Here is a 115,343-nt window from a genome sequence, read left to right on the forward strand (position 1 = left end):
TGAACTTGTTGCTCCGACTTCATACTTTACTCAACTTACTGCATTTGCAACATATATGCCAGTAAGAAAAGATATAATTGAAGCTAATGGAGATGCTTGGGCAACTAAGCCAGAAAGTTATATTTCAAATGGACCTTTCAAAATGACAGATTTTAGAATGAAAGATGCTATAGTTTTAGTAAAGAATGAAAATTACTGGGATGCAGCTAACGTTAAGTTAGATAAAATTGATATAAGAATGGTTACAGAAAATACTACTTCTTATGCTGAGTTTAAAGCAGGAACATTTGATATGATTAATGAAGTTCCACCTGCAGAAGTAGAAAATGCTTTAAAGGATAAAGATGCTGCAGTATTTAAAGAGTTTGGTACTTACTTTATGTGTCTAAACGTTGGAAACAACAGTGATGCATTAAATCCAGAAGCTGTAAAAGCTTTAGGAAATAAGAAGTTTAGGCAAGCACTTTCAGTGGCAATTGATAGAACAGCTTTAGTTGAGAATGTAACTAAAGGACAACAAGTCCCAGCAGTAGGATTTACACCTCCAGGAGCGCCAACTCCAGATGGTAAAGATTTTGCTGAAAGTAAAAAATATATTGAACCAACTGGAAATATAGAAGAAGCTAAGAAATTATTAGCAGAAGCTGGATATCCAAATGGTCAAGGTTTACCAAAATTCAACTTGTCAATAAATTCAGAGGGTGTGCATAGTGCAGTTGCTCAATACTTACAATCAGTGTGGAAAGAAATTGGTGTTGAAACTGAAATTTCTTCACAAGAGTTTAAAGTATATCAACAAGTAAGAAAAGATGGTAAATATATGATAGGAAGACATGGTTGGAGTGGAGATTATGTAGATCCAATCACATTCTTAGATATGTGGATAACTAATGGCGGAAATAATGAAGCTGGTTATAGTAATGCTAAATACGATGCTTTAATTGAAGAAGCTAAGACTACTCCAGATGAAGCTAAGAAATATGAAGCTTTAAGAAATGCCGAAGATATATTAATGGATGAAATGCCAGTTATTCCATTATACTATTACACTAAGGTAAGAGCTATTAAAGAAGATATTAAAGATTTACTTATTTCACCACTAGGAAAAGTTGACTTTAAGAATGCTTACAGAGGATAGTATTTATATTTTAAAAAAGGCTGTTGTTAAAATGATTTTAACAACAGCCTTTTTCTATTTAATAATATAAAAGAATTTTAAAAAACAGACCAATATACATGATATATTGGTCTGTTTTTATATGTACTGGATAAATTATTCTAAATTTCATATGGAGTGTAATCCCATATAAAATTTATAATCAGTTTATATGTGCGCTTTGAAATCCTTCTTTTTTAATAGAATGTTTTTTAGCATTCTTATTTTGGTTTTGATTTTCTTGTGTTATTGGAGTTTGATAATTACATTTTCTCATTCTAGCTTCTTTATTATCTGGTTGACTATCTTTTGCCATAATAAATCCTCCTAAAAATTAAATTAGTTTAATAAATTTTTTTATATTAAACTTATACTTATAGTATCTCTAAAATTTCTTTTAATATAGGTAGTAATTAATGGGCAAGAAAAAAAGCGCCAAGGCGCTTTTATTTATAAATCTATTATATTATCCATTGTATAAAGTCCAGGTTCTGAAATAGTGCCCATATAATCACAGGCCTTTAATGCACCTACTGCAAAAACCTCTCTAGAAATAGCTTTATGAGTAAGTTCAATAACTTCTCCGGTACCAGCAAATATTATTTCGTGGTCACCAACTATAGAACCTCCTCTAACTGCGTGAATACCAATTTCAGTTTTCTCTCTTTTCTTTTGACCATCTCTCCCGTGAACAAAGTTAGTTTCTACCGGTAGAGAGTTTTTAATTGTATCTGCAAGAAATAGAGCAGTACCACTTGGGGAATCAACTTTTTGATTATGATGTTTTTCTACTATTTCTATATCATAATTACCATAAAGAAGAGGCGTTATTTTTTTTAGTAAAGAATTAATCAAATTTATTCCAAGAGACATATTAGCGGATCTAAATATAGGAAGATATTTGCTTTTTTCATCAATTAGCTTTAAATTTTCTTCTGTATAACCAGTAGAACATAGAACTATTGGTTTTTTAGTTTTTTCTGTTAATATTAATAAATCATTTAACGCCTCAGATCTAGAAAAATCTAACAACACATCATATTCTAATGTTAAATCATCACAAGTTTTAAATATGGGATATGAACATTCTATAGGATATTTATCAATTCCGCCTATTATTTCAAGGCTTGGAAATTGAGAAGAAACTTCTGTTATTACTTTACCCATTTTTCCAGAGCAACCATTTAAAATAACTTTTATCATATAAATAAGCCTCCTATTAAATTAATTTATAAGTCTTTAGTACCTTTATTAGTTTAGCAAGATTAACATCTTCCATTTCACATAAAGGAAGTCTTAAAGGACCAACATCTTTTCCCATTAAATTAAGAGCTACCTTAACGGGAATAGGATTAACTTCTATAAATAGTGTATTTATAGCCTCAAGCGCTTCTAATTGAATATTTAATGCTTCTTTAACATTACCATCTAAATAATTTTTACATAGCTTATGAATAGCTTTTGGCATGATATTAGCCACTACGGAAATAACACCTATTCCTCCAATGGACATTATAGGAACTATTAGATCATCATCTCCAGAATAAATATCTATTTTATCACCACATAGTGCTTTCATTTTAATTGCTTGACTAATATTTCCACTAGCTTCTTTTATAGCAACAATATTATTAAGATTTGATAATTCTTTAAGTTGTATAGGTGTAATATTCATTCCAGTTCTACCTGGAGCATTATAAAGAATTATAGGTGTCTTAACTTCATCATTAATAGCTTTGAAATGTTTAATTAAGCCTAAGTTAGAAGTTTTATTATAGTAAGGTGTAATTACAAGTAAAGCATCAACACCTACACTTTGCGCATATTTACTCATTTCAATAGAATGCTGGGTATTATTGCTTCCTGTACCTGCAATAACGGGTATTCGTTTATTTACTGTATCTACTGTGAATTTTATAGTTATTCTTTTTTCTTCCTCAGTCATAGTTGTAGCTTCACCAGTTGTACCACATACTACGATAGCATCAGTACCTTCTGATATATGCCATTCAATTAATTCTTTAAGTTTAGGATAATTTACTCCTTTATCTGTAAAGGGAGTAATAATAGCTACGCCAGAACCTTTAAAAATTGACATTTTAAATCCTCCTTATATTTTAGTTATATTAATTAGACTTAATTAATAATTCAGCAATTTGAACTGCATTTAAAGCAGCACCTTTTCTTATGTTATCAGCTACCACCCAAATATTTAAACCACTATCTACACTGAAGTCACGTCTAATTCTTCCAACATAAACATCATCTTTCCCTGCCATTTCAAGTGGTGTTGGATATTTTAGTTCTTTAGGATCGTCATACACAGTTAAGCCTTTTGCTTTTGAAAAATAATTAACTACGTCTTTTAAGTCAAAATTCTTTTCTAATTCTATATTTATGCTTTCACTATGGCTATTTAAAACTGGAACTCTTACTGTTGTTGCAGTTATTTTTAAATTTTCATTGTGAAGTATTTTTTTTGTTTCTTCAATCATTTTTATTTCTTCCTTTGTATATCCATTTTCAAGAAAAACATCAATTTGAGGAATGCAGTTACCAACAATTGGATAAGGGAAAATTTTAGGGGCAACACCCTGTATTCCATTTTCTAAATCTGATATTGCGGCAACACCAGCACCAGATACCGCTTGATATGTTGAATATACAATTCTTTTAATACCAAAGTTATCTAGTAGTACTTTTAAAGGTACCATAGCTTGTATAGTTGAACAGTTTGGATTAGCAATAATTCCTTTATGCCATTTTAAATCTTCTGGATTAACTTCAGGAACAACTAAAGGAACTTCCTTGTTCATTCTCCAAGCACTAGAATTATCTATTACAGTTGCTCCCAATGAAGCAAACTTTGGAGCATATTCTAAACTAACATCACCACCTGCTGAAAATAGTGCAAAATCTATTTTTTTATTATTAATGTTTTCAGGGCAAGTTTCTTCAACTATTACCTCTTTGTCTTTAAAATATAGCTTAAGGCCAGCGGACCTTTTAGATGCAAAAAGATATAAATTCTTAATAGGAAAATCTCTTTCAGCTAATATTTCTAAAAACTTTCTACCTACATTTCCTGTAGCCCCAACAATTGCAACGTTAAACATTGTAAATCCCCCTTAATATTTAATTTTATCTAAATACCAATATAGCAAATAATCAATATAATTACTAGAGTGAAAATTTAGAAAAATTTCAATAGTCTAATAATAGTATATACCAAAAATAAATAATAGTTATATGAGCAAGTAAATTATTTTTGTATAATATATAAATTTTTGGAGAAAATATAATTATTACTTTTTGATAGGGGGTATTTAAAAAAAATGAGCAAAACACCATTAAAAAAAATAATAAAATCTAAAATAAAATCTAATAAGGAATTATCTCAAATTGAAATGTCTAGGGAAAAACTTAAATATGAAATAGCAGATGAATTAGGTTTAAGTGATAAAGTAGATAAAGAAGGATGGGGTGGATTAACATCCGAAGAAACAGGAAGAATTGGAGGAATAATGACAAGAAGAAAAAAAGAACTTAAGATTCCAACAAATGAAGAGATATTAGGCAGGAAATAAGCCATTGACTAAAGTGAAATTTACCTTTAAACTAGTTTTTAGAATTGTATATAATAGAAATGAATTTTGAAATTAAATTAGGGATTTGAAAGAAAATAATAAGTTGAATATTCTGAGGGTATTTTGTGTTATGCGAAGACTCACAACCTGCACATAGTGAGTCTGTGCAAGGGTTGTGGTGATGAAGCATAATGAAAAAGAGACTGGAATATGATTAGTTGTTTTTTGAAGGTCCCTTATATGAAAAAGATTTTTATGGGGGAGACATATGGCGTACGGTGAATTTGCTAAAATTTATGACGAGCTTATAAATGAGGATATTAATTACGATAGTATGATTAATAAAATTCTTAAAGTTTGCACTGAAAACAACATTGAGTTTAATAATTATTTAGATATAGCTTGTGGTACGGGTAACGTTACAGTTAGACTTGCAAAGTCTTTTAAAGAGATATATGCAGTTGATTTATCAGAAGATATGTTAAGAGAAGCTTATGAAAAATTTAAAAAAGGTAAAATTAAAGGAAAAATAATATGCCAAAATATGGCTAAGTTAAATCTTAATAAAAAGTTTGATCTTATTACATCTGTATTAGATTCAACAAATTATATAATAGAAAAAGAAGATTTAATTAGTTATTTAGAAGGTGTAAAAGAGCATTTAAATGATAATGGATTATTTATTTTTGATATTAATTCTTATTATAAATTATCAGAAATTCTAGGGAACAATATTTATACTTATAATGAAGAAGAAGTGTTTTATACTTGGGAAAATATCTTTGAAGAAGATCTTTTAACTATGTCATTAACTTTCTTTGTTAAAAAAGGAGAGTTATACGAAAGATTTGAAGAGGAACATTTAGAAAGAGCTTATACTGAATATTTTATAGAAGAATCGCTTCAAAAATGCGGTCTTAAGGTACTATCTAAATATAATGGATATACTGAAGAAAAAGTTCAAGATAAAAGTGAAAGAATTATGTACATAGTAAAAAAAGATATTTAATTATTAAAAAACAACGAAAAAAGACTAGAATATTTACTAGTTATTTTTTGAAGATTCCTTAAATAATTAATATGTTTAAAATGATGGAGGAAATTATGAGAGATAAAATTATAATAGCAACAGCTAAAGATGGAATGGTTAGAATTATTGCAGGTGTTACAACAAACCTAGTTAATGAGGGAAATAAAATACATAATTGCTCACCAGTTGCAGCAGTAGCTTTTGGAAGAATGCTAACAGCGGGAGCTTTAATTGGAAACACATTAAAATCAGAAAAAGAGGTAATGACTTTAAAAATAAATGGTGATGGTGAGGCTAAAGGCGTAACAGTAACTGCCTATGAAGGTGGGAAAGTTAAAGGGTTTATTGGAAATGCAGAGGTTGATTTACCTTTAAAAGAAGATGGGAAACTTGATGTTGGTGGGTATATTGGTAAAAAAGGAGAATTTATAGTTATTAAAGATTTAGGATTGAAAAATCCTTATGTTGGACATGTCCCTCTAATAACAGGGGAGATAGCAGAGGATTTAGCTTATTACTTCACTGTGTCAGAGCAAACACCATCAGCAGTATCACTTGGAGTGTTAGTAGATAAAGATAATTCAATTAAAGCAGCTGGCGGATTTATTATTCAAATGTTACCAGATGCTGATGAGTTATTAGCAGATATGATAACTTATAGATTAGAAGAAGTTCCAGCAATAACAACAATGTTATCAGAAGGTAAAACAATTGAAGGAATAATTGAATTTATTTTTGAAGGAATGGATTTGAAAATATTAGAAGAAACAGTGCCAAGTTATACTTGTAATTGTTCAAGGGAAAAAGTAGAAAAGGCTTTAATATCAATTGGTAAAAAAGATTTAACTGAAATATATGAAGAAGGAAAAGTAGAAGAATTAAAATGTCATTTCTGTAATACTGCATATAAATTTACTAAAGATGATATTGGAAATTTATTAAAATAGATAATTATATATTTTTAAGAAAAAAGAAAGAAATCCATTCAAATATGGATTTCTTTCTTTTTTATTTTATAAATTATTTAATATAGTAGATATTTTTTTTAGGTTCATTAATTGATAATATTAGGGAGATTAAAGTTGGAGGCGCCACCCAGATTTGAACTGGGGATGAGGGTGTTGCAGACCCATGCCTTTCCACTTGGCCATAGCGCCATATTTTGATTTATTTTCTTTACTAATCTCTAACATCTTATGGTAATAAGTTAAAAATGATACTTAATAAAATTATTTTTTTTTGGAATACTAAACTTAGGCATATTAGCTTGTTATTTTAAAAAATGCCTTGAATAAAAAAATAGGAGCGATATTTATGAAAGAGACAAATATCTTTAAAGAAATAGAAAAAAACTTACAGCAGTTAGAAAAGCCTTCTGAATTTTTAAATAAATTAAAGGATTCACAAGAGTTTAAAGAAAGTAGTTTTAAAGTATTAGGGGATTTAGTTAATACGCCTCAGGAACTTAAATATCACCCGGAGGGTAATGTATGGAATCATTTATGTATGGTTGTTGATGCAGCTAGTGTTGCGAAGTTTTTATCATATAATAAAAGAGAATTTATATGGGCAGCTTTATTACATGATTTAGGTAAGCTTACTACAACTATAAAGAGAAATGGCCGATGGACTTCGTATAATCATGATACTGAAGGTTATAACATGGTTAAAAGTTTATTAATTAAAGAAACTGGAGATGAGAAATTTGCTGAAAAAGTAGCTGAAATTGTTAAATTTCATATGCATCACATATACATACTTAAAAATCTTCCCTTTGGAAATATAAAAGAGCTACTAGAAACAAATAATATTAATGATATATTATTACTTTTTGCTTGTGATAAGCTTGGGCGTGGAGGTCAAACTAGTGAAGATAAAAAAAGAATGTTTGAAGAAGTTTTAAGGATACTTGATATATTAGAAAAAAAGAGTGGGATTAAGTATAATGATGCTAGAGAAAATATTATTAGATTTAAAGAGAAAATAGTAAATGAGTAAGACTTACAAAATGATGAACTAATTTTACTTCATCATTTTTTATTTGGGAAGTATTAATATATATTTCGAAAAATAACTAGAATTTTAAATTAATTATATTATTATCAACATTTAACTAGGAGTAACGTATTATATAAAATAACTATAGGGGTAATATAATATTTTACTATAGCTTTAAAAATAAGCGCTCAAGAGTATGTACTATTTATAAAACGAGCTGTTTATTGAAATTTTATTCGCTTATATATAAATAAATTATTGAAATTTTCAACCATATTTTTATGAATTACTACTTCTTTTTTACATTTGTCTAAAAGGGCTAACCCTATGTCCACATAGCCAATAATGGCAGAATGTAAGCTAGTACATTTAAGTATGAAAATACAGGCGAAACCTTGGGGTTATAAGGCTTTTATTTCTTTTTGAGTGGCAGAATAATCTATAAAACAAAACATCGTAAAAACTCCTTTGACAATATTTTATAATTATAAAATTAATACTGAAAAAAAGAAAAAACAATACTTTTGTCGATTGTTTTAAAATAATTTTTGAATATAGTAAAAAAATTAATACATACTATTATTAAGAAGGGAGTGAAATCTATGCTCGTACTAAAGCTTGTATATAATGAGGACTTAGATTTTATTAGAGAGATTCAAGAGTTAAAGACTATGCTTAAAAAAAAGAATATAATAATAGGAGTAGTAGAAAGTATAGAAACAAATATTCATATGATTAAAATTATTTGTGATGATGAATGTTATAATGAAAAAGTTAAAAAAATTATTGATTTATATGTTAGCAATATTTTATATAAGATAGTAATTGATAAATATAAAGAAAAAGAAATGTTTGATTTTTTAATAGATACTTATTTTTTCTTAAAGCAAGATGAAATTATAGAAGTAGAAGAAGAGATAATGAAAGTATTGTATTGTGAAGAAGATTTAAAAAATGAAAACCTTGTATATTATATGAATAAGATGAATACAGTAATAAGAAAAATACAAGATTGTCTACAAGAAAATACTGAAATTAATATTAATGGGTTCATAACATTTAGAATGAAAGACCTAAGAGAAGATATAGAGGAAATAATTGATAAAGTAGTAGAAAATTATATGGTTGAAAAAGAATATAAAGAATTTGTAAAGCTATTAAAATACTTTGTTGATATTCAAGAAAGTAAAATAGAAGAAATAGATATATGTATTGGTGAAAATGGGAATTATTCAATTAGAGATGACAATGGGAATGATATATTTAATGAATTTATGAAAGAATTAGCAGAGTGTAGAGTAGATACGGATGCTAATATAGAAGATGTAATAATAAGTGGATTAATAACTAATGTACCAAAGAAGGTTGTTATTCACGGAAAAGAAAATTGTGAGAATAAAGAGTTTTTAGAAACTATATCTAGTGTCTTTGGTGAAAGAGTATCATATTGCCAGGGGTGTAGCATTTGCACCCTACCTAAAATAAAATTTTAAAATTATATTGACAATATACTTTGACGATGATAAAATAAATTTTGTTAAGAGGAAACGAGCCGTTTCTCACCTTACGGCATAAAGCTTAGTAAGGTATTTATTTTAGAACGATTATTGGCGTATGTGGCCAATTAAGTATAGAATAAAAAGGACGGCGTAAATACGCCGTCCTTTTTATTCTATTTATGTTTTTTATTTGGTACACTTTGCGGAGGTGAAAAATATTAGTAAAAAATTTATTTGTAACGAAGACATAAGAGAGAGAGAAATTAGAGTTATAGGGCATGATGGAAGCCAATTAGGAATAATGGCAACTAATGATGCTCAAGAAATTGCAGATGAAAAAGACTGTGATTTGGTAATGATTTCTCCAACTGCTAAACCGCCAGTATGTAGAATAATGGATTTAGGTAAGCATATCTATGAGCAAGCAAAGAAAGACAAAGACGCAAAGAAAAGTCAAAAAGTAGTTGTTCTTAAAGAAATCAGATGTAGTCTGAATATTGAAGAAAACGACATTACTATTAAGGCTAAAAATGCTAGAAAATTCCTACTAGATGGGGATAAGGTTAAAATCACTGTTAGGTTCAAAGGTAGAGAAGCTACACTTGGCCATATGGGTAAAAAAATTCTTGAAAACTTCTTTGAAAAGTTAGAAGATATTTGCATAATTGAAAAATATCCAAGACAAGAAGGTAGAAACATGACAATGATTGTAGGCCCTAAAAAAGCATAATCTGAGAGGAGGATTATTATCATGCCAAAAATGAAAACGCACAAAGGTGCAGCAAAAAGATTTAAGAAAACAGGTACAGGTAGACTTAAGAGAGCTAAAGCTTTCAAGAGCCATATCTTAACTAAGAAAAGTTCAAAGAGAAAGAGAAACTTAAGAAAATCTGCTTTAGTTTCAACAACTCAAGAAAAAACAATGAAGAAATTATTACCATATCTATAAAATAGATATGTATATAGGAGGAATTGAAACATGGCAAGAGTTAAAAGAGCCGTCAACAGTCGTAAAAACCATAAAAAGGTTTTAAAAGCTGCAAAAGGTTATTATGGTGGAAAAAGTAGACTATTCAAAACTGCTAACGAATCAGTAATTAGAGCTTTAAGAAACGCATACGTGGGTAGAAGATTAAAGAAGAGAGATTTCAGAAGTTTATGGATAGTTAGAATAAATGCTGCTACAAGAATGAGCGGTATGTCATACTCAACATTTATGAATGGAATGAAATTAGCTGGAATAGACATAAACAGAAAAATGTTAGCTGAAATAGCTATAAATGATCCAAAGGCATTTGCTGACTTAGTAGAAGTTGCAAAAAGCCAATTAAATAAGTAACATATTAAATGCGACTGTAAAGTCGCATTTTCTTTTATATTTTAATATAAGTCATTAAAATATATACTAGCATATTAGCTTGTTATTTTTAAAAAAATGTGTAAAAAATCTACAAATAGAACCCTTCACCATAAGTGCAGGGTTCTATTTATATAATATGGAGAGAATGTAAAAAAATGATATGAATTTATGAAAAATATCTTATACTTTTCATAATATAGTGTATAATAAATAAAGTAAGGAAATTTAAAAAATAACTAGAAAATATTAATAAGTCAGGAGATAGGATGATATGGCAAACAAACAATTTGTAATAATAGGATTAGGTAGATTTGGATTATCAGTTGCTAAAACTTTATATGCATTAGGTAATGACGTATTAGCAATAGATATGAATGAGGATTTAGTACAAGAAATTTCAGATAATGTAACACATGCTGTTCAAGTAGATGCAACTGATGAAAATGCATTAAGATCTCTTGGAATAAGAAATTTTGATGTTGCAATTGTAACTATAGGATCAAATATTCAGGCAAGTGTAATGGTTACATTATTAGTTAAAGAACTTGGTGTAAAATATATAATTGCAAAGGGACATAGTGATTTGCATGCAAAGGTATTATATAAAATTGGAGCAGATAGAGTTGTATTACCGGAAAAGGACATGGGGGTAAGAGTTGCTCATAATCTTGTTTCAGAAAGTATTCTTGATTACATTGAGCTATCACCAGATTATAGTATAATGGAAATAAGAGCTTTAGATGAGTGGCAAGGTAAGAACTTAAATGAATTGAGACTTAGAAGCGAATATGGAATAAATGTAATGGCTATTAAAAAAGGTGAAGAAATTAACATATCTCCTTCAGCAGAAGATAAAGTTGAATCAGGTGATATAATTGTTGCCATTGGATCAGCAGAGGAACTTAGAAAGCTAGAAGGCATGATAGTTAAACTTAATTAATGAGGTATAAGACTTTGATAAATATAGAAAGTAAAGATAACAATTTATTTAAGGAAACTAAAAAGTTAAAAGAAAGAAGAAATAGGACAAAAGAAGGTAAATATATAATTGAAGGCTTTAGACTTATTCAAGAAGCTTTTAAAGCTAATATGGAAATAGAATATCTTATAATTAACGAAGGATGCGAAGAAAAGTTAAATGAATACTTAGATAGGTATATTGATACTAGTAATATTTATATAATTAAAAATAATTTATTTGCTATGTTAACATCAACAGAAACACCTCAAGGGGCTATTGCTGTTGTGAAAGATAAAAAGGTGCAAAAGGACATAAAAGGAGAATTTTTTCTTTTATGTGATAAGGTTCAGGATCCTGGAAACTTAGGGACTATAATTAGAACTGCTCATGCAGCAGGAGTAGATGGAATTATTTTAACTAAAGGAACAGTAGATATATATAACGATAAAGTTATAAGGTCAACTATGGGGTCATTGTTTTATGTACCTATAATACAAGATGATGAGAATCTATCTTTTATAAAGAAATTAAAAGAGGAAGGGTTTAGTCTAGTTGCTACATCACTTCAGGAATCTAAAGATTTTTTTGAAGCGGATTTAAAGGGGAAAATAATATTATCAGTTGGGAACGAAGGTAATGGTATTAGTGAAGAAGTATTTTCGCTAGCAGATAAAAAGGTTAAAATACCAATGCCGGGTGGTGCGGAATCATTAAATGTGGCAATTGCAACATCTATAATATTATTTGAAAAAGTAAGACAAAATTTATCAAAGGTATAAAAATTAAAATTGGTATTGAAATTAACTACCTTTGTTTGTATAATAAGTTATAAGGTAGCTATAACTTATTACATAAATCAGTATTTATTATTTAGTTTCAGCTACCTAAAAGAATATTAAAAGACTGTGAATGAGAGAGTAGATATAAGGAATTTTTCAGGGATAAGAGGCCTAAGACTGAAAGCCACTTAAAATGAACTATATTGAAGTTCACTCAGGAGTCCTAGCTTTGAAGTAATAGTAGTAGCTAGCGGTTTTACCGTTATTTAAATCAAGTTGGGTTTCTAAATTTAATTTAGAACCAATTAGGGTGGTAACGCGGATACTCCGTCCCTTTTTATAGGGATAGGGGTTTTTTTATGTAAAAAAGATTAATAATATTCAAAAGTGAATAATTAAGGAGGGAATAAAAATGCAACAAAAACTAATAGATATTAAGGAATCTGCATTTAAGGAATTAGAAGTAGTTTTAGAAGGTACTATACTTGAAGAAATAAGAGTTAAGTATTTAGGTAAAAAGGGAGAGCTAACTACAATTTTAAGAGGTATGGGGGCGTTATCTGCTGAAGAAAGACCTTTAGTTGGAAAGTTAGTTAACGTAGTAAAAAAAGATGTTGAGGACAAAATTGAATCAATATCTAAAGAAATCAAAGAAAGAGAAAAAAATTCTAAATTATCTTCAGAGGTAATTGATATATCAATGCCTGGTAAGAAAAATATTATAGGTAAAAGACATCCCCTAGATTTAACATTAGCTAGTATGAAGGAAATATTCGTTTCAATGGGATTCACAATAGAAGAGGGACCAGAAGTTGAACTTGATCATTATAACTTTGAAGCTTTAAATATTCCAAAGGATCATCCAGCTAGAAGTGAACAAGATACTTTCTACATAAATGAAAATTTAGTGTTAAGAACACAAACATCACCAGTTCAAATAAGAGTTATGGAAGAACAAAAACCTCCGATAAAAATGATAGCTCCTGGAAAAGTTTATAGATCAGATGCTGTAGATGCAACGCATTCACCTATATTCTATCAAATGGAAGGGTTAGTTATAGATAAGGGTGTAACATTTGCAGATCTTAAGGGAACTTTAGAATTATTTGCAAAGAAAATGTTTGGAGATAAGGTTAAAACTAAGTTTAGACCACATCACTTTCCGTTTACAGAACCGTCAGCAGAAATGGATGCAACTTGCTTTGTTTGCGAAGGCAGCGGATGTAAGGTATGCAAGGGTAGTGGATGGATAGAACTACTAGGGTGTGGAATGGTTCATCCACAAGTTTTAAGAAACTGTGGAATAGATCCAGAAGAATATAGCGGATTTGCTTTTGGGTTTGGTGTTGATAGAATGGTTATGCTTAAATATGGTATAGATGATATAAGATTATTATATGAAAGTGATATGAGATTCTTAAATCAATTTTAAAGTGAATTATGATTTTTAAAATTGAGATAAATAATTTATACAACTAAATTCTTAGATTCAAATTCTCACTTAATAGTAGGAGGTAATATATATGAAGGTGCCATTTAATTGGTTAAAAGATTATGTTGAAGTAAATATAGATGCAAAGGAACTTGGGGATAAATTAACATTATCAGGGTCTGCAGTTGAGGAGGTTATAATACAAGGAGATATAATTAAAAATATAGTTACAGGTAAAATTGTAGAAATAACTAAGCATCCAGATGCTGAAAAGTTAAATGTATGTCAAGTTAATATAGGAGCAGAAGAACTAATACAAATTGTAACAGCTGCAACTAATATGAAGGAGCAAGATGTTGTGCCAGTAGCGCTTCATAAATCAATACTTGCAGATGGAACAGAAATTAAAAAGGGTAAATTAAGAGGTGTAGTTTCAAATGGTATGTTCTGTTCTGAAGAAGAACTAGGAATAGCTGGAGAAGAAGAAATTCATGGCTTAATGATATTAGATACTAATGCTCCACTTGGAGTTTGTATGAAAGAATATTTAAATTTAAATAAGGCAATATTAGATTTTGAAATAACATCTAATAGACCAGATTGTTTAAGCATTGTTGGTATGGCAAGAGAAACAGCAGCAACAATAAGAACAACTTATAAAATGCCAAACTTCAAATATGAGGCTAAAAATTGTGCTAACATTAATGATGAGTTAAAAGTTGAAGTTAGAGATGATTTATGTAGAAGATATATGGCAAGAGGAGTTAAGAACGTTAAAATAGAACCATCACCAAGTTGGATGCAAGAAAGGCTTTTAGAAGCTGGTGTAAGACCAATAAATAATATGGTTGATATAACTAACTTTGTAATGCTTGAACTTGGGGAACCAATGCATGCATTTGATACTAGAGAAATACAAACTGGAACAATAGTTGTAGAAAGAGCGAAAGACTCTGAAAAATTTACAACTTTAGATGAAATTGAAAGAACTTTAGATTCAAATGTCCTTTGTATTAAAGATTCTGAAACAATTATTGGCTTAGCGGGAATTATGGGTGGATTAAATTCACAAATAAAAGAAGATACAACTAGTGTTGTTTTTGAATGTGCAAACTTTGAAGGAACAAACATAAGAGTTAATTCAAAAAAATTAAATCTTAGAAGTGAAAGTTCATCAAGATTTGAAAAAGATATAGATCCAAACCTAGCTGCACTTGCAATAGATAGAGCTTGTGCTTTAGTTTGCGAGTTAAACTGCGGAGAAATCATGGAAGGAACAATTGATGTTTACAACCATAAAAAAGAAGAAAGCAAGTTAACAGTAAGTAGCACTTGGATAAATACATTCCTTGGTACAAAAATCTCTAAGGAAGAAATGAAGAAATATTTAGATTCATTAGATTTAAAAACAGAAATTAATGGAGACCTGTTAGAAGTAATAGCTCCTACTTTCAGAATTGATATATCTATAAAAGAAGATATAGCAGAAGAGGTAGCAAGAATATATGGATACGATAATATTCCAGCTACAATATTTAAGGTTTCAACTGAAAGAGAACCAAAATATAGAAATGAATTATTAAGTGAAAATGTTATAGCGTCAATGATTGCTAGTGGCGTTAGCCAATCAATTAGTTATTCATTTATATCACCTAAGGTATTTGATAAAGTTAAGTTATCAGTAGATAGTGAGCTCCGAAATGCAGTTAAAATAAAGAACCCACTTGGAGAAGATTACTCAATAATGAGAACAACAACACTTCATTCAATAATGGAATGCTTAGGTAGAAATTATTCAAGAAGTAATGATATTGTACGATTATTTGAAGTTGGTAAAGTATATATACCAAATGAAGATCAAAATAAATTGCCTACAGAAAAGAATATTTTAACTATAGGTATATATGGTGATTGTGATTATCTAGATTTAAAGGGAATAGTTGAAAATGTAATAGCTGGACTTGGTATAACTAAGAGCAGTTATCTGCGTGAAAGTGAAAACACAAGCTACCATCCAGGTAAAACTGCAAGAATTACAGTAGGAAAAGCACAAAATTCAGGCGTTCTTGGAGAAATACATCCAGATGTTTCAGATAACTATGGAGTAGATGTACCATGTTTTATTGCTGAAATAGATTTAGATGTATTATTTGATAATGCAAAATTAGAAAAGAAATATAAAGCATTACCTAAATTTCCGGCAGTAACAAGAGATATTGCAATGCTAGTTGAAGATGCAGTGCTAGTTCAAGATATAGAAGATACAATAAAAAGAGCTGGAGGAAACCTAGTAGAAAAAATTAAATTATTTGATATATACAAAGGTGCACAAATCCCAGAAGGTAAAAAGAGCATAGCATATGCAATAGCATATAGAGACGAAAAGAAAACATTAGTAGAAAAAGACGTAACAAAGGTACACGACAAGATACTAAGATCCCTAGAACATAAACTAGGAGCAGAACTTAGATAGAGATTTAGTAAAACATAGAAATACGGTATAGATAGTATATAAATACACTATCTATACCGTATTTTAATTTGTAAAGTTTTATATTATTCCATATCTATTTATTTTATGTTAAAATATAGATAGAGAATATATTATTATATTTTGATTAAGAGGTGTAGATATGAATACTGTTACAGTTAAGATAAATGGAATGGAATATAATTTAAAAGGAAAAGAAAATCAAGAATATTTATTAAAATTAGCGGGATATGTAGATGGAAAAGTTAGAGAAATAATGACTAATAATAGCAAGCTAAGTTCTACAGCAGTTGCAGTGCTAGCAGGTTTAAATATAGCTGATGAACTGTTTAAATGTGATAAAGAAGCTGAAGATTTGATCAAAAAGAAAAATTTATTAGAAGAAAGACATTTAACATTAAAAGAAAGAATAAAAGAGATTAGGGAAGAAATGGATAAGACCTCAAATATTAAAGATGAAGAAATTAATAGCATAACAAAAGTAATGAAAATAATGGAAGAAAAGGTTTTAGGCGTTAATAAACTAAGTGAAAAGGTTAATTTATTAACTAATGAATTAAAAGAAATGGATACTTTAAAGAGTGAAGTGGAAAAGCTAAAGGGACAAACTATATATTATAAAGAACAATTAAAGATTAAGAAAATACAATGTGAAGATTATAAAGAAAATGTTGTTAAATTAAACAACGAAATTATAAAAATTAAAGATGTGAAGGATGAGGAATATAGGAGGATTAAAAGAGAGGTAGTATTGCTTAATAGTGGAAACGATGATTTAAGATCAGCTGTTGAAGATAGTTACTCTAAAATATCTACGTTAGAAGATGAAAATAATAAATTATTAGAGGTAAAATATAAACTATCTAAAGAAATATTAGATAAGGAAAAAGAAATAGTACAATCTATAACTAGTGAAGAAAAACATGAATATAAAGAAGAAATAGAAAGTTTAGGAGAGCAAATTATAATTATGGAACAGGAACTAAAATCTAATATTGAAATGAAAGAAAAAATTAAGATTAGAAGCAAGGAAATGCATTTCCAACTACAAAATTCTAAATTTAAGGTTTTAAATTTAGAAAAAAAGTTAATAGATGTACAAATAGAGTTGGCAAAATCAAAAAAAGACAAAAGTCCATTTCTTAAATAAATAGAGGACTCATACGAGCTTAGAGAAGTTAGTGTGAGTTCTATTTTATTATACATTGTTGATAAAATAGAAAATTATAGCGATACTATTAGTATGAATAATAGAAAAAAAATTAAATTTGTGGTATATATAATTAGTATAGTTACATTTAGATAAAGAAATAGGAATGTTATTATAAATAGAAAACATAGAATAGGAGAAAATACATGGAAAAAATAGAATTACTGGCACCGGCAGGTAGCATGGAGAGTCTTTTCGCAGCAATAAATAAAGGGTGCGATGCAGTTTACTTAGGTGGAAATAAATTTTCAGCTAGAGCATATGCTTCAAACTTCGATAATGATAATATGATTAAGGCTGTTGATTATGCACATAGTTATGGTGTTAAGGTTTATGTAACAATAAATACTATATTAAAGGAAAATGAAATAGAAGAGGCTGTTAAATATGCAGGTTTTTTATATGAAATTGGAGTAGATGCAATACTTATTCAAGATTTGGGTTTATGCAAAAGAATTAAAGAGGATTTTCCAAAAATGGTGCTTCATGCATCAACTCAAATGACAATACATAATGGTGAAGGAGCTATGTTCTTTAAGGAAAGAGGGTTTACTAGAATAGTTTTATCTAGAGAACTATCCCTTGAAGAAATTAAATATATTTCTAAAGATCTTGAAATTGAAACAGAAATATTTGTACATGGTGCTTTATGTATATCTTACTCAGGCCAATGTTTGATGAGTTCAATGATTGGTGGAAGAAGTGGTAATAGAGGAAAATGCGCTCAGCCTTGTAGAATGGAATATACTCTTAAAGGAAATGTTTTGGGAGAAAAAAAGGCTCATTTATTAAGTCCGAAGGATATTTGCACAATAGATGATATGAAAGAAATTATAGATTCAGGAACATCATCTTTAAAAATAGAAGGAAGAATGAAAAGAGCTGAATATGTAGCAGGAGTTGTTGATAACTATAGAAAATCAATAGATGAGGTTTTATATAATAAAAACTTTGATAGTAATAAAGGTAAAAGAGAGTTACTACAATTGTTTAATAGAGAAGGTTTTTCAAAAGCATTTCTTATAAAAGATACTGGCAAAGATATGATGAGTTATAATTCTCCAAAAAATACAGGGGTGCCACTTGGTAGAGTCGAAAGTAATGGAGAAATTATAATCCAAGATGAATTATCTCTTGGTGACGGTATAAGATATAGGGATGATGGAGGTCCTGTAAGTAAAATTATCCTTAATGGTGAAGAAGTTAAAAGCGCAAATATTGGGGATAGGGTTAAAATTTTCCCGATAAACTATAAAAAAGGTGATGAACTTTTCAAAAGTTTAAATAAGAAATTATATGATGAATTAGAAGATTACACTAAACCTTATATTAAGAAAATAGGTGTAAATGCAAAAATTATATTTAAAATAGGTGAACCTCTTGGAATTTTAATTAAGTATAATGGAAAAGATTATGAATTTTTTGGGGAAACTGTACAAAAAGCAGAAAAGAGACCTTTAGATAAAGAAAGAATAATTGAAAGCATGCAAAAGGTAGGAGAGACTCAATTTAAATTCAATAAAATTACATTTGAATGTTATGAAGAAGGCTTCTTAAGAATAGCTGATTTAAATACACTTAGAAGAGATGCCTTTGAAGGACTTAAGAAAGCTATTTGTAAGAGTTTCAGAAGAAAGAGACCTGAAAAAATAATAGCAAAGGAAGTTAATTATTCAAATGAAAGTGTTGAATTATTATATCAATGTATAACTAAACCTCAATTAAAGGCGTTAGTTGAATGTGAATGCACTGATATAACTGTAGATTTATTTAGTAGGGATAAAGAAGCGTTGAGAGATAAGGATATAAAAATTTTAGTAGAAGAAAATAAAAATATTAACATATATCTAAAAATACCAAATGTAATAAAAAGTGAATTTAATCAAGTTATTAAGGTAATAGAAAAAGTTAAACATTATATTAAGGGAATAGTTACTGTAAATGTTGGAATTATTAATAAATACAAAGATGAATTATATATAGTTGGAGATTATAAGTTAAATATTATTAACTCAGAAGCATTAAAGTTTTATCAAGATGTTATTGATACGCCAACTCTTAGCATTGAATTAAATAGAAAAGAAATAAAAGCTATTACTAAGGCTTCAAAAGGTAATATTCAAAGTATAATATATGGTAAAACAGAATTAATGATAAGTGAGTATTGTCCAATTGGGAGTACTTTTGGGGGAAAATCATCTTGCAAAGATTGTAATATAGCTTGTTCAAAAGATGAATTTGTTTTAATTGATAGAATGAATGAAAAACTTAGAGTTATGACTGATCTTTATTGTAGAAGTTATATTTTAAATCCACTTCCAATTAATATAATTGCAGAAGTTGATGAATTAAAGAACTTTGGAGTAAATTCATTTAGAGTTGAGTTTAGAGATGAGACTTACTTAGAAGTTAAGAGAGTTATTGGAATGGTAAAAGGAATAGAAGAAATTGATAATAATTTATATACTAAAGGTCATTATAGAAGAGGAATAGAATAAGGGATAATAAAATATAAAAGTCCTAGGGGAGCATGAAATAAAAAAATGCTAAATAGTTATTTATTTTGCTATGATTTATTTTAAGCTTCCTAGAGGTCAATAAAGGAGAATTATATGCAGGAAAAATCTCTAAGAGTATTAGAATTCAACAAAATAAAAGAGAAACTAAAATTTTATGCTGTAACTTCAGGTGGAAAAGAGTTAATTGATAATTTAATGCCATATAATACTTGTTTTGAAGTTAGAAATAAGCTTAAGGAAAGTAATGAGGCTTTAGATATATTAATAAAAAAAGGATCGCCTCCTTTTGAAGGACTGTATGATGTAAGAGATGGTCTTAATAGAGCTGAAAAAGATGGAGTGCTTACAGCGGAGCAATTACTTAGAATTGGAGCAATGCTTAGATGTGCCCGAAGATTTAAAGATTATATTCCAAAGGAAGAAGATGAAATATCTTATCCAAAACTTAAAGATTTAGCTTATATACTAACTCCTGTAAAAGCATTAGAACAGGAAATAGAAAATGCAATTGTTTCTGAAGAAGAAATAAGTGATAGAGCAAGTGCAACTTTATTTAGAATTAGAAAAAGTTTAAAAGAAAAAAATGCTTCTGTTCGTGAAAAAATAAATGGAATAGTTAGAGCTAATTCTAAATTCCTTCAAGATAGTCTTTATACTATGAGAGGGGACAGATATGTACTTCCTGTAAAGACTGAATATAAAGGAGCAGTACCAGGTCTTGTTCATGATCAAAGTTCATCTGGTGCAACTTTATTTATTGAGCCTATGAGTCTTGTAAATTTAAATAATGAAATTAAAGAATTATTTTTAAAAGAAAAGGCTGAAATAGAAAGAATATTAACTGAGTTATCAGGAAAGGTATCTGATAATATAGAGGAATGTGTTAATAATAGTAAAATATTATTAGAACTAGATTTCATATTTGCAAAAGGGAAATATGCATCTTCATTAAATGCAATTTGCCCTGAGATAAGTGAAGATAGAAGTTTTGATATTATTCAAGTAAGACATCCATTAATAGACCCAAAGATAGTGGTACCTTCAGATATTTATTTAGGAAAAGAATTTACAGCTATTATGATTACAGGACCGAATACTGGTGGTAAAACTGTTATGCTAAAAACAGTAGGATTAGTTCATTTAATGGCATTAAGTGGTCTTTTGATACCAGCAAGAGATGGCTCAACTGTAAGTTTCTTTAAAGAAGTTTTTGCAGATATTGGAGATGAACAAAGTATAGAACAATCACTTTCAACTTTCTCATCTCATATGACTAATATTGTTACTATAATGGAAAATGCAGATGAAGACTCATTGGTTTTATTTGATGAACTTGGATCGGGAACAGACCCGGTAGAAGGGGCAGCATTAGCAGTATCTATTATAGATACATTAAGAGATAGAGGAACAAGGCTTATTGCTACAACTCATTATAGTGAACTGAAAGGGTATGCTCTTAAAACTGAAGGAATAGAAAATGCTTCAGTTGAATTTGATTTAGAAACACTTAGACCAACTTATAGATTATTAATTGGTGTTCCGGGTAAATCTAATGCATTTGAAATTTCGAGAAGGCTTGGGCTTAGTAATGATGTTATAAGTAAAGCTAAGGATTATATGTCAGATGAAAATTTACAATTTGAAGATTTAATTAGAGAACTTCAAGAAAAAAGTATATTAGCTAATAGAGATGCAAGAGAAGCTAAAAAAATCAAATTAGAGGCTGGAGACATTAAAAAGAAATATGAAGAAAAACTAAATAGGTTAGAAGAAGTAAGAGATAAAGCCTATGAAGAGGCAAGACGTGATGCTAGGGATATTGTAGCAAACGCCAAGGATGAGGCTGATGATATACTTAAAGCAATGAGAGAACTTGAAAAGCTTGGGATAGAACAAGGTGGTAGGAAGAGGCTAGAAGAAGAACGAAAGAAACTTAAGGATGGTTTAGAAGAGCGAGAAAATTCACTTTATAAAATGAAAGAAAATCAAGGGGAAGTTATGGAAAAAGTTACTCTTGGAATGGAAGTGTTTTTACCTTCTCTAAATCAAAAAGTAATAGTTATATCTATGCCAGATTCTAGAGGCGAAGTTCAAGTTGAAGCTGGAATTATGAAAATAAATGTAAAACTAAAAGATCTTAGAAAATCTAATGGAGTTCCAGAGAAAAAAGAGAAAAAAGCAAGAGAAGTAAAGATTAATTTTAGATCTATAGAAAGTAGAGTAGATTTAAGGGGGATGGATTCAGAGGAGGCTTGTTATACAACAGATAAGTACCTAGATGATGCTTACCTTGGGAATTTATCAGAAGTAGTAGTAGTTCATGGAAAAGGAACAGGAGTACTTAGAAATGCAATTAACAATATGTTGAAAAGACATCCTCATGTTAAATCTTATAGATTAGGAGTTTATGGAGAAGGTGGAGATGGAGTAACAATAGTTAATTTAAAGTAGGCGTATAAATATCAGTATTTATATATTGGCTATTTTAAAAAATGGATACTGAAAAGCAAATAGCAATAGTTTTAGGCTATATAAATCGCTTTTTAGTATCCTTTTTTAGTTTATAAAGTTTAATGTGAAAAAAAGATGTAATAATTACATCAAAATAGGAATATGTAGTGGCTAGTTATTTTTAAAAACATGTCTTATAATAGGGGTTAATAATAATAATAATTATAAGAACTGTTTATTTTAGAAAAACATGTTATAAAAGGGGTGGAGAATGTATTTAATTAGTGCATGTTTATGTGGTGTTAATTGTAAATATAATGGGGGTAATAATTTTAATGAAAAGTGTTTAGAATTATTTGAAAGTGGAAAAGGCATACTGATTTGCCCAGAAGAGATAGGTGGATTAAGTACCCCAAGACTTCCCGCAGAAATAAAAGGAGAAGTTAATGGAATACTAATAGGGAAGAGTAAGATTATAAATAATAAAGATGAAGATGTTAGTGAAAATTTTATAAGAGGTGCTAAAGAGGTGTTAAAAATAGCTAAAGAGAAAAATATACATAAAGCTATATTAAAAGACGGAAGCCCATCTTGTGGAGTTAACTTTATATATGATGGAAACTTTAATGGAAATAAAATTAATGGCTGTGGATTAACAACATACATATTAAAAGAAAATGGTATTAATGTTATAAGTGAGGAACAATTAGGAGGGGTATAAAAATGGGAATTTTAAGTATATTTAAAAAGAAACAAGTGAAAAGATCTTCGGTTAAAAGAGAAGAAAAAAATGGTGAAAAAGGAGAACTATTAGAGAAAGTAGATAAATATAATGATAATTTTATTAATTTAAATAAGGAAATCGAAGAATTAATTATAAGAGAAGTTTTAAATGTGGTTAAATATCACGATAAATTTGAAGAATTAAAGATTAGAGCAAAGATTGCATCACATAATATAGGCGAAGAACATATTAATTTATTACCAGAATATTTAGCTTGTAAAATAGAAAAACCAGATGAACTAAAAGGGAAGTATGAAGAATTAGGAGAATGGCCAATGGTAGTTGAAAATTCAATTTTAATGATAATTTTTAGCTATAAAGAGAGCGGCGTAGATATATTAACTAAAATAGCATATGGAAATACATCACTTCAATTAAAGGCTATAAATATTCTAGTAAGACTTGCGAAGGAAGAAGTCTCTACTGAAAAAATCATTGATGATATAATGAACAACATAATTAAGTTCAATGATATGGATAAAATAGTTATTTTAGGGTTTGCGTCACAAATAAAAGGAAATAATAAAATAATTGCACTTATTCAACATTTCTATAAGGAATTTTTAAAAGATGGAGATGTTGAAAGTGCTTATGAAACTTTAGTACATCTTATAAATGCAGCTCAAAGATGTACAACTGGTCATTTGAGTTTCTTGAAATTTCTTGCAATGGATAGTGAAAAAATAGATTTAAAAAAAGTAATTGATATAAAAGAAGGAGATAAAGACTTTATTGATGTAATAAACATAAATGAGTTTACTAAAATAAGAGCAACATTAACTTTTTATAATATGAATCAAGAAGATAAAGATATAAATAATATTCTTATTTACTTGAGTAAAAATTATAGAGATGAGGAAGTTAGAAATGAAATAAAAAGATTGTTTGAAAGTAAGAAATGTAAAATTTAATGATTTTTTAAAATTTACAGGTATATTTAATTAAATAGTAAGTGAATTGTAATTTATTTTCTCGTTTAATATAGTATAATAGTCGAATAACAATAATTTAAGAATAGGATTAAGTTAGTAGAGAAATATATAGATTTTCTTTTGGTAGAAAACTTAATATAATGTGAAGGTACTATTCAAAGGAGAGATAATTTTGAATAAGAAAAAAAATCAAAAAATTAATATAAAAAGAATAAAAAGAATAAGAAGAATAAAAAAATCAATAATAACTATGGTACTATTGGGAGTTGTCTTAGGATTAATGGCATATATACCAATTAATATAAAAAAGAAGGCGCTTATAGCGAGGGATGTAGTAGCAAGCGAAAAATTTAAGGATGACATTAATGTTTTAGGAACGTTTAATAGATTAAGAGAAGATAATAAAAGTATTTATGCTTCAGATGAGGTTAGTATAAAAATAAATAGTGAAATAGAAGAAATTTTAGAAGAACTTAAAAATGGAGTTACTGATAAAGTTAAGGAATTGGTGGACAACCTAAATAGTTTATTAGTAGATGTAAGTGCTGGAAATCATAGTGAATTAGAACAGTTATTTAATAAATTAAATGAAGATAAGATGACGGGTTTTACACAGGAAGAGGTCAAAAAAGTTAATACACTAATGGATGAATATAATTTATTAATAAAAGAACAAAAGTATAGTGAAGCAAAGGTAGATTTAGAAGATATTAACACTTATGTTAAAGAGGTCAAAAAAATAGTAGAAACAAGAATAACTAAAGAAGAATATGATAAAAAATCCACTGAAGACGAAAAAAGTAGAAAGGCTACATATATTAATGGGATTTTATTAGTTAATAAGAAAAATGGATTACCAGATTCCTTTGGAGATGCTGAAGACCCAAAGGCTAGAGAAGCCTTTGAAGAAATGAAAAAAGCTGCTGGAAAAGATGGATTATACATTAATGCATTTTCAACATATAGAAGTTTTTGGACACAAAATAGATTATATTGGAACTATGTGGCAAGCTTTGGGCAAGAACCAACTGATACATTCTCAGCTAGGGCAGGTTTTAGTGAACACCAAACTGGTTTAGGATTTGATGTTGGGGGGGCAGATAGATCCCTTTGGGCAAATCAAGAATTTCAATACACAGCTGAAGCTGAATGGTTAAAAAATAACTGTTATAAATACGGATTTATTTTAAGGTACCCAGAAGGTAAAGAGTGGAAAACTGGATTTGTTTATGAATCATGGCACTTTAGGTATTTAGGGGAAGAACATAGTAAAAATTTTAATAATAATAATTTAACTTTAGAAGAATATTTAGGAGTGTAGCCCTAAATGAATATACAAATATAAAAGAGGCAAAGTTTTAAAACTTTGCCTCTTTTATTTTAGGAATATTCAAAGAAATAAGTAATATATAATAAATTGACTTGTTATTTTAAAAAAATATTTAATTTATTATAACTACTTTTAAATTTGAAACAGTAGGGTCTTCTGTGCCTTGCACGTAGAGATTAGCACTCTTTAAATCTTCAACATAATCAAGTATATCTTGAGTAACTTCTTCTCCAGGACAAAGTAATGGAATACCTGGTGGGTAAGCAAGCAGAAATTCACCTGAAATTTTGCCAAGACTTTCTTTTAGTGGAATAGAAATTTTATCACTATAGAAAGCTTCTCTTGGATTTAAAATTTTTTTTGGAATAGAGGGAATATCTAAAAAGTCTTGTATATATTTTTTTGTTCCAAAGTGCTCAGAAGATATTTCTTTAAGCGCCTTTAATAATCTATCCATCCCCTCTTTTGTATCACCAAATGAACCAACAGCTAAAGTATTATAGAAATCAGATAATTCCATTTGAATATGATATTTATTTGAAAGTATCATATCAAGTTCAAAACCTGTAATTCCAAGTTCTCTTGATGAAATTGTAAGTTTTGTTGAATCAAAACTATAAGAACCAGGTGAGCCAAGAACCTCTTCTCCAAAACAATATAATCCAGGGATTTTATTTATTTCATCACGAGTATAAGCACAAAGTTCAATAGTACTTTGTAAAAGTTCTTTTCCGTGTAATGCTATTTGGCGTCTTGAGCAATCCAAAGAAGCCATTAATATATAAGAGGGTGAAGTTGTTTGCATAAGATTAAGTATTTGCTGAACTCTTTTTGGGTCTATGTATTTACTCTTTACATGTAAAAGCGAAGCTTGAGTTAAAGATCCAATTATTTTATGAGTACTTTGTGCACAGATATCAGCTCCAGCCTCTAAAGAAGATAATGGAAGCTTATCTGAGAAAGCTAAATGAGGACCATGGGCTTCATCAACTAATAGAGGGATATTGTGACTATGAACTATTTCAGCAATTTTTTTCAAATCTGTTGCAACACCATAATATGTTGGATTAATAATTAGAACTGCTTTAGCATCTGGATGTTCTTCTAAAGTTTTTTTTACAGTTTTTGGAGGAACACCATGTGCAATTCCCAATTTTTTATCAAGTTCAGGTTGCATAAATATAGGGATAGCACCACTTAAAATAATTCCAGCAGTTATAGATTTATGAACATTTCTTGGAACAATAATTTTTTCGCCATCATTAACAGCAGCCATTATCATTGCTTGGATTGCACCAGAAGTTCCGTGAATTGAGAAAAATGAAGCATCCGCACCATAAGCATCGGCTGTTAATTCTTGAGCTTTTTTTATTGGACCAGTAGGATGATGTAAACTATCTACTAATTTAAAAACTGTAACATCTATTTTAAATGGATTTTCGCCAATAAATTTTTTAAACTCTGCATCTATGCCTACTCCTTTTTTATGACCGGGAACATGAAGTGGCAGTGTATCTCTATCTACATACTCCATTAGTGCACTAAAAAGTGGAGTTTCTTGTTGATTCATTTTATACAATATAGACACCTTCTTTCTTTAGTATTTTTTTGAAAATTATTTTTTTTAATACAAACATTACTATTATATTTTATTAGTAGGAACTATGCAATAAAATACGTAAAAAGAAAAAATAATATAGAAAGAAATATAAATTAATGTATAAAATATCCTCCTTATGCGAATAATATTAGAAGATACTGTAAAAACATTTTAATAATTAGGAGGCTTATCTGTGATAAATTTAGAATTTAAAAAAAGAAATAACATTATTTCGAATAGCGCAAAGAAAGTAAGAAGATCTGGTAAAATTCCAGGGATTTTATATGGAAAGGTAATGAATAACTTTATGTTTGAAGTTGGTGGATTAGAGCTAGGAAAAGAAATTTCAAAGCAAGGAGAACATGGAGTTTTAAATTTCAATATAGATGGAGAAGGTCATAAAGCTTTAGTTAAGCATGTTCAAAGAGATCCTGTAAGTCATAAAATAATTCATTTAGACCTTGAAGAACTAGAAGGTAATCAAACAATTATATCTTCAGTTCCAATTCACTTTGTAGGTGAAGATATGTTAACTAAAAAAGGTGTAGTTATTCAAAAAGAAAAAGATACTGTTAGAGTTGAATGTTTTGCTGATTCACTTCCGAAATATTTAGAAATTAATATTAACCAAGGAATGGTTGGGTCAGTTTATAAATTTGGAGACTTAGAAGTTGCATCTGAAATTTCAATTATAGATGATTTAAACTCAGTTATTGCATCTATTAGCTATGAAAGAAAAACAGTTTCAGATGATATGGTAGCTATAGTAGAAGAAGCTAAAGAAGAAAAAAAAGCAAAATAGAATAAGTTTTGTAGAATTAAGAGTTATAGTGAGGATTTTTATCACTATAACTCTTAATGTTTTATTTCATAATAGTGTGATTTAGTGTATAATATATTATGGTAATTATGTTATTAGGAGGGGAAAATATGTATAAAGAAAAATATGATAATTGGATAAACTCATCAATAATAGATGAAAATATAAAAGAAGAATTAAGAAACATATCAGATGAAAAAGAAATTGAGGATAGGTTCTATAAGGATTTAGACTTTGGTACTGGGGGCCTTAGAGGGATAATTGGTGCTGGTAGTAACAGAATGAACATATATACAGTATCTAAAGCTACACAAGGGTTTGCTAATTACTTAAATGGAAGGTTTAAAAACCCGTCAGTATCAATAGCATATGATTCAAGAAATATGTCAATGGAATTTTCAAAATCTGCAGCTTTAACACTTTGTGCAAATGGTATAAAAGTATATCTTTTTGAAGAATTAAGACCAACTCCAATGCTTTCATTTGCGGTAAGATATTTAGATTGCACAGGGGGTATAGTAGTTACTGCATCACATAATCCAAAGCAATATAATGGATATAAAGTTTATGATGAATTTGGTGGACAAGTGACAGATGAAAAAGCTGATATAATTATTAATGAAGTTAATAATATTAAAGATTTTAAGGAAATTAAGACAATAACTGAAGAAGAAGCTTTGAAGAAAGAATTACTTGTTTACATTGGAGCTGAAGTAGACACCGCATATATTGAACTTGCAAAGGGTTTAACTATAAGAACTAATTTAGTTAAAGAAAAGGCAAGTAACTTAAAAGTTATATATACACCTATTCATGGATCAGGAAATATACCAGTAAGAAGAGTTCTAAGTGAACTTGGTTACACTGGAGTTAAAGTTGTTTCAAAACAAGAATTACCAGACGGTAATTTTCCAACAGCATCATATCCAAATCCGGAAGATCCAGCAGTATTTAAGCTTGCATTAGATATGGCTAAAACTGAAAATCCAGATGTTATATTTGCAACTGATCCAGATGCAGATAGAATAGGGGTTGTTGTTAAAGATAGCACTGGAGAATATAAAGTATTAACAGGAAACCAAACAGGTTTATTATTAACAGAGTATATGTTAGAATCTTTAAAAGAAGAAAATAAACTTCCTGAAAATGGAGTGTTAATAAAAACAATAGTTACTACTGAAGGCGCAAGAAAAATTGCTGAAGCTTATAATATAGAAATAATTGATGTATTAACTGGATTTAAATATATAGGTGAAAAAATAAGAGAATTTAAAGAAGCTGGAGATAAAACTTATTTATTTGGGTTTGAAGAAAGCTATGGTTATTTAGCAGGAGACTTTGTCCGCGATAAGGATGCGGTTATAGCAGCTATGTTAATTTCAGAAATGACTCTTTATTATAAAGAAAATGGGAAAAGTTTATATGATGCATTAATAGATTTATATGAAAAATATGGTTACTTCAAAGAAACTTTAGTTTCAATTGAACTAAAGGGAAAAGAAGGACAAGAAAAAATTGCTAGTTGTATAGAGGCTTTAAGAAATTCAATATTAACAGAAGTAGATGGAGCATTAATAGAAACTAAGCTTGATTATAAATTAAGTACAGAAGAAAATATTATAAAAGCTACAAAAACTAAAATTAATCTTCCAAAATCAAATGTTTTAAAATTCATTTGTGAAAATGGATCATATTTTGTTGTAAGACCATCTGGAACAGAACCTAAAATGAAGGTTTATTTATCTATAAAAGGAAGTAGCCTAGAGGGAGCTGAAAAAGATTTAGAAGCTTTTAAAATTAAGGTTATGGAAATAATAGAAGCAAAACTTAATTAATTATTAATGAATTTTCTTAAGAACTCAGCAAAGCTGAGTTCTTTTTGCTTAAATGTAAGTAAATATTATTTGAAAGATGACTAATTATGAGTTATTATAAAAGGATAAAATTAAAACCAAAGGAGTGTAAAATTTGGATTATAAAACTATTTTCAAAGAAAAAATTTCTAAAATGCTATTTTTGGAAATTAATGAAGAGGGATTTAAGAAAAGTATTCAAATGCCAGGGAATATAATCTTGAAAAATAAGGATTTATATATACCTATAAGCTCAGAATACATAACTTCTAATATAAATGATGAAATGAAAATAAACAATCTGCCTATTTATTATTTTATAGAAGGAATGTTCTTTGCATTAGGTGCAGATGAAAATCTGAGATTTAATGAAGATTATAAAATGATTTTACCATATATAAAGGATACTGATGCTTGTATAAAAACTATTATATCAAAAAAAATAAAAGAAGAAAAATTAGAAGATGCATATTTACTTTTAAAAGGATTATATAGATACTCAAAAGAAACTGAAGTAATGAAAAAACTTTTACTAGTAGGGGAAACTCTAAGAGAAAAAGATAGTGCATTTGAAAGTATATTGTTAGAGGATATTGAGTGTTGTGAAAAAAATCTAATGAAAATACCAGAGGCAGATTTGTATAAAGCTCTTATATTAAAAGATGGAGAAGATTTTCAAGGGGCTAGAGTAGCTCTAAATGAGTATATAAATAAAGGCGGAGAGTTAACAGAAGACGTGAAAAGAGTTATGGTAGATATAAATAATATCTCTGATTATGAAAAGGCTCTTGAGTGTTTAAAGGATGAGCCTGCAAAAGCTATTGGAATGTTATTATCTTTAATAGAAAAATTTGAAGATAATCCATTGATGTATTATTATTTAGCAATTGCGTATAGGAAATTAGAAAATTATGAAAAAGCCATTTATTATTTAACAGAAAGTATTCAAAGAGAAAGTGGGATTTTAGAAGTTATAGTAGAACTTGGCGTAAATTATGCTTGTCTTCAAGATTTTGAGGGTGCAATTAAATACTTTAAAAAAGCCTTTGAAGTTTCAAGAGAAGTTGAAATATGTACTAATATAATTATGTGTTATATTCATTTAAATAAATTAGAAGATGCAAAACTTCATTTAGAAATCGCTAAAAATTTAAAACCTGAAGATGAAATTGTATTAGAGCTAGAGCAAATGCTTAAAAAATAAAAAATAACCTATTTTTCATTATGGAAATGAAAAATAGGTTATTTTTAAAATGTCTAATTATTATAAGTATAGTTACTTTTAACTAAAATAGAAATATGATATTATATTATTGAAGTAGTTTACAATTAGGATAAAGGAGTTAATATGGGATCAAATGATTTTATTAATATATTAGGTTATAAAATTTATAAGAAGACGTTAAAAGAGTGTATGGAAAAGATAAAAACCTTTGAAAAGGTTCATATAATATCAGGAAATCCAGAGGTACTATATACGGGGTTACATAACAAAGTATTATTAGAGAATTTCAAATCAGATAAAGCACTTATAATACCAGATGGTGTAGGGATTCAGATATCTGCTAAAATTTTAAAAACACCTGTAGAGGAAAAAATAGCAGGTATAGAACTTATGAGAGAAATATTAATAGATTGCGAAAACACTGGTAAAGGGATATATTTGCTTGGATCCTCTGAGGAAAACTTAAATGCTTGTATTGTAAATTTAGTTAGGGATTATCAAAAGTTAAATATAGTTGGATATAAAAATGGCTTTTTTGATATGGAAAATCCTAAAGAAATTTTAGAAGAAATAACAATGAAAAAACCTTATGTAGTATTTGTAGCAATGGGGTGTCCAAGACAAGAAAACTTTATTGTTAAATATATGGATATATTACCTACAAAAGTATTTATGGGTGTTGGAGGTAGTTTTGATGTTATAGGAGAAAAAGTAAGCAGAGCTCCAAAATGGATGATAAATATAGGTATGGAGTGGTTTTATAGAGTAGCAAAAGAACCCTGGAGAATAAAAAGACTTGGAAGTATTCCAAGGTTCTTATATTTGGTTATAAGTAAGAAAAGGGTGAAATAATGAGTAAAAATAAAATATTTAAAGCCACATTTATAATTATGATAGTAACAGTGTTTACTAGATGTTTAGGGTTAATAAGAGATAGATTAGTAGGAGCGACATTTGGAGCAGGGATGGAAAGTGGGGCATATATTGCAGCAGTTTCTGTATCAGAAGTAGTTTTTACAATAGTAGGACTTGCAATTGCAACTACGTTTATTCCAATACTTAGTGAAATAAAAAGTAAACAAGGTAAAAATAAAATGTTTGAGTTTTCAAACAATATAATTACTATAATAGCTATAATATGTATTTGTCTATCAGTTTTAGGATTTCTATTTACAAAGCAAATAGTAGGTTTAATTTTTTATAATCTTAATTTAGAGACAATGGAGCTAACGATATTATTGACGAAAATAAGTATTGTTAATATATTACTATTATGTTTAAAAGCTTGTTTTGCATCTGTACTTCAAGTTTGTGAAGATTTTATAATGCCATCTATTTTAGGGCTGTTTTTCAATTTACCAATAATTCTATACCTTATATTATTTACTAATGTAGGTGTTATTGGACTAACAATTGCAAATGTAATAGGAAATCTATTAAGTGTTCTTGTACAACTTCCATCTTTGTATAAGCATGGATTTAAAATAAAACCATTTATAGATTTAAAAGATGAAAGAATAAGAAGAATACTTATTCTTATATTACCTGTACTTATAGGAGCAGGGGCAAACTCATTAAATTTAATAGTAGATAAAAGTATTGCTGCAGTCTTTAATGAAATTGGAGGAATAACCATAATAGATTTTGCACAAAAATTAGTTATTTTCACTAATGTAGCTATAACAACATCTATAGTCTCTGTTATGTATCCTTTAATGGCAAATAAACTTAATTCAGGTAATAAAAAAGGATTTTTAGAACATTTATCAAAGGGGATTGTTGTTATATCATTATTTTTAATACCAATAATGATGGCATTTGTATTTTTAAGAGTAGAAGTTATAAGCTTAATATTTGGTGCTGGTGAATTCGATACCCCAGAAACAATATTAATTACGTCAACAGTATTTGCAGCATATGCCTTGCAACTACCTTTTTCCGGCGCAAGAGATATTTTAAACTCGTCATTATTTTCAATGCAAAAAACTAAAATAACTGCAATAAATGGAGTTATTGGTGTTTCTATAAATATAATTCTAAGTTTGATATTATCTAAATATATTGGGGTATCTGGTATTGCAATAGCCTCTTCAATAGCGGCAGCTGTAACAGCCATACTATTATTTAATTCAACAAGAAAATTAATAGGTGATTTTAATGCGAAAAATATGATTATAAAACTTTTAAAGATTGCATTAGCATCAATTATAATGATAAGTACACTTTATATAATTAATAAAATTATAGTTGTTAATAGTGATTTTATTATTTTAGCAGTTAACGGAATAATAGGAATAATTATTTTTGCAATAGTGTGCAAATTTATGAAAATAGAAGAGTTTGATGAAGCTACATTAATGATTACAAAGAAACTAAGAAAAAGGTAGGAGAAAAAATATGAAAATACTATTTATAGCCTGTTATTCGCCACTAATAAATAATTCAGCATCTATAGAAACTCTTCAATATTTAAATAACTTAGCAAAAATTAAAGATAATGAAGTTCATTTATTAACTGTGAATTTTCCGAGGGAATCTATATATTATGATGAGTATATTTTAGGCATGTTAGATAAAAGGGTTAAACTTCATATTATTTCAGGTGGGAAGTTATTTGAAAAGATTATGCCTAAAAAATCAATTAATAGTGAAGAGAAAAAAGCTCGCAATAAATATTCGAATATAAAGAAATTATTAAGAGTGGCAAAAAGAATTTTAGGGGTACCTGATATGTATTTATATTGGGCATATAAAGCTTCTAAATATGGAAAAGAACTTATGGAAAATGAAATGTTTAATGTTATTTTTTCAATGCATGAACCACCATCTAGCCATATCTGTGCATATAATATAAAAAAAGAAAATAAAAATGTAACTTGGGTAACTTATTGGAGTGACCCATGGCTTAAGGATTCTACAAGGGAAGATGTTGGATTTGTTAGAAAAAAAATAGAAGGATATTTTGAAAAAAATATTATATCTCTTTCAGATAAATTTGTATTTGTAACTGAGGCTAATAGAGATGATTATATCTTAAGTTATAAAATTCCAAAGGAAAAGACGTACTTAATTACAAGAGGATATGATGATAAAACTTATAGAGAAATTGAAAAAGAAGATAAACCAGAATTAATTAAAGAAAACAGTGTAAACATAGTTTATACTGGAGAAATATTCTCCAAACTAAGAGATATAAAACCTTTCATTAATGCTTTAGATAAAATAAAGAAAAAAGATATTATATTATACAATAAGCTTAATGTGCTTTTCTTTGGAAATATAGATGATAATAATATAAAAGAAGAGCTTAAATCAATAGAAGTTGCAAAGGTATCAAATAGAATTCCTTATAAAGATGCTCTAGGATATATGGTTAAAGCGGATATATTACTTCTTTTTGGAAATAAAAATTCTAAACAAATTCCAGCAAAAATATATGATTATTTTGGATGTAGGAGCTATGTTCTAGTTATACTCGGTGACGAAGATGATCCAATAATAACTGTTGTAGAAAATTTAGAAAAGTGTAGTGTTATTTTAAATAATGAAGAAGATATAGTAAATGGATTAATTGATTTAGTAAATAAAGTAGATAGTGGAATAATATCAGAGCCAATAAAGGAATATGAGTGGGAAAACATCTCTAAAAAATTAAATAAAATATTGAGTACATAATGCATATTTACTTGTTGCTTTTTCAAATGGCTAAAATAGACTAACATATTGGTTTGTTATTTTTAAAAGATGATTTATATATTTTAGAATTATTTAAAGGAGTTGATTATCTATGCATATAATGTTTATACCTTCCTGGTATGCAAATGTTAGAAATAAGGTTCATGGAAGTTTTTTTAAGGAACAAGCTTTAGCACTTCAGGAATCTGGAATTTCTGTGACAGTCGCTTATAATGAAATTTGGCCATTAACATTATTAGGTAAAGTTAATGAAAAAGCTGGAATGAACTTCGAAATAGAAGGTAGTTTAAAAACTTATAGATATAAGAATTATAACTTTATACCTAAAAGTCCTTTAATGTTTAAGGTATTTAATAAAAGGATGGATAAATTATATAAAGAAATAGTTAAAAAAGAAGGCAAAGTAGATCTTATACATGCACAGTCATCATTATGGGCAGGCATAAGCGCAGCGTATATATCTAAAAAGTATAATATTCCACTAGTTATTACAGAGCATTCTTCAATTGAAAGAGGATCTTATGTTAGAGAAAGTTATAAACCTTTAATAAAAGAATCCTATAATGTTGCTAAAAAAGTAGTAGTTGTTGGAACTGGGCTTAAAAAAGAAATTGAGGAATTTAGCGGAAGAAATGATATAAAAGTAATTCATAATTTAGTTCCGCTAGAATTATTTGAAAAAAAAGAAGAAAAGAATAATGAAGAGTTTACATTCTTTTCATTAGCCTTTTTAGAAGGCGAAAAAGGAATGGACACACTTGTTAAGGCTTTTTCAGATGGATTCAAGGGTAGAAATTGCAAACTTAAAATAGGAGGCGCTGGTAGCCAAAGAAAAGGTCTGGAAATTTTAGCTAATAATCTTGGTATAAAGAATCAAGTAGTATTTTTAGGGGCACTATTAAGAGAAGAGGTTGCTAAAAATATGAATGAGTGCAATGCTTTTGTGTTAGCATCTAGATATGAAACTTTTGGTGTTGTGTATATTGAAGCATTAGCTGCAGGAAAACCTATTATAGGAATGTATAATGGCGGGGCTGAAGATATTATTAATGAAGTTAACGGCAAAATTGTAGCTATAGATGACATAAATGGCCTAAAAGATGCAATGATAAATATAAAAGAAAATATTAATTCTTATAATAGTGATGTAATTAGGGCAGATTGTATTAAAAGATTTACTAAAGAATCTATTGTAGAAAAAATTATAGAGGTATATAAAGAAATAAGTATAGAAGGAGAAATTTAAAATGGAATTTAAAGACTATAGTATAGAACAATTTCTAATGGAACTATCATCAGATGCACCAAGCCCCGGAGGAGGAAGTACTGCTGCATTAGTTGCTGCATTAGCATCAAGTTTAAATTCAATGGTGTATTCATTAACTGTAAATAAAAAATCTTTTGAAAACCTAAGTAATGAAAAAAAAGAAGAAATGATAAAATTTCAAGAAAAAGCAATTAATTTTACGAAACTTGCACAAACTTTTATGGAAAAAGATAGAGCGGATTTTACAAGATTAATGGATTCATTTAAACTTCCTAAAGATACAGAAGAAGAAAAATCTATTAGAAGTAAAATAATAAAAGAAAATACATTTAAAGCTATGGAATCGCCTTTAGACCTTGCAAAAGAATCTTTAGGATTTTATGAAAATATTTCTTTTGCAGTAGAGTTTGGAAATGAAAATTTAATTTCAGATGCAGGAGTTGCGGCAATATTACTTCACAGTGCTATAGAGAGTGCTATTTTAAATGTTAAAATAAATCTTAATTCACTTAGAAAAGAAGAGTATGCAGGAAAAATTGAAAAAGAGTGTGTAACTATTTTAGAAAAGTCATTAGAAGGTAAAAATAAAATAAGTTGTAATGTAGAGAAAGTAATTTACCCAAATTAAATATTAAAAAAATAGCAGACAAATATAATAGTCTGCTATTTTTTATAGGACTTATAAATAATTTAGCATTTTAATTCTTCAAGAGATTTAAATTCATAGCCTTCGGCTTTTAGTTGCTTAATTACAGTTTTTAATACTTTTGCATTAGTATTTGAAACTGCATGAAGTAGAATTATCCCTCCAGGATGGGCCCCATCTGTTATTTTCTTTATTGCAAACTCTTCTGTAGGTTGCTGATCTACTAGCCAATCTTTATATGCAAAACTCCAAAAAATTGTTTTGTAACCAAGCTCTTTAGTTTTCTTTAAAGAATTTTTAGAATACTTACCCATTGGTGGCCTGAAAAATTTAGGCATATCTTTTCCAGTTATATTTTTATATTCTTCTTCAACAGTTGTAAATTCGCTTGTAAATTTAGCTGGGTCTGTAATTTTAGCCATGGATGGATGATGATTACTATGGTTACAAACTAAATGTCCTTCACTCTCCATTCTTTTAATAATATCTGGACAACTTTTAAGATAAGGCTTTACCACGAAAAAAGCTGCAGGCACTTGTTCCTCTTTTAAAATATCAAGTATTGTAGGAGTATTTCCATTTTCATATCCTTCATCAAAGGTTAAATAAAGGACTTTTTCTTCTGTAGTACCTAAAAAGTATGCATCATAATCAGATATGAAGCCTATAGATTCTTTTGCACCTTCAGGTAAATTCCCTTTTCCTCTAGAGACAAAATACCAATTTAATTCACCCTCGTCACTTAAAGTAGATGCCGATACAAATAGTGGACTAATAACTAAAAGTGAAATTAGAATAGTAGAAATAATTATTTTTAATTTTTTCATATAGTCACCACCTAATAATTTATTATACTTATTTATTATTAGCAAATTTAGTCTATATACACTTAGTAATTCAATGAAGTATATGAAGTATATGGATGATTATAATATTTTTATGAAATAGTTAATGTTGAAAAAAAATTATTCATAGAGTATAATTTTAAAGATATAATATTAAAATTATATTTAAGGCATCTTCAAAAAAATAACAAGCCAATATACATGGTAGATTGACTTGTTATTTTTTCAAATGCCTAATTAAGATAAGAGAGGATGTACATAGATGAATTTAGGAATCGTAGGTTTACCAAATGTAGGTAAGAGTACTTTATTTAACGCCATAACAAAAGCTGGAGCAGAATCAGCAAATTACCCATTCTGTACAATTGAGCCAAATGTAGGTGTTGTTAGTGTACCTGATAAGAGATTAGATGTTTTAGAAAAAATGTATAACACAAAAAGAAAAATTTATACAGCTGTAGAATTTTATGATATAGCAGGGCTTGTAAAAGGAGCATCAAAAGGTGAAGGGCTTGGAAATAAATTTTTATCTCATATAAGAGAAGTTTCTGCAATTGTTCATGCGGTTAGGTGCTTTGAAGATGAAAATATTATTCATGTGGAAGGTTCAGTAGATCCAATAAGAGATATTGAAACTATAAACTTAGAATTAATATTTGCAGATTTAGATGTTCTAGAAAAAAGAATGGAAAGAGGAGCTAAGGCATCAAGATCAGGGGATAAGAAGTCTAAGGATGAATATGCTTTAATGGAAAAAATTAAGGCTCACCTTGAATCTAATCAGCCAATAAGAACAATGGAAGTTACAGAAGATGAAGATGCTTATATAAAGGGGTTATTCATGATAACTTCAAAACCAGTTCTTTATGCATGTAACATATCTGAAGATGATATGATAAGCGGAAACCTTGATAATGATTATGTTAAAATAGTTAAAGAACATGCGGCTAAAGAAAATTCAGAAGTTGCAGTTGTTTGTGCAAAGCTTGAAGAAGAACTTTCTGGGCTTGAAGATGAAGAAAAAGCTGAAATGTTAGAAGAATATGGTTTAACAGAATCAGGATTAGATATATTAATAAGAGGAAGTTATAAATTACTTGGACTTATGAGTTATTTAACAGCGGGAGTACAGGAAGTTAGAGCTTGGACAATTAACGAAGGGACAAAAGCACCAGCAGCAGCTAGTAAAATTCATTCAGATATTGAAAGAGGATTTATTAGAGCAGAAGTTGTTGGATATGATGATTTAGTAGCATGTGGTTCAGAGGCAGCTGCCAAAGAAAAGGGTCTATATAGATTAGAAGGAAAAGAATATATAATGAAAGATGGAGATGTTGTAAACTTCAGATTTAACGTATAAATTATATATAAAGAATATTAGAAAAATAATAGACTAATTTACTAGTCTATTATTTTTTTTTAAGACCGTAAAAAGGAATTCACAAACTGTGGGTTTCTTTTTTTGTTAAAATAATAAATTTTTCATAATATATTTAATCAATGGATACCATTTTATTCCAATAAATACAGCGAGAATATTACATATTTATGAAGAAATTTAGGAATAAATGTCTGAAAATTTAATTATGTAAAATAAATTTATTAAAATGACAAATAACACTTGAAGGTTTTTGCAAAGTTTTATACAATATATAGTATGAAGTGGTTGGAAGTGGTGAGAAGTGGAGTGAAAAGTATTAATAATCAAAGGTAGGGATGCAAAATGTTTATAGGGGAATATCAACATGCTCTTGATACAAAAAATAGAATGATAGTACCTGTTAAACTAAGAGAAGAACTTGGTAATAAATTTGTTGTTACTAAAGGGCTTGATGGTTGCCTATATGCATATCCAATCTTGGAATGGAGAATATTAGAAGAAAAGTTAAAAACATTACCAATTACAAATAAGGATGCTAGATCATTTGTTAGATTTTTTTTCTCAGGTGCATGTGAAGTTGAAACGGACAAGCAGGGTAGAGGATTAATTCCTCAAAATTTAAAAGAATATGCAGGGATAGAAAAGGAAATAGTAAGTATAGGAGTATTAAGTAGAGTTGAAATTTGGAGCAAGGAAAAATGGGTAAAATATAATGATTCAGATATAGACTTTGATTCAATAGCCGAAAAAATGAGTGATTTAGGAATATAAGGAGAAAGATTATGGAATTTAAACATGTTTCAGTACTTTTAAATGAATGTATTGATGGATTAGATATAAAGCCTGATGGTATTTATGTAGATTGTACACTTGGTGGAGCAGGCCACTCATCACATATTGTACAAAAATTATCAGAAAAAGGAAGACTAATAGGAATTGATCAAGATAAAGATGCGTTAAAGGCAGCTGGTGAAAGATTAAAAGAATTTAAAAATGTAACGTTAGTTCACAATAACTTTTATAATATCGATAGTATTTTAGAAAGTCTAGATATTGAAAAGGTAGATGGAATTTTAATGGATCTTGGAGTTTCGTCATATCAATTAGATCAAGGTGAAAGAGGATTTAGTTATATGAAAGATGCACCTCTAGATATGAGAATGAATAGAGAAGATTCATTATCTGCTTATGAAGTTGTTAATGAATACTCAGAGGATGAAATAACTAGAATAATTAGAGATTATGGAGAAGAAAAATTTGCTAGAAGAATTGCTAAATTTATTTTGGCAAGAAGAGAAGATAGACCTATAGAAACAACCTTTGAGCTTGTAGAGTTAATAAAAAATGCAATACCTGCAAAAGCAAGAAGAGAAGGACCTCATCCAGCTAAAAGAACCTTCCAAGCAATAAGAATAGAAGTTAATAGTGAATTATCAATATTAAACAAAACTATTGAGGATGGAGTAAAAAGGTTAAATAAAGATGGAAGAATGGCAATTATAACATTCCATTCATTAGAAGATAGAATAGTGAAATTAAAGTTTAGAGAACTTGCTACAGCTTGTACGTGTCCTAGAGAATTTCCAATATGTATTTGTAAAAATACAGCAAAAGTTAAGCTTGTTAGTAGAAAACCTATAGATCCGACTGAAAAAGAGGTTGAAGAAAATCCAAGAAGTAGAAGTGCAAAATTAAGGGTAGTAAATAAATTATAATAAAATTAAATAAAAAATAGGTAGGGGTGTGAATAAAATTATGGAAAAAGAATATGATTATATAAGAGGGAATATGGCCATAAATCCAGATAGAAAATATGAGGACTTTAATGATGATCAAAGGAAGAAGGATCTTGAAAGAGCGGAAAAAGAAAAAAGAAAAAAAATAATGGCTCTAAGAGATAAAAAAACTAAGAATATAATTCAAGTTGCATTAGTAATATGTGTATTAGGTGTTATTACAGTTATGCGCGATGGTAAAGTTTATAAAACACAAAAGAAATTAACTGATATGAGATATGAAGTGAAAAATGCAGTAGCAGCTAATGAGGCTTTAAGAGTTGATTTTCTTAAATTTTCATCATTAGATAATGTAAAAGCTGCAGCTAAAAGCATGGGAATGACTAATCCGAATAATAATGAGGCTATAACAGTAGATATGACTAAAAATTATTTTCCGGAATTAACAGAAAATTCAATAATAAAAAAAGAAAAAGATACTTTATTTTCAAAATTAATGGGTGCAATAAAAAAATAGTTGCATCCTAGATCCGTTTTTTAGCAATTATATGGAGGAATAGAAGTGAGTAAAGGGAATTATAGGGATAAGGCGGTAATGAAAAAAAGAATGTCATTAGCCCTTATAGGATTAACTTGTATTTTCGCCCTATTAATAATTAGGTTATCCTACATAATGATAGTAAAGAGGAAAGATTATTCAGCAAGAGCTGAGGAACAATGGACAAGTGAAGTTAAAATTGATGCGAGAAGAGGAAAAGTTTTAGACAGAAATGGAGTAGAACTTGCAGTGTCTGCAAATGTTTATAGAGTAGATTTTGATTTAAATTCTATTAGATCATATTTAAAAAAAGAAGAGACAACAAATGAAGTTATATCACCTTTAATAGCAGAAGCTCTGGGTCTTGATAATGAAATAGTTTTAAAAAAAATAAGGACTAAATTACCAAGTGGTGCAGATGCAGGATCAGCTACGTTAATTAGAAGAATAAATAAAGAACAAGCTGATAAAGTTAAAGACTTGAAAATCCATGGTGTAATTGTATCTCCAGATACAAAAAGGTACTATCCAAATGATAACTTTTTAGCACATGTACTTGGAAGTACTAACATTGATGGCCAGGGGTTAACAGGAGTAGAACTTCAATATAATAAATATTTATCAGGCACTCCAGGAATGAGGATTTCAGAACTGGGTAGAATGAATAACGAACTTCCTTATACAATATCAAAATTCACACCACCTATAGATGGTAAAGAAGTTACACTAACTATAGATAAAAATCTTCAATATTTTGCGGAAAAAGCAGCACAACAAGGATATATAGATAATAAAGCATTACAAGTATCTGTAATGATAATGAATCCAAATACAGGGGAAATATTAGCAATGGCTAATAAACCAGATTTTAATCCTAATGAACCACAGTTAGGTTTTGAAAATTTTGCTGGGGCTACAGATGGAGACAAACTTCAAAAAATGTGGAGAAATAGGCTTGTAAATGATACTTTTGAACCAGGTTCTATATTTAAGGTTGTAACAATGATCGCAAATATGGAGGAAGGTTTAGTTAAAGAAACAGATACGTTTAATTGTGGAGGAAGCAAAAAAGTTGGTGGACATACAATTAAATGTTGGAAAACTTCAGGACATGGCACACAAACATTACCTGAAATATTGCAAAATTCATGTAATGTTGGATTTATGGAAATTGGAGCTAGGATTGGGGGAACAAAACTTACTGAATGGATTAGAAAAATGGGATTTGGTAAAGTAAGTGGTATTGATTTACCAGGCGAAGCTAAAGGGATTATTAAAAAAGCAGAGGATATAACAGAATCGGATTTAGCAACTATAGCTTTTGGACAAACAAATACAGTAAATGCATCACAATATATGGCTGCATATAATGCTATTGCTAATGGTGGAACGTTAATACAGCCACATGTAATGAAAGAAGTATCACATATTGATGAGAGTGGAGATCGAGTAGTTGATGAAACTTTCGTTCCTGCTAAAAAGGAAAATATAATAAGTAAAGAAAATGCGGCAATTCTTAGGGATTATTTAGAAAGAACTGTAAATTCAGGTGGGTCAAGTAAATCCTATGTTGAAGGGTATCATATAGGAGCAAAAACTGGTACAGCGCAAAAGGTTAATCCTGAAAATGGGACTTATGGAGCTGGAAAGTATATTTCTTCAATGGGAGGGATGGCACCAGTTGATAATCCTCAAATTACTTTCTTTATATCAGTAGATGAACCAAATAATGGTGCATATTATGCAGGTCAAATTGTAGCTCCTATAGGTAGGAGTTTATTAACTAATATATTTAATTATATGGAATCGGGATTTGATAAGGAATATACAGAAGGAATTATAAAAGATATAATAATTCCTGAGATTAGAGGATTAGAAATACAAGAAGCTAAAAAAATTCTAAAAGAGAAGAATTTAGAGTATAATATAGAAGGAAATGGCAATATAATAACAGATGTGAAACCTTATCCTGGATACTCTGTTAAAGATGGTTCAAAGATTGTACTTTACACAGGAGCTGGAGGGTCTTATAATAAAACTATTGCAATGCCAGATTTAAAAGGACGTTCCATGGAATCTGTAGAAAAAGTTTTATCTGGGTTAGGTATCACTTATAAAGTTGAAGGTGAGGGTGTTGTTATAAAACAAAGCATACCTAAAGGCGAACTTATAAGTAGTGACACCGAGGTCAAATTAACACTTAATGCAGAATACGGTGATTAATAAATTGCCTTTAATTTAGCATGTGGGATATCACATGCTAAATTTTTATACAATTACCATTACAAAAAAACAAAGAAATTCAAACAATATAAAAGGAGATGGTGAGATGAAACTATTAGAATTATTAAATGGAGTTAAATATGAGGTAGAAGGTGGATCTTTAAAAAGGGAGATAAATAATATTCAATATGATAGTAGAAAAATACTTGAAGGGGATATGTTTGTTTGTTTAAAAGGATTTGAAGTTGATGGACATGAATATGCTCAAAAGGCTGTAGATCTTGGAGCTAAGGTAATAGTATGTGAGGATGATGTAGAAGTTAAGGGTAATGATATTACTATTATAAAAATTAAAGAAGGAAGAAAGATTTTAGCTATTATGGCTGCAAATTATTATGGACATCCAACTAAAAAACTTAAGTTAATTGGAGTAACAGGTACAAATGGAAAAACTACAACAGTTTATATTTTAAAATCTATATTAGAAAAAGCTGGATTTAAAATAGGGCTAGTAGGAACCATTGCAAACTATATTGGGGAAGAAAAGGTTAAATCTGAAAGAACAACGCCAGAATCTCTAGAACTTCAAAAACTATTTAGTGATATGGTAAGTGCTGGTTGTGAATATTGTGTTATGGAAGTATCTTCACATTCATTAGAATTAGATAGAGTTTATGGATGCGAATTTGAAACAGGCATATTTACTAATTTAACTAGAGATCATTTAGATTTCCACAAATCTTTTGATAACTATTATAATGCTAAATTTAAATTGTTTATGAGAAGTAAAACCGCAATTATTAATATAGATGATAATTATGGATATAGAGTTTTAAACGATGCTAAACAAATAGAAGGCAAAAAAATAATTACTTATTCGATTAATAACGAAAGTGACTTTAGAGCAACTGATATTCAATTAAAGAAAAGTGATATTCATTTTGTAGTAAACGGAACTGAATTTAATTCTGCCCTTCCAGGTAAATATAATATATACAACACATTAGGAGCTATTGCTTCACTAAAGTCGTTAGGAATTAAAAACGAGTTTATAGCTGAGGGACTAAAAAAGGTTGTAGTGCCAGGTAGATGTGAGAGAATAGGTCATAAATATGATATACCTTATGAAATAATTATAGATTTTGCACATACTCCAGATGGATTAAAAAATATATTAGAAACATTAAAAGAATTCACAACTAATAGGCTTATTGCTGTTTATGGTTGTGGTGGGGATAGAGATAAGGTTAAACGTGCAGAGCTTGGTAGAGTAGGAAGTGAAATAGCTGATCTTGCAATTATAACGTCAGATAACCCAAGAAATGAAGATCCTATGTTAATTATAAAAGAAATTATTTTAGGAATTAAAAAAACCAATTATTTAGCTATAGAAAATAGAGTTGAAGCTATAAAGTTAGCTTTAAGTATGGCTGAAGAAGGCGATGTTGTAGTTATGGCTGGAAAAGGCCATGAAAACTATCAAATAACAAACGAAGGTGTAATAGACTTTGATGAAAGAGAAATAGTTGATAAAATTTTAAGAAAATAATCTGAGGTGATATTTTGGAACTAAATTTTTTAGAGATAGTAAAAGCAATTAATGGTGAAGTTTTAGTGGACAGTAAGAATAATAACTTTAATTCACTTTGCATAGATACAAGAAAAATAGAAAAAGATAATATATTTTTAGCAATTAATGGTGAGAATTTTAATGGTAATAGTTATGTAAAAGAGGCATTTGAAAAAGGTGCATCTATAGTAATTATTGATGAAATACTTTTTGATATTGAAGAATTAGAAGATAAAGGAACTATAATAAAGGTTAATAATACTTCCGTGGCATTATTATCTCTTGCAAACTATTATAGAAAAAAATTAGGAATAAAGGTTGTAGGAGTAACAGGATCAACTGGGAAAACTTCAACAAAAGATTTAATTGCATCATTTTTAAGCGATAAATATAAAGTGTTTAAAACAAAAGGTAATTTTAATAATCAAATAGGATTACCACTTATGATACTTGAACTTGATAGTAGTTATGATGTAGCAGTATTAGAAATGGGAATGAGTGACCTCGGTGAGATCCATACACTAGCAGAAACAGCAATTCCAGATATTGCAGTTATAACGAATATAGGGCTTTCTCATATAGAAAATCTTAAAACAAGAGAAAATATATTAAAAGCAAAAATGGAAATAATAGATTTCTTTAATGAAGATAATGAACTTATCCTTAATGGAGAAGATAGTAATTTGAAAAATATTAATTCTAAATGTTTTAAAATTACAAAAACAGGATATAATCATGAATATGAAGTCTATGGGACTAATATTATACTAAAGGAAGAAGAAACTGAGTTTGAAGCTCATTTAAATGGGAAACATCACAAATTTACGTTGCCAATGGCAGGTAAGCATAATGTATTAAATGCAATGCTAGCTATAAGTGTAGCAAACAAACTTGGAGTAACCTTCGAAAGTATGGAAAAAGGTATAGCTAATCTAGAAGCAACATCAATGAGATTACAACTTATAAAAAAAGATAAGTTTATAATTATTAATGATTGTTATAATGCAAGTCCAGATTCTATGAAATCATCATTAGATGTTTTAAATACTTATAAATCTGGAAGAAGAATAGCTATTCTTGGAACCATGAACGAGCTAGGACATGAAGCCTTTAACGCTCATAAAGAAGTAGGCGAATATGCATCTGATAAAGTAGATAAATTAGTTGTAATAGGAGACTATAAAGATAGCTTTAAAGAAGGATTTAATGGTGAGGAAATTGAGATTTATACTACAAAGGAAGAATTTATTAGCAATGTACAAACACTAGTTAAAGAAAATGATATATTACTGGTTAAGGCTTCAAGAGGAATGAAGTTTGAGGACATTGTAAATTCTATTAAACAAATCTCAATATAACGAAGGAGGTGAACTGCCTCTTTAGGCAGTAAAACATGGGGGAGAAATTAACCGAAATAATAACATCAAACTTAGCGATAGCATTAGTACTAGGATTTATTTTTGCACTAATACTTGGACCTATTACAATACCAATACTTAGAAAATTAAAATTTGGTCAAAATATAAGAAAAGAAGGACCTCAAAGTCATTTGAAAAAAGCAGGAACTCCTACAATGGGAGGAATAATATTTATTTTATCAACTGCAATTGTAATGCTAATTATGAGATTTAAGCCTTCAGACGAAGCAATGATAGCTTTATATGCATTTATAGCATTTGGAATAATCGGATTTCTAGATGATATTTTAAAAATTATAAAAAAAGATAATGAAGGGTTAAAATCATGGCAAAAAATGGCTTTGCTTTTAATTTTTTCAGGAGCTATAGCTTGGTATGGATACATTTATTTAGGAACTACTATAATAATACCATTCGTTAATAAGGAAGTGCCACTTGGTTTATTATACATACCTTTTGTAATATTCTATTATGTAGGTACAACTAATGCTGTAAACCTAACAGATGGTTTAGATGGGCTTGCAGCAACAGTTACTGTTTTAGTACTTACATTCTTTGGAGTAGTTGGGTTTATGATGAAACAAGAATCTATAGCAGTATTTTCATTAGCGTTAGCAGGTGGGTTACTTGGATTTCTAAGGTATAACGCCTACCCAGCAAGGGTATTTATGGGCGATACAGGTTCACTTGCATTAGGTGGTGCCGTAGCAACTATTGCACTAGTGCTTGAATTACCATTAATACTTTGTATTGTTGGTGGAATATATGTTATAGAGACAATATCTGTAATATTACAAGTTGGGTCATATAAGTTAAGAGGTAGAAGACTATTTAAAATGGCACCAATTCATCATCATTTTGAACAAGAAGGATGGCGTGAAACTAAAATAGTTACAGTTTTTGCAGTTATAACAGTTTTATTATGCTTTATAGGCTTTGTTGCCCTTTAAGGGATCTTCAAAAAAAACTAGTCAAAATTTTTGACTTGTTATTTTCTTTTAGCTCCCGAATCAATTAATTTGGAGGAGTTTTTATGAGGAAAAAAAGGCTTAAAAGTAAAATGGGTGAAATAGATTATGGTGTATTTTACTCAGTTTGTATACTTTTAGCAATCGGAGTAGTTATGGTTTACTCCGCAAGTTCGTACTATGCCATGTTTAATGAAGGAGATAGTACTTACTATTTAAAAAAACAACTAGTCTGGAGTGTAGCTGGAATTGTAAGTATGGTTTTTATGATGTCTTTTGACTATCATAAATTTAAAAAGATAACACCTTATTTATTGTTAATAACACCTGTGTTATTAATAGCCGTACATTTTTTCCCGTCAGTTAATGGAGCAAAAAGATGGATTGTACTTGGTCCATTAAGTTTTCAACCTTCAGAACTTGCAAAATATGTAGTTGTATTATTTTTAGCATTGAGCATTGATTTAAAGGGAGATAATATTAAGAAGTTTACAAAAGGGGTATTACCTTGTTTATTAATAGCAGGTCTTTTTTCAGGACTTGTTTTAGCTCAAAAAAATTTAAGTATAGCAACTATAATAATGATAGTTACATTAATAATGATTTTTGTTGGTGGAGCAGATATTAAAGATTTATTTTACAAAATTGCACCAGTATTAGGGATAGCAGTGGTTGGATTTATATTTGGAGAATCATATAGACTTAGAAGATTAATGAATTTCACAAATCCATGGAAAGACCCTGCAGGTGATGGATATCAATTAATACAATCATTTTATTCACTAGGTGCAGGAGGATTAAATGGATTAGGGCTTGGACAATCAAGGCAGAAGACATTGTATATGCCAGAACCACATAATGATTTTATATTTGCTATTATTGGCGAGGAAGTAGGATTGATCGGATGTCTTTTCATAATTTCACTCTTTATATTTTTTATTTGGAGAGGAATTAATGTAGCTATGAAGGCAAAGGATAGTTATGGAACATTATTAGCAGTTGGAATAACATCTATAATTGCAGTTCAAGCAATTATAAATATTGCAGTTGTAACTGGTTCAATGCCAGTAACTGGTGTGCCCATGCCATTTATTAGTTATGGAGGAAGCTCTCTTGTAATTAATATGATCGCTATGGGAATACTTTTAAACATATCACGACAAACAGAAGGAAAAGAAATTTAAATAATATAAGAAAGAACATTTTTTTAGCTAAAGACTAAAGAAATGTTCTTTTTATGTAGAAATGTTAAAATTAATAAATTTATAATGAAAAAAAATAAAAAAAGTGGTATTATTAATAGTAATTAATATGTTTAGAAAAAATAGGAGAATTATGAATAAAGCGCAAGAATTTAGAAGGTTAAAAAAAAGAAAAAAAATTATTAAAAGATTAGTTATATCATCAATAATAATCGTCACTGCAAGTATAGTTTTTATTTATAAAGCACCAATATTTAATGTTAAGCAAATAAATTTTACTGGTATTACAACAGTTAATGAAAAAGAATTACAAGATGGATTAAAAGATTATTTAGGAAAAAATATATTTACTGTAGATTATAAAGAAATACAAGAAAAAATATTAGCAAATCCATATATAAAAGAGGTTAAAATTAATAAAAAAAGTAATGCTATTTTAAATATATCAATTAAAGAAGGTAAAGTAGCTTACTATATACAAGAAGGTGAAATTTATAAAGCTATAACTAATGATGGTTTTTATGTAGAACAATTAAAAACATTGGAGGGTAGAAATCTAGTTAGTATAATTGGTGCAAAGGATAATGGAAAAGAAGTTGGACAAAAAATAATAGATGATGAGAATACAAGTAAAATTTTAAATGCCTTTCATCCAATTATTAAATCTAATATTTCAGAGCTTAGAATTGAAAGATTAGATATATCGGATATTTTAAATATAAAAGGATATATTAAAGGGGTAGAAATATTATTTGGAGATGATGAAGATTTAGTAAGAAAGAATGATAAAGCCGGGAAGATTGATAAAGTACTTAGTATTTTAGAACAAAAAAATATACAAAAAGGATACATAGATGTAAGTTTTGATGGACCACCAGTGGTGAAAATTGAATCTTAGGAATCTGAAAAAAATAACAAATCAAATATTCTGAGGATATTTTATGATAGGTGACTAACTTAACCTTGGCATAGATAGTTTAGGTAAAGGTTGGTTTGATGAAGAATAGTACAAAATAGACCGGAAGTTGATTAATTATTGTTTAACACTCACTTAGTAAGGGGGAGAAAATGAGAAAATCTACATCGCAAATTGTTGTTGCAATAGTGTGTGCGCTACTAGGGTTTTTGCTAGCGTATCAATTTAAGTTATTAAATAAAAGTGAAAAAAATAATTTGAATCAACCCAATTCAGATATTATATCAGAAATAGAAGGTCTTAAAAAACAAAAAGAAGAACTTGTGCAAAATAATACTAAGATTTTAGATGAACTTAAAAAAATAGAAGAAGCTGCATCTAAAAATGGAGAAGTAGAAGGCGAAATAAAGAAAAATCTTGATAATGCTAGAATGCATTTAGGGGTTGTAGATGTAATAGGACCTGGAATTATAATAACACTTAATCCTAAAACAGATATATTTGGGGGAAATGCAAATGATACTAGTAAAGGAATAAGTAATATTGAACTAGTCCACATTGTAAATCTTATGTGGACTTCAAGGGCCGAAGCTATTTCAATAAATGATTTTAGAATAACACCACAAACTGGAATTATATTATCAGGTAATTTAATTAAAATAGGCTCAGCTGGACAAATAAATCCGAAAGAGCAAATTGTTATAAAAGTTATAGGGGATAAAGGAAAATTAAATGCAGGAGCAACATTTGGAGGAGCACTTGATTTTGGGCAACTAAAAATTTATAATAATGATATAAAACAAAGTGAAGATATATTAATAAATAAAACTACACAATCATTAAGAACTGATTTTATAAAACCTGTAAAAGAATAGGGGAGGGAAGATATAATGATTGCATTTATAGGACTGTTAGTAGGAATCCTTTTAGGGTTATTAGTAGATATAAATATACCAAATGCATTTTCACCATATATGTCTGTTGCTATTTTAGCCTGTTTAGACTCTGTGTTTGGAGCAATGCGTGCATCAATATCCAAAAATTTTCAAGCTGACATATTTTTATCTGGATTTTTTGGTAACGCGATACTTGCAGCTGGGCTTGCATATTTAGGTGATAAACTAGGAATACCGATATATATTGCAGCGGTAATAGTTTTTGGAGGAAGAATTTTCAATAACTTTGCAGTTATTAGAAGATTAATGATAGAAAAGGCGAGATCACATAAGAGAGGTGATTAAGTGAAAAATATAAGTGGGAAAATAGTAGCGTTTATAGCAACCTTAATCATAGGTTTTATAATTGCAATAAATATAAAATTAAATAAATCACCTTCCCTTAAGCAATTAAGTACCAAAGAATATAAAGATGCAATAGATGAAAGAAATAAATTGTTTAAAGACTTAGAAACATTAAGAACTGAAAATGATTATAGTAAAGATAAGATAAATAGTTATACACATGATGATAAGAAACAAGAAAAATTAGTTAAAGATATGTTAGCTCAAGTAAATGATTATGGGATGATAACAGGACTTTTACCAGTAAAAGGTGCAGGTATAGTTATTAAAATAGAAGAGACTTCATATAAAACTTCAAGTGCGATATTTCATAATAATGATGCAGCTATGGTGTTAAATGAAATTAGAACTGCAGGGGGGGAAGCTGTTGCTTTAAATAATCATAGAATAATACCAACTACATCAATAAGATGTGATGGGCCTTTTCTTGAATTTGATAATGATGTAACAGAATATTCTCCATTTTGTTACTATGTTATAGGAAATCCAGAACAGTTAAAGTTGAAGTTAACTGAAGAAGGAAGCTATATAAACAAACTAATAATTCGTAAATTGAAAGTAGAGATTGAAGTGAAAGAAGAGATTATTATTCCTTCATCTGCTCAGCCGTTTGATACTGCATTTATGAAGGAAAATAAAATTCAATAAAAACTTAAAAAAATAAAGGAAAATCGGTTTTCTTGAAGAATATAAATAATAGCAAATGTTTCTTTTAAGGAGGAGATGCTTTGGGTATTAAAAAAAATATACAAAATATACAAAAAGAAATACCAAAAGATGTAACATTAATAGCAGTATCAAAGACAAAACCCTTAGAGGATTTATTAGAAGCATATGATTTTGGCATTAGAGATTTTGCCGAAAATAAAGTTCAGGAATTAGTATTTAAAGAAGAAAATTTTCACAAAGATGTTAGATGGCATTTTATAGGTCTATTACAAACTAATAAAGTAAAACATTTAGTAAATAAGGTTCACTTAATACATTCGCTTTCAAGTATTAGTCTTCTTTTAAAAATAGAAAAGGAATTTCAAAAAGCAGATAAAATTGCAAATACTTTAATTCAAATAAATATTGGTAAAGAAGAAAGTAAAAGTGGAATATTAGAAGAAGAATTGTTAGATTTTATAGATATAGTTGAGAAGTGCAAGTTTGTAAAAGTAAAAGGATTAATGGTTATCATCCCAAAGGGGAATGATGAAATTAATAAATGTTATTTTAATAAAACAAAAAAAATATTTGATGAGCTTAAGGAAAAAAAATATAAAAATATATCAATGGAAATATTATCAATGGGAATGTCTAATGATTATAAGGCAGCTATTGATGAGGGCTCAACACTGATAAGAATTGGAACAGGAATATTTGGAACAAGAAACATTTAGGGGGAAGTAAAAATGGCAAATATGTTTGGAAAATTTAAAGACATTATAGGATTAGGTGAGTACGAAGAAGATTTTGATGATGTAGACGCTGTAGAAAATGATGAGAATATAGATCCTGTTGAAACAATGATACAGTCTCAATCAACAAAGGGAAACAAAGTAGTTAACATACATTCAGCAGCAACAGCTAAAGTAATGGTAACAAAACCAACTAATTATGATGATGCAAGAGAAATTTCAGAAGCTATAAAAGGCAGAAAAATAGTAGTAGTAAATGCAACAGGCCTAGAAACTAAAGTAGCTCAAAGATTAGTAGATTTCATAAGTGGATCATGTTACGTATTAGGAGCACAATTACAAGAAATTGAGCAAAGAGTATATTTATTATCACCATCAAATGTTGAGGTTACAAGTGAATTGAAAAATGAATTAAGTTCAAAAGCATTATTTAACTGGAATAAGTAGGAGGCGTTTATTATAAATATAATAGTCATATTTGTACAGTTATTAAGTGGATTGGTAGAAACAACAATATTAGTTGAAATAATATTGTCGTATATTCCAAGTATTAGGGAAAAATCTTTATTTCAATTACTAAAATCTTTTAACTTTCCTATTTTAGAACCTTTTAGAAGATTACAACAAAATTTATTTGGTATGAATAGAATAGATTTTTCTCCTATACTTGCAATATTATTTATAGGCTTTATTAGAAAATTTATATTTAAGATGCTATTATAATGATAAGTAGAGATTATGTAATTAAAGCTTTTTCTAAGGATGAAAGCATGGAAGCTTTAAGAGTATATGATAAATTTAGATTAGCTAGTGAAAAGGATATTACTGTATTTACTAATTCGTTTATGCCACCAAATATTTGGAAATATTACTATGAAAATTTCAATAGTAATACATTTAAAGTGGAGACAAATGGCTTTTTTCAAGAGTGTGAAAGAAGAGTAATAGCATTTAATAATTTATATGAAGCTGAGTATCCTGTAGTAATGTTATTAATAGAAAGTAATTCAAACTTCAGCGAATTGAATCATAGAGATTATTTAGGCTCAATTCTTTCCTTAGGAATAGAAAGAGAAAAGATTGGTGATATAGTTATAGATAAAAATAAAGCATATGTACCTGTAATGGATGATATATGGACTTATATTTACAATAATCTTACTACAATAGGAAAAACTCCAGTTACAGTAAGTGCTATAAAAAAATATGATGATGTTCCAATAGTTAAGTTTCAAGAGATTGTAATTATAGTCTCCTCTTTGAGAATAGATAATTTTATTTGCAAATTAGCGAAAATATCTAGGGGGAAGGCTATAGATCTTATTGAGACAGGTAAAGTTTTAGTTGACTATGGTAAAGTGAAAAATAAAAGCCAAGAGATATCAAAAGACACAAGAATAACTATTCGAGGAATTGGAAAGTTTATTGTGGGAGATGTTATAGGCGAAACTAAAAGTGAAAAACAAAGAGTTATAATAAAAAAATACACATAATTTATAGAGGTGATAGTATGAAACTTACTCCAATGGATATTAATAATAAAGAATTTAAAAAAGTTTTAAGAGGCTATAAGTCAGAAGAAGTAGATGAATTTCTAGATGAAGTAGTTGAAAATTACGAAGAAGTTTTTAAAGAGAACTCAAGATTAAAAGAAAGTCTATCAAGATCAACAGAGCAAATAGAACATTATGAAAAAATAGAAAATACTATTCAAAATACACTTTTATTAGCACAAAATGCTGCAGAGCAAGCAAGAGAAAATACACAAAAAGAGGCAGATATAATACTTAAGAGTGCTAATGATACTGCACAAAAAATATTAGATAAATCTCATAGTGATGTAATTCAAATTAATGATGAGTATGAGAAGGTTAAACAAGAATTTATTAAATTTAGAGCTAAGTTTAGAAATTTTATGAATACTCAAACTCAAACATTTAATGAATTAGAAAGAGAATTAACTAAAAATTATAATGTTTCTAAACCAATAGAAGAATTAGAATTAATTGAAGAAAAAGGTATTGAACTTTCAAATAGCAATATAGAATATATTAAAGAAGAAGTTTATACAGATGATATGGACGAAATAAAAAGCTTTTTTGCAAAGAAATAATACATAAAAAAAATCCGTATTTTACGGATTTTTCTTTTTGAGTATATAATATATTTAATGTATTGAGTAACTTTGATTAATATATTATAATGTGTTGAGAATTAAAATATTAAGAATTGGAGATTTAACATATGGAAGAATTAAATTTTATAATAAATGAAGAAAATAAAGGGGAAAGAATCGATAAATATATTTCTAATATAATAGACGGAAAATCAAGATCATTTTTAAAAGGGCTTATAGATAATGGATCAGTAACTGTTAATGGAAAGGTTCAAAAGAGTAATTATAATGTGAAATGTGGAGACAATATAACTGTTGTTATGCCAGAGCCAATGATTTCAAATGTAACCCCTGAAAATATTGAGTTAGACATAGTTTATGAAGATGAAGATCTAATAGTAATAAATAAACCAAAGGGAATGATTATTCATCCAGCTCCGGGAGTGTATACTGGAACATTAGTTAATGCATTACTATATCATTGCAAAAACTTATCTGGCATAAATGGGGTTATAAGACCTGGAATTGTACATAGAATTGATAAAGACACTACAGGTATAATAGTAGTAGCTAAAAATGATGAGGCTCATGCTTTTCTTTCAGATCAATTTAAAGAACATACTATTAAAAGAGAATATTATGCTTTAGTAGAAGGAAAATTTATGAAAACAGAAGGTTCTGTAGATAAGCCTTTAGGAAGACACAAAAGAGATAGAATAAAAATGGCTATAACATCAGATGGTAAAAGAGCAGTAACTCATTATGAAGTTTTAGAACAATATGATAATGGAACATCTCTTGTAAAGTGTAGCTTAGAAACAGGAAGAACACATCAAATAAGAGTACATATGGCATCTATAAGTCATCCTGTAGTTGGAGACACTATCTATGGACTAAAAAAACCAAGATATAAGTTAGATGGGCAAGTATTACATGCTAAGACACTAGGGTTTATACACCCAACTAAAAAGGAATACATGGAATTTAATTCAGAATTACCAAGTTATTATGAAGACATATTAACTAATTTAAGAAAATAATAAGGTATATTAAAAAATAATAGTCCGAGGTGAGCTGTATATTGATTAGCTATTTTTTGAAGGTGCCTAAGGGGGAGTTATAATGATCTTAAAAGCAAATCTTCTAGATGAAAAAGCAGTTAGAAGAAGTTTAGTAAGAATTTCACATGAAATTATTGAAAAAAATAAGGGCGTTGAAGAATTAGTTCTAGTTGGAATTAAAAGAAGAGGATACCCACTTGCAGAAAGAATAGGAGCTCACATTGAAAGTATTGAAGGTGTTAGTGTGCCTGTTGGTTATGTTGACATATCTTTATATAGAGATGATATAACTGAAATAAAAGATATGCCAAAAGTTAATAACAGTGATCTAGGGGTCCCTATTAAAGGGAAAAAAGTAATTTTAGTTGATGATGTACTATTTACCTGTAGAACAGCACGTGCAGCTATTGATGCTATTATTGATGTCGGAAGACCACAATCAATACAACTTGCTGTACTTATTGATAGAGGGCATAAGGAACTACCTATAAGAGCTGATTATGTAGGGAAAAATATACCAACATCAAAATCAGAGATTATAGCAGTGGAAATAGAAGAAATAGATGGAGTAGATTCAGTTAAAATTTATGAAGGCACCGTAATATAAGGCACTTTTTTTAATTACTGCTTATTATTTTAAAAAGTGTAAGGGAGCTTCAAAAAAACTAGTCAGCTCCCAAATCAACATAAAAGGAGTAAAAAATGGAATATAATTTAATTGCAACAACTACCTTTGGATTAGAGGCTATAACAGCTAAAGAACTTAAGGCTTTAGGATATGAAAATTTACAAACGGAAAATGGCAAAGTTTATTTTTCAGGAGATGAAATGGATATTGCAATCGCGAATATTCATGTAAGAACTTCTGACAGAATATTAATAAAGATGGCTCAATTTGAAGCTAGATCCTTTGAAGAATTATTCCAAGGAACTAAAAAAGTTAATTGGGGTGGTTTAATACCAAAGGATGGAGTAATGCATGTTGTTGGTAAATCAATAAAATCTACTTTACATAGTGTTCCAGATTGTCAATCAATTGTAAAAAAAGCTATTGTTGATAGTATGACTAATTCTTATGGAATAGAGCGATTTGAAGAGTCAGGTCCAGTATATAAAATAGAAGTTGCTATTTTAAAAGATGTTGTTACATTATCAATAGATACTTCAGGACCTGGACTTCATAAAAGAGGGTACAGAGAAGTTGCAGGAGCCGCACCTCTTAAAGAAACATTAGCAGCAGCAATGGTGTTGATATCAAGATGGAAGGAAAGTTTTACTCTTATAGATCCATTTTGTGGTTCAGGTACTATTTTAATAGAAGCTGCAATGATAATGCAAAATATTGCACCTGGATTATGCAGAAGTTTTGTATGTGAAACTTGGCCAACTATGGGGAAAGAAATGTTTGAGCAAGTTAGAGATGGTGCAGAAAAAGCTATAAAGAAAAAGGATATTAAATTAATTGGTTATGATAATGATGAAAATGTATTAAGAGTAGCTAGAAATAATGCTATGAAAGCTGGAGTAGCTAATTATATAGATTTCCATAAGAGAGATTTTGAAACATTCTCAAGTAATGATAAGTATTCATTTATAATTACTAACCCTCCATATGGTGAAAGACTTGGAGAAAAGAGTGAGATAGAAGAACTTTATAGAATATTTGGAATATATAAAAATAAGTTAGATAATTGGGATTTCAATATATTAACATCACATGAGAGTTTTGAAAATATATTCGGAGTTAAATCATCAAAGAATAGAAAACTTTATAATGGAACTATAAAATGTTACTATTATCAATATTTTGATAATAAACTTATTAAAAATAATGGTGATATGGTAATTAATAATATTTAATTATAATTTAAAAACAGAAAAAATATTTAGGCAGTTAGAAAGTGATTAGTTCACTTTCTAACTGCCTAATTTTTAGTATATAATAAAAAAATGATTATATTTGAGTTAATGTTTCTATTAATTTAGTATAGTAACTAGGTTCAGTATAAAGACTATAGTTGGTATGATAAATAACCATACCAGGCTTTGAACCATTAGGTTTTTTTAAATTTTTTACTAAAGTGTAGTCAACAGGTACTTTAGTAGAATTTTTAGCTTTACTATAAAAGGCGGCAAGTATTGCAGCTTCTTCTATAGTTTTATCAGGAACATGTGGGGCAGAAACTATAACATGAGATCCTGGAATATTTTTTGTGTGAAACCATAGATGATTATTACTTGCAAACTTCAAACTTAAATAATCGTTTTGAAGGTTGTTTTTGCCAACATATATATCTAAACCATCAGAAGATATAAAATGAAGAGGTTTAGATGATTTATCCTTTTTACCATTTTTATTAGTTTTCTTAAATCTTACATAACCAGTTTCTATAAGTTCATTTTTAATATCATTTATTTCAACGTAGTTATCACAATTTTGAATATTAGTAAAAACAGAGTTTAGATATTGGAGTTCACCATCATTTTGCTCTAACTGATAAATAGCAGATTCTTCAGATTTTTTATATTTATTATATTTTTTATATAATAATTGAATGTTTTCAGAAGGGGATTTAAATTCATCCAATGGAATTGTTAAATATTCCTCTTCTTCACTATAAAAATTAAGAAGATTAGCTTCTTTGTCACCTTTCTTGAGAGTATAGATATAGGAAGTTAATAAGTCACCCTTTATTTTAAAAGATTCTTTTTCTTCACATTCTTTTAACATATTATAAAGTTTTTTAGATTTTTTATTACACCTATCTATATTAGTTTGAATTAATCTTTGCAAATCTATAGATTTACTATTTAAACGCTCTTGTTTATCGCGAATAAGAAAAAATTCTTCTAAAAGTTCACTAGGGTTCTCAAAAGTTAAAACAGAATAAGTATTTTCTAAAGCATCTAATGGAAGACAATAAAAATCTTTATATAATGAATCTGTTTTATAAATCCTGTATGAAAAATTAGTTTCTAAACTTGAAATAAAATTGTTAATAAAATTATAAAGTTCATCAATAGAAAAATTTTTATTTTCTTTTGATAGAGAATTAAAAAGATTGTAGGACAAAGGTTTACTTATTCCAGTAAATACGTTAGTAAAAACTAATTCAGACATACATATATCATTAGTAGAAAAATAGTCTTTTAAGTTATCTAATGTAAAATTAAAAGGATTAAGTCTTGATGAAGCTGGTGGATAAACATAATTTACACCAGGATAAAGGACTCTAAAACTATTTATATCAGGTGTTATATGTTTAATACATTCCATAACTTTATTATCACGCTCTCGAATAAGAGTTATATTACTATGTCTACCCATAATTTCTACAATTAAAAAGTATTTACTATCAAAACCTAATTCATCAGTAGACTCTATATTAAGCTTTAATATACGATCTCCACTTAGTTGTTCAAAGGAAGTTATTTTTCCACCAATTAGATATTTCCTTAAAACCATAGTAAAAGTTGAAGCCTTAAGAGGATTAACTTTATTTGTGTTTGTAATATGAATTCTTGGAAATTTAGAAGATGCAGAAATTAATAATTTTAAATTCTTTCTATCTTTTCTAAAAGTTAGAATTATTTCATCCTTTTCAGGCTGATTTATCTTATCGATTTTGGCATTTAAAACTAAATTTTTCAGATTATAGACCAAGCCATGCAAATAGATACCATCTAAAGCCATATTTATCACCCTTTCGTTAGAAATTAACTAAGGCTAGTATAACATTTTATTTGTATATTTATCAATGGCAGGATGTCTATAGGTAATATAAAAAATAGAAGTAATATAAACTATTGTGTTAGTATAAAATGAGATATATAATGTAAAAGATAATAATAATATAAATGGGGATTTAAAGTCTATATTATGAAGAAAAATAAAGAAAATTAAAGGATGTCTAATGTTAGGAAAGAGGTAATGAGATGAAGATTAATAGCAAATATGTACTACTAATAAGTAGTATGTTATCTTCATGGTTATTTATAAATGGGTGTAGCAATACTTTGGAGGCTCCAAGTGAAAAAATTATATTGCAAAAGGGTGCAATAGCTAGAGAAGAAAATGGTAATCATACAAATTATAATTTAACTGAAGGTAAGTATAATAAGTTGGAAATTGATAAAGCAGTAGCAGCATATGATATAATTAGTGGGAATTATATATATGAAAAAGAAGGTAGTGCCTTTATACATTATAAAGATGAAGATATGAAGATATTGGATAAAAACATTATCAATCCTAAATTATCTTCAGGAGGCGATTATTATTCGTATTTTAAAAAAGATAAATATATGCAATTAGTTGTTAAAAGTCTTAAAGATAATAAAGAAATAGAAATTAATACTAATGTTGCAATTTCAGGTAATTTAATGGATTGGAGTAATAATATTATCTATTATGGAATAGATGAAAATAAAACAAATGGAATATTCTCTTATAATATAAGTAATGGAAAAGAAGAACTTATTTACAAATTAGAAAGTGGATATTTAGAATTTTTAAAAGCTTCAAAAGACGGTATAGTATTTTTACAAGGGTCATTATCTGGTAAAAAAATTCTTAAATCAATTGATAAAGAAAAAAATATTAAGATTATAACAGATGAAATTGTTGAGTTAAGAGATATAGAAATTAGTGAAAAAGGAATATTTATATTAGGCAAGATGAAGAATGATAATCAGTCAATTTATGAAGTTAAGGATGGAAAGGTTAATAGACTAATTTATGATTTTCCAAATATAATTAACTTAAAAAAAGGCTTATCATCAGATGAAGTTGGAAATGTGCTTTTTATAGGCAGTACTGATAGTGGTGAAAAAGAAAATATATATATATGTGAAGATGGATATGTTAAAGTTTTGACTAATGATAATTTAAAATATTATTTTGTGGATATTAAATAGATTATAAGAGCTAGAGGTTAGTTTAACCAATAGCTCTTATTTTTTTTATATTATTTTTTAAAAATGAAAATAAATGTATTTAAATTGATTAAATGGTAAATAATTCATAAGAGGTGAATTAAGTGAAAAATAACAAAGTAGAAATTAATGACATTGATTTAAATACTGCAAGAAAAGTTAATAAAGAATTAGCTTTAGAAGAAATGTTTTTACCTATAAAAATTGAAGGAAATAATTTAATAGTAATTGGGGTTAAAAGTAATGAAAGGATAATAGAATACTTGAATTTTATCTTTGCCTTAGAAATAGATTTTATAAAAATAGAAAGTGAAGTTATACAAAATATTATAGATGGGGTTTTTAGTGGTGAAAGTCAAAATCTACATGAAAGTTTTATAGAAAAGGCAATAAAATTAAAGGCATCAGATGTACATGTTGAACCAATGGAAAATGAAGTTCTAATTAGAATTAGAACAGATGGTAAGCTTAGTTTAGATAGAAAAATTAAGCATTCAGAATATAAGGTGTTATTGTCTAAAATAAAAATAATAGCAAACATGGATATTACAGAGAAAAGAAGACCTCAAGATGGCAAGTATAACTTAAAACTAAATAATAATTCTTATGATTTAAGAGTTTCTACTATACTAACAGTTTATGGTGAAAAACTAGTTATAAGAATTTTATATGGAATGAGATTTAATTTTAGTCTAGATAAAATACATTTAACAGAATATCAATTAAAAAAATTAATGAGAATAATATCTTTTAAGAATGGATTAGTAATTATAAATGGTCCAACAGGAAGCGGAAAATCGACAACGTTATATTCTATACTCCAAACTATAAATAATGAAGAAATAAATATCACAACTCTAGAAGATCCTGTGGAAGTTATTATTCCGGGAATTAATCAAATAAGTTTAAATAGAAAAGCTAATATTGACTTTGCAACAGGGCTTAGAAGTATTCTGCGTCAAGATCCTGATGTGATAATGATAGGAGAGATTAGGGATGAAGAAACTGCATCTATGGCTGTAAGAGCCGCCCTAACAGGGCATATTGTTTATTACAATATGCAACATATGAGAAACGTTGATATGACACAAGAGGAAGCTTATAGCTTCCTCTTATTTTGTTCTTAATTTCAATTCTAAAGCACTCTAACTATAAAATGATATAAATACACTGTTAAATTATTTAGCCTTAGGTAGGAGCGTATATAGGAGTTATACTTGAATTGAGAACCTTTAAAATAGATAGTATTTCAAAGGCTAGTATATTCATTTATAGGTAACTCTCGATATATCAATATCTTGTAAATTAGGGTATTTTTTCACAAACTCTAAATCATTATATTTTGAATAAATATACCTATAAGATTGTTGAAGTTGTAATAGATTACAATAATGTACATATTTCTCATCAATATTAAAGAACTTATTCTCCGCCTTTAATGTTGATGAAAAATAGTCTCTTTCTCTCATAACAAGTGCTAGCTTAGGTGTTAATGGAAATATTATTTCCATTCCCTTAGTACTAAGACCTTGTTCTTTCAGACGTCCATTTTTAACTACTGGATTATCTGAAGTGCAAAATGAAATTTCTGTTTCATTTACGGCTATAAACCAAATGCAACTTAAGAAAACGGATTCTATTCCCATAACTATTTCGGGATCCATCAATAAAATGTTATGCCTTAAATTAATTTGACTGTCTTTTAATTTTATCTTAAAATCATCAGAGAAATCGTCCATAACATTCATAAGCCTCAATTTTTTTTTTATTCTTCCTGTCTTAATAGTTTCATATATTTGAACCATCAATTCTTTAGTTTTTTTAGTTCTTAAAAATTGCATTGCTAAATAGTATGCAATTTTTTCTCTTTTATCCTCAGTAATTACATCTCTAGTAGAATATGAACTTTTTGTCATCATAGTATATGATGTAACTATTTCTTTTATTGGAACAAACATTTCAGATTCAATAAAATCAGAAAAGGTATGCTCCATTTGCTGCTTATCTATTTTTTTTATTATTTCAATATCCTCGCTATCCAATTTAATACCAGATTCATTAGCTTCATTAATCACTGTTTCAAAATCTATATCATAGAAAAATCTTTCTGATGCGACCTTCTCAATATTCTGATTTTCACGAATGACACACTTCTTTTTATCAAATAAAGATACCTTTGAGATCTTTTTTCTAGTTTGTGAAAAATATCTTAAGTAACATTGTGGCACGTAATGTTGATTTTTAACAATTTCATTCAAATATATCACCCTCCAATTTTACACTAAATAGACTAATTCATACGATTCTTAGTGTCTAATAAATTATTACTTCAAATTACGATTTTTCATCATTGTAATTGATTGAAGTAAACCACCAGTAATTTTCCCACCAGCAAGTCTATTACACACAAATTTAGCAGAAAATTGATTTATAAATTTATCTTCTCTATCAAATGTTCTTTTTGTTGTATATGCAAAAATCCTTGTAGTATCAAGAGCCCTAAAACTATCACTTGAGAGTATTGAAGAATCAATAGCCCCCATTGGGCACAGAAGCCTATCAAAAGACTTGCTATTACTCCAATGCTGCCTTATACGTCTTTTTATGTTATCTGTTGTGCCTATATATACTTGGTAATATTCATCAAGAACCATTATATAATATCCTGATTTTTGGTCATACAAATTAAGGTCAAACACTTCAACAAAACACTTATTACTTTCAAGAAATTTATTTATTTCTATATTGAATTCATCATGGCTTAATAAAGAAAAATACTCCATACTCAAGTCATAATTTTTTAAACAGTCCTCAAGCTGTTTCGTGCACCATTCATCAGAATATAGTCTACCTTCTTTATCAGCATAAATATCTGCCGAAAAACGATATGAAAATGAATTTTTATTACTCTCTATTGCATATTTTTCTCGTGTTAACTTTAGTCCACGTTTTCCTTCAAGTACCGTTACTCCAAAATGATTTGGCATAAATTATCCTCCTTTTAATTTTATAGAACCTAACCTTTACCATAATAGAATTATATACCAATTTAATCATTAATTATATTTTTAATTTTAATACCGTATTATTCAATTTTCAAAGATCATGCGATATTAAGGCAGCTAATATTATAGATAGCAAAGTATCTAGTTATTATTTTATAGAGCTGTATCCTTAAATAGGAGGAATTATTGAGTATGATTTTGAATCACGGTCAAATAATATTGTATAGTCTCCTTAAGAGGATCTTTATCATTATGATATGAATTTGAGTTGTCTTGATTGAGAACAAAAAAAAGACCATACTACTTAAATTGAATAGTACGGTATTTAGATTAATATTATGTAGCAGTTACTTCTTCTTACGTTTATTATATTTGTGGTTATCAATTTTAACGAAAATAATATAAAGTGTCACTATTGATAGACAATATATTATAGCTATTGCAGGGCCTGAATCTCCAATAATATAACCCCAAAAAAGTACTAGTATACATGACAGGAATACTGCGGCCATACACAAATGATCTATAAAATATATAAATTTTGTTTTATCCTTTTTAACCTTATTTGTTGACGTGTAAGTAGGCTTGGATAGAGATCTTCGTATTTTTCGTTCTTCTTCATTTTCCCCACGATTATCTAATCTATCATCGATTTCTTTTACAGCTTCTCTTGCTAAACATCTTAATATCTCTTTTAAAAGAATACCCATTATTGACCTCCTATTATAATAATTACATTTAATATTATAGCATATTTTTCACATTAAGGTAATTTAATACACAAAATTGTCGTATAGTTGCTAAAGAGTGTTTAATTCATTAGAATAATAGGAATAATTATATAGCAAGATATATTGACGACATATAAAGAATGGTTTTTATATATTGTTGCAGGGGGATGCTTATACCTTTAGATTGATGTATATGAGGTGTTAAGTTATATCTGTAATTACCTAATATTTGACTGTGACAGATTGTCAGAGTCAAATAATATCTGTAATTACCTAATAAATTATATTCATAACGTTGGCAATAAGGTTATGAATATAATTAGTGCCATAGCCGTACAATGAAATTTACACATGGCTCATAATAATTTTATAGATGCCCAAAATATGAAGTAGGAGATTAGTAGCTAGGGGTTAATATGGTTATAGTTCCTTAACTGCCTCTCAGTTCATTCCTGTATGGTTTTAGATGTATATGAGTATTATTGAAGTAGTTTTATATTATATGGATCTCAGAATGGATCTGGAAGCAGTTAGTCATCATGATTCTTACATGCTACGCTACCTCTCCGCATGTAGATCAATATTATTTAGGGAGTAGCTTTGTATTCATATACTCTTTAATTAGTTTTAATAAGCATATATATTTCTTGAAATGTAGAGACAAAAAACAGACATATCCGTCCTAATAAAGCCCTTAACCTAGACTTGGACGTCCAAATGTCGTCATTATACAGATGGCATTATATATAGGTTTCTTAATAAAAAAGGAGACACTGATATACTGATACAAGAGTATAAGAGAAGAGAGAACAGTGAATTGGGCCGATTCATATATAGATGATTAAATTAATAGCTGTTAATTTAATCAATAAATCTTTGATGCCACAAACCTAATTTTAGACATCATATAGTTAACTTGGCCGCCACTTATATATTTATTCATTTAATAGCTTATGAAGCAACAGCAGTCATTATATTGACATCTAATTCTATAAAACCTCTATTATATTACATGTATTAGTAGGCTTCGTCCCTTTTTATAAAACTTTTCAATTTATTTTAAAATAATACTTTACAAGTGTGTACACATATGTTATTATAAATACATAGAAGAGATGCAAACAACATTTCACACCTGAGCAGTAGGCAAGATGAGTAGTAGAGTTTGAAGTTAGCATCTTAAAACGGAGAACATTAAAATAAGTATAACATTATGATCCAAAACGGCATTGGGCTAAATTAAATCTTATTGTTATATGTAGCTAAAATCCACAGAGAAGATGATAGAGAGCATCTAGAACTAAAATAATAAAAATTATAAGGGAGAAGATTAACATGGCTAACAGAACTAAACCTAAACAAAGAAAAATAATGTTAACAGAAGAGAAATCGTTGGAATTAGATGAATACTTATTAAGGAAGAAAATAAGTTTACAAAATTTATTAGAAGAATATATAGATAAATTATTAAATGAAGAAAGATAAACTATTTATAAAGAATTTTAATTTAGTAATATTTAAGTATATGGTGGCAGAAAGACCTCCTAAAATACAAACAAAAAAGGGATGGTATTAATAATGTGTAAAGACAAAATATGTACAATAAAAGGATGCGAAAGTAAAATAAAAGCAAGAGGATTATGTTCAACTCATTATAAACAACTACTAAGAAATGGACGTGTACAAGATGTAATAGATACAGATATCACAGTAATGGATTTAGCAGTAAAGGCAATAAAAAATTCTGGAGCATATACAGCTGATACTATGAAGGAGTTTATGGCTAAGAAAGTATCTATTAAAATAATAGATATTGCAGGAAAATCAGAAATAGTTATAAAAAGTAATCCAATGTCTTTCTTCAACCAAAAGACATTAGAGTATTCTATATTCTCAGGAGACCAAGGTATGAATAAAAGCATACAGGGCTTTAGAATAACTGATTTAGTAGAAAAGAAATACCAATTAGCAGCATTTACTCTATCTGAAGCTATCAATGAAAATAATGAAATTGTATGTACTACTGGAATAGCTATAGGAGAAACATTAACTGGAATGCCTCCTGCGTCTGAACTTCAAATGGCTAGGATGTTAGGCTATGCAGACAATGGTAAGAGATATAAAGAATGCATTAAATCATTGTTAAAGTCTGGGATAATATATAAATTTACAATGAAAGAAGATATGCCAGGAATGATTAATTCAGTATTTTTCTTTAACCCTATATTCCAAAACAACGGAAAAGGAATATCTCCAAGATTATTCTTCTTTTTCTACTCATCTTTCGACTTAATGGCTAAACAAAACAAAGCTTTCCAATTTAGGTTTGAACAAATGGCTAACTTTTCTTTATCTTGGATAGTTAATAAAAGGGCTGACTTCAAAGAGTTATTATCTAAAAGAGCAGAATTAGGAGAAATTAAAACGGCAGAAATGGCTACTAAAATAGTTTCAGAAGTTGCAAATTCTTATGGCATAAATGTAGACTTAATCGCTGAAATAGAAAGTGATGATATGGATGAAATAAGCTTAATCGAAATGAAATTGAATCCAGCATTATCTTACACTAACTTAGAATATGGAATAACTGAAGAAGCTATTATGAATGAAGATGTACTAGAATCTGCAATGGAAGATGTGTTCCCAGTTACTGTTGAAGTTAATACTTCAAGAAAATCTATGTCGGAGATCATGAAAGAAAGAATGGAATCTAATAAAGATAAACCTAAGATAAAAGTTGGGCCTAGACCTAGTAAGTTACCTACTAGATATGTAGATAGCAACAATAACTTATATGGAAATGAATCTGAAAGCACTTATATGTAACAAAAAAACTAACTATAAAAATAAAGAGGGGAAAATTAAAATGATATTAAATAGTTTACTAAATACCGCATTAGTCAAAAGAGTATAAGGAATAAAGAATATACGAATAAATATGTTTTGTTGTGATAGACATTTAGATTAAATTGCAATTAAGGTATATATTTATTACTATAGGACTAGGGGGATTTATGAGTAAAGAAGAATACGAGAAAACAGAGTACGTTCATTATTATACAATACTATATTGAGATAAGAATTCCTGAAGAATATAGTGAATCAATAGGAAAATATTAATTGAAAAGAGGTTATATTAGTGATGAATACTTGGGAAGTATCAGAAAATGTAATTAGTGAATTTCGAACTGATAATAAAAATAGAAGAGTAACGACGATAAGTGAAGAGTATATGTATATAGATCCACAAATGATAATTGCAATTAATTCTGATTATGAATACCCAGAAATATTGAATGACTATAAAATGAAGAGATTAGAAGAGTCAGTTATATCTAATGGATGGTTAAATAATAATATAGGGGATTTTTCATTGCTTATGCTTCCTAATGGACATTTAGTTGTTAATGGTAATGGCAATCATAGAGCAGTTCTTTCTAAAGAAATGAAAATTAAATCAGTAATAGCAAATGTAATAAGGATTATATATGAAGATTAGAAAATAAAATAAAATAAAATAATTTAATTAATGGAAGAAACAACGCTAATTATGGAGGATAAATTTACAAAAACTTTAATAGATCTAAGATATTATCTAAAGAAATAATTGAGAAATCATACAGTATTGAGTAGAGGCTTGGAGTAATGATGATTTATAACTTAGCCAAGGTAGAGAATCTAGAACAAGTAAACAAATATTTAAATATTGAATATAAAGACTTATAAAATATTTCATTAAAAGAGTAGCTAGAGATAGCTACTCTTTTTTTTATACATAATTATTTTTTTTGAAATGTTATATAGACATTATTAGACCGTAATTCCATAGGTGAGCAAGGAAGATGAAATAGCCTTGTATCCTAATGTATTGGCGGTTATTTTTTATGTTAAAAAAACAAACTTCTATAATGTCATTTCAAGCAAAAGATTTATTTTCTACAGAGAATTATATGACAACAGGATTAAGAAAATTTAAAGCTACCTTGGATTATTCATTAGAAGCTCTAAAACTAGAAGAATTAGGACAGGAACTATTAGGAGAAGAATTATTTTACATGATTGAAGAAAAACAATATACTAATTCAGTTATATCAGTTAATTTTGACTACTCAGTTAAAGATGAAGATGGTAAAGTTACTACTAATACAACTAAACTAAGGGAAGAATTATACAATAATGGATTTGTAGTTAATGAAGCTAAATATGTAAGATTTAAAAGAAGTAATGGTAGTTCAAGAATTGGTAAATGCTTATTTATACTAGAAGATTTATATAAAGAAATTATGAAATGGTCTTATATGGGTATTAATCATACAGAGGGTATAGCCTGCGATTTAGCAGCATTAGAAGCCTATGTTGCATTAACAACTTCTTCAATTATTGATACTATCCAAATAAAGCCCGAGAATATACTTCTAATTGAAGATTATGAATCAATTTTTAAAACTACAGGAATGATTACTAAAATATTAGGAGATAGCCTTTATACAGCCCCAGAAGAAGTTGAAGTAACAAATAGCATATGGGATGGGCAATCTCTTATGGATAGCAGCCTGTTTAAAGCAAAATATGAGGATAAAGGATTTTTATTACTTAGGAATAGGTTTGTTAAGACCGCAGCTTTTAATACAAATATTCAACAATTCTTAAAAGATAACAATATCACTTCAATAGGACAACTGAATGGAAAAACTACAGCTACAGATATTTCTCAAATAAAATTCATAACTACACCTTCTTCTATCAAATATTTAAAATTTGGAACTTGGGAAGACTTCATAAGTAAATGCAGTAGCACTTGGGGAATCGTGAAGTATGATAAGCCTACAAACTTTTATAATGGAAAGATGGTTCAATCCCACTACCAACTGCTTAATACTTTACAATTAGATAAAGAAGAAGTAGCAGCCTTTTTAAAGCCATCTATGGACTATATTAATTTATTAAAAAATGATTTGAAAGTATTTAGGAATCACTTAAAAATGAAAATATCAGAAGACGTAAACTTAGGAACTATTAACTCCAATAATGATTTAATGTATAACTTATTACAATTAAATGACGATTTTGCTAATACTAATGTATTTGTTAATTTTAGGGCTGGTGTAATAAAATCTTACGTAAAAAATATGCGTAAAGGTCATATTTTGGTTGATGGGAATTACTCAGTATTATTTGGAAATGCTTACGAGATGCTACAGGCTAGCATAGGAACATTTATAGGAGAAAGTTTACTAAAAGGCAATGAAATAAGCTGTAAGAACTTTAATTATAATACAGAGCTAATCGGCAGTAGAAGTCCTCATGTAACGATGGGAAATTTACTGATATCCTACAATATTAAAAATGAATTAATAAATAAATACTTCAATTCAAGTAAGCAAATAGTGCATATTAATAGTATTGGCGAGAACATCTTAGAAAGACTTTCTGGGAGTGATTTTGATAGTGACAGCCTTCTGTTAAGCACTAATGAAATACTAATAGCTGCTGCAAAGAAAAACTATAATAACTTTTTAGTACCAACATCAATGGTTCATGGCAAGAAAGCCAAAAGATACATGACAGCAGCACAGAAAGCTGATCTGGATACTAAAACAAGCGTAAATCTTATAGGAGAAAGTATAAACTTATCTCAAATTTTAAATAGCATCTTATGGGATGAAATAAACACAGGAGCTACTGTAGAAGAGGTGCAAGGACTATATGCAGATATAAGCCAGCTTGACATAATGTCTTGTATTGAGATAGACAGAGCTAAAAAGGAATTTGATATAAATAATGCTAAGGAATTAAAAGCTATAAGAAATAAATATAAAATAAAAGATGAAGTAACTGGATTAACAATAAGACCATTGTTCTTTAAATATGTAGGAGAGGGCCAAAATTATTCATTTAAAAGTTTTAATACAACTATGGATATATTAGAAGAAAGTATAACAGAACAACTTAGGAGTATTAGGTGCAAAAGAAGAACTACTAATACTACTATAGTAAAATTATTAACTAAAGACGTTAAATTAAATGATGCTAATAGACACCAAGCATCTAAAATAATAGAAAGATGTGAAGAAGTTAGAGCTAATTTAGAATATCTATGGATAAGTAATTTAGAAAATAAACATGATTTGATAACACAAACTACTAATAATTTTGTTGAAGAAATTGCTTTATTAAAAGTAAGTGTTGCTACTATAAAAAAATTACTGACAGATATATCTAAAGATAAAAAAATTAATAAATTAGAAAGATCAATGTTATTAACTTTATATAATGCACATACAGCAGTATTTAAAGAATTGTTTATAGAAGTAAAAAAACCAATTAAATTTTTAAAACTTACTAAAAATATAGAAGAGTGCCAAGTGCAAATATATTCTCTTCATTATAAAGTAATAACAAAATAATCATGAAGGAGCTGAAAGGCTCTTTTTTGCGTTTAATTGTTAAAATGGATTCACGCAAATTTTATTTAAAACTACCTATAAGTCAGTCATACCAACGATTGCATAAAAAAAGATATTAGACACTTTAGGAGAGAGGATATTGGGGGCAAAGAACGAACAATAAATCTCATGTTAAAGGCAATTCGAGAAGTAAGACCTTTACTAAGCAAGATAAAGTGAAAGAAGCTTAAAGTTGCTGCAAATATAATTATGGAGTCACCTAATGGATTGGGAGGCTCTTTTTTAAGGAAGTGAATATAAATGTATAAAGTATTAAGAGTAGAGGGGGATAGCAGAACGTTAATTAGACATTTCGAAAAACTTATCGAAGCATTAACATTCAAAGTTTACCTTGAAAGCATAAATCAAAAAAATGAATATCAAGTAATTTAGGAGCCATCTAAGGGATTAGATGGCTTTTTAGTTATGCCTTAAAACTAGCTATAAAAACATATAAGTCTATACCTTGATATAGATTGACTCCCTATATTGGGGGCAAATGGTTTATGTGTTTTTACAGGTGGTTTTAAAACCATACATTAGAAGTTTAACGGTACTTTAAACCGTAGGAGTCAGAATGGACAATTTAACAGTATTAGAGCAAAGAGAAGTATTAGGAAAAGAGTTTACTATTTACGGAACTAAAGATGAACCATTATTTTTAGCAAAAGATGTTGCAGATTGGATTGAACATACTCATGTAACGAAGATGCTAAAAAATATAGATGAAGATGAAAAAACCACATGTACTATTAATACATGTGGTAATTATAAATCACAAGCTACCTTTTTAACAGAAGATGGATTCTATGAGGTACTAATGACAAGTAGAAAACCAATAGCAAAAGTATTTAAAAAAGAAGTTAAAGTTATTTTAAAAGAAATAAGAACTAATGGGGCATATGTATCTCAAAATATTACGCCAGAGCAAGAAGTAAAACTTGATTTATTTTCTACACCTTTAAAAAGAAGAAATACTTTTGAAAACACACCTATAGAATCACTTGAAGAGGTGATAGGTGAATGTATGGATTACAATAAGAGGAAAACTGCAAAAGATAAAATAATTATTTTAAAACATGCTATGAAGGTTATAGAAGAAAGAAAAGAATTATCTACAAGTGCAGGCCTTAGCTTTATGCTGGCAGATATATTAACTAATTTAAGTAAAACTATTACTGCTACATCTAATAGGAAGAATGGGTGCATAGTGAGATCTAAAAATAAAGAATTAATAGCTAAAGATACTTTTATAGGGAAATGCAAAGAATATGTAGATGAATGTGAAGAGTTCATAAGCTATTATCATCCAACACCAGAAGAATATACTACTTTATATTATCATGGGTTTACTGTTAATTATGCATACAAAGCAAAATGGGATTCAATAATATGTAGTAATGAATATAGAAGTTGGAAAGATAATTTCCCAGTAGAAGACATTCCAGACCTATCTCATATTGATTTTACAAAAAAGGTTAATATATGGATGTATTTCGATCATAAAGAAAAAATGGATGTACCTAACTTTTCAAAAAGTCTTATAGATGCTATATGTAGTCATATAGGGGTAAATGATAATAAAGTACAATTGCAGCAATGTGTATCTAATGAATATATTAATAGGTTTTCAGATGGTAAAACCTATTTTGTAATGAAACAAGCTTAGAAGCTGCCTAAAATTGGTGGCTTTTTTGTTATGTAAAAAGAATAAGTGAGTATTAAAAATTCAATAATCTCATAATGTTACAAGTTATTCTAAAATTATACAAGCTATGGTATAATAAGGCATAATTTATAAAAGGAGATGTGATTATGGATGACTTATTAATAATTCAAATGGTACTATCTCTTATAGCAATTATAATAACATATTTACTTGGGACAAGTAAAAAGCGAATAATGAAAAAATTAGTAACTAAAAAATATAGAGAGAAGTTCAAAAATAAAAATATAGAAGAAAAATTTTATATAATTAAAGAGTATTATATATCCGAATTTAATACAATAGAGAAAATTAATAATAAAAAGAAAATAATTAGATTAAATGATTATTCAATAGTTAATATTAATATTGCAGATATACTCGGAAGGATAGTAATATTAGTATTACCAATACTTATAAGTATAAATATATTTTTTTTGAATTCAAATTTTACCGAGGTTCAAAAAGGTAACCAAGATTTAATTAGATTAAATGATGAAATTAAACAAAATGAAAATAATGAAGAAATAAAAAATAAAAAGCAAGAAGAAGTGATAAAAATAAAAGAAAAAATAAGTAAAAATGTAAGTGAAATTGGAGAAACATTCTCTATAGAAAATTTTCTTTTTCCAACTATTATTTTTATTATATTTCTGATATTAATATCAGAAATTTTGAAATCAATGGAAATTAACAGAATGAAAATTACAGATAATATTAAAATTAATTTAATTGAAATTTTAGATGAAATTAAGGCCGATTTAATTCAAAAAGAAAAAGAAAATAATGATATTCTTATTGAAGAGAAGAGATTAAACAATAAAAAATTAGAAAATAGCTTTAAAAATAGATTTAAAAAATTTATAGGGATTGAGGAGTCTTAAATTAAGACTCTTTTTTTGTGCATCCAATTAAGGGAAGGATGGCTATAAAAGTAAGATTAAATATTATAAATGAAAATATAAAAAAGCTAGGGAAAAATAAACCTAGCTTTTTTATTATGCCTAAATATATAAAGGAGCTAAGTATTATGCAAGTAGTAGAGGTTATGCCTTACAAGAACTTTAAAGATAAAATAAGTATTATAAAACAATTTAAATTAATTAAGTTTATAGATCTGGGCGGATCGCTTATGACTATTAAAGAAGATGGAATAAAAGAAGAGGAAGATCCAAATTATTTATGTTATATGGAAAGGGTTAAGTTAAGGAGGGAGAAATCATGTTATTAGATTTTATAATATTACTATGCTTAGCTAGTCCTATATGGGGCTTTTTATTGTACATTCTTTATTGCTATAAATATAATCACAAGAAAAAATAATGCCACTAAAGAGTTGTAGTGGCTGCAATAAAATAGTTCCATATAACCATGTATGCAAAGTTATAGCTAAGGAAAAGAGTAAAGCAAGAAATAGTAAGGAAGATGCACATATATACAATACTCCAGAGTGGAAGAGATTAAGGAAAGATATTCATTCAAGATACAATAGTGTAGACCTATGGAGTTTTTATGTAGATGGAACAATAAAAGAAGCTAAGGTTATCCATCATATAATTGAGATCAACGCTAACAAGGAGTTAGCTTATGACTATAATAACGTCATACCTTTATCAGTTGATTCTCATACTCTTATCCATAAGTTATACAAGACTAAGCATAAGGACGATGTAAAGGAATTATTATATATGTTTAAAAAAATGTATGAGGATAACAAAAGGTTAGACTATATGGGTAAGTACAACACAACAACCAAGGGATGCAAGTTAGGAGTTAATGAGTAGATACACATGGATAGATGATGACATCATCTATAAGGCTATAAGGACGTTTAATTAATATATTCTCTTAATCGCATTCTAAGCAACATTTAATGATAAAGTAATGTATTTACCTAACTAATGTCGTTACACACGGAATTAGAAAACTAATATATATCCCCGTACCATAAGTAGGTAAGGTTCGAGAATCAGAAAACATCTACGATGCTTACCTACGTAAACAAAACCCCGAAATGGGATGTTTAAAAGAAGTAATAAGTATTCAAAAGAAATAGAGGAGGTGATTTGATGGCTAGAGCTGCAAAACCCGTAGATTTACAAAGTTCAAAAATGGGAAAAGCTGAAAAGAAAAAAAGGAAGGAAGCCGAAGAGAAATTAAAGGGGAATAAAAATTTAGTTTACAAAGCTCCAACGGATTTAGACAAAGAAGAAAAGAAAATATATCTATTTATTACTAAGGAATTAAAAAATGCAGATGTATTATGCAATTTGGATATTGAGATGATAAAAATTACAGTAGATGCAATAATGAGGATGAATGAATGTAAAGCAATTATAAAAACACATGGAGCGATTATGTACGGCGATAATGATAATATGTATAGGAATCCAGCGACTTTAATTTATAAAGACTACAATGCTATTTATAATAAATGTTGCATGGAATTAGGATTGTCAGTATCTTCCCGAGCAAAATTATCTACTATAAATATTGATGCCGCAGCAACTAAAGAAGATCCTTTGTTAAAGATTTTAGCTGGAGGTAAGTAATGTTTTTATTAGATAATGCGATTCAATATGCAGAAGATGTTGTAGCTGGAAAAGAAATTACTACTAAAGAAATTATTATACAGTGTAAATGGTTTTTAATAGATTATAAGAAGAGGCAGTACGAGGAAGATTTTCAATTTTATTTTGATGAAGAAAAGTTATCTATAATAAATAATTTGTTGAAACTTTTCAATTTCGCAACTGGATTTGTTGAAGGGAAACAAGTCTTAGAAAATTTAGCTCCGTTTCAATGTTTTGCAATAGCTAATATATTTGGATGGAGATATAAAAACAATATCGTTAAATTTAGATATAACGATATAACTTTATATATGGCCCGTAAAAATGCTAAAACAGCTCTAGTGGGAATAATATTCTTATTACTATTAATTACAGAACAAAAGTATAGTGAGTTTTATTCTATATGCTTATCAAAGGAATTAGCGGCAGAAATCAAAAAGTCCATGGAGCAAATTATTAATGTAAGTCCTTTAGTTAATAAACATTTTAAAGTATCTACTACCAAAACTGGAATGATAACATGCCTATTAACTAATAGCTTTTTTCAACCAAGAACTGCGGAAGCTGGAAAAAATAATTCCATTCGACCCTCAGCTTATGTAAGTGATGAACATGGTAACTTTAAGGATAACAGTAATTTTACTGCCATGAAGTCGGGCCAAAAGAATGTTATAAATCCTTTAGTCTTTCGGACAACAACAGCTTATGCAATTGATAATTCCATTATGATTGATGATTTAGACTATATTAAAAAAGTTTTCAGTCGAGCTATTAAAAATGAAAGACAGTTCGCATTATTGTATTATGCAGATGAAGAAAATTTATGGAATGACGATGGTATGTACCAAGCGAACCCACTAAGAATAGAAGAAAATTATACAACGATTAAAGAGGATAGGGAGAGAGCGGAGGTTCAAGACAATTTAAAAGAAGAATATTTAACAAAAGCAATGAATTACTTTTTACCTGCAAATGTGGGTGAAACTTATATTAATTCCGATGCAGTTGCTAAGTGTAGTACAAAAGAAGACCTGGAGTTCTGGAGAGGAAAACAGGTCTATTTGGGCGTTGACATGTCTCAAACTGACGATTTAACGGCTGTATCTATGGTTTGTTTGCATGAAGGATTTATTCATGCAAAGTCTTGGGCCTTTATTCCCGCAGAATCTATTGAAGTTAAATCTAAAAAAGATAAGGTTGATTACAACATAATGATTGAAAATGGTAACGCTTTCTATAGTGGATCTGCAATTATAGATTATGCATTTGTAGAAAACTTTGTAATAACTTTAAGTAAAGTCTATGGGGTAGAGATTGTTCAATTAGGGTTTGATAAAAGGGATGCCTTGAGTTCAATTCAAAAATATGAGAATGCTTATGTCGAGTGTGTTGAAGTTCGGCAGCACAGCAGTGTTTTATTTCCACCGACTAAATTACTTAAGGAAAGTATATTATCAGAAAAATTTAAGTTTGATAAAAACAAATTATTAGAAGTGCATTTTATGAATTGCAAATGTGCTTATGATACAAATAAACATTATTATGTTACAAAGAAAAAATCTACAGGAAAGGTTGATATGGTAGTTAGTTTAATTATTGCAACGTATCTATTGCAGCAAAAAGAGCTGGAAGATGATGATGAGTTTACCTGTGAGTCTTATTAAAATAATTAGTGAGAGTTGGGTGGGAATAAAGTAAGGAAGGAGGAAAAACATGAGTATATGGAATAGAAATAAAGTAATTGAAACAAGAGAAGATCCAATTGCAGGGCCATTAGATGATTTATTAGTCCAAGCAGATGTATCAGATGTTCCAATTTCTAAAACAGATGCAATAAGTATTCCAGCAGTTGGAGCATGTGTAGACTTAATAGCTGGTATTATTGCGGGTTTAAATGTAAAACTATATAAAGAAAATGATGGAAAAACTGAAATGATAGAAGATACTAGAACATTTGCACTTAATAAAAACACTGGAGATACATTAAACCCAGCAGAAATAAAAAGAGCTATGGTTACAGATTATCTATTAGATGGGAAAGGTTATATATACATTAATAAAACTGGATCTAATGTAAAATCCTTAAATTATGTTGAGAATAAAAATATTAGTATTTTAGTTGCCCAAGATCCTATTTTTAAGGATGCCGATTTTACAGTAAATGGAGCAAAATATTTACCATTCCAATTTATTAAATTGTTGAAGAATACTAAGAATGGGTTTGATGGTACTGGAATTATAAAGCAAAATAATATTGCTTTAAGTGTGGCATTCAATGCATTAAATTATGAAAAAGTATTGTTAACAACTGGCGGGAATAAAAAAGGATTCTTAAAAGTAGCTAAAAAATTATCAGATTCAGCAATCCGATCTTTAAGGAAAGCATGGAAAGATTTATATTCAGCTGGTAAAGAAGGAATTGTTATTTTAAATGAAGGCATTGACTTTAAGGAAGCCCAAGCAACTAATTTAGAATTGCAGTTAAGCGAGAATAAAAAGCAAAATAATGCTGAAATCCTTAAAATGTTTAATGTACCAGCAGGTTTATTAAATGAAAATGCAACAGAAGGTGAATATAATTCATTTATCAAAATTGCAATTTTACCTTTGATAAACGCTTTTGAAAGTGCCTTGAATTCTAGTTTATTAACAGATGTAGAAAAGAAAAGTAATTATTATTTTGCTTTTGATACAAATGATTTGCTAAAAGGATCTATAAAAGAGCGTATGGAAGCGTATTCGATTGGGATAAACTCAGGGATATATACCCTAAATGAAGTTAGAAATAAAGAAAACCTTGAAGATATTGAAGGTTTAAATGTGTTGAAAATGAATTTAGCAGATGTAATTTTTGATATTAAAACCCAAACGTGGATTGTTCTTAATATGTCTAATAAAGTACCAACTGGAGAAGCTACAAAGCCTATAGCAGATACAGCCGAGGGGGTGAAAAATTAAGATGAATATGGAAATTAGGAACGATAGTATAATTCTAAAAGGATATATTAACGGAGTAGAAAGAGAGTCAAGGGTATTAAACTCACCCCAAGGAAAGTTTGTTGAAGTAGTAAAAGCTGGAGTTTGGCAAAGGGCACTAGATAAAGCCGAAGACGTAGAGTTTTTATTTAATCATGATGCTGATAGGAAACTAGGATCAATTAAGGCTGGGAATGTTGAACTGAGAGAAGATAATATAGGGTTGTATGGAGAGTTTAAAATTACAGATAAAGAAGTAATAGGAAAAGCCCATACAAATAAATTAGTTGGATTTAGTTTTGGATTTAAGTCTAATAAACAAAGCTATTCCAAAAATGATAATGGAATAGATAAAAGATCTTTAGAAGACATTACTTTATTTGAAGTATCTTTATTGGATAACTTAAGAACACCAGCATATTTTGGAACGTCAATAATTGAAAGTAGATCAGAAGGTAATAGTGAAGAAATATTAGTAGAACACCGTTTTATTGATTCGGAAATTGAAGTTATAGAAAAAACAGAGCCGCAGGATGATGTACAAGATGAAAATAACAAGGTAGTTGAAGAAAGAGACGTAGAGCAAAATAAAATTGCCTATGAGCTTTTAAATAAGGAAATAGAGATATTAAAACTTAAACACTAGAGATAGTGCTTTTTTTATACCCTTTTTTAAGGGGAAATAAATATTAAACAAAAATAATTATTAAGTGAGGTTACAACATGTTAAAAGAATTAATGGAAAAAAGAGAAGCAAAAGTTGAGGAAATGGAAGTGATTTTAGGAGCTGCAAAGGTAGAGGTAAGAGCCTTTAGCGAAGATGAAACTTCAAAATTAGAAGTTTTAAAAACTGAAATTAAAGCTATTGATGGATCAATCAAAATTGAAAAGGAGTGTAGAGCTATGAAAATGAAAAAAGCAGTAGAAACAAAAGTTGAAGAAAGAGGAGTTGAGGTAATGGAAACAAGAGCAATCGATGAAAAGGCATTTTTAGGATTTGTAAGAGGCGAGGAAAGAGCATTAGATGTTGCAGCAAATGGATCTATTATACCAGCATCTATTTCTAACAGAATTATAGAACAAGTAAAGGAATTATCTCCAATCTATGCAATGGCTACAATCTATAATGTAGGTGGAGATTTACTATTTCCAAGCTATGATGAGTCTACAGCAGCAGTTAAAGCAGTTTACGTTGATGATTTAGCTGAATTAACAGAATCTAATGGTAAGTTTGTAACAGTTAAATTATCTAACTTTATTGTTGGTTGTTTAGCTAAAGTTTCAAAGTCTCTTATGAATAGAACAGATTTTGACCTAGTATCATTTATTGTTGGAAAAGTAGCAAAAGCAATAGCTGAATTCTTAGAAAAAGAATTAATCCAAGGAACAACTGGGAAAATGAGAGGGTTAGCATCTACTACTAATATTGTTACGAGTGCAGTAGTTGGAAAAATAGATTCTGACGATCTTATTGAGCTACAAATGACAGTTCCAGAAGTTTATCAATCTGGGGCAGTATTTATTATGAATAAATCTACTCTAAAGACTTTAAGAAAGGTTAAAGATTCTACTGGTAATTATCTGTTAAATAAGGATGCAACTATGGCATTTGGATGGGAGCTATTCGGTAAACCAGTTTACACAAGTGAATCAGTTGACTTAATTGCAACTGGTAAAAATGCAATATTCTATGGGGATATGAGCGGATTAGTTGTTAAATTAGCTCAAAATGTAGAGATACAAGTATTAATGGAAAAGTACGCAACACAACATGCAGTTGGAGTTGTAGGTTATGTGGAATGTGATTCTGCAATAATCGAAAATCAAAAGATAGCGGTACTTAAAGTTAAATAGTTAATTTAGGGTGGACAAGTTCCGCCCTTTTTTATTGAGGTGAAAAAAATGAAAATAAGTGAAGTTACTATAGATATAATGCATCAATTTTTAAGGATAGATAGCACTGAGGATGATATATTATTGCAAATTATTAAGGATGCTGCAAAAGCATACATTAAAGCTTATACAGGATTAACAGATGAAGAAATAGAAAAAAAAGATGATCTAACTATGGCTTACATGGTTTCAATAACTGAAATGTATGAAAATAGATCAATAACAGTTGAAAAAGATAAGGTAAATAAAATTATAGATAGCATTTTAAACATGCATTCTATAAACCTATTATAGATAGGAGGGTCTATGGATTATAAAATAAATATAGGAGATTTAAACAAAAGAATTACTATACAGGAACTAAAAACCATAACAACAGATAATGGTTTCGAGGAAGAAAAATGGGTAGATTCCAAGACAGTTTGGGCAAAAGTAAATAATTTATTTGGCAAAGAATTCTGGAGTGCAAAAGCTATCAATCAAGAAAATTCTTTAGATTTTATTATTAGGTACAGTAAAGATTTAAGCATCTTAGATAGCAAAACAAATAGAATATATTGGAATGAAAGAGCCTTTAATATAACTTTTATAGATAATATTCAATATAAAAATACGTGGATAAAAATAAAAGGGATTGAGGTGGTTTAATGGCTGCTGGAGTTGGGATTCAAGGGATGGAAGACTTAACAAATTTATTAGAAAATATGACTATTACTACAGCAGAAGAATCGAGGGCAATGAAAAATGCACTTGAAGCACCTTATAAAGAAGCTTTAAAAAATGCACCATACCTTAAAGGATTTACTAAGAGTTCTATAAAAAAAATAGTTAAAAAAGAAGAAATGGCTATAGTAGGAAAAATAAGAGTCAATGGATGGACTGGAGTATTTACGGAATATGGTACTAGTAAGGATAAAAGCCATGTTAATTGGTTCGGCGGCAGCATAGATGGAACACAAAATGAATTTTTCCAAAGACTTGCTACTGAATTATTAAAGAAGGCGAAGTAGGTGAAAAATGAATATTAAAAAATATGTAAAACAGTCCCTAGAAGATAAGTTAATTATAGATTTACTCGCTGATAAAAAGGTGTATTTTCTTCATGCTAACGCTCCTAAAATACCTTATTTAGAATATGAGATAGTAGGAGAATACGGTGTTGATTGGGCAGAAGGAAAGGAAATAGCTACAGATTATACAGTGCAAGTAGATGTTTTTAGCAATACAGATTATACAGAGATAGAAGAGGAAATTGGAAAAGTTATGATAAACAAAGGGTTTAAAAGAATAGGAGCCGTTGATTTATGGGAAGAACAAACAAAATTATTTCATAAAGCTTTAAGGTTCAATATCAGCAGATTAGCAAATGGCTAGTCTTTTTTTTATGCCCAAAAACAAGTCTTTTCGGAATTAGACAGTAAAGAAATTACTATTTAAAAATGAAAGAGGGAATTTTAATGGCAGTTCAAGCAATTGAAGGATTAAGAAAATTATATTATGCAACGATTACGAGTGATGATGCAAAAGGAACAGTCTTTGGCACACCAAAGTATTTAGAAGGAGTTAGAGAAATTGCAGTTAAACCTAAATTAGCAGAAGGATCTTACTACCACGAATCAAGAAAGGTTATTTCAAAGAGTAAATTTTCTGAAAGTGATATAGAAATTGATATTACTGATTTAGAAGTAGCAGACCAAGTTGTGTTACTCGGTCATAAATTAGCAGCTGGTGGCGGTATTTTAAAAAATGCAGATGATATTGCACCTTATGTATGTTTACAATTTAGTGCAATGAAAGCAAATAGTAAATTAAGATTTGTTACATTATATAAATGTAATTTCGCAATATCTGATAACAATTACAAGCAAAGTGAAGATAAGATAGATTATTCTTCTCAAAAATACAAGGTAACTGGAATGGCCCTAACAAATGGGTGTTATATGGTTATTGCAGATGAAGAAGACGGAATGACCGAAGCGGCATTCTTTTTAAAAGTTCCAGATCCAAAAATTAAAGCATAACAGGACTTTAGAGAAAAGATGAATTCAGGGATAGATATTATATGTATCTATCCTTATTTAATTAAAAAATTTAAATAAAGAAGGATGGATATAAAAATATGAAAGAATTAGAAAAAGTAAGAAAATATAAAATTGGTGAAAAAGAATTTGAATTTAAAATAACTAATAGAACGATCTTAAAAATAGAAAGTAAATATGGAAATTATGCAGATGTGTTTAAATCTTTGATAGAAAATAGAGAAATAACAACTACATCTTTAAAACTATTACTTTGTAGTAGTGTTGATGCCACTTTTAATTATACAGATGTAGAAGGTTTAGCGGATGATTTAACATTTATACAGATGAATGAAGTACCTTTATTCGTTACGGAGATGTACTTGGATTATATGGGAATTAATACAGATCTTAAAGAGAATAAAAAGGATAATGTTGAAAAAAACGAAGTAGCCAATTAGACATCTATAAAATAGATTTTGATTGGCTTTTTTATATAGCACATACCCATTTAAACTACACGAGGAAAGAGTTCTGGGAAAGTACACATAAAGAGATATGCGTATTGTGGAATACTCATAGGCGGTTTAATGGCTGGATAGATGAACCTAAAAAAGAAGAGAAAAAAACTGTAAACGTAGAGGATATATTCTTTTAATTTTACAAAGGAAGAGGTGAGAAAATGGCAGGAGATGTAAAAAAACGTATTGAGGTAGATTATGTACTAGACAGTACAGGATTTAATAAAAACTTACAACTTATAAATAATTCTGTGAAGCAAAATAATGCAAGTTTGAAATTAGCTGGTGAAAGTGTAAAAGCATTTGGAGGAACACAGGAAAATTTAAAAAATATACAACAACAAGTTGCAAAAAGTTTTGAAATGCAAAAAGATAAAGTTAATTTATATAAAGATGAAATAGAAAAAACTAACTCTAAAATGCAATCTAATGTAGATGCTAGAGATAAATTGAAAGTTAGTTTGGAAAATGAAAAGGTTAAATATTCAGAAGTAATAAAGTTATATGGTAAAGAAAGTGAAGAAGCTACAAAGGCAAAAGCTAGTGTGGATAAGCTTACAGAAGAGTATAAAAGGAAAGAAAAAGCGGTTGAAAATAATAATAAAACAATTGGAACTTATACTACTAAGATGACCCAATCCAAAACAGAAATGGTTAAGACAGAAGCAGAATTAAGAAATTTAGGAAAAGTATTATCTGAAAATGATAATAAATGGTTAAATGCTAGTAAGTCTATGCAAAAAAATAGTGAAGGCATGAAAAATGCTGGAAGTAAAATGAATAGTGTTGGAAATGGAATATTAGCAGTAACAGCTCCATTAGTTGCAGCAGGAGTTGCAAGTGAAGTTTTTGGTATGCAGTTTGAGGATAATTTAGCTAAAGTAAGTACAATTTCTGATGATGCGGTAATTCCTATAAGTGAACTTAAAAAAGAAATACTAAATTTATCTAATGAAAGTGGTGTAGGTTTAAATTCCTTAACAGGAGATGTATATGAAGCTTTATCAGCAGGGCAATCTACGGGTGATGTTATGGGGTTTGTAGCGAAGAATACTAAATTAGCGAAAGCAGGGTTTGCAGATAGTGGAGAATCCTTAGATTTGTTAACTACTATTATGAATTCTTATGGATTAAAGGCCACTGACGTAAGCAGAGTAAGCGATGTTTTAATTAATACCCAAAATAAAGGAAAAGTAAGTGTTGGAGAGTTATCTAAAAGCATGGGTCAGATCATTCCAACGGCTAATGCAGTCGGAGTAAACCTTGAGCAGTTGAGTACAGGATATGCAATTATGACTTCAAAAGGTGTAAAAAGTGCAGAAACTACTACTTATATGAATTCTCTTTTTAATGAACTTGGAAAAAGTGGAACAGTGGCAAGTGATGGAATAAAGAAAATGACAGGTAAAACATTTCAAACTTTAATTAAAGAGGGTAAGTCAGTTGGGGATGTATTAGCAATTATGGACAAAGGAGCAAAGGCTAATGGGCTATCTTTATCTGATATGTTTGGAAGTGCCGAAGCTGGAAAAGCCGCTATGTTATTGAGTGCAGAAGGTGGAAATGAATTCAATAAGACATTAGGAGAGATGAATAATAGTTTAGGTGAAACTGATAAAGCACTTGCAAAAGTCACTGATACAAAAGGAGAAAAATTTAGAAAAAACCTAAATGCAATTAAAAATGAATCTATAAGATTAGGGGATGCATTAGCTCCTTTAATGGAAAAAGGTATAGAGTTACTTGGAAAATTAACAGATAAATTAAGTGGAATGAGTACAGAACAAATAGAAAGTATGGCTAAGATGACATTATTTGCAGTTAGCTTAGGAGGAGTATTAAAATTAGTTGGTGGTGCAGTAACTGGCGTAGGTAATTTAGTTGGTGCATTTGGAGCAATAAGTAAAGTAATTGGGACAGCTACAGTTGCAACAGAAGTTGCAGGAGCAGCAACAGTTGGGGCAACTGGAGCAACGGTTGGAGCAACAGGAGCATTAGCAGGATTAAGTACGGTGGCCTTACCTTTAACATTAGCAATAGCAGCACTTGGAATTGGAATTTATGCGGTTCACGAAAGCAATGACATGCTGAGTAAATCTTGCAATGTAGCTTCCGAAGATTTAAGTGGCATGGAAAAGGCAATGGCAACATTAAGTGGTGTTACATTACATTCCAAAGAGGCTATGAGCGAATTAGGGATAAAATATGGTGAATGGAATAAAGATGTAAGCCCAGAAACTCAAACAGCGTTGACAGACATTACGACTAAAGTTGGAAATCTTAAATTAGCTATAGAAAATGGTTCTGGAATTGAAAACTTTATTTCTACAGCAGATGGAGTAAAGGTACAACAACAGGCTGCGGATCTTATAGAAGGAATTAAGAAAAAGATAGAAGAAAAGACTCCAGGGGTTCAAAAAAATTTGCAGGAAATATTCAATACTGATGGGGTTATAGATGAAGAAGAAAAGAAGACCTTAGAAGCAATGGATATTGGTAATAAGAATCAATTAGAAAAATTAGAAGGACACAATGTTAAAATTAAGGAATTACAAGCGAGGACAGCAAATGAAACAGCAGCACAAAGAAAAGTTACAGCTGCGGAGATACAAACTGAATTGGATGCAATAGCACAAATAGGCTTGGAATCAAGTGTAAGTTCACAGGCAGAATTATTAGCAAGTCAAGCTGATTTCAACGCAAGAATTAAAACTTTAGATGTGACAGGATTATCAGACATACTTAAAGAAAAATCTAAAATGAGGGATGATAATATTGCAGCAGAAAACTTGAAATATAATACATCTATTGAGGCTTTAAAATTAAGTTTAAACACAGCTGGCGAAGCTGAAACAGTAGCTATTAATAATAGTATTACTAAATTAGAAAAAGGAAGAGATGATTCGGTACAAAAAGAAAAGGAGAAATACAAAGGGTTCCTAGATACCGCAACAGAAGGAAATGCTGCTGTTTTAACTAATTTAGATTTGCACAATGGCGAAATGCTTACTAATCAAGAAAAAAGTAGGAGAGCAGAGGTTCTTAAATATGGAGATAAAATGGAAGATTTATTAGGGATAACAGCCTCGGGTTGGTATAACATTAAAGACAAAACAACTGGTCAAATGCACGAAACTTACGTTAACGTGGATGAAAAAACTGGAATGATAGAGGGTGTTTGGGATGCAACGACCAACAGCATTATAGGTAAACCAATTACCGCAGAAGAAAATATAAACCAACAAAAAATAGAAAATGGATTCAATACTATCGAGAATAATTATGATGGAGTTAAAGATAGCATTTTTGGAAATGGAGTTGAGGTAGCGGTAAAAGAAACATGGAATCCTTTTGGGTGGCTAACAAGTGCATGGACTAATGCTAAGAATTGGTTATCTAATAGTCCTGCAACAGTAAATACTGGTGGAGGTGTGGATAACAACTGGACAGGTACAGATAATTTTCAAGGTGGATTAACTACCATGCATGAAAAAGGCTGGGAATTATATAATCTACCAAAACAAAGTAAAATTTACAATCATGATGCGAGTGAAGCAATGGTGTTAGCTACAGCAGAAAGTGTTGCAACAAAGGTTGCCAATAGCGTGATGAGTAGTTTCAGTGGTGGTGGAAACCAAAATATAACTATAGAAGTACCAGTTAATTTAGATGGTAGAGAAATTGCAAGGATAACAACTCCTTATGTGTCAAATAACCTTGCAATGCAATCTAGGAGGCGATAAAAATGTTTATAGATAATCGAGACATAGGTACTTTTGGGGCAATGTTATTAAACTACGATATACAAAATGCAGAATTAGAGACGAAAAAAGATTGGTTAAGCAAAGCATATAGACCCATTTTAATTAATCAAAAATTCTATTATAAGAAAATAAATATAGAGCTAATAGTAGAGGGATTGGATAGAGAAGACGTACTAACTAAATGTAGCAACCTTAGTAATGCCTTAAAGAGTTGTACTATAAAATTCAAAGATATGTCTTTTTATTATGATTGCATTTTAGACAGTTGCCAGATTGAAAAATCTATTTCTTCTAATCTAGTAAAGTTGAATTATACCCTAAGTGCAGGATATGCCTATAAAAGTATTATCACGGAGAGTTGTAATAGGATTGCTACAAAAACTATGAAAGCAAATGGAAATCTTATTACACCCTGCATAGTCGAAATTACTCCATCTATAGACATTATAGATATAGCTATAGAAGGTTTAGGAGAAGATCAAATTACTATTAGAAATTTAAAAGCTAATAAAACAGTTATATTAGATGGGGAATTATGCAAGGTTACGGAAAATGAAATTAATAAATTTAATGATACAGATATGTGGGAATTTCCAAGACTTATACCATCAGATAATGTCTTGAAATTTAGTAGGAACAATTGTGATATAAAAATTAAATATAATGCTAGATTTATCTAGGTTGAGCTTAATAATCCAAAAGAGGGAGGCGTGGCAATGCTACAGCTATATGATATAAATAAAAACAAAATAAAAGGTTTAACTGAATATAAAGATCTAAAGATAGAGAGGGAAATTAATGTAGATAATACCCTCTCTTTTTTGTGCCCAAAAAATGAAGAAATACAGGAAGAATGCTATATTAGAACCAAAGAAAACGAATATGTAGTTAAAGAAATTAACATTAGAGATGATTGGAATGAAATAGTTTGTAGAGTAAATTTGGAAACTATAAAAGGAAAAAATGTAGGGCATTACGAGGCTATTGAGCAGACTTGTAATAATAGTGTTAATTTAGCATTAGTAGGTACAGGCTGGATGGTTGGTGGTTGTGATGTAACAAAAAAAAGAACTACAAGAAAAAAGAACTGTACTAGCTATGAAATATTAAAAGAAATACAAACTGCATATCTTTGTGAAATGGTTTTCGATGCTATTAATAAAAAAGTATATATATATCAAAAGCTAGGTGAGGATAAAGGTGTTTATTTCTCGGAACAATTAAACTTGAAAAATCTTAATGTGCAGCGTAGTTCCTATGCGTATGTAACTAGAATTATTCCAATCGGCAAGGATGGATTGAAAATTAATTCAATTAATAATGGAAAAGAATATATAGAAAATTATAAATATAGTACAAAGATTCTTGCAACTTACTGGGAAGATAATAGATATACTAATGTGCAATCTTTATTAGAAGACGCTACTGCTAGGCTAAATATTTTATCAGTTCCTTTAACTTCTTATAGCACTGATATAATAGACCTTGCAAAAATATCAGATGAATATAAAAATATCTTAGATTATAAATTGGGTGATACTATTACTTTATTATCTAAAAATAAAAATATTAGGGAAAAGCAAAGGATAGTTAAATTAACAGAGTACCCAGATCAACCAGAACTAAATAACTGTGAAATAGCTAATAAAATAGCAAGATTAGAGGACATTACAGAGCGTTTTGAAGATACATCTAACATAATAGAATCAATAACCACTACAGAGGGTTTGGTGGATGGAACTAAAATAGATGGTTTAGAATGGGTAAAGATAAAAAATGTAAGTATAGAAACAGCAAATATTACAGATTTAAGTGTAGTTACAGCAAGGATTGGGACATTAGAAGCAACCACAGCTACTATTACAGATTTAACAGTTATTAATGGTAACATAACTAATTTACAAGTTGACAAGGCAAATATAACAGATTTAAAAGCAACTAATGCAAAAATAAATGTGTTGGAAGCTGATACAGGAAATATAAAAACTCTTTTGGCTGGAAATTTAACCTCTACAAATATTCAAGCAGGTGGTGTAACAAGTGATAAATTAACAATATCAAATGGATTTATAACTAATGCCATGATTGGTAATTTAGATGTGTCTAAAATTAATGCTGGTATAATAAATACTAATAAATTTGTTGTTAAATCAGATGATGGTGGAATAGAACTCTCAGGATCAACACAACAATTTAAAGATAAAAATAACAAAGTTAGAATCCAAATGGGGAAAGACTCCAAAGGTGATTTTAACTTTATTTTGCGTGGAGAAGATGGAGCAACTATATTAATAGATCATACAGGAATTAAGAAAAATGCCATAGCAAATGATTTAATTGTTAAAGAAATGATTGGAGCTAAAGCAGTAGGAGAAAAACAATTAGATTACACTAGTTTTAGCGAAGGGTTTAATAAAGATACTAATACAACTACACTTAAGGCAACTAAAATTAAATTAGATAATCAAAATCAAACATTGGATGTTGCATTTAATGGTTTGAAAAGCCAAGCAGATGGAACAAAGAATTTAACAGATAGTCATAGTACTACTATAGGAATCCAACAAGGGCAGATTAATACTGCTATTAATAACAGTCAAATAATTAAAGATGGACAGACTATTTTGCTTAAAGATGATTACAACAGGACAGTAGTTACAGTGGATTCTATTAATACTACAATAGGAAAGCATCAATCTACTTTAGATGCTAATACAAAAGATATTGTAAGTGTTACCACAAATGTTACAGAAGTTAAAAAAAGTTTAGATGGAATAACAGCTAGAGTAGGAAGCTCAGAATCTAATATTACTACAGTAACAAGCATTGCTAATAGTGCTTTAACAAATGCTAATAAAGGGGTCAATGATGCAAGTACAGCTAAAGCAAGGGCAGATTTAGGTGTAACTAACGCAGAATTAGCTCAAACTCAAGCAAATAAAGGAGTAGCTGATGCCTTACTAGCTAGTAATAAAGCTGGTCAATCTCTTATAGATGCTAAAACTTATACTAACTCACAGATATCTACAGTTAATACAAATGTAAGTAATGCTAATAGTGAGATTAATATATTAAAAGGTAAAATTGACTTAAAGGTAGAGCAATCCAATATTAATACTGCTGTAAGTAATATTGTTGTGGGTGGACGGAATTTAATACTAGATAGTCAAAATATACAAACAACACCTAATAATGCAGGGTTGGGCATTGCAATAAAAATGACAAATGAAACTATTCCATATTGGAGGGTTACTGCAATTACAACCGTGTCAACTTATGAAAGTCCTATATGGGCGTATATGAGTGCAAATTGTATTGTTGGGAAGGCTTATACAATAAGTTGCGATGTTAGGATACCTGCAAATGGTAGTGTTGGATTTTATGCAGGATTGGGTACAAATACAGGAATAGTGGCTAATGTTTGGACAAGAATAAGTTATACTTTCACATATTCTACCTACAGAGCAGGAGGACATACTTATTCAGGAACCCAATTAGACTATAGAAATTGGAAATTAGAGATTGGAACTAAAAATTCTGATTATACACCAGCTCCAGAAGATATTGATAAATCTATTTCAGATACAATTATCATAAATGAAACTAAAATCAACCAAGCTAAAGCAGAAATATTGGTAGAAACAAATAGTATAAAACAGAGTGTAAGTAGTGTAGATAGTAAAGTTACTACAATGACTACAACTGCAAATAATGCTTTAACTAATGCTAATACAGCACAGACACAAGCTAATCTAGGAGTTACAAACGCTAAAGGAGCTTTAGATAAGGCTAATAATGTAGATGGGAAAGTAACTACATTAACTAATACAGTTACAAATACAAATACTAAAGTAGCAACTATAGAAACTAATTTAAATGGAATTACAAGTAGGGTAAGTGCAGAAGAAAAGAAGTCTACAGCAATAGATGGAAAAGTTATAGCCCAAGAAACTAGGCTTACTAGTGCAGAAAGTAAAATAACAGCTAGTGCAATAATATCTACAGTACAAGCTACTATTACCACAGCTAAAACAGATGCTATTAATAGTGCTAATGCTACTACAGCTGCTAAATTAAATGCTTATTCTAATACTAATCAAATGACTACAGCAATTACTCAATCTGCAAATAGTGTAAAAACTGAAATTAGTAATACTTACATTACAACTGGTAATGCTAATAATAGTTTTGCTACTAAATCTAGTGTTGCTCAAACAGATTTAGAATGGAGGGCTACTTTTAAAAGTAGTGGTGGAATGAATTTACTTACCAATAGTGGATTTAAAAATGGATTTTGGAATTGGATTAAGACTACAGCCAATTCTAATGGCACTGGTGTTTTTTATGAAGTTTGGCCCGATAGTAGTATTTATTGTCCTAATGGTAAACAAGTTGCTGTTCTCAGGGCTACTAATAATACGACCGGTGAGATTAGATTAGACAGTTCTAAATTCAAAGTCAAGCAGCACACTTGGTACACTGTTAGTTATTTAGTTGCAGCTCATAGATGTAGTGAAGTAGGTTCATATATTCGTGGTAATTCATGGGATATTATAAATTCTACTCGAAGTTTACCAAAGACTGGGGGTAAGGACGGTACGAATTGGACGAAACATGCTTATAACTTTAATAGTGGCGATAATGATCAAGCTAATATAAATCTTATATTATTTAAAGCTGAGAATGACGGTTACGCATGGTTTACAGACGTGATAGTCACAGAAGGTACTACGGAAGTACCATGGTCACCACATCCAAGTGAGTTATATGAAGGTAGTACATGTATAGACGCAACTGGTGTAACAATTTACAACGGAGCTATAAAAGTATTAGATTCCGCTGGTAATGAGGTATTAAAAGGAGATAGTAGTGGGATTAGCTTTAGTGGTAGATTACAGCCTAGGGATAATACTATCCGATTATTCGGAGAAAATTGCAAGTTGGAAGGTGGTTATGGGGGATTAAGAAGAAGTGTGGGTAACACTTATGATTCTGTTACAGATGGAGGTTCGTGGGTATTATTTAACCCACATAGTCAAAACGGTACGAGGTATGCAGGAATAACGGTAGATAGGGAATCTCATGTACAATTATTTAGCCAATCAACAATGCTGAAACTATTAAATGGTGGGACACCTAGTGTTCAGGCTAGATGGGCTGGTGATGGTGGGTATTGTATGATGCAGGCCAGTTCTTTTACTGTTAGCTCAAGAGAGGAATTCAAAGAGAATATACAAGCACCCGATAATATTGATTTTCAAAAAATACTAATGGAAAATACAATAAAATCATATAACTACAAACAGGATTTGGCTCAGATTGAAAAAATACCAACTGTAATGCTTCCAGATGGTACAAACCCAATAAAACCAGATATAAAAATTGGACTAGTAATTGAAGAATTATCAGAAGAAGCTGTATCATTATTTAATCCAACAGGAAGTGATGGTGTGGACTTGTATTCTATGTGTTCAGTATTATGGAAGGTCAACCAAGAACAAGAAGAGAGAATAGTAAAACTAGAGCAATTACTTAATGTGTAGTTGCTCTTTTTAATATAAAAAAATAAGGAGGAATCATGATGGCAAGATATTCAGTAGATTATGGGCACTGCCTTTCTGGAGGGGACACAGGAGCAGCAGGTAATGGATATAGAGAAGAAAATTTAACAAGGGAAGTAGGTAAAAGAGTTGTAGATTTATTAAGAGAGAAGGGGCATGAAGTCCAAGCAATAGATTTGCAAAGTGCTGGAAGTGTGAGAGAAAGTTTAAATTATAGAATAAATAAAATAAATTCTTTCAATCCAGTATTATCAGTATCAATTCATTTTAATGCAGGTGGTGGAACAGGATCTGAGGTGTGGAGTGATGGATTTAATGCTCCAATATGCAATAAAATATTAGGCAATTTAAAAGTAATTGGATTACCTAATAGAGGGATAAAAGACGGTTCAGATTTTGCAGTAGTATCAGTAAATCCGTACGCTTTTTTGGTAGAATGTGCGTTTATAGATTCATCGGCTGATATGAATAAATATGATGCTATGAAGTTTGCAAGAGCAATAGCAAATGGTATAGATGGTTCAATTCCGTTAACAGAAAATAATAATCAAAATAATAATAATGAGGTGTTAAAAGTGGAAAATATTATTCAATATGAAACTTTAGTAGATATGTATATAGCGGAGCAATTAGCAGATAAGTTAAATTGTCCAACAATAAATAGCAAAAGACCGTATCCATCGTACAGTCAATATAAGAACGTCATAGCAATAGGTGGTGGCACTAATTTTAGCGGATATACTAATGTTAAAATAGCGGGAAAAGATAGAGATGAAACATTAAGTAATGCAAAGAAATATGCAAGATCACAGGGGAAAACTTGGAACGATTAAAACACATAAATAAAACTAAGGAGAAAAATTATGAATGATCAGATTTATAAATTAGAAGAAAAAGTTGAGAAGCATGAAAATAGAATAACAAATTTAGAAATTACAGATGCAACTATCATGCAGCAAGTTAGGGATCTAGTGAAAAGTGTAGATGGATTGGTTTCAACTATGAAATGGTTACTTGGAATAATTGTAACTATTAGCATAGGATTATTAGGGATTTATTTTAAATAGAAAGGGAGGTTTTAATAATGGAAAAGTTAAAAAATTATGGTTTATGGATTAGTGTAATTGCATTAATACCTATGTTATGTCAATCATTTGGATTAGATGTATTACCTAATAATTATAAAGAAGTATCAAGTGCTATTTTAGGTGTTTTTGTATTGTTAGGAATAGTTTCTAGTCCAACAATTGGAAAAGGTTATTCAGATAAATAATTTTAAATTTTAAGGTTAGGAAGTAGAGAGAAATCTTTATTTTTTAACCTTTTTTTTTGTTTTATGGACAAGTCTACCAATTTTATTGTAAAATAAAAGAAATCACTGTCGATTGGTAGTCGTAGTGGCTTCAAAAGAAAAATTGTATTTCATTAATATACATATATTGTATTTGGTTAATTTACTGAATACAAGAAAAAATGGGGGTAGAGTATGAATTTATCAGATATTAAAAATCAAGCTTTAAATCTTGAAATTAATTTAGAGAAACTCAGTGACACAATTGAAGGTTTAGACAAGTGCAATTTTATAATAATGGAGTGGGTGCAATTTAGTTCTAATTTATTGATCACTTCTGCAATAGAGGGTAATCCTGAGGGTGCATTACATATTATAAAAATGCTAAAAAAAGATACTATAAAAGTATCTAACAGCTATATCCAAGCTTTGAGAAATATAAACTTTAGAGAATGTTTTTACACGTTAGCAAATTTGAAAGGTACATATGAATATTTCAATATTGATAAATTTATAAAACAATTTGATATCTGCGATAATGTTATATTCAAATTAGCTAGAAATGTAGAAAATTCTCGCATAGCCAAATTAATGCTTGATACATTTTATGAGATATCAGAACTAAATAAACAATATGATTTAATAAGGTCTGATATAAACCAAATAAAAAAAGTAAGTGATAAACTTATTGGAGAAAATAATTCTGATGGACTTCAAATAAGATTATTAAATGAAAATAATGAAGTTAGTAACTTAATTACAAATGTTCAGTTGATACAATTAATTTATAACAATATTAATTTAGTCTTAGGAATTGAAGGGGAAGAGTTGAAATATTCAAGGGTGGAATCAGGTAGCTTAGAATTGTTTTTAATTGGGGGAGCTACAACTTTTGTTGCTTTAAAACCTATGCTTGAATTTGGATATAAAGTATATTCAGAACAGTTTAGCAAAAAATCTCGTTTAGAAACTATAGAAAAAGATATAAAAGTAAGAGGAGAATACCTTAAGCTATTAAAAGAAGCTGGAGAGTTAAAAGGCGATAATGATCAAATACAACGAATACTTTTAGATTTAGAACTAAATATAAAAAAACTATATAGTGAAAATCCATGCATAGTACTTGACAATAATGTTATTGGATTACATGAATTAAAAAATAAATCTGTTGCAATAAAGCTACTAGAGCAGGAAGAAGAACACAAACAGGAATTAGATAATGTAGTTGTGAATTAATAATTAAATTTACATTCGGGCTAATAATGTTGTGAAGTTAAGAATTGAAATCACTAATTCCTTTATAAAAAGAGTAAAGTTAACTGGCTTAGAGTTAATTAAACTGATAAATGACTAGTCAAAAGTGTAAATTTGAAGGCTAAGAAGTAGAGAGAAATCTTTGTTTCCTAGCCTTTTTTATTTTGTAAATAAATAGAAAATTATAATAGAAAATAGATATATTTGTATAAAACATGAAAATAATGTAATATGGTTAATGATTATAATTTTTAATGGAGGATGAGCATATATATGGAAATTATTTTATACGCTATTTTTATTAGTTTAACATTTTTTTTATCAGTAGTATCACCAATAATAATAGGAAATACAATAAAAAAAAGTGAGAAGAATGCAAAAATACTTTCGAGAGGGACATTATGGCTATTTAAAAAATTAGGAGCAGCATCAATTATATTTGAATGGGTATTTATATTAGTAAATAGGCTAATTAAGAAAATATTTAGATTCGAAGATGAAGACGAGTCATTTTTGGCTATGATTAATGTTATGATTACGATAGGGATAGTAACAGCTTTGTATTATTTTTTTAGTTACCAGAATTTAACAACAGTATGTATAGAATTAAGAAGCGTTATTATAGAAAATTTGGGGAAGGGAATAGATCTTAAGTCTATAATTGAGTTATTTTTAGATAATGGTTTATTAATAATAAGTTTTCTTAAAATTGATGGTTGGTATATAAAATTATTTATACAAATAATTTTATCTATATTATATGTAGCAATAATATTTTATGGAGTTGAAAACATAAAACAATTGAATAATAAAAATTCTAATGGGAAAGTATATTTTAAATTAGGATTAATAAAATCAATAACTTTAATAAATGTAATTAAGACATCTATAGTTATTGCAGTTGGCTTATTTATTTTATCTTTAGGAACTTCGGTTGATGGAATTGCATTAACACTTTTAGTGTTGAATGTATTTAATATAGAAATATCATTAGGAACAGCTGTTGTAGCATTAACACCTATAGTAGCAGAAAAGGCATATGTGAAGTTTACTTCTAGGAAGCTTGAGCCATTGAAAGATTCACATGTATGGGGACGTTAAGTCATCAAGTTGTTACTTTATATGAAATTATAAAAATATGTAGGTAACTTTAACAAATTGTAGAAACATATAATCTATTGGAGCAACTTTTTATTTTATGGACAAGTCTACCAATTTTATTGTAAAATAAAAGCAGCAACTATGATGAACAAATCAGTAGTTGCTACATATAATAGAGTTTATATAGTATTCTAATATCTATTATATCATAATTTAAATAAACTATGAATACACATGATGGAGGAAAATTATGGGTACTAACAAGAAGGTAAAGGTATATTATTACATACCAACCATGAATAAATTTGGGAAAGAAATTACATATCCTATTACACAGATATTAGAAGGATTAATTAAGGAAGAATTAAGGGATAGAGTGTATGGAGGAACAGATGAAAACATACAGTTAAAAGAAATAAAAAGAGTAGAAGGTTCCGAACATCTTTGGAAACTATGCTTTTTCAAAAATATTTCTGAATCTAATTTTAAATCAAAAATAGAAGATGAAGTAGATGAAGCTGAACCATTGGAAGATGATGAATATATGGGACAAGAATCTTGCTGCATATATGATGAAAGAAATTCGATCATGGCTATTCAGAATAATAGATATAGTACGTCATTTAAAGGAATAGAAATGTTTTTAAAGAATTTTATTGATTTTAAAAATTGGTATATTAAACCTATTATTGGTGAGAATATAGAAATAGGAGAACAAGATACCAGAGAGTATAAAAGCATAATAATAAGTTATATAGATATTAAAAAGATATCTCAATTAGCTGGTGCAGGTGATATTGATGCTATAAAGAATATTTCAGCCTTAGCAAACGATATAGGGGCTTTAAATGGAAAAGTAGAACTTTCGGTAGGAAGAGAAAAAAGCAATTATTTATTTAAAGGTAAAGTTGGACAATTACTTAACTTCCTTATTGAAAACAAAAAATATGCAAGCTCACTGAAATTAAAGGTTATAGATAAAGATGGAGTAAGACTTATAGATCTAATAAATAATAAAGTTTTTGATGAGTTTTATATGACTGTATCTAAAGGAGATCCAAAGGCTGTAAGCAAAATAATGAATCCTATGATAACACTCTTTGAAAAGAAATTAGACGGAGAATTGAAGATGTTAAATAATGTAGTAAAAAAATAAAAGTATAGGAGGCTTCACTATGAAATTTTTAAAAAATCGTATTATTAGGAAAATAATAATTTTCAATGTATTTTTATTAGGTGGTGGAGCTATAATATATTTTTATCAACCTTATATTTTTGAAAAAATTATGAGATATATTAGCTATAAAACTATCAATTTCAATTTCAAAGACTTATTATCAATTACAATTACAATTCTTGCAATTATAATAGGTCTAATGATTACAATTGCGACTGTATTAATATCAATGTGTGAACAACGTACGATAAGAATAATTAGTGAATTAAAAGATAAAGGGGTACTGCTTAGAGTTATTAAAAAATCAGTGCTTTTTGGAATACTTACAGAGATGAGTTTAGGTATAGTATATATTCAAGCAGATTTTAATATAATAAAATTAAGGATATTTATATTATATTTAACATGTAATTTTCTTTTGTTATTTATTTTATATTCGAACAGTCTGATAGATTTATTAAATAAACTATTGCATAATGTTGTTGAAAATTCAAATCAAACTGATGAAGTGCCAGGGATATTTATAAAGCCTAATGAACAAAAAGATAAATAGCCTGTTATTTCTTAATATAATTAGAAAAATTAGAAATAAGTCTGGACATTCAACAGGAATTATTATTAATAGTAATGAACTTCAAACTATATTTAGTCAGTATCATTTACTATATAATGATATTCATAATTTAATAAGTAATTTAAAAGAAAAGTAAAATAGTTAAGACTATATATCGAGAAAAATCTCGATATATAGTCTTTTTTTTATTCTTCTGATGAAAAATCTTTAGGTATAAGAGTATATCCAATGATTTGATCAACAAACAAATGAATTTGATCAAAAGTAACACTTGGATTAACCATAGAATGTTTTGAAATTCCATTTAGATAAAATGTTACATTAATAAGAGTTATACTTGAAGATACATCTAAGTAATTTAATTCACCATGTTCTTCTTCTAATTGTTTAATACATGTTTCAAAAGAAGTAGAAATAGAGTCTAAATTAACAATAGCTCTAGAAGAGTTGTTAAAATTTTCAATAGATGTATCGGTATTACAACTATTTGATATTGATCCCTTATAAGAACCAGCAGCAGTAAATATTAACACATCACACTTTGTAGAATTTATCTCATTAAGTGCATCAACTAAAATAGAAAGGGATGCAAATTTGAGTTTTTTTGTTGAAATATCATACATAAAATCACCTCCTTTAAGGATTATATTCCATATTAATCTATAAAATCCTTTTTTTATTTTTTATTTGCATTTTATTGGCAGATAGCCTTCCTAAAGATTATTGCATGTGATAAACTATATAAATAGAAAACAAATAGTTTAATACATGCAATAAAAAGGAGAATGAATAAAATGGATTTAATAAATGTATGTGCCTACTGTAGGGTTTCCACAGATAAAGAAGAGCAAAAGCAGTCATTTGAGGCCCAACAAAGGTTCTTTAAGAATAAATTAAGTAAGGAAAATAAATATAACCTAATAGATATTTATACAGACGAAGGGTTAAGTGGGACTAAATTCAGAAAAAGAGAAAGTTTTAATAGGATGCTACATGATGCAGGTTTAGATAAAGTAGAGAGTAGCAGCAATATAGCAGAAGTAAGGAATAAATATATATCAACAGATTATATTCTATCTGAAAGAAAACCTAAATTTAAATATATATTTGTTAAGGACAGTAGTAGGTTTGCGAGAAATACCGAGGTAAACAGAATATTAAATAGATTAAGAGATAAAGGCGTATATGTCTATTTTGAGGATTTAAATAAAAGTACTGAGAATGATACGGATAAAATGTTAATTGAATTTATATTTAGTATGGCCCAGCAAGAAAGCATAGACAAAAGTAATAAAGTTAGATTCGGAAATAAAAGAAGTGCAGAAGCTGGAGTTGTTAGATTTGGAAGAGAAGTATATGGCTATACTATTAATAATAAAGAAAATACTTTAAGAGAAAATAAAGAAGAAGCAGATATTATAAGGAAAATGTTTAACATGAGACTTGAGGGGAAAGGCAGCAGAGTAATGTCTAAAGAATTAGCAGATGAAGGAATGGTTACAAGGAAAGGAACAAAATTTGAACCGGGTAGCATTAGATATATATTAAAAAATCCAGTTTATATGGGTAAGTTAGTAAGAAATAAATCTAAAGTATCATCTATTGGGGATAGCAGCTCTAGGATAACAAATCCTATGGAAGAATGGATCATAGAGGATTCTGATAAAGTTGATAAAATTATAAGTGAAGAAATATTTTATGAAGTGCAAAAAATAATATTAAAGAGTGCTAAAAACAGTAGAGGAAAATATAATGGAAGAAAAGAATATGCGGGCAAGATAGTTTGTGGTAGCTGCTATAAAAATTATAATAGAAGCTGGGGCGTAAATGATATTAAGTATTATGTATGTAGTAATAGAAAGAAACATTCTAAATGTATGAATCCAAATCTAACTGAAAAATTTGTTGATGCAGAGATAGATAAGTATTTAGTTAAAGGTGAATATAAAACTATGGTTAGGGGATACTGTAAGCTGTTAATTTATATAATGTCGGATAAAGCACAAAAGATTATTGATGATGTTCCAGCAGAAAAAATTAATGAAATACAGGCTGAAATAGATAAATATAAAAATAAGATAAGCATATTGCTAGATATTTTATTAGAAGATGGATCTGAGAGCAGTAAAGAAATGTTTAATAACAAAAAGTCAGAATTTGATTCTAAAATTAAAGAATTGGAAAAAGAGTTAGTAGAGTTAAATTCTACAAAAAAAGTGAAAGAAGAAAAGTTAGATAAATTAGGAGAAATCCAAGAATCTATTGAAAAATATTATAGTACAATTCCGGAAGAGATTAGTAAAAAAGATTTTATCCAAAAGAACTTAATTCATATAAAAGTTAATAAAGATAAGACTTTAACTATTTTAAACAGAGGAATGGAATTTGTTTTTAATACGTTTAATACTTTAGGTTTATCAGAAAAGGAGATTGATGAATACTTAAATATGACATTGCATAATGAAACATACGATACATAAGGTATATGCCACGATTCACACTAAAACACCTAGGGAAGTCTATTTAAGGCTAGATGATATGGGGGTTAAACCATATTTTTTAAAGGATTCAATTGTAGGCATAGTATCTCAACGGTTAATTAGGACTTTATGTGAGAAGTGCAAGGTTTATAAAGAAGATATTTGTTTTTGGGGAAGAAAAATAAAAAGCTATGAAAAAGGTGGATGTATAGAATGCAACAATACGGGCTATAAAGGAAGAACAATGGTGTCAGCAGTAGAATTAATAGAGGGAGAGTATAAAGAATCCATCTCAAGTATTTTCCAAGAAATAAATTTACTATCAAATGTTGAAATGATAGAATCTCTAATTTCTTTATTAGAAAGAGGGTTAATTTCAATAAATGATTATAGAAAATTTATTTTAGAGGAGGGAATTAATGAAAAACTTTATAAAGAGAGTAATGCTTAGACCAAATAATGATAGTTTAGCTATTATAGCAGAAAATATAGGAAGTCTTTATTCTGAGGGTATACCATTTCTAACTATATTAGAACTATTAAGAGAAATGCCATTAGCTAATGGCTATAAAGACAGTATTTATAAAATTCAATATGATATAGAAAATGGAGAATCTTTTGAGAATGCATTAAAGAAACATAAAGAGTTATTTCCACAATTTTTTATTTCTATGGTTTCAATTGGAGAAAAAAGTGGACGTTTAAATGAATCTTTAAAAGGGATTAAAGAATATTATACTAAAATTAGTTCAATTAAAAAAATTGTAGGCAATGCATTAGCATATCCATGTGTTTTATTAGTAACAATGATAAGTCTTGGTTTATTTTTAGCACTGTTTATAATACCAAGTTTTTTTGATCTTTACAGTTCAATGGGAACGGAGATGCCTAAAAGTTGTTTGGTTATATATGAATTTGTACAAAAAGCAAAAGAAAATCCATTAATTATAATTATCTATGCTATAAGTTGGGGAATAGTGATTCCGAGCTTAGTAATAAAGTATGGGATTAAGAAATATGTAAGAATACCTTTTGAAAAAATTTCTATTATAAGAGATTTTTATGAGTATATATCTATCTCTTTACTATCTATCATAGTAAAGAGTGGTATCAACTTATCTTTGGGACTTAACTATTGTGCGAATAGTTTTTCTAAGGGGATTTTAAATCATAAATTCGTAAATATAAACTCAGCTATAATAGATGGAAAAACATTATCAGAAGCACTACAAGGAATTGATGGATATTCTAAATATACTATATCAATAGTGAAACTTGGTGAAGCTAGTGGTTCTATGGATGAAAGATTGGAATTATTAAGTAGTTATTTAGAAAAGAAATCATTAGAAAAAATAAATAAAATACTAGCTGGACTACAGCCAGCCTTAATATTAGTTATGGCAGCAATTGTTTTAATATTTATAATGATATTTGTTATTCCTTTATTTGGAGCAATGATGACAGGGGCTGAAGGATGAAGAAAAAAGGATACACATTAATTGAACTTGTAGTTGTTATGGCAATACTATCAATATTACTTGGAAGTGGATTTGCAATAATAAAAACACTAAAGCACATAAAAAGTCAAGTAGAAGTAGAAGCTGCAATATATGAAGTTCATAGCATTTTGAGTTATGCTAAAACCTATTGTAGGAAAAATTTATGTGATGGAGAGGTAATTATAGATACGGTTGAAAACAGTATTGGATTTAAATATAGGGATAAAAATAATATAAATAACAAATTGGTAGGAAAAAGTGAAAAATTTCCTGATAATATTAAAATTTCAGCTAATTTTAAACCAATAAACCTTGTGAATGTTAGCGATATGGGATATTTGAAAAATTCAGGAACTATATTTATAAATGATGGAGAAAAGCAGTATAAAATAACTATAGCCGTAGGAAATGATACTGTAACAGTCAAAGAAGACAAAGAGATAATAGATGAAATAGAAAAAAGTAAATAGAATTTTGATATAAGGGGAGAAAATGAAGAGAAAACATAAAGGAAGTATGTTAATAGAAGTTTTAGTAGGATTAATGATTTTGATGATAGCATCAATGATGGCAATGACTTCTGCAATAGCTGCCAATAAATCTAAGATTAGAAGAAATAAGTATGAGGAAGCTAATAGGGTAGCTTATTGTATTATGAATGAAATAAAATATAATTACACCTATGAAGAGGTTGAGAGTAAAATGGACAATCAAAATTCAGCAGGTGTGAATAATAAATATATTGGGTTTCGATATACAGATAATATATTAGAAAATTTAATAACAACTAATATTTTTCAATTAGAAAGAGGAAATGATATAAAAATAGAGGTTATTAATGATGACAGTAATAATAAAATAATGAAAATTAAAATAGCAATTAGTTTGTCTGGAGGAGTAGGAGAAGTTAATGTTGAAAGAGAATTCAATAAGTCTTGGTGGATGGAATAGAAAAATAGATAAAAGAGTAAAAGGATATACATTAATTGAGACAATTGCAGTTATATCTATATCAACAATAGTTATGGCGATAGGGTTTACTCTCATAATTAGTACTTATAAAAATTATGCAAATATAATTGAAGAAAGTACAAGAATAGATGAAATAGATAATGCTTTGCTTAGTATAGATAGATTACTTACTGGTAATATGATTACAGAAATAAAACCTGATATTGTAAAGAATGAAATAGAGGTTAATTATTTAAGAGATCATGAAAAAACACTTGTGAAGACTAAATTAATAAGACGTCAAGGCGAGAGATTAGTAGTAGAGACACACAATAAAGGTCAACCTGACAATTCGTTATTGGTAAGAAATACTATTTTAAAAAATGTAAAGACATTTACTATAATACAAAAAGAAAAATTATATTATTATAAAATTACTCTTAAAACAGGAGATGAGATAATACAGTGCATATAAAAATAGGTAAAAGGATTAATAATAAAAAAAGGGGATATGTACTTTTAGAAGCAGTAGCAATCCTTATGGTAGTAGCCTGTATATGTATGCTGTTAAATAAGATAGTTATAAATAATTATCTGAAATCTTCAGTAATACATACTAGAGATGATATAAAAACTTTAAGTGGATTTGAAGAGTACCACTTACTTGAGGCTGAAAAAGAATTTAGTACTGATAAAACAAAAAATAAATATATTAGAAAAAATCCAAGCCTAGAAATTAAAAAAGTAATAATTAATATAAATGGAACCTCGGGTACTTTAATAAAACAAGATATCAATGGTAATCATGATCACATTGAATTAGAGTATAAAAAAAATACTTTAGATGGAAAGGAATTAGTTAAACTAGTTCCTAAATTCTATAGGACGGACTATATTCCAAATTGTAAATGTGGATTAGAAAAAGATGCTTAGATCTAATTAATTTTAAGGAAGGTAATATTATGAAAAATATAGTTGGCGTAGAAAAGCAGGGGTATATATATAAAGGTGCTTTATATGATTACACAGACCATATGAAGCTTAATGAGAAACTAGGTGGCAACAGAGAAGCTGTTATAATGGAAGAACCTCTTTTGGTTAAAGTGTATAATTTTGAAGAAAGTAAGGTTTCACTAGAAAAATTTGTTGAAGATATTATAATAAAGGATTTTTCAGTTGGAGATGATTTACTATTTCATTATGACTTTATAAAAGGAATAAATAAGATTTATATATATTCAATTAAAAAAGGTATTGCAGTAGAAAAAATTGCATACGGTGCTAACATCCTCTCGGTAGTTCCAATTCAATTTAAAATAAAAGATTTTATAAACAATAAACTTAAAAGGTATAGAAATTTTATTTCAGTAACAAAAATAAGAGGTATATATTATTTAATAAATGTTGAAGATGGATTTATTATAAATGGATTCGTTAATAAAGACATAGATAGTGTTTTTAAGGAATTAGATAAATATATAGAAATAAATAAGGAAGTTATTTTTGATATAAGTATTAATATAAATGAAAAAAATAAAATTGGAGATCTAAAAGAAATTCAATATTTAAAAATTGGAGAGACAATAAATGAAAAATTATTTAAAAAACAAAAATTTTATACCAAGAAACTATGTTGAAAATTCAGAAAACATAAAAAATAAAGGGAATAGGAAAGGCGTAATATATTTAATAATAATAAATTTATTTATTATTCCTGTAACTATTGAAAGGGTATTTGAAAAAGAAAAACCAAAGGAAATTGAAGTTGCTAAACCTATTGAACAAGAGGTTTCTAAGGAATCAATTATTAAGTGGATAAATGAAATAGATAAAGATGTAGAAGAATTAACTGTTAAAAATAATAGTGGAACAATGATGATAAAATCTATAGAAAAATTATATTCATTGGAAGAAAAAGAAAGTATGTCTATTGATAATATAACTCAAAATGAAAAAAAATATTATATTCTAGGAATAACGAGGAATGAAAAAGGTGAAAAATAAAAAAAACTTTATAATAACATTAACAATATTAATTACATTTATGCAAGGCATAATATTATTTATAGTAAGAAATAATAAAATAGAAGAAAGTAAGCCAGTTATAAGTTCAGCAGAAGTAGACCCTATATACATTAAAGATATTGATAAATCATTAAGTAATTTAAAAAATTATAATTTAACTAATATAAAAAGAGAGGGTACTGGATGGATTATTAATATAAAAATAAATGGTGCAAAAGAAGAAGTCTTATATGATTTAAAATTGTTAGAAAATTTTATTATTAAAAGTTACAATATGACTTTTAATAATAATAGAGTGGAGCTAGAATTAGAGTTGAAAAGTAAATAATTATTTTAAAGATAAATTAAGTTTATTTAAACAATTGCATTTATCTATTAATTTTGATAAAATATCTTTGTTATGTTTTAAACTACATACTGTTTATAACATTAATAACAATATGTTATTATAAATAATTAATAAAAGCTAATTATGGAGGGAAATTTTATGATTTCAGCAGGAGATATAAGAAAAGGTACAACATTTGAGCATGATCACTCAGTTTTTACAGTAATTGAATTTTTACATGTTAAACCAGGTAAAGGGGCAGCATTCGTAAGAACAAAACTTAGAAATGTTATATTAGGAGGGGTTACAGATAAAACTTTTAACCCAACTGAAAAATTACAAGAGGCTGTAATTGAAAGAAAAGAAATGCAATATCTTTATTCAGATGGAGAATTATACTATTTTATGGATCAAGAGACTTTTGAACAAATTCCTTTAAATTTTGAAAAAGTTGAAGAAGCTATAAAGTATATTAAAGAAAATATGTTTGCAGTAATTAAGTTCTATAAGGAAGAAGCTTTCTCAGTTGAAGCTCCAAACTTTGTTGAATTATTAATAACTCAAGCAGATCCAGGAGTTAAAGGGAATACAAGTACAAATGCTCTTAAACCAGCCACACTTGAGACAGGAGCTATCGTTTATGTACCTATGTTTGTTAACGAGGGTGATGTTATAAGAATTGATACAAGATCCGGAGATTACATGGAAAGAGTGTAACCTCAAATTTATGCTAAGTTCTTAGGAACTTAGCATTTTTTCAAATAACTAATTAAATTAGTTACAGAAAAATGTAAATAATGATATAATGAAATTATAATTTAAATTAAAGTATCGGAAGATCCCTTATGGAAATATATTGACTAGTTATTTTATGGAGATGACTAAGATGCTAGAGGAAGTGTTAAAATGATAGAGATTCAAGAAATATTAGAGTGTTTAAAAGATAAAATTAACAAATTGGAAAATAGAGAATATAAAGAAATATTTGGTGATATAAACGCTTTATTAGAAGGTATTTCTAATAAAGTAGAAGAAACATTAGTAAAACAAGAATCCATAGAAGAAAATATTCAATTTATTGATGAGGATTTAACAGATTTACAAGATGAATTATTTGAGGAAGTATCATTAGAAGATTTAGAAGATTTTGAAGATGAATATGTAGAAATAAAATGCAATAAATGCAATAAACCGCTATTTGTTGAAAAAGAGGCTTTAGAAAATAATAAAAGTATTCCTTGTCCATTTTGTAATGAAAATTCAATAGACTAGTTATTTTTTTGAGAATCCATTATACATATTGACTAGTTATTTTTGAATATATCTAAATAGAATAAAAGTTATTATTTTAATAAAAAATAATAAAAAATCTCAGTTTAAAGTAAACTGAGATTTTTTTTGCGTTAATTTAAAATAATTTACATATTTAATTATTGTTATGAATATTAATTAAGTATGTGAAACAAAGTTTAGTTATTTATTTAGAGATCAAGTATAAGAGAACTATAGAAAAGGAAGTGAGGAATATTATTTATGAAGATGAAATATTAAAAGTTTTGCCATTAAAAATTAGTAGCGAAATTAGAGGGTATTTTCAAAGTGATAAAATTCAAGAAATTAGGATAAAGGTAGGAAAACCTATAATACTAAACTCCTTTAAAGGAGAACGGATACTTAAGTACACAGTAACTGCAGAGGATATAAAGCAAATATTAGTTAAGATATCTAACTATTCACTCTACGCATATGAAGAAGAAATAAAACAGGGGTATATTACTATAAAGGGTGGTCATAGAATAGGTATTGCAGGTGAGTGTGTAATAGTAGGTGGAATAATTAGGACTATAAAAAATATATCATCTCTAAATATTAGAATATGTAGAGAAGTTATAGGGTCATCTAATGAGGTAATGAAATATATAGCAAAGAATAATAGGATATACAATACATTAATTGTGGCCCCGCCTAAATGTGGAAAAACAACCATACTTAGAGATATAGCAAGAAATGTATCTTATGGAATGAATATTATTAATTTAAGTGGTAAAAAAGTTTCAATAATAGATGAAAGAAGTGAAATTGCTGCTTGTTTTAATGGTGTACCACAAATGGATGTAGGTGTTAGAACAGATGTATTAGATAATTGTCTTAAAAGAGAAGGCATGCTCATGGCTATTAGAAGCTTATCACCAGAAGTTTTAATATGTGATGAAATTGGAACAAAGGGAGACATTGAAGCCCTTCTTATGGCTTTTAATTCAGGAGTTAACGTAGTGGTTACTCTTCATGGGTTTAGTATAGATGATATTTACAAAAGAAAGGTGTTTAAAGAACTCCTTGATAATTCAATATTAGATAGAATAGTTATTTTATCTAATAAAAATGGAGTTGGAACAATAGAAAATATGTATGCGGTTGGACTGGGGGGGGAGGTTAAATGCTTAAAATGATTTCAATAGGCATAATATTTTGTGCAAGTACTTATATAGGGTTTTATTATGGAGAAAAATTTAAAGGTAGGTATAGAGATTTGAATGATATACTAAATTCGCTTTTAATACTTAATAATGAAGTTATTTATGGTAATACTCCAGTACCACAAGCTCTTCATTACGTCTCTGAAAAAACAAGTTGCCATTTAAGAAATCTACTTTTAAGAGTTTCAGAAAAACTAATAAATGGTGAAAGCAAAACAGTTTATCATGCATTTAAAGATGAGTATAGAAAAATGAAAGAAGATTTTTTTATTATAGAGGAAGATGAAAAAATATTATCTGATTTTACTAGAGAACTAGGAGAATCAGGTGTTTTTGGACAAGATAAAATTTTTAATTTAACTATAGAGAATATAAAACTAAATTGTAAAAAATCAGAAACTATAGCAAATAAAAATACAAAGATGTACAGATCCTTAGGAATATGTGTTGGAGCTATGCTCGCTGTATTCTTAATGTGAAAAAGAGGGGGAATTTATTATGCTAAATGTAGATATTTTATTTAAAATAGGAGCCATGGGAATTTTATTAATAGTATTAGATAAGGTTCTTGAAAGCAGTGGGAAAAAAGATATTGCGGTAATTACTAATATCGCAGGAGTTGTTATTATACTTCTAACAGTAATAGGGCTAATTGCTAATTTGTTTGATTCAGTTAAGACTATGTTTATGTTGTAGGTGAAGAATATGGAAATATTTAAAATAGTAGCTTTTGCATTTGTAGCCTTATCTATATTTTTATTATTTAAGGATAGAAGAAATGATTTATCAATATTAATAGCATTAGTAGCAGGAATTATAATTTTTCTATTTATAATTGGTCAATTAAGTGATGTAATATATTTTTTAAAAAATATAGCTGATAGAGCAAATATCGATAGTGTTTATATAGGCATAGTATTTAAAATATTAGCTATAGCATATTTAGCCTCCTTTTGTAGTGAAATATGTAAAGATGCAGGTGCTTCGAGCATAGCGTCAAAGGTGGACTTCTCTGCCAAGATATTAATACTTGGCTTAGCAATACCAATTTTAATGGCAGTATTAGATACTATACTGCAGATGTTGTAGGTGGTAATTATGAAAAAAATAAATAAAGTTGTTTTTATAATAATAGTTACAGGTATGATTATTTTTACTTGGGTATTAATAAATCCATATAGAGTTGTTTATGCAGAAGAACATACTAGTGAAAAAAGCGTATTTGATGAATATAAAAATAATTTAGAAAATAGTGAATTAATGAAAGATGAGGAAATTAAAGATAAAATAGATGGTTTATATGAATATATAAATAATATGAAATCAGATGTGGAATTAATGAATGAATTAGATCCAATTGAGTATTTTAAAAGCTATTTAGAAAGTGGACAAGGTAATTTATCCTTTGAAAAAGTTGGAGGAGCAATAGTAAGCTTTCTTTTTAAAGAAGTAAAGACAGTATTATCACTTTCTATATCAATAGTGGTAATTGCCATAATATGTTCATTACTTAAAAATTTGCAAGCATCATTTTCAAATGAAAGCATATCTAATATTGCTTTTTATGCTTGCTATTGTATGTTAATAGTTATTTTAAGTAAAAGTTTTTTAGTTTCGTTAACTATAGCAACAGATGTTATAACTAAAATATCAGATTTTATGTCGGCATTATTACCTATATTGGTAATAATGTTAGGCTCGGCAGGTGGTTTTACTCAGGCAGCTACAATGGATCCAATTATACTTGGAGCTACCTTAATAATTCCTAGAATTTATTTAAATGTTATAATACCACTTATTTTAATGAGCTTTGTATTACAATTTGCAAATAATATGTCTAGTGAACATAAAATAGATAACCTTTGTAAATTGCTAAAACAAATAACATTATGGTTACAAGGCATTATCTTAACCGTATTTATAGGATTGCTCACAGTTAGAGGAATAACATCTTCTACAATAGATGCAGTAACTTTAAAGACGGCTAAGTTTGCAATAGATAATTTCATACCAATAGTAGGGAAATCATTCTCAGATGCAATTGCAGCGGTTGCAGGATATTCCTTAATAATTAAAAATGCAATTAGTTCAATTGGGCTTATTGTAATAATACTACTTATGCTATATCCAGTTTTAAAACTTATTTTACTGGCATTAGTATATAAATTATCAGCAGCATTAATAGAACCAATAAGTGATAAAAGAATTACAAGTTCTATAAACGCTGCGGGAGAATCTCTTATTCTCATAATGTCTTGTGTTTTATCTGTAAGTCTTATGTTCTTTATATTGTTAGCTATAATGGCATCAGCAGGAAAATTTGTTATAGGGGGATAAATATGGAGAGTATATCTGCATTTATAACAACACTAGTAACAACAATAATTTTAATGACAGCAGTGGAATTAATAGCTCCAGATAACAGTATTAAAAAATATATAAATTTTGTTCTAGGACTAATACTTATTTCTGTTATGCTAACTCCAATTGTATCCTTATTTTCAAAAGGAGAAACTAAAGTAATAAACGAAATCAATAGATATGAAAAAGAGTTCGTTAAAATGGATAAAAATGAGGATAAAGGAAGGGTAGATAGAAATAGAGAGGAGTCATTTAAAAATAACTTAAATAAAAACTGTAATAAATTACTTGAAGAAGAATTTAAGGGAAGAGAGTTTGAAAGTGACATAAGCTGTAATATCGATATTAAAAACATGACATATGAAATAGATAAAGTGAAAATAGGAGTTAAGGATGATAGTATAAAAAAAATACAAAAGATTGAAATAAATAGGTCAGATTCAAGTGCGGTTATAGGTTCACAAACTAAAGAAGAGGAAGTTAATGGAGAAACAGAAATTAAAATTTACCTAGAACAAATTTTAAATATAAAAGCTAAAAATATAGAAATATATAAGCAGGAAAAATAGGAGTGGTGAGATGAAAAGAGAGGATCTAAAAAAAGATATAAGAAATATCCTTAATAATAAAAAAATTAAAGATGCTGTAGTTGTTGTTTTAATATTAGCTTTTTTATTAATTGTAATTAGTTTTTTTACAGATAATAAAAAAGATAAATCAAAGACAACAAATAGTTCAGTTACAGTTGAGGAAACAAATACAAATACTAAAAATATTAATATAGAAACTCAAAAATATGAAGAAAAGCAAAGAAGTGAACTTGAAAGTATACTTAAAAAGATTGAGGGGGTTGGAGAAGTTGAAGTTATGATGCATTTCAAAAGTGGAGAAGTTAAGATTCCTGCTGTAGATAATAATAATCAAGTAGCAGTTACGGAAGAAACAGATAGGGAAGGAGGAACTAGGCGTAATGATCAAAAAACAGATGGAAGCAAGGTTGTTATGAAGAGCTTAGATGGAGACAATGAACCTGTAATTCTTCAAACTAATAATCCTACCATTACAGGGATAATAGTAGCGGCAGAAGGTGCTGGGAACAGTAAAATAAAATATGATATTCAAATGGCAGTATCGAGACTTTATGAAATATCTTTAGATAAAGTTAATGTATATCTTATGGAAAGTTAGCATATAATTCAATAGAAAGTAGATGGGGGGAAAAAATTATGACAAAAAAACAATTTGGAATTATCTTTACGCTAATGGCTCTTATAGTATGTGTAGGAGTGTTATCAGCAAAATTAAACACTAATGGGTTAACTGATCCAACTGATTTAAGTCAAGTTTTAGCCGGTGAGGGAGAACAAGCAGACAAGAAGGCTGATGCAAAGGTACAAGAAAAGGAAGCAAAGGAAAAAGAAAAAGCAGATAAAAAAGCAGAGAAAAATGAAAAGAAAAGTGATAAGGAAACTTTAGCAAGTCAAGATTACTTCTTTTCACAAAGAAGCACTAAGGAACAACAAAATGCAGCTACAACTCAAGAATTAAAATCTATAAGCGAGGATAAAAATATTTCGCAAGAAAAGAAAGATATTGCAACAACAGAATTACAAGAAAAAATAATGATAAAAGATAAAGAAGGAAGAATAGAATTAAATGTTAAGAATAAAGGGTTTGAAGATGTTCTTTGTTTTATCGAAGGAAATAAGGTTAGAGTAGTTTTGAAAGCAGAAGAACAATTAACAGAAGATCAAACTTGTGCAATTCAAGAAATAGTTGAGGACGTTTCTAGTATGAGCGAAGTTATAATAGAGCCTAAGAAATAATTTATTGTAATATAATAATGTGTTTGATATAATAAACATAAGAAAAAGGAGTTTTGTTTGTTACAAAACATCAAGGAGGGAAAAGAAAATGGAAAATTTGAACAATGATGTAAATATTGGAATTGTTAAAATTTCTGATGAAGTTGTAAGTGTGATTGCAGGTATTGCTACTGAAGAAATTCAAGGGGTAGTAGAGTTTCAACAGGGTGTTGGTAATAATATATCAAATTTATTAAAGTCAAAAAAGAGCTCAGGCAAAAGTGTTAAAGTTACCTTAGGTGAAAATAGCGCTACTATTGATTTAAATGTATCAGTGCAATATGGCTTAAAAATTAAAGAAGTTGTTGAAGCTGTTCAAGAAAATGTTAAAAAAACAGTTGAGGCAATGACAGGGTTAAAAGTAGATTTTATAAACGTAAATGTTCAAAGCATTTATCAAGCGAAAAAAGAAAAAAAAGAAGACAAAGAAGAAACTAAAGAAAATAACTAGACTTTTAAGTTTTAAACATAATTTTTAGTTTAAAAATCAATATAGTTTAAATAATATTAACGTTAATATTGGTAAAGGTAGGTTAAAGATAATTCTTTGACCTACCTTTTTAGTTTATACAGCATATATATAAGGTATATTTACCGCAAATGACTAGATATAAGAAAAAATAAAATTCAGTTAATTGATAATTAAGCGCTTATGTGTTACTATCTACTATGGCAAGGTATGGTACCTTGTGTTAAAATATATTATAATAATAATACACAAATGATTATTATACATTTCAAAAGTGCATAATAACATTAAAACCAGTTACGCAGGAGGATATTATGAATAGAAAAAAATCAAGAGAAATAGCAATGGAATTACTTTTTGGTATGACTTTAAGTAAAAATACTTTAGAGGAAACAATAGAGCATTTTATAGAAGAGTACGAAATGAAACTTAAAACAATAGATGTTGAATACATAAAAAATATTTTAGAGGTTGTAGAAAAAAACAAAGAAATAATAGATGAAAAAATTACTGTAGCCTTAGTTAATTGGAAGCTAGATAGAATATCTAAAGTTAATTTAACTATATTAAGATTAGCTGTAGCAGAAATGTTATATTTAGAGGATGTTCCAGAAAAAGTTGCAATTAATGAGGCTCTAGAGCTTACGAAAATATATTCAGATGAGAAGAGTGTAGCATTTATAAACGGAGTATTAGATAATACATTTAAAAAAATGTAAAGTCATATAAAGGGGAAATGAAAAATGGGGCAAATAATAAATGGTAGAGAAGTTGCGAGTGTAATAAAAGAAGAAATAAAAACTTTCATTAATAAAAGAAATAAAAGTGGGCTAACTATTCCTAAAATAGCATCTATATTAGTTGGTGAAGATGGTGGATCTATTTACTATCTAAACAGTCAAGAAAAGGTAGCTACTTCTCTTGGATGTAAATTTGATAAAATATTACTTGAAGAAACTATTTCTGAAGAAGAGATAATAGACTTAATACATAAATTAAACAAGGATAATAGTATTCAAGGAATAATGTTACAAGTGCCACTTCCAAGAGGCTTAGACGAAAAAAAAATTATTTCAACAATTTCTCCATATAAGGATATAGATTGTTTAACATTTGAAAGTCAAGGTAAGCTTTATACTGGTGGAAACAGTTTTCTGCCGTGTACACCAAACTCAATTATAACTTTGTTAGAAAGCTTAGATATAACTATAGAATCAGCTGAAGTTGTAGTACTTGGTAGAAGTAATATAGTTGGAAAACCTGTAGCTCAATTATTACTTAATAAAAATGCTACAGTAACTATATGTCATTCAAGAACCTCTAATATTAAAGAGGTTTGTAAAAGAGCAGATATACTTATTGTTGCAATAGGGAAACCTAAGTTTATAAACTCTGAATATATAAAAGAGGGTGCAGTGGTTATAGATGTTGGAACATCTTCCTTTGAAGGTAAAATAACAGGTGATGTTGATTTTGATGATGTAATAAATAAAGCATCTTTTGTAACACCAGTACCCGGTGGAGTGGGAGCTTTAACTACAACATTACTAATAAAAAATGCATGTGAGGCTTTAGAAAAACATGAGAATTAAGACGTTATCAGTTTCAGAAGTAAACAATTATATAAAGAAAATTTTAGATAATGATTTTATTTTAAATAATCTCTCTGTAAAAGGGGAGATTTCTAATTTGAAATATCATACAAGTGGACATATATATTTTTCATTAAAAGATTCTAATGGTAAAATTAATTGTGTTATGTTTAAAGGAAAAGCTTATGATCTAGATTTTAGGCTTGAAGAGGGTATGGAAGTTGTAATAAGCGCTAGCTGCTCTATTTATCCAATGAATGGATCACTTCAATTATATTGTAATGATATAAGAAAAGAAGGACTTGGAGAACTACACATTAAATTTGAAAAGCTAAAAGATAAATTGTTAAAAAAAGGATACTTTGATCAAGAATATAAAAAAGCTATTCCAGTTATGCCAATGAGAATAGGAGTAGTCACATCAGAAACAGGAGCTGTTATTAAAGATATAATTAACGTAACGCGCACTAGAAGTTCCATAGTGGACATTGTTTTATATCCAGCTAAGGTTCAAGGTGTAGGAGCATATAAATCAATAATTAAAGGTATTAAATACTTCAATAGTGAAAAAAGTGTAGACTTAATAATTATAGGACGTGGAGGAGGCTCCATTGAAGAATTATGGAACTTTAATGAAGAAGAACTAGCGCTGGAAATATTTAAGTCTAACATTCCTATAATATCAGCAGTAGGACATGAAGTTGATTTCACTATATCAGATTTTGTATCTGATTTACGTGCATCAACACCATCACAAGCAGCAGAACTTGCAGTTCCTTTGGAAAGTGATATGTTGCTAGGTTTAAATCAAATAGAGCGAAGAATAAACGAATTAATTAACAATAGGATTTCAGAAGAAAAAAATAAGGTTAATAGTTTAAGTAGAATACTAAAGCTAAATAGCCCTTTAAATAAAATAGTAAACAGTTATTTAGAAGTTGATGGATTAAAAGAAAGATTAAGTAGAACAATGGCTAATAAAATAGAAAAAGAAAAGATAAAAGTAATATCTCTAAATGATATATTACAAGCTTATAACCCAATGAATATATTATCTAAAGGATATGCAATAGTCCAAGATAATAATAAAAATGTAATATCTGAAAAAGAAAAGCTAAATAAAGAAATTCAAATAAATATAATTTTAAAAGATGGCTTTGTTAAAGGGGTATTTAACCCTTTGGATTAAGGAGAGGTTAAAATGGCAAAGAAAGATAATTATAATGATATGGTAATTAATCTTCAAGAAGTATTGAAAAATCTAGAAGAAAAAGAACTCAATTTAGAAGATGCAATGAAAGAATATGAAGTTGGGGTAAAACTAGTAAATAAAATTTACAAAACACTAAATACATTAGAAGGGAAATTAACTACCATTAAAGAAAATGTAGAAGTGGAGATTGATAATGGAAATGATAATTAATGAGTGCAAAGAAGAAATAAATAAATATATTAAAGATTATTTTGAAGGCAAAGGCACATACAATAAAATAATTTATGAGGCCGCAAGCTATAGTTTAAATATAGGTGGAAAAAGAATACGCCCAATATTAACATTATTAACCTATAATCTATATAAAGAAGATTGGCGGGATGTAATAGATATGGCTTGTGCCATTGAAATGATTCACACATATTCATTAGTACATGATGATCTACCTTGTATGGATAATGATGATTTAAGAAGAGGGAAACCTACAAGTCATAAAAAATTTGGAGAAGATATTGCAGTATTAGCTGGAGATGCATTACTAAATGAAGCTATGATGTTAATGATGGATTATTCTTTAAAAAATGGGGAAAGAGCATTAAAGGCAAGTAGAGAAATTGCAAAAGCAGCAGGCCCAGAAGGTATGATTGGAGGGCAAGTTGTTGACATAATAAATGAGGGTAAAAAAATTTCTAAAGATGAATTAGAATATATGCACTTAAAGAAAACTGGGGAACTTATAAGGGTTTCTATAGAAGCTGGAGCAATACTGGCAGAAGCCTCAGAGTATGATTCTCATATTTTAAGTGAATTCGGTAAAAAATTAGGATTAGCATTTCAGATAAAAGATGATATACTAGATTTAGTAGGTGATGTGAAAAAACTTGGTAAAAATATTAAAAGTGATGAAAATAATCATAAATCAAACTTTGTAACAGTATTTGGATTAGAATATTGTGAAGAAAAATGCAACTCACTTACAAAGGAGAGTTTAGAATTATTAAATAAGATTTCAGTAGATACTAAGGTTTTAAAAGAACTTACCCTAGAATTATTAAATAGAGAATTTTAACGTAAGGAATGATAAAATATGATTAAGTTATTAGATAGAGTAAATTGTCCAGATGAAGTTAAAAAGTTATCTAATGAAGAATTAGAAACTTTATCAGTTGAAATAAGAGAGTTTTTAATAGATAGTTTATCTAAAACAGGTGGACATTTATCATCAAATTTAGGAGTTGTAGAGCTAACTTTAAG

118 protein-coding genes, 1 tRNA gene and 1 other annotated feature (2 of these 120 running past the window's edge) are annotated in these 115,343 nt (G+C 28.5%); of the genes, 107 read left to right on the forward strand and 12 right to left on the reverse strand.

Annotation, left to right across the window (positions count from 1 at the left end):
• On the forward strand, positions 1-1,138 hold the 3' portion of the coding sequence (locus J1C67_RS14160) for a peptide ABC transporter substrate-binding protein (RefSeq protein ID WP_089971443.1). The gene continues 503 nt to the left of window position 1, outside the view; the window shows 1,138 of its 1,641 coding nt (coding positions 504-1,641); its start codon lies beyond the left edge, outside the window; its stop codon occupies positions 1,136-1,138.
• Positions 1,139-1,319: 181 nt separating this feature from the next.
• Here the strand turns inward: J1C67_RS14160 and J1C67_RS14165 are convergent, their stop codons facing one another.
• From J1C67_RS14165 to J1C67_RS14180, 4 genes are all read right to left on the reverse strand, one after another.
• Positions 1,320-1,472, reverse strand: coding sequence for a hypothetical protein (locus J1C67_RS14165; protein WP_167867269.1), 153 nt, complete (start codon positions 1,470-1,472; stop codon positions 1,320-1,322).
• Positions 1,473-1,606: 134 nt separating this feature from the next.
• Positions 1,607-2,359, reverse strand: coding sequence for a 4-hydroxy-tetrahydrodipicolinate reductase (gene dapB, locus J1C67_RS14170; protein WP_089971445.1), 753 nt, complete (start codon positions 2,357-2,359; stop codon positions 1,607-1,609).
• Between the two features lie 16 nt (positions 2,360-2,375).
• A complete protein-coding gene (dapA, locus tag J1C67_RS14175; RefSeq protein ID WP_089971448.1) occupies positions 2,376-3,254 on the reverse strand; it encodes a 4-hydroxy-tetrahydrodipicolinate synthase in 879 nt (292 codons plus the stop codon).
• A gap of 28 nt (positions 3,255-3,282) precedes the next feature.
• Positions 3,283-4,272 (reverse strand): aspartate-semialdehyde dehydrogenase, encoded by a 990-nt coding sequence (locus J1C67_RS14180; RefSeq protein WP_089971451.1) that lies wholly within the window; start codon positions 4,270-4,272, stop codon positions 3,283-3,285.
• A 219-nt stretch (positions 4,273-4,491) separates the two neighbouring features.
• Between J1C67_RS14180 and J1C67_RS14185 the strand changes: the two genes are divergently transcribed.
• The 3 genes from J1C67_RS14185 to hslO all read left to right on the forward strand — a co-directional run bounded on the left by J1C67_RS14185 (position 4,492) and on the right by hslO (position 6,720).
• Positions 4,492-4,743 (forward strand): alpha/beta-type small acid-soluble spore protein, encoded by a 252-nt coding sequence (locus J1C67_RS14185; RefSeq protein WP_089971454.1) that lies wholly within the window; start codon positions 4,492-4,494, stop codon positions 4,741-4,743.
• A gap of 268 nt (positions 4,744-5,011) precedes the next feature.
• On the forward strand, positions 5,012-5,752 hold the full coding sequence (locus J1C67_RS14190; protein WP_089971457.1) for a class I SAM-dependent DNA methyltransferase: 741 nt from the start codon (positions 5,012-5,014) through the stop codon (positions 5,750-5,752).
• A 95-nt stretch (positions 5,753-5,847) separates the two neighbouring features.
• On the forward strand, positions 5,848-6,720 hold the full coding sequence (gene hslO, locus J1C67_RS14195; RefSeq protein WP_167867268.1) for an Hsp33 family molecular chaperone HslO: 873 nt from the start codon (positions 5,848-5,850) through the stop codon (positions 6,718-6,720).
• Positions 6,721-6,856: 136 nt separating this feature from the next.
• On the opposite strand, the gene J1C67_RS14200 is transcribed toward hslO, so the two are convergent.
• Positions 6,857-6,930: transfer RNA gene (locus J1C67_RS14200), tRNA-Cys, on the reverse strand.
• Positions 6,931-7,087: 157 nt separating this feature from the next.
• Here J1C67_RS14200 and J1C67_RS14205 point away from each other — a divergent pair.
• From J1C67_RS14205 to J1C67_RS14275, 15 genes are all read left to right on the forward strand, one after another.
• On the forward strand, positions 7,088-7,771 hold the full coding sequence (locus J1C67_RS14205; RefSeq protein WP_167867267.1) for an HDIG domain-containing metalloprotein: 684 nt from the start codon (positions 7,088-7,090) through the stop codon (positions 7,769-7,771).
• Positions 7,772-8,373: 602 nt separating this feature from the next.
• Positions 8,374-9,264 carry a putative sporulation protein YtxC gene (gene ytxC, locus J1C67_RS14210; protein ID WP_167867266.1) on the forward strand — a complete coding sequence of 297 codons (891 nt, stop codon included), beginning with the start codon at positions 8,374-8,376 and terminating at the stop codon, positions 9,262-9,264.
• A 214-nt stretch (positions 9,265-9,478) separates the two neighbouring features.
• Entirely contained in the window at positions 9,479-10,000 is a 522-nt protein-coding gene (infC, locus tag J1C67_RS14215) for a translation initiation factor IF-3 (RefSeq protein WP_185169404.1), read from the forward strand.
• Positions 10,001-10,021: 21 nt separating this feature from the next.
• Positions 10,022-10,219, forward strand: a complete 198-nt coding sequence (gene rpmI / locus J1C67_RS14220) for a 50S ribosomal protein L35 (RefSeq protein ID WP_089965560.1) — start codon at positions 10,022-10,024, stop codon at positions 10,217-10,219.
• 30 nt (positions 10,220-10,249) lie between these two features.
• Positions 10,250-10,609, forward strand: a complete 360-nt coding sequence (rplT, locus tag J1C67_RS14225) for a 50S ribosomal protein L20 (RefSeq protein ID WP_089965563.1) — start codon at positions 10,250-10,252, stop codon at positions 10,607-10,609.
• A gap of 292 nt (positions 10,610-10,901) precedes the next feature.
• Positions 10,902-11,570, forward strand: coding sequence for a potassium channel family protein (locus J1C67_RS14230; RefSeq protein WP_089965565.1), 669 nt, complete (start codon positions 10,902-10,904; stop codon positions 11,568-11,570).
• A 14-nt stretch (positions 11,571-11,584) separates the two neighbouring features.
• Positions 11,585-12,370: a TrmH family RNA methyltransferase gene (locus tag J1C67_RS14235; protein ID WP_167864945.1), complete on the forward strand. Its 786-nt coding sequence runs from the start codon at positions 11,585-11,587 to the stop codon at positions 12,368-12,370.
• Between the two features lie 117 nt (positions 12,371-12,487).
• Positions 12,488-12,708: a binding site (T-box leader), on the forward strand.
• Between the two features lie 74 nt (positions 12,709-12,782).
• Positions 12,783-13,802 carry a phenylalanine--tRNA ligase subunit alpha gene (pheS, locus tag J1C67_RS14240; RefSeq protein WP_167864946.1) on the forward strand — a complete coding sequence of 340 codons (1,020 nt, stop codon included), beginning with the start codon at positions 12,783-12,785 and terminating at the stop codon, positions 13,800-13,802.
• A 91-nt stretch (positions 13,803-13,893) separates the two neighbouring features.
• A complete protein-coding gene (pheT, locus tag J1C67_RS14245; RefSeq protein WP_167864947.1) occupies positions 13,894-16,275 on the forward strand; it encodes a phenylalanine--tRNA ligase subunit beta in 2,382 nt (793 codons plus the stop codon).
• A gap of 160 nt (positions 16,276-16,435) precedes the next feature.
• Positions 16,436-17,443, forward strand: coding sequence for a cell division protein ZapA (locus J1C67_RS14250; RefSeq protein ID WP_167864948.1), 1,008 nt, complete (start codon positions 16,436-16,438; stop codon positions 17,441-17,443).
• A gap of 206 nt (positions 17,444-17,649) precedes the next feature.
• Positions 17,650-20,001 carry a U32 family peptidase gene (locus tag J1C67_RS14255; RefSeq protein ID WP_167864949.1) on the forward strand — a complete coding sequence of 784 codons (2,352 nt, stop codon included), beginning with the start codon at positions 17,650-17,652 and terminating at the stop codon, positions 19,999-20,001.
• A 114-nt stretch (positions 20,002-20,115) separates the two neighbouring features.
• Positions 20,116-22,473 (forward strand): endonuclease MutS2, encoded by a 2,358-nt coding sequence (locus tag J1C67_RS14260; protein ID WP_167864950.1) that lies wholly within the window; start codon positions 20,116-20,118, stop codon positions 22,471-22,473.
• Positions 22,474-22,744: 271 nt separating this feature from the next.
• Positions 22,745-23,194, forward strand: coding sequence for a 2-thiouracil desulfurase family protein (locus J1C67_RS14265; protein ID WP_167864951.1), 450 nt, complete (start codon positions 22,745-22,747; stop codon positions 23,192-23,194).
• Between the two features lie 2 nt (positions 23,195-23,196).
• A complete protein-coding gene (locus J1C67_RS14270; protein WP_167864952.1) occupies positions 23,197-24,168 on the forward strand; it encodes a hypothetical protein in 972 nt (323 codons plus the stop codon).
• Positions 24,169-24,361: 193 nt separating this feature from the next.
• Positions 24,362-25,510: a M15 family metallopeptidase gene (locus tag J1C67_RS14275; RefSeq protein WP_242873916.1), complete on the forward strand. Its 1,149-nt coding sequence runs from the start codon at positions 24,362-24,364 to the stop codon at positions 25,508-25,510.
• 121 nt (positions 25,511-25,631) lie between these two features.
• Here J1C67_RS14275 and J1C67_RS14280 read toward each other — a convergent pair whose 3' ends face one another.
• The gene (locus J1C67_RS14280) at positions 25,632-27,098 is read right to left on the reverse strand and encodes an aminotransferase class I/II-fold pyridoxal phosphate-dependent enzyme (protein WP_207253519.1); all 1,467 of its coding nucleotides are present in this window, start codon (positions 27,096-27,098) and stop codon (positions 25,632-25,634) included.
• Between the two features lie 214 nt (positions 27,099-27,312).
• Between J1C67_RS14280 and J1C67_RS14285 the strand changes: the two genes are divergently transcribed.
• From J1C67_RS14285 to J1C67_RS14320, 8 genes are all read left to right on the forward strand, one after another.
• Complete coding sequence (locus J1C67_RS14285) at positions 27,313-27,921, forward strand: 50S ribosomal protein L25 (RefSeq protein ID WP_089965589.1); 609 nt, start codon at positions 27,313-27,315, stop codon at positions 27,919-27,921.
• A 128-nt stretch (positions 27,922-28,049) separates the two neighbouring features.
• The gene (locus J1C67_RS14290) at positions 28,050-29,774 is read left to right on the forward strand and encodes a phospho-sugar mutase (RefSeq protein ID WP_089965592.1); all 1,725 of its coding nucleotides are present in this window, start codon (positions 28,050-28,052) and stop codon (positions 29,772-29,774) included.
• Between the two features lie 133 nt (positions 29,775-29,907).
• Entirely contained in the window at positions 29,908-30,996 is a 1,089-nt protein-coding gene (locus J1C67_RS14295) for a tetratricopeptide repeat protein (protein WP_167864954.1), read from the forward strand.
• A gap of 144 nt (positions 30,997-31,140) precedes the next feature.
• The gene (locus J1C67_RS14300; RefSeq protein WP_089965597.1) at positions 31,141-31,869 is read left to right on the forward strand and encodes a WecB/TagA/CpsF family glycosyltransferase; all 729 of its coding nucleotides are present in this window, start codon (positions 31,141-31,143) and stop codon (positions 31,867-31,869) included.
• Positions 31,869-33,404 (forward strand): murein biosynthesis integral membrane protein MurJ, encoded by a 1,536-nt coding sequence (gene murJ / locus J1C67_RS14305; RefSeq protein ID WP_167864955.1) that lies wholly within the window; start codon positions 31,869-31,871, stop codon positions 33,402-33,404. The genes J1C67_RS14300 and murJ overlap by 1 nt, the downstream gene beginning before the upstream one ends.
• A 10-nt stretch (positions 33,405-33,414) precedes the next feature.
• A complete protein-coding gene (locus J1C67_RS14310) occupies positions 33,415-34,692 on the forward strand; it encodes a glycosyltransferase family 4 protein (RefSeq protein ID WP_167864956.1) in 1,278 nt (425 codons plus the stop codon).
• Positions 34,693-34,804: 112 nt separating this feature from the next.
• Positions 34,805-35,959 carry a glycosyltransferase gene (locus J1C67_RS14315; RefSeq protein WP_167864957.1) on the forward strand — a complete coding sequence of 385 codons (1,155 nt, stop codon included), beginning with the start codon at positions 34,805-34,807 and terminating at the stop codon, positions 35,957-35,959.
• A 1-nt stretch (position 35,960) separates the two neighbouring features.
• Entirely contained in the window at positions 35,961-36,608 is a 648-nt protein-coding gene (locus J1C67_RS14320; RefSeq protein WP_167864958.1) for a cyclodeaminase/cyclohydrolase family protein, read from the forward strand.
• 62 nt (positions 36,609-36,670) lie between these two features.
• On the opposite strand, the gene pdaA is transcribed toward J1C67_RS14320, so the two are convergent.
• Positions 36,671-37,453, reverse strand: coding sequence for a delta-lactam-biosynthetic de-N-acetylase (pdaA, locus tag J1C67_RS14325; RefSeq protein WP_089965607.1), 783 nt, complete (start codon positions 37,451-37,453; stop codon positions 36,671-36,673).
• Positions 37,454-37,733: 280 nt separating this feature from the next.
• On the opposite strand from pdaA, the gene ychF reads away from it, so the two are divergent.
• From ychF to J1C67_RS14430, 21 genes are all read left to right on the forward strand, one after another.
• Positions 37,734-38,831: a redox-regulated ATPase YchF gene (gene ychF / locus J1C67_RS14330; RefSeq protein ID WP_089965609.1), complete on the forward strand. Its 1,098-nt coding sequence runs from the start codon at positions 37,734-37,736 to the stop codon at positions 38,829-38,831.
• 363 nt (positions 38,832-39,194) lie between these two features.
• On the forward strand, positions 39,195-39,623 hold the full coding sequence (gene mraZ, locus J1C67_RS14335) for a division/cell wall cluster transcriptional repressor MraZ (protein WP_089965610.1): 429 nt from the start codon (positions 39,195-39,197) through the stop codon (positions 39,621-39,623).
• A gap of 11 nt (positions 39,624-39,634) precedes the next feature.
• A complete protein-coding gene (gene rsmH, locus J1C67_RS14340; RefSeq protein ID WP_089965613.1) occupies positions 39,635-40,567 on the forward strand; it encodes a 16S rRNA (cytosine(1402)-N(4))-methyltransferase RsmH in 933 nt (310 codons plus the stop codon).
• Positions 40,568-40,607: 40 nt separating this feature from the next.
• Positions 40,608-41,105 carry a hypothetical protein gene (locus J1C67_RS14345; RefSeq protein WP_089965616.1) on the forward strand — a complete coding sequence of 166 codons (498 nt, stop codon included), beginning with the start codon at positions 40,608-40,610 and terminating at the stop codon, positions 41,103-41,105.
• Between the two features lie 45 nt (positions 41,106-41,150).
• Complete coding sequence (locus J1C67_RS14350; RefSeq protein ID WP_167864959.1) at positions 41,151-43,349, forward strand: stage V sporulation protein D; 2,199 nt, start codon at positions 41,151-41,153, stop codon at positions 43,347-43,349.
• 106 nt (positions 43,350-43,455) lie between these two features.
• A complete protein-coding gene (locus J1C67_RS14355) occupies positions 43,456-44,898 on the forward strand; it encodes a UDP-N-acetylmuramoyl-L-alanyl-D-glutamate--2,6-diaminopimelate ligase (RefSeq protein ID WP_167864960.1) in 1,443 nt (480 codons plus the stop codon).
• Between the two features lie 14 nt (positions 44,899-44,912).
• On the forward strand, positions 44,913-46,277 hold the full coding sequence (locus J1C67_RS14360; protein WP_089965622.1) for a UDP-N-acetylmuramoyl-tripeptide--D-alanyl-D-alanine ligase: 1,365 nt from the start codon (positions 44,913-44,915) through the stop codon (positions 46,275-46,277).
• A gap of 35 nt (positions 46,278-46,312) precedes the next feature.
• A complete protein-coding gene (gene mraY, locus J1C67_RS14365; RefSeq protein ID WP_089965625.1) occupies positions 46,313-47,287 on the forward strand; it encodes a phospho-N-acetylmuramoyl-pentapeptide-transferase in 975 nt (324 codons plus the stop codon).
• Between the two features lie 83 nt (positions 47,288-47,370).
• Positions 47,371-48,489, forward strand: a complete 1,119-nt coding sequence (spoVE, locus tag J1C67_RS14370) for a stage V sporulation protein E (protein ID WP_089965628.1) — start codon at positions 47,371-47,373, stop codon at positions 48,487-48,489.
• Positions 48,490-48,640: 151 nt separating this feature from the next.
• Positions 48,641-49,405 (forward strand): cell division protein FtsQ/DivIB, encoded by a 765-nt coding sequence (locus tag J1C67_RS14375; protein ID WP_167864961.1) that lies wholly within the window; start codon positions 48,641-48,643, stop codon positions 49,403-49,405.
• Between the two features lie 170 nt (positions 49,406-49,575).
• The gene (locus J1C67_RS14380) at positions 49,576-50,298 is read left to right on the forward strand and encodes a DUF881 domain-containing protein (protein ID WP_167864962.1); all 723 of its coding nucleotides are present in this window, start codon (positions 49,576-49,578) and stop codon (positions 50,296-50,298) included.
• A 15-nt stretch (positions 50,299-50,313) separates the two neighbouring features.
• Entirely contained in the window at positions 50,314-50,664 is a 351-nt protein-coding gene (locus tag J1C67_RS14385) for a small basic family protein (RefSeq protein WP_089965636.1), read from the forward strand.
• The gene (locus J1C67_RS14390; protein WP_167864963.1) at positions 50,665-51,372 is read left to right on the forward strand and encodes a DUF881 domain-containing protein; all 708 of its coding nucleotides are present in this window, start codon (positions 50,665-50,667) and stop codon (positions 51,370-51,372) included. It abuts the gene before it with no gap.
• A gap of 80 nt (positions 51,373-51,452) precedes the next feature.
• Entirely contained in the window at positions 51,453-52,109 is a 657-nt protein-coding gene (locus tag J1C67_RS14395) for a YggS family pyridoxal phosphate-dependent enzyme (protein WP_167864964.1), read from the forward strand.
• A gap of 12 nt (positions 52,110-52,121) precedes the next feature.
• Positions 52,122-52,574 (forward strand): cell division protein SepF, encoded by a 453-nt coding sequence (locus tag J1C67_RS14400; protein WP_089965643.1) that lies wholly within the window; start codon positions 52,122-52,124, stop codon positions 52,572-52,574.
• A gap of 51 nt (positions 52,575-52,625) precedes the next feature.
• A complete protein-coding gene (locus tag J1C67_RS19915) occupies positions 52,626-52,850 on the forward strand; it encodes a YggT family protein (protein ID WP_167864965.1) in 225 nt (74 codons plus the stop codon).
• Positions 52,850-53,620: a YlmH family RNA-binding protein gene (locus J1C67_RS14410; protein WP_167864966.1), complete on the forward strand. Its 771-nt coding sequence runs from the start codon at positions 52,850-52,852 to the stop codon at positions 53,618-53,620. Before J1C67_RS19915 ends, J1C67_RS14410 begins: the two co-directional genes overlap by 1 nt.
• Positions 53,621-53,637: 17 nt before the next feature.
• Positions 53,638-54,240: a DivIVA domain-containing protein gene (locus J1C67_RS14415; RefSeq protein ID WP_089965650.1), complete on the forward strand. Its 603-nt coding sequence runs from the start codon at positions 53,638-53,640 to the stop codon at positions 54,238-54,240.
• Positions 54,241-54,371: 131 nt separating this feature from the next.
• Positions 54,372-55,283 carry an RluA family pseudouridine synthase gene (locus J1C67_RS14420; RefSeq protein WP_167864967.1) on the forward strand — a complete coding sequence of 304 codons (912 nt, stop codon included), beginning with the start codon at positions 54,372-54,374 and terminating at the stop codon, positions 55,281-55,283.
• 82 nt (positions 55,284-55,365) lie between these two features.
• The gene (gene pyrR, locus J1C67_RS14425; RefSeq protein WP_089965654.1) at positions 55,366-55,911 is read left to right on the forward strand and encodes a bifunctional pyr operon transcriptional regulator/uracil phosphoribosyltransferase PyrR; all 546 of its coding nucleotides are present in this window, start codon (positions 55,366-55,368) and stop codon (positions 55,909-55,911) included.
• A gap of 95 nt (positions 55,912-56,006) precedes the next feature.
• Positions 56,007-57,164 carry a THUMP domain-containing class I SAM-dependent RNA methyltransferase gene (locus J1C67_RS14430; RefSeq protein WP_089965657.1) on the forward strand — a complete coding sequence of 386 codons (1,158 nt, stop codon included), beginning with the start codon at positions 56,007-56,009 and terminating at the stop codon, positions 57,162-57,164.
• A gap of 94 nt (positions 57,165-57,258) precedes the next feature.
• On the opposite strand, the gene J1C67_RS14435 is transcribed toward J1C67_RS14430, so the two are convergent.
• Positions 57,259-58,998, reverse strand: a complete 1,740-nt coding sequence (locus J1C67_RS14435) for an Rqc2 family fibronectin-binding protein (protein WP_167864968.1) — start codon at positions 58,996-58,998, stop codon at positions 57,259-57,261.
• Between the two features lie 242 nt (positions 58,999-59,240).
• Between J1C67_RS14435 and J1C67_RS14440 the strand changes: the two genes are divergently transcribed.
• A complete protein-coding gene (locus J1C67_RS14440) occupies positions 59,241-60,221 on the forward strand; it encodes a hypothetical protein (protein ID WP_167864969.1) in 981 nt (326 codons plus the stop codon).
• A 122-nt stretch (positions 60,222-60,343) separates the two neighbouring features.
• Positions 60,344-61,366, forward strand: coding sequence for a GspE/PulE family protein (locus J1C67_RS14445; RefSeq protein ID WP_167864970.1), 1,023 nt, complete (start codon positions 60,344-60,346; stop codon positions 61,364-61,366).
• A 138-nt stretch (positions 61,367-61,504) separates the two neighbouring features.
• Here the strand turns inward: J1C67_RS14445 and J1C67_RS14450 are convergent, their stop codons facing one another.
• From J1C67_RS14450 to J1C67_RS14460, 3 genes are all read right to left on the reverse strand, one after another.
• On the reverse strand, positions 61,505-62,497 hold the full coding sequence (locus tag J1C67_RS14450; RefSeq protein WP_167864971.1) for a DUF4238 domain-containing protein: 993 nt from the start codon (positions 62,495-62,497) through the stop codon (positions 61,505-61,507).
• Between the two features lie 66 nt (positions 62,498-62,563).
• A complete protein-coding gene (locus tag J1C67_RS14455) occupies positions 62,564-63,226 on the reverse strand; it encodes a GIY-YIG nuclease family protein (protein ID WP_167864972.1) in 663 nt (220 codons plus the stop codon).
• A gap of 365 nt (positions 63,227-63,591) precedes the next feature.
• A complete protein-coding gene (locus J1C67_RS14460) occupies positions 63,592-63,954 on the reverse strand; it encodes a hypothetical protein (RefSeq protein WP_167864973.1) in 363 nt (120 codons plus the stop codon).
• 1,356 nt (positions 63,955-65,310) lie between these two features.
• Between J1C67_RS14460 and J1C67_RS14465 the strand changes: the two genes are divergently transcribed.
• The 30 genes from J1C67_RS14465 (at position 65,311) to J1C67_RS14610 (ending at position 96,965) form a co-directional block, all read left to right on the forward strand.
• Positions 65,311-65,460, forward strand: a complete 150-nt coding sequence (locus J1C67_RS14465) for a hypothetical protein (protein WP_167864974.1) — start codon at positions 65,311-65,313, stop codon at positions 65,458-65,460.
• Positions 65,461-65,553: 93 nt separating this feature from the next.
• On the forward strand, positions 65,554-66,801 hold the full coding sequence (locus tag J1C67_RS14470) for a hypothetical protein (protein ID WP_167864975.1): 1,248 nt from the start codon (positions 65,554-65,556) through the stop codon (positions 66,799-66,801).
• Between the two features lie 313 nt (positions 66,802-67,114).
• The gene (locus tag J1C67_RS14475; RefSeq protein ID WP_167864976.1) at positions 67,115-67,474 is read left to right on the forward strand and encodes a hypothetical protein; all 360 of its coding nucleotides are present in this window, start codon (positions 67,115-67,117) and stop codon (positions 67,472-67,474) included.
• 385 nt (positions 67,475-67,859) lie between these two features.
• Positions 67,860-70,382, forward strand: a complete 2,523-nt coding sequence (locus J1C67_RS14480) for a hypothetical protein (protein WP_167864977.1) — start codon at positions 67,860-67,862, stop codon at positions 70,380-70,382.
• Between the two features lie 616 nt (positions 70,383-70,998).
• On the forward strand, positions 70,999-72,090 hold the full coding sequence (locus J1C67_RS14485; RefSeq protein WP_167864978.1) for a BRO-N domain-containing protein: 1,092 nt from the start codon (positions 70,999-71,001) through the stop codon (positions 72,088-72,090).
• Positions 72,091-72,236: 146 nt separating this feature from the next.
• The gene (locus tag J1C67_RS14490; protein ID WP_167864979.1) at positions 72,237-73,010 is read left to right on the forward strand and encodes a hypothetical protein; all 774 of its coding nucleotides are present in this window, start codon (positions 72,237-72,239) and stop codon (positions 73,008-73,010) included.
• A 38-nt stretch (positions 73,011-73,048) separates the two neighbouring features.
• The gene (locus J1C67_RS14495) at positions 73,049-73,357 is read left to right on the forward strand and encodes a hypothetical protein (RefSeq protein WP_207253520.1); all 309 of its coding nucleotides are present in this window, start codon (positions 73,049-73,051) and stop codon (positions 73,355-73,357) included.
• A 91-nt stretch (positions 73,358-73,448) separates the two neighbouring features.
• Complete coding sequence (locus tag J1C67_RS14500; protein WP_167864981.1) at positions 73,449-73,910, forward strand: hypothetical protein; 462 nt, start codon at positions 73,449-73,451, stop codon at positions 73,908-73,910.
• A 285-nt stretch (positions 73,911-74,195) separates the two neighbouring features.
• On the forward strand, positions 74,196-74,678 hold the full coding sequence (locus J1C67_RS14505; protein WP_167864982.1) for a phage terminase small subunit P27 family: 483 nt from the start codon (positions 74,196-74,198) through the stop codon (positions 74,676-74,678).
• Positions 74,678-76,363: a terminase large subunit gene (locus J1C67_RS14510; protein ID WP_167864983.1), complete on the forward strand. Its 1,686-nt coding sequence runs from the start codon at positions 74,678-74,680 to the stop codon at positions 76,361-76,363. Before J1C67_RS14505 ends, J1C67_RS14510 begins: the two co-directional genes overlap by 1 nt.
• A gap of 49 nt (positions 76,364-76,412) precedes the next feature.
• Positions 76,413-77,657 carry a phage portal protein gene (locus J1C67_RS14515; protein WP_167864984.1) on the forward strand — a complete coding sequence of 415 codons (1,245 nt, stop codon included), beginning with the start codon at positions 76,413-76,415 and terminating at the stop codon, positions 77,655-77,657.
• A 1-nt stretch (position 77,658) separates the two neighbouring features.
• Entirely contained in the window at positions 77,659-78,321 is a 663-nt protein-coding gene (locus J1C67_RS14520) for an HK97 family phage prohead protease (protein WP_243176605.1), read from the forward strand.
• 77 nt (positions 78,322-78,398) lie between these two features.
• On the forward strand, positions 78,399-79,529 hold the full coding sequence (locus J1C67_RS14525; RefSeq protein WP_167864985.1) for a phage major capsid protein: 1,131 nt from the start codon (positions 78,399-78,401) through the stop codon (positions 79,527-79,529).
• A gap of 48 nt (positions 79,530-79,577) precedes the next feature.
• Positions 79,578-79,862, forward strand: a complete 285-nt coding sequence (locus J1C67_RS14530; protein WP_167864986.1) for a head-tail connector protein — start codon at positions 79,578-79,580, stop codon at positions 79,860-79,862.
• A 12-nt stretch (positions 79,863-79,874) separates the two neighbouring features.
• Positions 79,875-80,216 carry a phage head closure protein gene (locus tag J1C67_RS14535; RefSeq protein ID WP_167864987.1) on the forward strand — a complete coding sequence of 114 codons (342 nt, stop codon included), beginning with the start codon at positions 79,875-79,877 and terminating at the stop codon, positions 80,214-80,216.
• Complete coding sequence (locus J1C67_RS14540) at positions 80,216-80,578, forward strand: hypothetical protein (protein ID WP_167864988.1); 363 nt, start codon at positions 80,216-80,218, stop codon at positions 80,576-80,578. The genes J1C67_RS14535 and J1C67_RS14540 overlap by 1 nt, the downstream gene beginning before the upstream one ends.
• Before the next feature lie 7 nt (positions 80,579-80,585).
• Entirely contained in the window at positions 80,586-80,942 is a 357-nt protein-coding gene (locus J1C67_RS14545) for a prohead protease (RefSeq protein WP_167864989.1), read from the forward strand.
• 83 nt (positions 80,943-81,025) lie between these two features.
• On the forward strand, positions 81,026-81,589 hold the full coding sequence (locus J1C67_RS14550; RefSeq protein WP_167864990.1) for a major tail protein: 564 nt from the start codon (positions 81,026-81,028) through the stop codon (positions 81,587-81,589).
• 98 nt (positions 81,590-81,687) lie between these two features.
• Positions 81,688-82,047: an RNA polymerase subunit sigma gene (locus J1C67_RS14555; protein ID WP_167864991.1), complete on the forward strand. Its 360-nt coding sequence runs from the start codon at positions 81,688-81,690 to the stop codon at positions 82,045-82,047.
• 221 nt (positions 82,048-82,268) lie between these two features.
• Positions 82,269-85,850, forward strand: a complete 3,582-nt coding sequence (locus J1C67_RS14560; RefSeq protein ID WP_167864992.1) for a phage tail tape measure protein — start codon at positions 82,269-82,271, stop codon at positions 85,848-85,850.
• A 2-nt stretch (positions 85,851-85,852) separates the two neighbouring features.
• On the forward strand, positions 85,853-86,551 hold the full coding sequence (locus J1C67_RS14565; protein ID WP_167864993.1) for a phage distal tail protein: 699 nt from the start codon (positions 85,853-85,855) through the stop codon (positions 86,549-86,551).
• A 36-nt stretch (positions 86,552-86,587) separates the two neighbouring features.
• Entirely contained in the window at positions 86,588-91,414 is a 4,827-nt protein-coding gene (locus J1C67_RS14570) for a phage tail spike protein (protein WP_167864994.1), read from the forward strand.
• A gap of 38 nt (positions 91,415-91,452) precedes the next feature.
• On the forward strand, positions 91,453-92,265 hold the full coding sequence (locus tag J1C67_RS14575; protein WP_167864995.1) for an N-acetylmuramoyl-L-alanine amidase: 813 nt from the start codon (positions 91,453-91,455) through the stop codon (positions 92,263-92,265).
• Positions 92,266-92,295: 30 nt separating this feature from the next.
• On the forward strand, positions 92,296-92,499 hold the full coding sequence (locus J1C67_RS14580; protein WP_167864996.1) for a hemolysin XhlA family protein: 204 nt from the start codon (positions 92,296-92,298) through the stop codon (positions 92,497-92,499).
• A gap of 17 nt (positions 92,500-92,516) precedes the next feature.
• Positions 92,517-92,705 carry a phage holin family protein gene (locus J1C67_RS14585; RefSeq protein WP_207713752.1) on the forward strand — a complete coding sequence of 63 codons (189 nt, stop codon included), beginning with the start codon at positions 92,517-92,519 and terminating at the stop codon, positions 92,703-92,705.
• Between the two features lie 213 nt (positions 92,706-92,918).
• Complete coding sequence (locus J1C67_RS14590; protein ID WP_167864997.1) at positions 92,919-93,959, forward strand: hypothetical protein; 1,041 nt, start codon at positions 92,919-92,921, stop codon at positions 93,957-93,959.
• A 291-nt stretch (positions 93,960-94,250) separates the two neighbouring features.
• Complete coding sequence (locus J1C67_RS14595; protein ID WP_167864998.1) at positions 94,251-95,078, forward strand: hypothetical protein; 828 nt, start codon at positions 94,251-94,253, stop codon at positions 95,076-95,078.
• A gap of 250 nt (positions 95,079-95,328) precedes the next feature.
• Positions 95,329-96,234: a DUF6731 family protein gene (locus J1C67_RS14600; protein ID WP_167864999.1), complete on the forward strand. Its 906-nt coding sequence runs from the start codon at positions 95,329-95,331 to the stop codon at positions 96,232-96,234.
• Between the two features lie 19 nt (positions 96,235-96,253).
• Positions 96,254-96,808 (forward strand): hypothetical protein, encoded by a 555-nt coding sequence (locus J1C67_RS14605; RefSeq protein ID WP_167865000.1) that lies wholly within the window; start codon positions 96,254-96,256, stop codon positions 96,806-96,808.
• The gene (locus J1C67_RS14610) at positions 96,789-96,965 is read left to right on the forward strand and encodes a hypothetical protein (RefSeq protein WP_167865001.1); all 177 of its coding nucleotides are present in this window, start codon (positions 96,789-96,791) and stop codon (positions 96,963-96,965) included. The genes J1C67_RS14605 and J1C67_RS14610 overlap by 20 nt, the downstream gene beginning before the upstream one ends.
• A 49-nt stretch (positions 96,966-97,014) precedes the next feature.
• Here the strand turns inward: J1C67_RS14610 and J1C67_RS14615 are convergent, their stop codons facing one another.
• Entirely contained in the window at positions 97,015-97,452 is a 438-nt protein-coding gene (locus tag J1C67_RS14615; RefSeq protein ID WP_167865002.1) for a hypothetical protein, read from the reverse strand.
• A 171-nt stretch (positions 97,453-97,623) separates the two neighbouring features.
• On the opposite strand from J1C67_RS14615, the gene J1C67_RS14620 reads away from it, so the two are divergent.
• The 27 genes from J1C67_RS14620 to dxs form a co-directional block, all read left to right on the forward strand.
• Entirely contained in the window at positions 97,624-99,309 is a 1,686-nt protein-coding gene (locus J1C67_RS14620) for a recombinase family protein (protein WP_167865003.1), read from the forward strand.
• Entirely contained in the window at positions 99,290-99,760 is a 471-nt protein-coding gene (locus J1C67_RS14625) for an ATPase, T2SS/T4P/T4SS family (RefSeq protein WP_167865004.1), read from the forward strand. Before J1C67_RS14620 ends, J1C67_RS14625 begins: the two co-directional genes overlap by 20 nt.
• Positions 99,729-100,787, forward strand: coding sequence for a type II secretion system F family protein (locus J1C67_RS14630; protein WP_167865005.1), 1,059 nt, complete (start codon positions 99,729-99,731; stop codon positions 100,785-100,787). The genes J1C67_RS14625 and J1C67_RS14630 overlap by 32 nt, the downstream gene beginning before the upstream one ends.
• Positions 100,784-101,278: a type II secretion system protein gene (locus J1C67_RS14635; RefSeq protein ID WP_167865006.1), complete on the forward strand. Its 495-nt coding sequence runs from the start codon at positions 100,784-100,786 to the stop codon at positions 101,276-101,278. Before J1C67_RS14630 ends, J1C67_RS14635 begins: the two co-directional genes overlap by 4 nt.
• Positions 101,279-101,300: 22 nt before the next feature.
• Positions 101,301-101,759: a type IV pilus modification PilV family protein gene (locus tag J1C67_RS14640; protein WP_167865007.1), complete on the forward strand. Its 459-nt coding sequence runs from the start codon at positions 101,301-101,303 to the stop codon at positions 101,757-101,759.
• Positions 101,719-102,234: a PulJ/GspJ family protein gene (locus J1C67_RS14645; protein WP_167865008.1), complete on the forward strand. Its 516-nt coding sequence runs from the start codon at positions 101,719-101,721 to the stop codon at positions 102,232-102,234. The genes J1C67_RS14640 and J1C67_RS14645 overlap by 41 nt, the downstream gene beginning before the upstream one ends.
• Complete coding sequence (locus J1C67_RS14650) at positions 102,225-102,692, forward strand: hypothetical protein (protein ID WP_167865009.1); 468 nt, start codon at positions 102,225-102,227, stop codon at positions 102,690-102,692. The genes J1C67_RS14645 and J1C67_RS14650 overlap by 10 nt, the downstream gene beginning before the upstream one ends.
• 29 nt (positions 102,693-102,721) lie before the next feature.
• Positions 102,722-103,396 (forward strand): hypothetical protein, encoded by a 675-nt coding sequence (locus J1C67_RS14655; protein ID WP_089965679.1) that lies wholly within the window; start codon positions 102,722-102,724, stop codon positions 103,394-103,396.
• The gene (locus J1C67_RS14660) at positions 103,347-103,763 is read left to right on the forward strand and encodes a hypothetical protein (protein WP_167865010.1); all 417 of its coding nucleotides are present in this window, start codon (positions 103,347-103,349) and stop codon (positions 103,761-103,763) included. The genes J1C67_RS14655 and J1C67_RS14660 overlap by 50 nt, the downstream gene beginning before the upstream one ends.
• Entirely contained in the window at positions 103,753-104,112 is a 360-nt protein-coding gene (locus tag J1C67_RS14665) for a hypothetical protein (protein ID WP_139164808.1), read from the forward strand. Before J1C67_RS14660 ends, J1C67_RS14665 begins: the two co-directional genes overlap by 11 nt.
• Before the next feature lie 159 nt (positions 104,113-104,271).
• A complete protein-coding gene (gene efp, locus J1C67_RS14670; RefSeq protein ID WP_089965686.1) occupies positions 104,272-104,829 on the forward strand; it encodes an elongation factor P in 558 nt (185 codons plus the stop codon).
• Between the two features lie 189 nt (positions 104,830-105,018).
• Complete coding sequence (locus tag J1C67_RS14675; protein ID WP_167865011.1) at positions 105,019-105,384, forward strand: CD1247 N-terminal domain-containing protein; 366 nt, start codon at positions 105,019-105,021, stop codon at positions 105,382-105,384.
• A 254-nt stretch (positions 105,385-105,638) separates the two neighbouring features.
• Positions 105,639-106,562, forward strand: a complete 924-nt coding sequence (spoIIIAA, locus tag J1C67_RS14680; RefSeq protein WP_089966523.1) for a stage III sporulation protein AA — start codon at positions 105,639-105,641, stop codon at positions 106,560-106,562.
• Positions 106,550-107,068: a stage III sporulation protein SpoIIIAB gene (spoIIIAB, locus tag J1C67_RS14685; protein WP_167865012.1), complete on the forward strand. Its 519-nt coding sequence runs from the start codon at positions 106,550-106,552 to the stop codon at positions 107,066-107,068. The genes spoIIIAA and spoIIIAB overlap by 13 nt, the downstream gene beginning before the upstream one ends.
• 19 nt (positions 107,069-107,087) lie before the next feature.
• The gene (gene spoIIIAC / locus J1C67_RS14690) at positions 107,088-107,285 is read left to right on the forward strand and encodes a stage III sporulation protein AC (RefSeq protein WP_089965694.1); all 198 of its coding nucleotides are present in this window, start codon (positions 107,088-107,090) and stop codon (positions 107,283-107,285) included.
• A gap of 9 nt (positions 107,286-107,294) precedes the next feature.
• The gene (gene spoIIIAD, locus J1C67_RS14695; RefSeq protein ID WP_089965697.1) at positions 107,295-107,678 is read left to right on the forward strand and encodes a stage III sporulation protein AD; all 384 of its coding nucleotides are present in this window, start codon (positions 107,295-107,297) and stop codon (positions 107,676-107,678) included.
• 9 nt (positions 107,679-107,687) lie between these two features.
• Positions 107,688-108,926, forward strand: a complete 1,239-nt coding sequence (gene spoIIIAE / locus J1C67_RS14700; RefSeq protein WP_167865013.1) for a stage III sporulation protein AE — start codon at positions 107,688-107,690, stop codon at positions 108,924-108,926.
• Between the two features lie 2 nt (positions 108,927-108,928).
• The gene (spoIIIAF, locus tag J1C67_RS14705) at positions 108,929-109,519 is read left to right on the forward strand and encodes a stage III sporulation protein AF (protein WP_167865014.1); all 591 of its coding nucleotides are present in this window, start codon (positions 108,929-108,931) and stop codon (positions 109,517-109,519) included.
• A 10-nt stretch (positions 109,520-109,529) separates the two neighbouring features.
• Positions 109,530-110,138, forward strand: a complete 609-nt coding sequence (spoIIIAG, locus tag J1C67_RS14710) for a stage III sporulation protein AG (protein WP_089965706.1) — start codon at positions 109,530-109,532, stop codon at positions 110,136-110,138.
• 38 nt (positions 110,139-110,176) lie between these two features.
• Positions 110,177-110,776: a SpoIIIAH-like family protein gene (locus tag J1C67_RS14715; RefSeq protein WP_089965708.1), complete on the forward strand. Its 600-nt coding sequence runs from the start codon at positions 110,177-110,179 to the stop codon at positions 110,774-110,776.
• A gap of 88 nt (positions 110,777-110,864) precedes the next feature.
• Complete coding sequence (locus J1C67_RS14720) at positions 110,865-111,266, forward strand: Asp23/Gls24 family envelope stress response protein (RefSeq protein WP_089965710.1); 402 nt, start codon at positions 110,865-110,867, stop codon at positions 111,264-111,266.
• A gap of 332 nt (positions 111,267-111,598) precedes the next feature.
• Positions 111,599-112,003, forward strand: coding sequence for a transcription antitermination factor NusB (gene nusB, locus J1C67_RS14725; protein ID WP_089965713.1), 405 nt, complete (start codon positions 111,599-111,601; stop codon positions 112,001-112,003).
• 24 nt (positions 112,004-112,027) lie between these two features.
• Positions 112,028-112,876 (forward strand): tetrahydrofolate dehydrogenase/cyclohydrolase catalytic domain-containing protein, encoded by an 849-nt coding sequence (locus J1C67_RS14730; RefSeq protein WP_167865015.1) that lies wholly within the window; start codon positions 112,028-112,030, stop codon positions 112,874-112,876.
• On the forward strand, positions 112,866-114,065 hold the full coding sequence (xseA, locus tag J1C67_RS14735) for an exodeoxyribonuclease VII large subunit (protein ID WP_167865016.1): 1,200 nt from the start codon (positions 112,866-112,868) through the stop codon (positions 114,063-114,065). Before J1C67_RS14730 ends, xseA begins: the two co-directional genes overlap by 11 nt.
• A 12-nt stretch (positions 114,066-114,077) precedes the next feature.
• On the forward strand, positions 114,078-114,299 hold the full coding sequence (gene xseB / locus J1C67_RS14740; protein ID WP_167865017.1) for an exodeoxyribonuclease VII small subunit: 222 nt from the start codon (positions 114,078-114,080) through the stop codon (positions 114,297-114,299).
• Positions 114,289-115,158, forward strand: a complete 870-nt coding sequence (locus J1C67_RS14745) for a polyprenyl synthetase family protein (protein WP_175490777.1) — start codon at positions 114,289-114,291, stop codon at positions 115,156-115,158. Before xseB ends, J1C67_RS14745 begins: the two co-directional genes overlap by 11 nt.
• A 21-nt stretch (positions 115,159-115,179) precedes the next feature.
• Positions 115,180-115,343, forward strand: partial view of a 1-deoxy-D-xylulose-5-phosphate synthase gene (gene dxs / locus J1C67_RS14750; protein ID WP_167865318.1) — the start only. 1,693 nt of this gene lie beyond the right edge of the window; 164 of the gene's 1,857 nt are visible here — the first part of the coding sequence; its start codon is at positions 115,180-115,182; its stop codon lies beyond the right edge, outside the window.

Origin of the sequence: Clostridium gasigenes (assembly GCF_017348895.1) — a bacterium.
In the GTDB taxonomy this organism is placed as follows: Bacteria; Bacillota; Clostridia; order Clostridiales; family Clostridiaceae; genus Clostridium; species Clostridium gasigenes.

Coding starts and splice junctions, on each gene's coding strand:
- spoIIIAC (WP_089965694.1), top strand. CDS start 107,088: ATGCTAAATGTAGATATTTTATTTAAAATAGGAGCCATGGGAATTTTA.
- J1C67_RS14610 (WP_167865001.1), top strand. CDS start 96,789: ATGAACAAAAAGATAAATAGCCTGTTATTTCTTAATATAATTAGAAAA.
- J1C67_RS14400 (WP_089965643.1), top strand. CDS start 52,122: ATGGCAAATATGTTTGGAAAATTTAAAGACATTATAGGATTAGGTGAG.
- J1C67_RS14655 (WP_089965679.1), top strand. CDS start 102,722: ATGAAAAATATAGTTGGCGTAGAAAAGCAGGGGTATATATATAAAGGT.
- J1C67_RS14530 (WP_167864986.1), top strand. CDS start 79,578: ATGAAAATAAGTGAAGTTACTATAGATATAATGCATCAATTTTTAAGG.
- J1C67_RS14625 (WP_167865004.1), top strand. CDS start 99,290: ATGAAACATACGATACATAAGGTATATGCCACGATTCACACTAAAACA.
- J1C67_RS14495 (WP_207253520.1), top strand. CDS start 73,049: ATGGCTATAAAAGTAAGATTAAATATTATAAATGAAAATATAAAAAAG.
- J1C67_RS14470 (WP_167864975.1), top strand. CDS start 65,554: ATGTGTAAAGACAAAATATGTACAATAAAAGGATGCGAAAGTAAAATA.
- J1C67_RS14730 (WP_167865015.1), top strand. CDS start 112,028: ATGGGGCAAATAATAAATGGTAGAGAAGTTGCGAGTGTAATAAAAGAA.
- spoVE (WP_089965628.1), top strand. CDS start 47,371: ATGAGGAAAAAAAGGCTTAAAAGTAAAATGGGTGAAATAGATTATGGT.
- J1C67_RS14590 (WP_167864997.1), top strand. CDS start 92,919: ATGAATTTATCAGATATTAAAAATCAAGCTTTAAATCTTGAAATTAAT.
- spoIIIAF (WP_167865014.1), top strand. CDS start 108,929: ATGGAGAGTATATCTGCATTTATAACAACACTAGTAACAACAATAATT.
- J1C67_RS14560 (WP_167864992.1), top strand. CDS start 82,269: ATGGCAGGAGATGTAAAAAAACGTATTGAGGTAGATTATGTACTAGAC.
- J1C67_RS14635 (WP_167865006.1), top strand. CDS start 100,784: ATGAAGAAAAAAGGATACACATTAATTGAACTTGTAGTTGTTATGGCA.
- J1C67_RS14435 (WP_167864968.1), bottom strand. CDS start 58,998: ATGGCTTTAGATGGTATCTATTTGCATGGCTTGGTCTATAATCTGAAA.
- J1C67_RS14585 (WP_207713752.1), top strand. CDS start 92,517: ATGGAAAAGTTAAAAAATTATGGTTTATGGATTAGTGTAATTGCATTA.
- J1C67_RS14385 (WP_089965636.1), top strand. CDS start 50,314: ATGATTGCATTTATAGGACTGTTAGTAGGAATCCTTTTAGGGTTATTA.
- rpmI (WP_089965560.1), top strand. CDS start 10,022: ATGCCAAAAATGAAAACGCACAAAGGTGCAGCAAAAAGATTTAAGAAA.
- J1C67_RS14230 (WP_089965565.1), top strand. CDS start 10,902: ATGGCAAACAAACAATTTGTAATAATAGGATTAGGTAGATTTGGATTA.
- spoIIIAB (WP_167865012.1), top strand. CDS start 106,550: ATGCTTAAAATGATTTCAATAGGCATAATATTTTGTGCAAGTACTTAT.
- J1C67_RS14660 (WP_167865010.1), top strand. CDS start 103,347: ATGAAAAATTATTTAAAAAACAAAAATTTTATACCAAGAAACTATGTT.
- J1C67_RS14640 (WP_167865007.1), top strand. CDS start 101,301: ATGAAGAGAAAACATAAAGGAAGTATGTTAATAGAAGTTTTAGTAGGA.
- J1C67_RS14575 (WP_167864995.1), top strand. CDS start 91,453: ATGGCAAGATATTCAGTAGATTATGGGCACTGCCTTTCTGGAGGGGAC.
- J1C67_RS14265 (WP_167864951.1), top strand. CDS start 22,745: ATGTATTTAATTAGTGCATGTTTATGTGGTGTTAATTGTAAATATAAT.
- J1C67_RS14580 (WP_167864996.1), top strand. CDS start 92,296: ATGAATGATCAGATTTATAAATTAGAAGAAAAAGTTGAGAAGCATGAA.
- J1C67_RS14185 (WP_089971454.1), top strand. CDS start 4,492: ATGAGCAAAACACCATTAAAAAAAATAATAAAATCTAAAATAAAATCT.
- nusB (WP_089965713.1), top strand. CDS start 111,599: ATGAATAGAAAAAAATCAAGAGAAATAGCAATGGAATTACTTTTTGGT.
- J1C67_RS14190 (WP_089971457.1), top strand. CDS start 5,012: ATGGCGTACGGTGAATTTGCTAAAATTTATGACGAGCTTATAAATGAG.
- J1C67_RS14515 (WP_167864984.1), top strand. CDS start 76,413: ATGAGTATATGGAATAGAAATAAAGTAATTGAAACAAGAGAAGATCCA.
- J1C67_RS14380 (WP_167864962.1), top strand. CDS start 49,576: ATGAGAAAATCTACATCGCAAATTGTTGTTGCAATAGTGTGTGCGCTA.
- J1C67_RS14620 (WP_167865003.1), top strand. CDS start 97,624: ATGGATTTAATAAATGTATGTGCCTACTGTAGGGTTTCCACAGATAAA.
- J1C67_RS14615 (WP_167865002.1), bottom strand. CDS start 97,452: ATGTATGATATTTCAACAAAAAAACTCAAATTTGCATCCCTTTCTATT.
- J1C67_RS14430 (WP_089965657.1), top strand. CDS start 56,007: ATGGAATATAATTTAATTGCAACAACTACCTTTGGATTAGAGGCTATA.
- J1C67_RS14460 (WP_167864973.1), bottom strand. CDS start 63,954: ATGGGTATTCTTTTAAAAGAGATATTAAGATGTTTAGCAAGAGAAGCT.
- mraZ (WP_089965610.1), top strand. CDS start 39,195: ATGTTTATAGGGGAATATCAACATGCTCTTGATACAAAAAATAGAATG.
- pdaA (WP_089965607.1), bottom strand. CDS start 37,453: ATGAAAAAATTAAAAATAATTATTTCTACTATTCTAATTTCACTTTTA.
- ytxC (WP_167867266.1), top strand. CDS start 8,374: ATGCTCGTACTAAAGCTTGTATATAATGAGGACTTAGATTTTATTAGA.
- J1C67_RS14165 (WP_167867269.1), bottom strand. CDS start 1,472: ATGGCAAAAGATAGTCAACCAGATAATAAAGAAGCTAGAATGAGAAAA.
- J1C67_RS14505 (WP_167864982.1), top strand. CDS start 74,196: ATGGCTAGAGCTGCAAAACCCGTAGATTTACAAAGTTCAAAAATGGGA.
- J1C67_RS14605 (WP_167865000.1), top strand. CDS start 96,254: ATGAAATTTTTAAAAAATCGTATTATTAGGAAAATAATAATTTTCAAT.
- J1C67_RS14645 (WP_167865008.1), top strand. CDS start 101,719: ATGTTGAAAGAGAATTCAATAAGTCTTGGTGGATGGAATAGAAAAATA.
- J1C67_RS14375 (WP_167864961.1), top strand. CDS start 48,641: ATGAATAAAGCGCAAGAATTTAGAAGGTTAAAAAAAAGAAAAAAAATT.
- J1C67_RS14420 (WP_167864967.1), top strand. CDS start 54,372: ATGGAAGAATTAAATTTTATAATAAATGAAGAAAATAAAGGGGAAAGA.
- dapA (WP_089971448.1), bottom strand. CDS start 3,254: ATGTCAATTTTTAAAGGTTCTGGCGTAGCTATTATTACTCCCTTTACA.
- J1C67_RS14270 (WP_167864952.1), top strand. CDS start 23,197: ATGGGAATTTTAAGTATATTTAAAAAGAAACAAGTGAAAAGATCTTCG.
- hslO (WP_167867268.1), top strand. CDS start 5,848: ATGAGAGATAAAATTATAATAGCAACAGCTAAAGATGGAATGGTTAGA.
- J1C67_RS14550 (WP_167864990.1), top strand. CDS start 81,026: ATGGCAGTTCAAGCAATTGAAGGATTAAGAAAATTATATTATGCAACG.
- J1C67_RS14310 (WP_167864956.1), top strand. CDS start 33,415: ATGAAAATACTATTTATAGCCTGTTATTCGCCACTAATAAATAATTCA.
- spoIIIAG (WP_089965706.1), top strand. CDS start 109,530: ATGAAAAGAGAGGATCTAAAAAAAGATATAAGAAATATCCTTAATAAT.
- efp (WP_089965686.1), top strand. CDS start 104,272: ATGATTTCAGCAGGAGATATAAGAAAAGGTACAACATTTGAGCATGAT.
- J1C67_RS14180 (WP_089971451.1), bottom strand. CDS start 4,272: ATGTTTAACGTTGCAATTGTTGGGGCTACAGGAAATGTAGGTAGAAAG.
- J1C67_RS14410 (WP_167864966.1), top strand. CDS start 52,850: ATGATAAGTAGAGATTATGTAATTAAAGCTTTTTCTAAGGATGAAAGC.
- J1C67_RS14465 (WP_167864974.1), top strand. CDS start 65,311: ATGGCTAACAGAACTAAACCTAAACAAAGAAAAATAATGTTAACAGAA.
- spoIIIAD (WP_089965697.1), top strand. CDS start 107,295: ATGGAAATATTTAAAATAGTAGCTTTTGCATTTGTAGCCTTATCTATA.
- mraY (WP_089965625.1), top strand. CDS start 46,313: ATGGGGGAGAAATTAACCGAAATAATAACATCAAACTTAGCGATAGCA.
- J1C67_RS14250 (WP_167864948.1), top strand. CDS start 16,436: ATGAATACTGTTACAGTTAAGATAAATGGAATGGAATATAATTTAAAA.
- J1C67_RS14480 (WP_167864977.1), top strand. CDS start 67,860: ATGTTAAAAAAACAAACTTCTATAATGTCATTTCAAGCAAAAGATTTA.
- J1C67_RS14500 (WP_167864981.1), top strand. CDS start 73,449: ATGCCACTAAAGAGTTGTAGTGGCTGCAATAAAATAGTTCCATATAAC.
- pheS (WP_167864946.1), top strand. CDS start 12,783: ATGCAACAAAAACTAATAGATATTAAGGAATCTGCATTTAAGGAATTA.
- J1C67_RS14355 (WP_167864960.1), top strand. CDS start 43,456: ATGAAACTATTAGAATTATTAAATGGAGTTAAATATGAGGTAGAAGGT.
- J1C67_RS14345 (WP_089965616.1), top strand. CDS start 40,608: ATGGAAAAAGAATATGATTATATAAGAGGGAATATGGCCATAAATCCA.
- J1C67_RS14260 (WP_167864950.1), top strand. CDS start 20,116: ATGCAGGAAAAATCTCTAAGAGTATTAGAATTCAACAAAATAAAAGAG.
- J1C67_RS14320 (WP_167864958.1), top strand. CDS start 35,961: ATGGAATTTAAAGACTATAGTATAGAACAATTTCTAATGGAACTATCA.
- J1C67_RS14545 (WP_167864989.1), top strand. CDS start 80,586: ATGAATATTAAAAAATATGTAAAACAGTCCCTAGAAGATAAGTTAATT.
- J1C67_RS14520 (WP_243176605.1), top strand. CDS start 77,659: ATGAATATGGAAATTAGGAACGATAGTATAATTCTAAAAGGATATATT.
- J1C67_RS14600 (WP_167864999.1), top strand. CDS start 95,329: ATGGGTACTAACAAGAAGGTAAAGGTATATTATTACATACCAACCATG.
- J1C67_RS14715 (WP_089965708.1), top strand. CDS start 110,177: ATGACAAAAAAACAATTTGGAATTATCTTTACGCTAATGGCTCTTATA.
- J1C67_RS14595 (WP_167864998.1), top strand. CDS start 94,251: ATGGAAATTATTTTATACGCTATTTTTATTAGTTTAACATTTTTTTTA.
- J1C67_RS14525 (WP_167864985.1), top strand. CDS start 78,399: ATGTTAAAAGAATTAATGGAAAAAAGAGAAGCAAAAGTTGAGGAAATG.
- ychF (WP_089965609.1), top strand. CDS start 37,734: ATGAATTTAGGAATCGTAGGTTTACCAAATGTAGGTAAGAGTACTTTA.
- J1C67_RS14290 (WP_089965592.1), top strand. CDS start 28,050: ATGTATAAAGAAAAATATGATAATTGGATAAACTCATCAATAATAGAT.
- J1C67_RS14510 (WP_167864983.1), top strand. CDS start 74,678: ATGTTTTTATTAGATAATGCGATTCAATATGCAGAAGATGTTGTAGCT.
- J1C67_RS14630 (WP_167865005.1), top strand. CDS start 99,729: ATGAAAAACTTTATAAAGAGAGTAATGCTTAGACCAAATAATGATAGT.
- rsmH (WP_089965613.1), top strand. CDS start 39,635: ATGGAATTTAAACATGTTTCAGTACTTTTAAATGAATGTATTGATGGA.
- J1C67_RS14540 (WP_167864988.1), top strand. CDS start 80,216: ATGGCTGCTGGAGTTGGGATTCAAGGGATGGAAGACTTAACAAATTTA.
- J1C67_RS14205 (WP_167867267.1), top strand. CDS start 7,088: ATGAAAGAGACAAATATCTTTAAAGAAATAGAAAAAAACTTACAGCAG.
- pheT (WP_167864947.1), top strand. CDS start 13,894: ATGAAGGTGCCATTTAATTGGTTAAAAGATTATGTTGAAGTAAATATA.
- J1C67_RS14745 (WP_175490777.1), top strand. CDS start 114,289: ATGATAATTAATGAGTGCAAAGAAGAAATAAATAAATATATTAAAGAT.
- J1C67_RS14415 (WP_089965650.1), top strand. CDS start 53,638: ATGAAACTTACTCCAATGGATATTAATAATAAAGAATTTAAAAAAGTT.
- pyrR (WP_089965654.1), top strand. CDS start 55,366: ATGATCTTAAAAGCAAATCTTCTAGATGAAAAAGCAGTTAGAAGAAGT.
- murJ (WP_167864955.1), top strand. CDS start 31,869: ATGAGTAAAAATAAAATATTTAAAGCCACATTTATAATTATGATAGTA.
- J1C67_RS14440 (WP_167864969.1), top strand. CDS start 59,241: ATGAAGATTAATAGCAAATATGTACTACTAATAAGTAGTATGTTATCT.
- J1C67_RS14565 (WP_167864993.1), top strand. CDS start 85,853: ATGTTTATAGATAATCGAGACATAGGTACTTTTGGGGCAATGTTATTA.
- J1C67_RS14255 (WP_167864949.1), top strand. CDS start 17,650: ATGGAAAAAATAGAATTACTGGCACCGGCAGGTAGCATGGAGAGTCTT.
- spoIIIAE (WP_167865013.1), top strand. CDS start 107,688: ATGAAAAAAATAAATAAAGTTGTTTTTATAATAATAGTTACAGGTATG.
- J1C67_RS14300 (WP_089965597.1), top strand. CDS start 31,141: ATGGGATCAAATGATTTTATTAATATATTAGGTTATAAAATTTATAAG.
- xseB (WP_167865017.1), top strand. CDS start 114,078: ATGGCAAAGAAAGATAATTATAATGATATGGTAATTAATCTTCAAGAA.
- J1C67_RS14535 (WP_167864987.1), top strand. CDS start 79,875: ATGGATTATAAAATAAATATAGGAGATTTAAACAAAAGAATTACTATA.
- dapB (WP_089971445.1), bottom strand. CDS start 2,359: ATGATAAAAGTTATTTTAAATGGTTGCTCTGGAAAAATGGGTAAAGTA.
- J1C67_RS14455 (WP_167864972.1), bottom strand. CDS start 63,226: ATGCCAAATCATTTTGGAGTAACGGTACTTGAAGGAAAACGTGGACTA.
- xseA (WP_167865016.1), top strand. CDS start 112,866: ATGAGAATTAAGACGTTATCAGTTTCAGAAGTAAACAATTATATAAAG.
- J1C67_RS14720 (WP_089965710.1), top strand. CDS start 110,865: ATGGAAAATTTGAACAATGATGTAAATATTGGAATTGTTAAAATTTCT.
- J1C67_RS14570 (WP_167864994.1), top strand. CDS start 86,588: ATGCTACAGCTATATGATATAAATAAAAACAAAATAAAAGGTTTAACT.
- J1C67_RS14555 (WP_167864991.1), top strand. CDS start 81,688: ATGAAAGAATTAGAAAAAGTAAGAAAATATAAAATTGGTGAAAAAGAA.
- J1C67_RS14490 (WP_167864979.1), top strand. CDS start 72,237: ATGGATGACTTATTAATAATTCAAATGGTACTATCTCTTATAGCAATT.
- rplT (WP_089965563.1), top strand. CDS start 10,250: ATGGCAAGAGTTAAAAGAGCCGTCAACAGTCGTAAAAACCATAAAAAG.
- J1C67_RS14485 (WP_167864978.1), top strand. CDS start 70,999: ATGGACAATTTAACAGTATTAGAGCAAAGAGAAGTATTAGGAAAAGAG.
- J1C67_RS14315 (WP_167864957.1), top strand. CDS start 34,805: ATGCATATAATGTTTATACCTTCCTGGTATGCAAATGTTAGAAATAAG.
- J1C67_RS14675 (WP_167865011.1), top strand. CDS start 105,019: ATGATAGAGATTCAAGAAATATTAGAGTGTTTAAAAGATAAAATTAAC.